Annotated in this window: 80 protein-coding genes; 37 read left to right on the forward strand and 43 right to left on the reverse strand. The window is 72.1% G+C overall.

Translation table 11 applies throughout. The annotated features are described in order from the left end of the window. Positions 1-162: 162 nt before the first annotated feature. Together AB0B66_RS29930 and AB0B66_RS29935 are read right to left on the reverse strand one after the other, a co-directional pair. Positions 163-690 (reverse strand): diguanylate cyclase, encoded by a 528-nt coding sequence (locus AB0B66_RS29930; protein WP_360536200.1) that lies wholly within the window; start codon positions 688-690, stop codon positions 163-165. A 307-nt stretch (positions 691-997) separates the two neighbouring features. Next, complete coding sequence (locus AB0B66_RS29935; RefSeq protein ID WP_360536202.1) at positions 998-3,628, reverse strand: discoidin domain-containing protein; 2,631 nt, start codon at positions 3,626-3,628, stop codon at positions 998-1,000. Between the two features lie 479 nt (positions 3,629-4,107). On the opposite strand from AB0B66_RS29935, the gene AB0B66_RS29940 reads away from it, so the two are divergent. After that, positions 4,108-4,968 (forward strand): MEDS domain-containing protein, encoded by an 861-nt coding sequence (locus AB0B66_RS29940; RefSeq protein WP_360536204.1) that lies wholly within the window; start codon positions 4,108-4,110, stop codon positions 4,966-4,968. Further along, complete coding sequence (locus AB0B66_RS29945; RefSeq protein ID WP_360536206.1) at positions 4,965-5,393, forward strand: ATP-binding protein; 429 nt, start codon at positions 4,965-4,967, stop codon at positions 5,391-5,393. The genes AB0B66_RS29940 and AB0B66_RS29945 overlap by 4 nt, the downstream gene beginning before the upstream one ends. A gap of 6 nt (positions 5,394-5,399) precedes the next feature. Here AB0B66_RS29945 and AB0B66_RS29950 read toward each other — a convergent pair whose 3' ends face one another. Continuing rightward, entirely contained in the window at positions 5,400-6,071 is a 672-nt protein-coding gene (locus tag AB0B66_RS29950; RefSeq protein ID WP_360536208.1) for a response regulator transcription factor, read from the reverse strand. Further along, positions 6,050-7,285, reverse strand: coding sequence for a histidine kinase (locus AB0B66_RS29955; RefSeq protein ID WP_360536210.1), 1,236 nt, complete (start codon positions 7,283-7,285; stop codon positions 6,050-6,052). The genes AB0B66_RS29950 and AB0B66_RS29955 overlap by 22 nt, the downstream gene beginning before the upstream one ends. Before the next feature lie 133 nt (positions 7,286-7,418). Here AB0B66_RS29955 and AB0B66_RS29960 point away from each other — a divergent pair, with 133 nt between their 5' ends. From AB0B66_RS29960 to AB0B66_RS29970, 3 genes are all read left to right on the forward strand, one after another. Then, a complete protein-coding gene (locus AB0B66_RS29960; protein ID WP_360536212.1) occupies positions 7,419-8,321 on the forward strand; it encodes an ATP-binding cassette domain-containing protein in 903 nt (300 codons plus the stop codon). Continuing rightward, entirely contained in the window at positions 8,318-9,097 is a 780-nt protein-coding gene (locus AB0B66_RS29965; RefSeq protein ID WP_360536214.1) for an ABC transporter permease, read from the forward strand. The genes AB0B66_RS29960 and AB0B66_RS29965 overlap by 4 nt, the downstream gene beginning before the upstream one ends. Before the next feature lie 162 nt (positions 9,098-9,259). Next, entirely contained in the window at positions 9,260-10,450 is a 1,191-nt protein-coding gene (locus AB0B66_RS29970) for a hypothetical protein (RefSeq protein ID WP_360536216.1), read from the forward strand. Between the two features lie 196 nt (positions 10,451-10,646). Here AB0B66_RS29970 and AB0B66_RS29975 read toward each other — a convergent pair whose 3' ends face one another. The 3 genes from AB0B66_RS29975 to AB0B66_RS29985 all read right to left on the reverse strand — a co-directional run bounded on the left by AB0B66_RS29975 (position 10,647) and on the right by AB0B66_RS29985 (position 12,145). Then, positions 10,647-10,949: a hypothetical protein gene (locus tag AB0B66_RS29975; protein ID WP_360536218.1), complete on the reverse strand. Its 303-nt coding sequence runs from the start codon at positions 10,947-10,949 to the stop codon at positions 10,647-10,649. Continuing rightward, the gene (locus AB0B66_RS29980; protein WP_360536220.1) at positions 10,930-11,268 is read right to left on the reverse strand and encodes a peptidyl-tRNA hydrolase; all 339 of its coding nucleotides are present in this window, start codon (positions 11,266-11,268) and stop codon (positions 10,930-10,932) included. The genes AB0B66_RS29975 and AB0B66_RS29980 overlap by 20 nt, the downstream gene beginning before the upstream one ends. Before the next feature lie 112 nt (positions 11,269-11,380). After that, on the reverse strand, positions 11,381-12,145 hold the full coding sequence (locus AB0B66_RS29985) for a hypothetical protein (protein ID WP_360536222.1): 765 nt from the start codon (positions 12,143-12,145) through the stop codon (positions 11,381-11,383). 143 nt (positions 12,146-12,288) lie between these two features. On the opposite strand from AB0B66_RS29985, the gene AB0B66_RS29990 reads away from it, so the two are divergent. Further along, positions 12,289-12,804: an SMI1/KNR4 family protein gene (locus AB0B66_RS29990; protein ID WP_360536224.1), complete on the forward strand. Its 516-nt coding sequence runs from the start codon at positions 12,289-12,291 to the stop codon at positions 12,802-12,804. A 28-nt stretch (positions 12,805-12,832) separates the two neighbouring features. Here the strand turns inward: AB0B66_RS29990 and AB0B66_RS29995 are convergent, their stop codons facing one another. Next, complete coding sequence (locus AB0B66_RS29995; protein WP_360536226.1) at positions 12,833-13,708, reverse strand: PHB depolymerase family esterase; 876 nt, start codon at positions 13,706-13,708, stop codon at positions 12,833-12,835. Positions 13,709-13,763: 55 nt separating this feature from the next. Here AB0B66_RS29995 and AB0B66_RS30000 point away from each other — a divergent pair, with 55 nt between their 5' ends. From AB0B66_RS30000 to AB0B66_RS30015, 4 genes are all read left to right on the forward strand, one after another. Then, positions 13,764-14,375 carry a PadR family transcriptional regulator gene (locus AB0B66_RS30000; RefSeq protein ID WP_360536228.1) on the forward strand — a complete coding sequence of 204 codons (612 nt, stop codon included), beginning with the start codon at positions 13,764-13,766 and terminating at the stop codon, positions 14,373-14,375. Positions 14,376-14,507: 132 nt separating this feature from the next. Next, the gene (locus AB0B66_RS30005; protein ID WP_360536230.1) at positions 14,508-15,695 is read left to right on the forward strand and encodes an RtcB family protein; all 1,188 of its coding nucleotides are present in this window, start codon (positions 14,508-14,510) and stop codon (positions 15,693-15,695) included. 248 nt (positions 15,696-15,943) lie between these two features. Beyond that, positions 15,944-17,053 (forward strand): DUF3103 family protein, encoded by a 1,110-nt coding sequence (locus tag AB0B66_RS30010; RefSeq protein ID WP_360536231.1) that lies wholly within the window; start codon positions 15,944-15,946, stop codon positions 17,051-17,053. Positions 17,054-17,179: 126 nt separating this feature from the next. Further along, positions 17,180-18,016 (forward strand): universal stress protein, encoded by an 837-nt coding sequence (locus AB0B66_RS30015; protein ID WP_360536233.1) that lies wholly within the window; start codon positions 17,180-17,182, stop codon positions 18,014-18,016. 10 nt (positions 18,017-18,026) lie between these two features. Here the strand turns inward: AB0B66_RS30015 and AB0B66_RS30020 are convergent, their stop codons facing one another. Continuing rightward, complete coding sequence (locus AB0B66_RS30020; RefSeq protein ID WP_360536235.1) at positions 18,027-20,816, reverse strand: poly(A) polymerase; 2,790 nt, start codon at positions 20,814-20,816, stop codon at positions 18,027-18,029. Positions 20,817-20,961: 145 nt separating this feature from the next. On the opposite strand from AB0B66_RS30020, the gene fdhA reads away from it, so the two are divergent. Then, the gene (fdhA, locus tag AB0B66_RS30025) at positions 20,962-22,164 is read left to right on the forward strand and encodes a formaldehyde dehydrogenase, glutathione-independent (RefSeq protein WP_360536237.1); all 1,203 of its coding nucleotides are present in this window, start codon (positions 20,962-20,964) and stop codon (positions 22,162-22,164) included. On the opposite strand, the gene AB0B66_RS30030 is transcribed toward fdhA, so the two are convergent. Together AB0B66_RS30030 and AB0B66_RS30035 are read right to left on the reverse strand one after the other, a co-directional pair. Beyond that, complete coding sequence (locus AB0B66_RS30030; RefSeq protein WP_360536239.1) at positions 22,165-23,106, reverse strand: NAD(P)-binding domain-containing protein; 942 nt, start codon at positions 23,104-23,106, stop codon at positions 22,165-22,167. Continuing rightward, positions 23,103-23,867, reverse strand: a complete 765-nt coding sequence (locus tag AB0B66_RS30035) for a helix-turn-helix domain-containing protein (protein WP_360536241.1) — start codon at positions 23,865-23,867, stop codon at positions 23,103-23,105. The genes AB0B66_RS30030 and AB0B66_RS30035 overlap by 4 nt, the downstream gene beginning before the upstream one ends. 80 nt (positions 23,868-23,947) lie before the next feature. Between AB0B66_RS30035 and AB0B66_RS30040 the strand changes: the two genes are divergently transcribed. Both AB0B66_RS30040 and AB0B66_RS30045 read left to right on the forward strand, forming a co-directional pair. After that, on the forward strand, positions 23,948-25,255 hold the full coding sequence (locus tag AB0B66_RS30040) for an amidohydrolase family protein (protein WP_360536243.1): 1,308 nt from the start codon (positions 23,948-23,950) through the stop codon (positions 25,253-25,255). After that, positions 25,252-26,316, forward strand: coding sequence for a membrane dipeptidase (locus AB0B66_RS30045; RefSeq protein ID WP_360536245.1), 1,065 nt, complete (start codon positions 25,252-25,254; stop codon positions 26,314-26,316). The genes AB0B66_RS30040 and AB0B66_RS30045 overlap by 4 nt, the downstream gene beginning before the upstream one ends. A 151-nt stretch (positions 26,317-26,467) precedes the next feature. Here AB0B66_RS30045 and AB0B66_RS30050 read toward each other — a convergent pair whose 3' ends face one another. After that, positions 26,468-26,683, reverse strand: coding sequence for a hypothetical protein (locus AB0B66_RS30050; RefSeq protein ID WP_360536247.1), 216 nt, complete (start codon positions 26,681-26,683; stop codon positions 26,468-26,470). A gap of 248 nt (positions 26,684-26,931) precedes the next feature. On the opposite strand from AB0B66_RS30050, the gene AB0B66_RS30055 reads away from it, so the two are divergent. The 4 genes from AB0B66_RS30055 to AB0B66_RS30070 all read left to right on the forward strand — a co-directional run bounded on the left by AB0B66_RS30055 (position 26,932) and on the right by AB0B66_RS30070 (position 30,062). After that, entirely contained in the window at positions 26,932-27,942 is a 1,011-nt protein-coding gene (locus AB0B66_RS30055) for a hypothetical protein (protein ID WP_360536249.1), read from the forward strand. 134 nt (positions 27,943-28,076) lie between these two features. Continuing rightward, positions 28,077-28,946: a septum formation family protein gene (locus tag AB0B66_RS30060; protein WP_360536251.1), complete on the forward strand. Its 870-nt coding sequence runs from the start codon at positions 28,077-28,079 to the stop codon at positions 28,944-28,946. A 102-nt stretch (positions 28,947-29,048) separates the two neighbouring features. Then, a complete protein-coding gene (locus AB0B66_RS30065; RefSeq protein WP_360536253.1) occupies positions 29,049-29,282 on the forward strand; it encodes a hypothetical protein in 234 nt (77 codons plus the stop codon). A gap of 93 nt (positions 29,283-29,375) precedes the next feature. Beyond that, positions 29,376-30,062, forward strand: a complete 687-nt coding sequence (locus tag AB0B66_RS30070; protein ID WP_360536255.1) for a methyltransferase domain-containing protein — start codon at positions 29,376-29,378, stop codon at positions 30,060-30,062. A 15-nt stretch (positions 30,063-30,077) separates the two neighbouring features. Here AB0B66_RS30070 and AB0B66_RS30075 read toward each other — a convergent pair whose 3' ends face one another. Together AB0B66_RS30075 and AB0B66_RS30080 are read right to left on the reverse strand one after the other, a co-directional pair. Beyond that, positions 30,078-30,659: a dihydrofolate reductase family protein gene (locus tag AB0B66_RS30075; RefSeq protein ID WP_360536257.1), complete on the reverse strand. Its 582-nt coding sequence runs from the start codon at positions 30,657-30,659 to the stop codon at positions 30,078-30,080. A gap of 66 nt (positions 30,660-30,725) precedes the next feature. Beyond that, on the reverse strand, positions 30,726-31,565 hold the full coding sequence (locus tag AB0B66_RS30080) for a helix-turn-helix domain-containing protein (protein ID WP_360536259.1): 840 nt from the start codon (positions 31,563-31,565) through the stop codon (positions 30,726-30,728). 398 nt (positions 31,566-31,963) lie between these two features. Here AB0B66_RS30080 and AB0B66_RS30085 point away from each other — a divergent pair, with 398 nt between their 5' ends. Both AB0B66_RS30085 and AB0B66_RS30090 read left to right on the forward strand, forming a co-directional pair. Continuing rightward, entirely contained in the window at positions 31,964-33,010 is a 1,047-nt protein-coding gene (locus AB0B66_RS30085) for a TerC/Alx family metal homeostasis membrane protein (protein ID WP_360536261.1), read from the forward strand. Between the two features lie 92 nt (positions 33,011-33,102). Then, entirely contained in the window at positions 33,103-33,945 is an 843-nt protein-coding gene (locus tag AB0B66_RS30090) for a potassium channel family protein (RefSeq protein WP_360536263.1), read from the forward strand. A gap of 5 nt (positions 33,946-33,950) precedes the next feature. On the opposite strand, the gene AB0B66_RS30095 is transcribed toward AB0B66_RS30090, so the two are convergent. The 3 genes from AB0B66_RS30095 to glsA form a co-directional block, all read right to left on the reverse strand. Continuing rightward, on the reverse strand, positions 33,951-34,709 hold the full coding sequence (locus tag AB0B66_RS30095) for an aminoglycoside phosphotransferase family protein (RefSeq protein WP_360536265.1): 759 nt from the start codon (positions 34,707-34,709) through the stop codon (positions 33,951-33,953). 18 nt (positions 34,710-34,727) lie between these two features. Next, on the reverse strand, positions 34,728-37,358 hold the full coding sequence (locus AB0B66_RS30100) for a glucosidase (protein WP_360536267.1): 2,631 nt from the start codon (positions 37,356-37,358) through the stop codon (positions 34,728-34,730). A 264-nt stretch (positions 37,359-37,622) separates the two neighbouring features. After that, positions 37,623-38,639, reverse strand: coding sequence for a glutaminase A (gene glsA / locus AB0B66_RS30105; protein ID WP_360536269.1), 1,017 nt, complete (start codon positions 38,637-38,639; stop codon positions 37,623-37,625). 113 nt (positions 38,640-38,752) lie between these two features. Here glsA and AB0B66_RS30110 point away from each other — a divergent pair, with 113 nt between their 5' ends. Next, entirely contained in the window at positions 38,753-40,213 is a 1,461-nt protein-coding gene (locus AB0B66_RS30110; RefSeq protein ID WP_360536271.1) for a cryptochrome/photolyase family protein, read from the forward strand. A gap of 14 nt (positions 40,214-40,227) precedes the next feature. Here the strand turns inward: AB0B66_RS30110 and AB0B66_RS30115 are convergent, their stop codons facing one another. Both AB0B66_RS30115 and AB0B66_RS30120 read right to left on the reverse strand, forming a co-directional pair. Beyond that, entirely contained in the window at positions 40,228-41,625 is a 1,398-nt protein-coding gene (locus AB0B66_RS30115) for a cytochrome P450 (RefSeq protein ID WP_360536273.1), read from the reverse strand. A 117-nt stretch (positions 41,626-41,742) separates the two neighbouring features. Next, complete coding sequence (locus tag AB0B66_RS30120) at positions 41,743-42,717, reverse strand: helix-turn-helix transcriptional regulator (RefSeq protein WP_360536275.1); 975 nt, start codon at positions 42,715-42,717, stop codon at positions 41,743-41,745. 58 nt (positions 42,718-42,775) lie between these two features. Here AB0B66_RS30120 and AB0B66_RS30125 point away from each other — a divergent pair, with 58 nt between their 5' ends. Next, on the forward strand, positions 42,776-43,987 hold the full coding sequence (locus AB0B66_RS30125) for an MFS transporter (RefSeq protein WP_360536277.1): 1,212 nt from the start codon (positions 42,776-42,778) through the stop codon (positions 43,985-43,987). A gap of 72 nt (positions 43,988-44,059) precedes the next feature. On the opposite strand, the gene AB0B66_RS30130 is transcribed toward AB0B66_RS30125, so the two are convergent. From AB0B66_RS30130 to AB0B66_RS30145, 4 genes are all read right to left on the reverse strand, one after another. Then, on the reverse strand, positions 44,060-45,244 hold the full coding sequence (locus AB0B66_RS30130; protein ID WP_360536279.1) for a glycosyltransferase family 4 protein: 1,185 nt from the start codon (positions 45,242-45,244) through the stop codon (positions 44,060-44,062). Between the two features lie 251 nt (positions 45,245-45,495). Continuing rightward, complete coding sequence (locus tag AB0B66_RS30135) at positions 45,496-46,221, reverse strand: SDR family NAD(P)-dependent oxidoreductase (RefSeq protein ID WP_360536280.1); 726 nt, start codon at positions 46,219-46,221, stop codon at positions 45,496-45,498. A 91-nt stretch (positions 46,222-46,312) separates the two neighbouring features. Continuing rightward, the gene (locus AB0B66_RS30140) at positions 46,313-47,407 is read right to left on the reverse strand and encodes a GDSL-type esterase/lipase family protein (RefSeq protein ID WP_360536282.1); all 1,095 of its coding nucleotides are present in this window, start codon (positions 47,405-47,407) and stop codon (positions 46,313-46,315) included. Positions 47,408-47,711: 304 nt separating this feature from the next. Further along, a complete protein-coding gene (locus AB0B66_RS30145) occupies positions 47,712-48,161 on the reverse strand; it encodes a MarR family transcriptional regulator (protein ID WP_360536284.1) in 450 nt (149 codons plus the stop codon). Between the two features lie 135 nt (positions 48,162-48,296). Between AB0B66_RS30145 and AB0B66_RS30150 the strand changes: the two genes are divergently transcribed. From AB0B66_RS30150 to AB0B66_RS30160, 3 genes are all read left to right on the forward strand, one after another. Further along, on the forward strand, positions 48,297-48,857 hold the full coding sequence (locus tag AB0B66_RS30150; protein ID WP_360536286.1) for a YceI family protein: 561 nt from the start codon (positions 48,297-48,299) through the stop codon (positions 48,855-48,857). A gap of 113 nt (positions 48,858-48,970) precedes the next feature. Then, positions 48,971-49,498 carry a carboxymuconolactone decarboxylase family protein gene (locus AB0B66_RS30155; protein WP_360536288.1) on the forward strand — a complete coding sequence of 176 codons (528 nt, stop codon included), beginning with the start codon at positions 48,971-48,973 and terminating at the stop codon, positions 49,496-49,498. Beyond that, positions 49,495-49,815 (forward strand): N-acetyltransferase, encoded by a 321-nt coding sequence (locus AB0B66_RS30160; protein ID WP_360536290.1) that lies wholly within the window; start codon positions 49,495-49,497, stop codon positions 49,813-49,815. The genes AB0B66_RS30155 and AB0B66_RS30160 overlap by 4 nt, the downstream gene beginning before the upstream one ends. A 77-nt stretch (positions 49,816-49,892) precedes the next feature. On the opposite strand, the gene AB0B66_RS30165 is transcribed toward AB0B66_RS30160, so the two are convergent. The 3 genes from AB0B66_RS30165 to mraY form a co-directional block, all read right to left on the reverse strand. Next, a complete protein-coding gene (locus AB0B66_RS30165) occupies positions 49,893-52,562 on the reverse strand; it encodes an MXAN_6230/SCO0854 family RING domain-containing protein (protein WP_360536292.1) in 2,670 nt (889 codons plus the stop codon). A 683-nt stretch (positions 52,563-53,245) separates the two neighbouring features. Beyond that, positions 53,246-53,836, reverse strand: coding sequence for a hypothetical protein (locus AB0B66_RS30170; protein ID WP_360536294.1), 591 nt, complete (start codon positions 53,834-53,836; stop codon positions 53,246-53,248). A gap of 363 nt (positions 53,837-54,199) precedes the next feature. Continuing rightward, positions 54,200-55,297 (reverse strand): phospho-N-acetylmuramoyl-pentapeptide-transferase, encoded by a 1,098-nt coding sequence (gene mraY, locus AB0B66_RS30175; RefSeq protein ID WP_360536296.1) that lies wholly within the window; start codon positions 55,295-55,297, stop codon positions 54,200-54,202. Positions 55,298-55,457: 160 nt separating this feature from the next. On the opposite strand from mraY, the gene AB0B66_RS30180 reads away from it, so the two are divergent. Then, positions 55,458-56,936 (forward strand): tetratricopeptide repeat protein, encoded by a 1,479-nt coding sequence (locus tag AB0B66_RS30180; protein WP_360536298.1) that lies wholly within the window; start codon positions 55,458-55,460, stop codon positions 56,934-56,936. Between the two features lie 106 nt (positions 56,937-57,042). Continuing rightward, positions 57,043-57,324, forward strand: coding sequence for a DUF3303 family protein (locus AB0B66_RS30185; protein ID WP_360536356.1), 282 nt, complete (start codon positions 57,043-57,045; stop codon positions 57,322-57,324). Positions 57,325-57,368: 44 nt separating this feature from the next. Here AB0B66_RS30185 and AB0B66_RS30190 read toward each other — a convergent pair whose 3' ends face one another. Next, positions 57,369-58,388: a LacI family DNA-binding transcriptional regulator gene (locus AB0B66_RS30190; RefSeq protein ID WP_360536300.1), complete on the reverse strand. Its 1,020-nt coding sequence runs from the start codon at positions 58,386-58,388 to the stop codon at positions 57,369-57,371. A 156-nt stretch (positions 58,389-58,544) separates the two neighbouring features. Here AB0B66_RS30190 and AB0B66_RS30195 point away from each other — a divergent pair, with 156 nt between their 5' ends. From AB0B66_RS30195 to AB0B66_RS30210, 4 genes are read left to right on the forward strand one after another with little or no spacing between them, the layout of a single operon-like run. Then, the gene (locus tag AB0B66_RS30195; protein ID WP_360536302.1) at positions 58,545-60,566 is read left to right on the forward strand and encodes a beta-galactosidase; all 2,022 of its coding nucleotides are present in this window, start codon (positions 58,545-58,547) and stop codon (positions 60,564-60,566) included. Next, entirely contained in the window at positions 60,563-61,504 is a 942-nt protein-coding gene (locus AB0B66_RS30200; protein WP_360536304.1) for a sugar ABC transporter permease, read from the forward strand. Before AB0B66_RS30195 ends, AB0B66_RS30200 begins: the two co-directional genes overlap by 4 nt. Continuing rightward, positions 61,501-62,382, forward strand: coding sequence for a carbohydrate ABC transporter permease (locus AB0B66_RS30205; protein ID WP_360536306.1), 882 nt, complete (start codon positions 61,501-61,503; stop codon positions 62,380-62,382). The genes AB0B66_RS30200 and AB0B66_RS30205 overlap by 4 nt, the downstream gene beginning before the upstream one ends. Before the next feature lie 46 nt (positions 62,383-62,428). After that, positions 62,429-63,751, forward strand: a complete 1,323-nt coding sequence (locus AB0B66_RS30210; protein WP_360536308.1) for an extracellular solute-binding protein — start codon at positions 62,429-62,431, stop codon at positions 63,749-63,751. A gap of 103 nt (positions 63,752-63,854) precedes the next feature. Here AB0B66_RS30210 and AB0B66_RS30215 read toward each other — a convergent pair whose 3' ends face one another. Both AB0B66_RS30215 and AB0B66_RS30220 read right to left on the reverse strand, forming a co-directional pair. Next, positions 63,855-64,352 carry a hypothetical protein gene (locus tag AB0B66_RS30215; protein WP_360536310.1) on the reverse strand — a complete coding sequence of 166 codons (498 nt, stop codon included), beginning with the start codon at positions 64,350-64,352 and terminating at the stop codon, positions 63,855-63,857. 112 nt (positions 64,353-64,464) lie between these two features. Then, complete coding sequence (locus AB0B66_RS30220; protein WP_360536312.1) at positions 64,465-65,379, reverse strand: class I SAM-dependent methyltransferase; 915 nt, start codon at positions 65,377-65,379, stop codon at positions 64,465-64,467. Positions 65,380-65,491: 112 nt separating this feature from the next. Between AB0B66_RS30220 and AB0B66_RS30225 the strand changes: the two genes are divergently transcribed. Further along, entirely contained in the window at positions 65,492-65,737 is a 246-nt protein-coding gene (locus AB0B66_RS30225) for a hypothetical protein (RefSeq protein WP_360536314.1), read from the forward strand. Positions 65,738-65,835: 98 nt separating this feature from the next. Here the strand turns inward: AB0B66_RS30225 and AB0B66_RS30230 are convergent, their stop codons facing one another. Continuing rightward, the gene (locus tag AB0B66_RS30230; protein ID WP_360536316.1) at positions 65,836-66,117 is read right to left on the reverse strand and encodes a hypothetical protein; all 282 of its coding nucleotides are present in this window, start codon (positions 66,115-66,117) and stop codon (positions 65,836-65,838) included. Positions 66,118-66,215: 98 nt separating this feature from the next. After that, positions 66,216-67,304 (reverse strand): hypothetical protein, encoded by a 1,089-nt coding sequence (locus AB0B66_RS30235; RefSeq protein ID WP_360536318.1) that lies wholly within the window; start codon positions 67,302-67,304, stop codon positions 66,216-66,218. A gap of 177 nt (positions 67,305-67,481) precedes the next feature. Here AB0B66_RS30235 and AB0B66_RS30240 point away from each other — a divergent pair, with 177 nt between their 5' ends. Together AB0B66_RS30240 and AB0B66_RS30245 are read left to right on the forward strand one after the other, a co-directional pair. Then, positions 67,482-68,144, forward strand: coding sequence for a DUF6882 domain-containing protein (locus tag AB0B66_RS30240; RefSeq protein ID WP_360536320.1), 663 nt, complete (start codon positions 67,482-67,484; stop codon positions 68,142-68,144). 6 nt (positions 68,145-68,150) lie between these two features. Beyond that, positions 68,151-68,552: a hypothetical protein gene (locus AB0B66_RS30245; protein ID WP_360536322.1), complete on the forward strand. Its 402-nt coding sequence runs from the start codon at positions 68,151-68,153 to the stop codon at positions 68,550-68,552. Positions 68,553-68,579: 27 nt separating this feature from the next. Here AB0B66_RS30245 and AB0B66_RS30250 read toward each other — a convergent pair whose 3' ends face one another. The 7 genes from AB0B66_RS30250 to ugpC form a co-directional block, all read right to left on the reverse strand. Then, positions 68,580-68,918 (reverse strand): hypothetical protein, encoded by a 339-nt coding sequence (locus AB0B66_RS30250; RefSeq protein ID WP_360536324.1) that lies wholly within the window; start codon positions 68,916-68,918, stop codon positions 68,580-68,582. Positions 68,919-69,008: 90 nt separating this feature from the next. Further along, positions 69,009-70,766, reverse strand: coding sequence for a maltose alpha-D-glucosyltransferase (gene treS / locus AB0B66_RS30255; RefSeq protein ID WP_360536326.1), 1,758 nt, complete (start codon positions 70,764-70,766; stop codon positions 69,009-69,011). A gap of 289 nt (positions 70,767-71,055) precedes the next feature. Further along, positions 71,056-71,610, reverse strand: coding sequence for a sigma-70 family RNA polymerase sigma factor (locus AB0B66_RS30260; RefSeq protein WP_360536328.1), 555 nt, complete (start codon positions 71,608-71,610; stop codon positions 71,056-71,058). A gap of 109 nt (positions 71,611-71,719) precedes the next feature. Further along, entirely contained in the window at positions 71,720-72,640 is a 921-nt protein-coding gene (locus tag AB0B66_RS30265) for a carbohydrate ABC transporter permease (RefSeq protein ID WP_360536330.1), read from the reverse strand. Further along, complete coding sequence (locus tag AB0B66_RS30270; protein ID WP_360536332.1) at positions 72,637-74,055, reverse strand: ABC transporter permease subunit; 1,419 nt, start codon at positions 74,053-74,055, stop codon at positions 72,637-72,639. The genes AB0B66_RS30265 and AB0B66_RS30270 overlap by 4 nt, the downstream gene beginning before the upstream one ends. Beyond that, entirely contained in the window at positions 74,055-75,365 is a 1,311-nt protein-coding gene (locus AB0B66_RS30275) for an ABC transporter substrate-binding protein (RefSeq protein ID WP_360536334.1), read from the reverse strand. The genes AB0B66_RS30270 and AB0B66_RS30275 overlap by 1 nt, the downstream gene beginning before the upstream one ends. A gap of 82 nt (positions 75,366-75,447) precedes the next feature. Further along, complete coding sequence (gene ugpC, locus AB0B66_RS30280) at positions 75,448-76,635, reverse strand: sn-glycerol-3-phosphate ABC transporter ATP-binding protein UgpC (protein WP_360536336.1); 1,188 nt, start codon at positions 76,633-76,635, stop codon at positions 75,448-75,450. Positions 76,636-76,753: 118 nt separating this feature from the next. On the opposite strand from ugpC, the gene AB0B66_RS30285 reads away from it, so the two are divergent. From AB0B66_RS30285 to AB0B66_RS30295, 3 genes are all read left to right on the forward strand, one after another. After that, the gene (locus tag AB0B66_RS30285; protein WP_360536338.1) at positions 76,754-78,202 is read left to right on the forward strand and encodes a uroporphyrinogen-III synthase; all 1,449 of its coding nucleotides are present in this window, start codon (positions 76,754-76,756) and stop codon (positions 78,200-78,202) included. 88 nt (positions 78,203-78,290) lie between these two features. Beyond that, on the forward strand, positions 78,291-80,555 hold the full coding sequence (locus AB0B66_RS30290) for a hypothetical protein (RefSeq protein ID WP_360536340.1): 2,265 nt from the start codon (positions 78,291-78,293) through the stop codon (positions 80,553-80,555). Between the two features lie 38 nt (positions 80,556-80,593). After that, the gene (locus AB0B66_RS30295; RefSeq protein WP_360536342.1) at positions 80,594-81,463 is read left to right on the forward strand and encodes a ricin-type beta-trefoil lectin domain protein; all 870 of its coding nucleotides are present in this window, start codon (positions 80,594-80,596) and stop codon (positions 81,461-81,463) included. A gap of 20 nt (positions 81,464-81,483) precedes the next feature. On the opposite strand, the gene AB0B66_RS30300 is transcribed toward AB0B66_RS30295, so the two are convergent. Beyond that, positions 81,484-84,258, reverse strand: coding sequence for an AAA family ATPase (locus AB0B66_RS30300; protein ID WP_360536344.1), 2,775 nt, complete (start codon positions 84,256-84,258; stop codon positions 81,484-81,486). Positions 84,259-84,409: 151 nt separating this feature from the next. Between AB0B66_RS30300 and AB0B66_RS30305 the strand changes: the two genes are divergently transcribed. Continuing rightward, a complete protein-coding gene (locus AB0B66_RS30305; RefSeq protein ID WP_360536346.1) occupies positions 84,410-85,126 on the forward strand; it encodes a response regulator transcription factor in 717 nt (238 codons plus the stop codon). A gap of 37 nt (positions 85,127-85,163) precedes the next feature. Here AB0B66_RS30305 and AB0B66_RS30310 read toward each other — a convergent pair whose 3' ends face one another. The 4 genes from AB0B66_RS30310 to AB0B66_RS30325 are packed head-to-tail and all read right to left on the reverse strand — an operon-like array spanning position 85,164 to position 102,543. Then, entirely contained in the window at positions 85,164-101,183 is a 16,020-nt protein-coding gene (locus tag AB0B66_RS30310; protein ID WP_360536348.1) for a hypothetical protein, read from the reverse strand. Between the two features lie 38 nt (positions 101,184-101,221). After that, positions 101,222-101,512: a hypothetical protein gene (locus tag AB0B66_RS30315; protein ID WP_360536350.1), complete on the reverse strand. Its 291-nt coding sequence runs from the start codon at positions 101,510-101,512 to the stop codon at positions 101,222-101,224. A 26-nt stretch (positions 101,513-101,538) separates the two neighbouring features. After that, positions 101,539-101,940, reverse strand: a complete 402-nt coding sequence (locus AB0B66_RS30320; RefSeq protein WP_360536352.1) for a YbaB/EbfC family nucleoid-associated protein — start codon at positions 101,938-101,940, stop codon at positions 101,539-101,541. Between the two features lie 18 nt (positions 101,941-101,958). Then, positions 101,959-102,543 (reverse strand): hypothetical protein, encoded by a 585-nt coding sequence (locus AB0B66_RS30325; protein ID WP_360536354.1) that lies wholly within the window; start codon positions 102,541-102,543, stop codon positions 101,959-101,961. Between the last annotated feature and the right edge of the window lie 318 nt (positions 102,544-102,861).

The raw sequence follows: 102,861 nt of genomic DNA on the forward strand, positions 1-102,861 counted from the left end.
CGGGCGTGCGGCCCGAGGACCTCCTCTTAATTTTTTATATTTTTGCACAATAATACCTACAAGCACCCCCCCGCGCCGACACACCCCGCCGAACGGGCAGCGCTCAGGCTCGCCCGCGCGCCTTGTGCGGGAGTCCGGCGGTCTCCCCCGACAGCAACTTCGTCAGCGAGGCCAGCGGCATCGGGTGGGCGAGGTGGTAACCCTGGGCGTTGACGACAGGTGGCCGTGCGAGTCGTTGATGCGCTTCATGCCGTCGATGTCGACGAACGCCACGGCGACCCGGTCGCCGTCGCCGCCGGCGTCCGCGCAGGCGGCGGCGACGGCGAGCAGGTCGAGGAAGTGCGAGCGGTTGGCCAGCCCGGTGAGGTCGTCGCGCACGGCCCGGTCGGCGAACTGGGTGGCGAGCGCGTCGAACAGGTGCGCGGCGGACACGGTGCCGACCCGGTGCGCGTCGAGGTCGACGACCAGGTCGTCGTAGCGGTGCTCGGCGGGGCGGGTGCGCAGCAGGTGCGAGGCGGCGGCGACGGTCGTGGCGGCGGGCAGGCGCAGGGGCTTCCAGTCGGCGGCGACCGAAACCGGGCGTTTCCGCCACAACAGGCGACCGTAGCCGAAAGGCCCCGACATGGCCTGGTCGAACCGTCCGCGCATGATCAGGCCGAGCCGGTCGCCGTCGGCGACGATCACAGCCATCAGGTCGCTACGCGAGCGGAACGTCGCCGAGCGACTCGCATGGTGTGTCCGCGTCCACGACCAGCGCAGGGCGTGCCAACGTCCCGATGTCCCCCGCGACCGTCACCCGTCACCTCCCTGTGTCCGGACAGCCCCTCCCGAAGGTAGTCACGACCTGGCCGAACATCCAGGTCCATCGGTGCGGTTCCCGCGCCGCCCCGGCCGGGGGGTGCCGTGGGTCACGGCCGCGGCCCGGACGCCGGAAGGCCGACCCGGCACAGCGGCCGGGTCGGCCTTCGATCAGTCACCTACCTGTCGACCCACCGGGTCACGGGAAGTTGGTGACGGTGCTCGGCACGGTGGCCGTGCCCTGCGCGGGTCCGCCGGTGGTGTTGATGACGTTGTCGATCACACCGTTGCCGCCGAGCGACACCGTGGACACGCTGTGGAACTTGACGTTGGCGTTGACCGGCGTCTCGATGCCTCTCGCGGCGTGGATCGTCGGATCCACGTTGAAGTAGCAGTAGACGCCCAGACCCCACGCCTCGTGGCTGGTCACCGTGTCGGCCACCTTGTACGCGGCGTAGCCTCGGGTCGACCCGTTCATGTAGGCCGCCTGGTTCGGCGGGTCGTAGGGCAGCTCGTTCTGGAAGAAGATCGTCCGGCCGCCCTGGCCGTTCCAGACCACGTTGTACTTCTGGTAGTGCTCGACGAACAGGCCTGTCGCCAGCACGTTGTTGCCGTTGACGATGACGCCGTAGTCGGCCGTGTTGACGGTCCAGCCGATGCCCGCGCCGTGGTCGCCGCGCCACGCCCATATGTGGTCGATGATGACGTTGTTGCTGTTGACCAGCAGGCTGGTGGTGGCCTTGCCGGCGTGCGCGCCGCCGATCCGGAAGAACACGTCCGAGATCGACGTCGGGTTGGCGGCGTGGCTGGCCGACGAGCCGGTCGCGCCGAGCTGCAGCAGCACCGGCGAGTTGACCGGACCGGCGTCGAACAGGATGCCGGCGATCTTCACGCCGTCCACGTCGGCGACGGACATCGGGATGGCGCCGGTGTCCGGGATGATCGTCGCGTAGCCGAGACCCAGCACCACGGTGTCGGCGCGGTTGACGTTGATCGTGCCGCTGATGTGGTAGATGCCCGGCGTGAACAGCAGGTGCAGGCCCTGGGCCAGTGCCTGGTTGATGCGCGCCGCGGTGTCGCCCGGCTTGGCCACGTAGAACGAGGTCAGCGGGAGCGAGGTGCCCGGGGTGGAGCCGCCGGCCCAGGTGGTGCCGCTGGCGTTGTTGCGCAGCGACGGGACGAAGACCCGGTAGTTGCCGCCGCCGTCGAGGTACAGGTACGGCTTCTCCCGGCTCTGCGGGGTGGTGGCCAGCGTGGTGTAGACGGGGTTCGGAAAGCCGGTCGGCGGCGCGCCGATGACGCCCGAGAACACCATGTTCCACACGCCGTTGACCCAGCTGCCGATCTGGCTGTCGCGGGTGTACCACTGCTGCTGCGAGTACGGCCCGACCGCGCCGGAGACGCGGCTGTCGGCGATGTAGCCGCCGGAGGCCCAGCCGTAGCCGTTCGGGGCGAGGTTCAGGTCGCCGTGGATGTCCATCCGCCGGAACGGCGCGGCCTGCGAGACGGCCCACCGGGTGAACCCGGCCGACGGGTAGACCGACAGGTTCTCCGCCGAGCGCCAGAAGTTCTGCGTGGCGTTGCCCTGGAACCAGCCGGCGTCCACGGTCACGTCGCCGTTGATGCGCACGTCACCGGGGTTCTGGCCGAGACCCATGATCGAGGTGTAGAAGCCGATCTGGGCGTTGAACCCGCTGTAGGTGCCCGGCTTGAACGCCAGCGCGTAGCGCTGCAGGCCGAACTGGTTCGACTCCATCTCGTTGAAGACGGCGTCGACCTGCGACTGAATCGTCGCCCCGGACATGGACGGGTCGAAGACCTTCACGTTCGGGCCGAGCGAGCCGCCGCCCTGGATCGGGTCGCCGCTGGGGCTGGGCGACGGCGACACGCTGGGGCTGGGCGACGTCGGAGTGCCGGAGCGCACGGCGACCTCCCACAGCGAGTAGCCCCACCCGGTGGCGCGGGCGGTCATGTAGATGCGCACGTAACGCGCCGTGGCCGACGCGCTGATGGTGGCGGTGCCGCCGGTTCCGGTGGTGGTGCTCCAGACCGTGGTCCAGCTGGTCGCGTTGCTCGACACCTGGATCTGGTATGCCGTGGCGTAGGCGCCTTCCCAGGTCAGGATGACCTGGCAGATCGGGGTCGACGCGCCGAGGTCGATCTGCAGCCACTGCGGGTCGGCGAACGCGCTGGACCAGCGGGTGGTGCCGCTGCCGTCGACGGCGTTGGAGGCCGGCGTGCCGACGTTCTCGACCGAGGACGCGGTGGCGGTCTTGCCCTGGGCCACGTTCGCGGTGCCGCAGCCGGTGCCGCCGCCGATCTCGCCGTAGACCTGGAACTCCCACAGCGAGTAGCCGTAGCCGGTGGCCCGTGCGGTGCCGTAGACCCGCACGTAGCGGCCGGAGCCGGTCACGTTGATCGTCTGCACGCCGCCGGTGCTGGTGGTCGTGCTGTAGACCGTGGTCCAGCTCGTGCCGTTGGCCGAGGCCTGGATCTGGAACGCGGTGGCGTACGCCGCCTCCCAGCGCAGGATGACCTGGCTGAGGGTGGCGGTGTCACCGAGGTCGACCTGGATCCACTGCGGGTCGCTGGCCGCGCTCGACCAGCGGGTGCCGTTGTTGCCGTCGACCGCGGCCGTCGCGGGCGTGCCCGCGTTCTCCACCGACGACGCGGTGACGGGCTTGCCCTGCGAGAGCAGGGTCACCGCGGCGTTCGCCGTGCTGCTGCCGATCACGACCAGGTAGGCCATGAGGAGTACGCCCACGGTTGCGAGCACGAGGGCGTACAGGGGTCTGCCGCGGGATACGGCCAGACGGGGGACGGATTGCATCTCTTCTCCCTGCTAGGGGCCTGGAGGACGGGTCCGGCCGGCCTGTGCGATCAGGACGGTCGGTGGACGGTAGAGAGCGCTCTCTGAAACAGAGGGTTGTCGTTTGTTCGATGACTGTCAAGGGCGTGTTTCGACGGTGTGTCGTAGAGATCTGTTCAGAAGGTGCCCAGGCAGCGCTTTTGTTGCCGGGTACAGCATTCCGGCCGCCGAGTTGGCATGGCCCGCATTTGTCGATCATGGGAGAGCGATTGCCCACGATCGTCCGCGGCGCGCCGGGCCGCCACGACGGGTCGTCCGGCGGCCGCGGGCAGCCCCCACGGGCACCTGCCGTAACCTGCTTGGCTGGCGTACACAGCGGGAATGTCCGATCATGTTGCGGAAGATGTGGCGTCCGTGACAGAACGGGCACGCCGCCCAGGTTAGGCGCGGTTGCCGCTGGGTACTGGCGGCTTGCCAGCCGCGCCGAGGAAAGGATCCCCATGGCGGATGCGGTAACCGTTGACGAGATCAACCCGGGTGATCACGCCTGCCTGACGTTCACCGACCCGGATGAGCGGCTGGATCTGGTCGCCGAGTTCGTCGCGGACGGCCTGCACCGCGGACAGCGGGTGATCTGCTTCACCGACGCCCTGACCCCGGACGAGCTGGCCCAGGAGCTGGCCATGCGCGAGGTCGCCGCCGCGGCGGCCATCGGCCGCGGCCAGCTCACCCTGTACGCCAGCCAGGACGCCCCGGCCGTGGACGGCGGGGCGACCGCCGAACGCATGGTCGCCCTGATCGCGCAGGAGCGCCACCAGGCAGCCCGGCGCGGCATCCCTGGACTGCGGGTCGCCGCCGACATGTGCTGGGCGGGCAGCCCGATCGCGATCGACCAGCTGGTCGCCTTCGAGCAGCAGGCGGCGAGCCTGTTCACCGACGGGCGGCTCACCGCGATCTGCCAGTACGACCGCGAGACGTTCGACTCGGTGACGCTGGCCTTCGCCACCGACGCCCACCACAAGACGGTCGCGGCGCTGGCCTACCACGACACGCCGCTGCTGCGGATCTGCCGCCAGCACCGCCCGCCCGGCGTGCGCATCGCCGGCGAGATGGACTACACCCACCTGCAGCCCCTGCAGCAGGCGCTCACCGAGGCGCTGCGGCTGGACGACAACATCCACCTGAACCTGAGCAGGCTGCGGTTCATCGACGTCACGGCGGCCACCGCCATCGTCAAGGCCGCCGCGGCCCTGCCAGCCGGACGGCGCATGATCGTCTCCTGTCCGTCCGCGGTGGCCGTGGTGCTCGACGCCGTCGCGGCCGAACACGTTCCGCAGCTCGCGCTGCAGAGGCAGTCATGACGGGCGCCGACCAGTTCCAGGACCCTTCGCCCGCGGTGGCGGAGCCGACCGGGCTGGACACCGTCTTCGTCGCCGACGACCTGTACACGCTGCGCGCGGCCGTCGCCGCGCACGCCGGCGAACTCGGGCTGGCCGAACCGGGGCTGGGCAGGCTGCTGGTGGTGGCCACGGAACTGGCCACCAACGCCATCCGGCACGGCGGCGGCAAGGGCCGGTTGCGCCTGTGGCGCCACGACGGCTCGATCGTCTGCCAGGTCAGCGACGACGGTCCGGGCATCGCCGACACGGCCAGCGCGGGCATGAGCCAGGTGCCGCTGAGCACCGAGGGCGGACGCGGGCTGTGGGTGGTCCGCCAGTTCACCGACGAGATGACGATCGCGGTCCAGGACCCCGGCACCAGCATCACCGTCAAAATCCGGCTCTGATCCGGGTCACCGCTCCGGCCCCGAGTCGTGGGCCAGCAGCGCGACCTGCACCCGGTTGTTCAGCTCCAGCTTCGCCAGCAGGCGCGACACGTACGCCTTGACCGTGGCGACACTCATGTGCAGGCGTACGCCGATCTCCGCGTTCGACAGGCCCTGCCCGATCGCGACCGCGACCTCCCGCTCCCGCTCGGTCAACCGGCTCAGCAGCTGCTGCGCGTGCGCCGCGCGGGCGGCTCCGGGACCCGCGGTCACCTGGTCGATCAGCCGCCGGGTCACCGACGGCGACAGCATCGGCTCGCCCGCCGCGACCCGGCGCAGGGCACGTACCAGCTCCGCGGGCGGGGTGTCCTTGAGCAGGAAGCCGCTGGCCCCGGCCCGCAGCGCCCGCAGCACCTGCTCGTCGGCGTCGAACGTGGTCAGCACGACCACGTCCGGCGCGCCCGGCCGGCGGCGCAGCAGTTCAGTCGCGGCGAGCCCGTCCAGGCGCGGCATGCGGATGTCCATCAGCACGATGTCGGGCGCATGCGCGGCCACCGCCGCGGGCACCTCGGTGCCGTCCGCGGCCTCCCCGACGACCCGCAGGTCGTCCAGCCCGGCCAGCATCATCGACAGGCCCGCGCGCACCAGCGGATCGTCGTCGACGATCAGCAGCCGGATCACGCCGGCCACGGCTGCCACGTCCACAACCGGAAATCGCCCGCCAGGGTGCGCCCGTGCTCGATCCGCCCACCGGCCAGCGACACCCGCTCGGCGAGCCCGACCAGACCCGTGCCGGTCCCCGGGATGCCCCGCTCCGGCAACACCCCGACCGGCGCGCGGCTGAGCACCTCGACCGTGATGCCCTGCTCCGGCCCGCCCTCGACGGCGACCTGCACCGCGGCGCCGGGCGCGTGCTTGCGGGCGTTGGTCAGACCCTCCTGGACCACCCGGTACGCGGTGCGCGCCACGTGCGCGGGCAGCTCCACCGGGTCCGGCAGCCGCTGGGTCAGCCGCACCCGCATCCCGGCCGACGCCGACTCGGCGACCAGCTCCGGCAGGTCCGACAGCGTGGGCTGGGGGCGTTCGGGCTCGCCATCGGGCTCGCCGGGCGCGCGGAGGACCCCGATGACCGCACGCAGATCCTGCAGGGCCTGGTGGGCGCTGTCGCGGATCACCCCCGCCGCGCGAGCGACCTCCTCGGCGGACGCGTCGGGCCGGAACTCCAGCGCGCCCGCGTGCAGGCTGAGCAGCGAGATCCGGTGCGCGAGCACGTCGTGCATCTCCCGGGCGATGCGGGTGCGCTCCAGCTGGCGGGCCTGCGCGACGCGCAGCTCCTGCTCGGCCTCGGCGCGCACCGCCCGATCCCGCAGCGTGTGCACCAGCTGCCGGCGTGCGCCGACCACCAGCGCCCAGCCGGTGATCACGGCGAGGACCAGCCAGGTCCAGGCCACCGACGGCCAGTAGGACATTTCCGGGTCGGGGTACAGGCGCAGATACTGCAGCGACAGCACCGCGTGGGCCGCGCCGACCGCCAGCACCGCGCCCAGTCTGCCCCGCGCGCCGAGCGTCAGCAGGGCGATGATCGCCGCCCCACCCGACAGCGGCGAGAACGCCCCCGCGACCGCCGTCGCCACAGCCAGCGCCAGCGGGAAGCGCCGCCGCCAGAACAGCGCCGCGCACAGCACCACCCCGGCGACGAGGTCGGCGAGCTGGACCAGCTCCGGCACCGGCCGCCCGGCGGCTTCCAGGTCGTACACGCTCAGCCCGATGAGCACCGCGGCGACGAACAGGGCGACGTCGACCGCCCAGTCCCGGGCCGTGCGCCGCCGCCCGGCCCCGTCCGGCTGCAGGTCGCCGGGCAGCAGCTGGCGCAGCAGTCGCGGGGAGTGGGCGGGGGCGGCGGTGCTCGTCATGGTGGATTCCAGGGTACGGGCGGCCTGATCGGGCGGGTACCGACTTTGGTCTACGCCTGCCGCAGACCTTGGTCGGCGAACGTCGCCCTGCGGCCGCTGCGGGACAGGGCCCGCGCCCGCGACGCTGGCAGACATGATCGAAGTCGCGCATCTCACCAAGCGCTACGGCGCGCAGACGGCCGTCGACGACGTGTCGTTCCACTGCACGCCCGGCACCGTCACCGGCTTCCTCGGCCCGAACGGGGCCGGCAAGTCCACCACCATGCGGATGATCTGCGGGCTCACCCCGCCGACCGGCGGCCACGCCACCGTCGCCGGCCGCCCCTACCGGCAGCTGCCGAACCCCGGCCGGGAGGTCGGCATCCTGCTCGACGCCTCCGCCCAGCACCCCGGCCGCACCGGCCGCGAGACGCTCACCCTGGCCGCGCACCTGCTGCGGGTGCCCACCAGCCGGGTCGGCGAGCTGCTGGCGCGGGTCGACCTTCCCGCCGCTGCGGCCCGCAAACGCGTCGGCGACTACTCCCTCGGCATGCGCCAGCGCCTCGGCCTGGCCCAGGCCCTGCTCGGCGATCCGCGGGCGCTGATCCTCGACGAGCCCGCCAACGGCCTGGACCCCGAGGGCATCTACTGGATGCGCGGCCTGCTGCGCGACTTCGCCGACCGCGGCGGCACCGTGCTGCTCTCCTCGCACCTGCTGCGCGAGGTCGAAGCGGTCGCCGACCGGCTCGTCATGATCGGCAACGGGCGGGTCGTCGCCCGGGGCGCCAAGGACGAACTGCTGTCCAGCACCGGAATGCGGGTACGCGCCCTGGACCCCGCCGCGCTGCACAGCGCCCTCACGGCGGCCGGGCTGGCCGCCTCCCCCGCCGACGGCGGCGCGCTGCTCGTCGACGCCACCGCCGAAGCCGTCGGCCGGGCCGCCGCGACCGCGGGCGTGGTGCTGCTGGAACTGCAGCCCGGCCGCGCCCGCGGACTGGAGGAGATGTTCCTCAGCCTCACCAACGGCACCACGACCACTGAAGGGACCGCCCGATGACCGTCCTCGCCCCCGCCCGCGACACCGCCGCCGTCGCGGCGCCATCCCACTCCCCCGTGCCGCTGTGGCGGCTGACCGCGGTCGAGCTGCGCAAGATGGCCGACACCCGGTCCGGCGCGTGGCTGCTGGCCGTCGTCGGCCTGCTCGCCGCCGTCGTCGTCACCGTGCTGTCGCTGACCTCCGACGCCCCCGAGTTCGACTTCGGCGGCCTGCTCGGCCCGACCGTGCTGCCCGCGGCCGTGCTGCTGCCCGTGCTCGGCGTGCTGTCGGTCACCAGCGAATGGTCCCAGCGCACCACGCTCACGACGTACGCGCTGGTGCCGCGGCGGATGCGGGTCGCCACCGCGAAGGTGCTCGCGGCGCTCGCGCTGGCCGTGCTCGCGTACGCGGCATGCCTGGCCGCGACCGCCGCGGCGCTGCCGTTCGCGGGCGGCCCCGACCCGTGGCACCTGTCCGCCGCCGCCCTGGGCAAGGCGGGCCTGTTCCTGGTCGTCAACGTGCTGCTCGGGGTCGCGTTCGGCATGCTGCTGCTCAACTCGGCCCTGGCGATCGTGCTGTACTTCGTGCTGCCGATAGCGTGGAGCATCCTCGGCGAGATGGTGGTGCCGTTGCACCGGCCCGCCGAGTGGCTCGACCTGTCGGTCACCTCGGGCCTGCTCCTGGAGCCGGTGATGACCGGCCGGGACTGGGCCCGGCTGGGCACCTCGGTCGCGGTCTGGATCGTGGTCCCGCTGGTGCTGGGCCTGATCCGGGTGCACCGGCGCGAGGTCAAGTAGTCCCGCGCACCCGCCGAGACGTGCCGCGCCGCATCGCCGCGCGGCTCGTCTCGACTTCGTGGCGACGGGAGACGGCCCAAGGTCGGCTGCCGCAAGCCTTTGGACACCAGGCGTCCGTCTGCCGTCCACTCTCGTGTGGACGGCGCTGGCTACCTTCGCCGCATGGCCCACTCCCCCACGGACCTGACCGCCGAACGCCCCGCCCTGGCCGCCCTGCTGGTGCAACCGCCACGCCGGGTCGCGGACGCCGGGGCGTACGCGACGATGCTCGACCTGGTCGCCCGGGGCGTCCTGGTGACGGACGCGACCGCCGGGACGGTCCAGGCGGCACGGCCCGCTCCCGCCGGGCTGGCCCCGTTCGAGCAGCACGTCCTCGACGCTGTCGTCGCCAGGGTTCCCGGCGGCGCCGGGCCGATCCCGCTCGGCGCGATCGACCTCGGCTCCCCCGAGCAGTCCCAGCAGTGGCACCAGCGGTTCACCGACCTGCTCGCCGAAGCCGCGACCGCGCGCGGGCTGGCACGCCCACGGGCTCCGCTGGGCGTGCGGGCCGTGCTCTGGATCGTGTTCACGGTCCTGTGGGTCGGCGCGGTCGCCGCGGTGTGGCAGGCCGGCCGCCCCCAGCTCGCCATCGGCATGGTGCTCGCCGCGAGCCTGGTCTCGCTGGCGCTGCGGACGCTGAAGCGGATGGTCCCGCACGGCCGGGGAACCGAGCTCTCGGCCCGGTACGCGCGGCTGCGCACCGAACCCGGCATCGGACCCGGGGACCCGCGGCTCCCGTACGCCGTGGCCGCCGGGGCGCGCCTGCCCTGGCTGGGCGCGTCGCCTTTCGCCTACGGCAAGCAGGCGTTCGTGTGGTCGCGGCGCGGCGGGACGTGGCGGCGGGTCGCGGTCGTCGACGGGCGCGGTCTCACGTTCGGCTGGTCGCCGTGGGCGGCGCTGCTGTCGCTGATCCCGTCCGCCGTGTTCTTCGGGATCTGGCTGTACCTGCTGGGCATGTTCTCGGCCGACCTCGACATCGGCGAGGCGGCCGACCTCTGGCAGGTGCTGCTGCTCGCGGCAGGCTGGGTGCTGTGGATCCTCGCCGTCGCCGGGCTGGCGCTGACCGGCTGCCGCGGCCTGTACGACGTCGTCCGCCCGGCTCGGGTCGTCGCCGGACCGGTGATCTGGCTGGAGTCGGACAAAGCCGAGGAGAACACGACCTACCGCGTGGCGGTCGACGACGGCTCCGACGTCGCCGTGCGCTACGAGATCGGCGCTCCGCTCTACCACCAGTTGCGCAAGGACCAGTGGCTGCGGCTGGAGGTCACCCCGAAGCTCAGCCACGTACGCCGGGCGGAGATCGTCGAGGGCTAGGACCGCTGACAAGGCGGTCGTCTGCTCCGGTGCTCCAGGCGGGAGTCGAACCCGCTACCGTCCGCTTTAGAGGCGGCCGCTCTGCCGTTGAGCTACTGGAGCGTGTGCGCACGGGGGCGGGCGTGCGCCCGTCCCCGTGGACCGCACGGGACGCTGACCCCCGTCGAATCCGTCAGCGTACCGAAATGATCTCCGTTCAGCCGACCGGGTCTTCGATCCGGTTCCGCAACTGCTCGTCCGCGATCGTCGCCCTGGCGGCCCGCAACTCTTCAGCCGTCAGCGATCGGCCGAGCCCGTCCAGCGTGCGCAGCACGAACCGCTGCGTCGCGACGCGACGGTTGAGCACGTCCAGAGCACGTGCCTGCCGCCACACCTTGCGCTGCAGCCACCGCGTGACCTGCGGCAGGCCCTGCCGTTCGAGCTGCGAGCGCAGCGCGTCGCGCTCCTCGGCCGCCTCGGCGTAGCGGGCGTAGAGGTCCTTACCCGTGTTTTCGGTCATCTCCATTCACCTCCTCTCGCGTGCGCAGAGCGAGAGGGAGGCGGGAGACGTGCCGCCAGGCAACCGGCTCCAGCGCGACGGCGGTCAGGCCGCCGTCGAGATCGGGTTCGCGGAAGGCGACGGCGCGCAGGCCGTCCGTGGCGACACGGTCGGCCAGGCGGTGCAGCGACGGTTCGTCGGGCACGGCGAGCAGCACGAGCACGTTGGACGAATGTTGCCAGCCTGCGACGACGTCAGGGTGGGCCAGCGCGAAGTCGAGCGCGGCATGGGTCGCCTGGCAGGCCTGGGTGCCGACGGGAAGGTCGGACCGGGTGACCACGTAGAGGCGGGAAACCTAGCGGTGCGGCATGGCACGAAAGATAGCCCATGCCGTCAACTCCCGCCACCCCGTGGCCGAACCCGCCTGTTCGCACCGGATCCGACCACGACGGTCACACGTCCTTGCGGCGCAGCAGACCTGCGAGGCGGTCGCGCAGTCCCAGGGTGGGGCCAGCGCCTTGCCGGTCGATCAGTTTGCGGATCGTGTCGAAGGTGACGACGGTCGGGTTGCGGTCGCCGTCGGCGATCAGGCCGATGCACAGCATCACGAACTCGCGCCCGGCACGGTGCTGCGCGATGAAGACCGGTGCGCCGGTGAACCCGTCCGGCAGCGCACCCGCCCAGCGTACGACCCGGTCCGGGTCACGGGTGACACCCGACGTCGCGATGGCCAGCGGCCGCGGCTCCCCCGGTGTCCCCGGCTCCGTGGTGACGTGACCCAGGGCGTACGCCGTATGTGGCTCGCCGCCCAGGCCCCGCAGGTGCTCGGAGCGGGCGGCGACACCGTCGGTCACCTGCTGCGTGGACCAACTCCAGCCCTTGCGCTCGGCGTGCTCATGAAGCAGCGTCGAGCGCATCAACGCCACCTTCGCGGCCCGTGACCAGCCCTGCTCGAACTCGAGCACGGCCAGGTGGTCGGCTGCAGCCCCGGCGGGCTGGATCAGTTCGGGCCGCAGCCGGACCTCGCCGACCTCGCTGCGCGTCAGCACGTCCGCGGTCAGCAGCCATTCGCGGACCCGGTCCTCGTCCGGGGTCGACTCCACGAGTTCGTTGTAGAGGAATGCGGTTCCGCCGCGGCCGCCCAACGGCCCGACGGGCAGCGTGCAGCCACCCCACGTCTCCACGATCAGGTCAGCAATGGGATCTTCCTCGGTCACGGCGGCCATCATGCCGTCTCCGGCCCGGCTCGTGACCACCGGGATGCGGGCAGTCGCGCACGATCCCGACGCGGTACCGCCGACGGGCGTCCTGCGATCCAGCGGAGTAGGGCCTTAAGCTGCCCGCTGTGTTCTTACGGGAGATGCCGGCACTGCTGGCCGCTGCGCTCAAGGCGCCCTTCGCCAACGACCATGAGGGCCATGACTTCCAGGCGCTCGACGAGTTCGCATCGTCGGAGGAGATCACGGACTGGTGGACGGCCTGGACCGGCAACGAGGACGCCGGCGTGCCGCCCTTCCGTTTCTTCGGCCAGGACGGCTCGGGCGGTCAGGCGGGCATCTGGCTGCGCGACCCGGAGGCGGCGATCGAGACCCAGCCGGTGGTGTTCCTCGGCTCCGAAGGCCAGCTGGCCGTGATCGCCAAGGACCTCGCCGACTACCTGTGGCTGCTGGCCAACGGCGTCGGCCCCCTGGAGGCGGTCGACGACCAGGACCGTACGCCGGAGCCGATCCCCGAGCTCATCGCGCTCGCCCACGGCGAGCCGCGCTCGGTCGAGGCCATCCTCTCCGAAACCGGTCCCATCCTGGCCGCCCTGGAAGAGCTCGTCGAGGAAACCGTGAACGGCCCCTTCTTCGAGGACGGCGAACCGCTGGACTGACCAGCGGGCCGCCGGCTCGCATGGCGCGTCAGGGCAGGCTGTGCTTGGCGAAGTAGTCGGCGATCAGGGTGCTGGCGTCCACGGGGTGCTCGCGGGCGTTCGGCCATTCATGGGTCATGGTCGGCAGCGCGTACACCACGTGCTCGCCGCCGTTGGCGCAGGTGGACACCCTGCGCTCGGCGCGCCCGCGGGCGTTGGCGATCGGGGTGACGACCGGCGCGGCACACTGCGCCGCCTCCCGCCACGATTCGTTGGTGGTGCCCCATGCCGGTGAGAGCATGTCCTGTCCACCCTGGAACGTCACCACCGACACCGGGTTGCCGGTGCCGAGCGGTGTGGTCCAGGCGGCGACGGTGTCCATCCGCCCGCTGACCGGCGCGATCGCGGCGAAGCGCCCCGGCAGCTCCCGGGCCAGCCGGTAGCTGAACGCGGCCCCGGCGGAGAACCCCGCGACGTAGGTCCGCTTGCGGTCCGCGCCCCAGGTGGACGCGAGATTGTCCACAAGAGCGGCGACGAATCCGACGTCGCCGCTGGCGGGATCACCCGCGGTGCCGGAGTCCCACCGGCCGCCCAGGCCCTGCGGGTAGGCGACCAGGAAGCCGCCCTTGTCCGCGAGCGGGTTCATGCCGCTCTGCCCGGCCGCGCCCGCACTGTTGCCCGGCTGGCCGTGCAGGACCAGTACCAGTGGTGACGGCGTGCCCGGCCGATAGCCGGGTGGCGCGTGCAGCGTGTAGTCGCGCTTCACACCGGCGTGCACGATCGCGAGGGAGTGGTCGCCGGGGCCGGGCTGGTCCGGCGGCAGGCTGATGACCGGGCTCGGGCTCGCCGCCGGTGGCGTCGGCGCGGCAGGGCTGCAGGCGGTGAGTACGGTGGCGATGCCGAGCAGGGCGAAGACGCGTTTCACGAGTACCCCCTATGTCAGAGTTGACATGTCAGAAGTTACATAGTGAGGAGACCGCATGGCGGCCGCAGACGGTGACGATTCGGCATCGATGGCCGGCTCGACGCTGGGCTATGCGCTGCTGTCCCTGCTCACCCGCGGCCCGGCCACCGGCTACCAGCTGACGCAGCAGGTCAAAGCCCCGATCGGGCACTTCTGGACCGCCCGGCACAGCCAGATCTACCCCGAACTGGCGCGCCTTTCCTCAGCAGGCTGGGTCGCATCCGTCGAGCAGGCCGGACCGGGCCCGCGGGCCAAGAAGACCTACGCCATCACCCCGTCCGGGCTGGCCGCCCTGCGCTCCTGGCTCGTCATCCCGCCGACGGCCCAGCCGCGCAGCGAGATCACCCTGAAGGCGTACGCCGCCACCAGCGCCGACCCCGCCGCCATGGCCGCCCTCTACACCGACCTCGCCGAGCGCTCCACCCGCCTGCTCGCCGAGTATGAGCAGGACGCCGAACGCATGCGCGCCGCGGGCCAGGACGATCCGGCCCATCCCCGGTTCGGCAACTACGCCGTGCTGCTGATGGGCATCGAGTCGCAGCGCGCCGTGCACCGCTGGGCCCACTGGCTGGCCGCCTGTCTGCGTACCGGCCGACCCGCGCCCTACCGGGACACCACCGGCGATTGACGGGCGCACCACCTGGGAAAACGCGCCGGTGGGCGGCACCGGGAGAAGCGCGCGACACTGATATTGAGTGGCCAGACGGCACGACGCTCGGCACACTCCTCAGTCGGCACCGACGACGGGGGAAGACCGAACATGCCATTCCAGACCATCAGTGACACCGCTGCGCCGCTGCGGCTGTGGGCCGATCCCGCGACCGTGGACGAGCGCGCCATGGATCAGCTCCGCAACGTCGCGGCCCTGCCGTGGACGCACGCGGTCGCGGTCATGCCCGACGTGCACGTCGGGATCGGCGCGACGGTCGGCTCGGTCATCGCCATGCGCGGCGCGGTGGCCCCGGCCGCCGTCGGCGTGGACATCGGCTGCGGCATGACCGCCCAGCTGACGTCGCTGCGCGGCCGTGACCTGCCCGACGACCTGGGCAAGCTGCGGTCGGCGATCGAGAAGGCCGTGCCGGTCGGCATGGGCCTGCACCAGCACTCGGTCGACGTGGACCACCTCAACACCGGCCTGCGCGGCTGGCACCGGTTCTGGACCGACTTCGACGACCTGTCGGCCCCGCACGTGCTGCGGCGCAAGGGCCGGGCGATGCAGCAACTGGGCACCCTCGGCGGCGGCAACCACTTCATCGAGGTGTGCCTCGACGGCGAGGACCGGGTCTGGCTGATGCTGCACTCGGGCTCGCGCGGCGTGGGCAACGAGCTGGCGCAGTACCACATCGCCAAGGCCAAGGACCTGCCGCACAACGCCGACCTGCCCGACCCCGACCTGGCGGTGTTCGTCACCGGCGAGCCGACGATGGAGGCCTACCGGCGGGACCTGTTCTGGGCGCAGGACTACGCCCGGCGCAACCGGGCGGTGATGATGGCGCTGCTGCGCGATGTGGTGCGCAAGCAGTTCAAGAAGGTCGCGTTCGAGCCGGAGATCTCCTGCCACCACAACTATGTCGCTGAGGAGTTCCACGACGGGCAGGAGCTGCTGGTCACCCGCAAGGGCGCGATCCGCGCCGGGGCGGGCGACGTCGGCATCATCCCCGGTTCGATGGGCGCTTCGTCGTTCATCGTGCAGGGCCTGGGTTCGGCCGCGGCGCTGCAGTCGGCGTCGCACGGCGCGGGGCGCAAGATGAGCCGCAACGAGGCGCGTCGCCGCTTCAACACCCGCGACCTGGCCGAGCAGACCAAGGGCGTCGAGTGCCGCAAGGACAACGGCGTGGTCGACGAGATCCCGGCCGCCTACAAGAACATCGACGAGGTCATGGCCCAGCAGTCCGATCTGGTCACCGTGGTGGCCCGGCTCAAGCAGGTCGTCTGCGTCAAGGGCTGATCCGCGGCGGCGTCCGCTGCGTTTCACGACGCGGCGGGCGTCGTCGCCGACACGCCCGGCCGACGACGCCACGCCGCTGATCTCCGCAATTTCCGCAACGTTCCCGCAGGCCAAGGGCGCGCGAACAGCGGCCGAACTCTGCCGGCGCACCTTGCCATCGCATGCCCGACACTCCACTATGTACCGCATCCATTGAACGACATGAGATCCTTCGCCACGAGCGACGGATCGGATGCGAAGGAGACGTCATGCGCTCATCGCGCCTGCGCCATCTCGTCCTACCCGCCTGCTTGGCGATGGCCGCCGTGCTCACCGCGGCGCCCGCCACCGCACAGGTGCCCCAGCAGACCGCTGCCCTGACCGCCGCACCGGCCGGGGTCGCGACGGCTCTGGACACCCTCGCGAAGCAGGTCGCCGCCTCCCTGAGCGACCCGGCCGCGCGCCGCGCTCTGGTCTCCGCGCTGAAGGCCGGCCCCGTCGACCTGTCCACCCTGCGGACCGGCACCGTGCTGCCGAGCCGGGTGCGCACCGCCGACCACGCCGTACGCGCAGCCAAGGGTCTGCCCGAGTCCACCGGATCGCTCATCCGGGCCCGCCTGGCCGACGACTCCATGGCCGCCGCCCTCGCCGCGGGCGCGGTCCCCCTGGTCGCCGCCGCTCCCGGCGACGACGAGACGGCCGTGGTCGTCTCCTACGAGCCCGACGGCAGCCGCGTGCTGCTCGACCCCGTGCGCGTCCCCGCCCGCCCGGTGGTCGTCGTCGAGGTCGACGTCGCCAAGGCGCTGCCCGCCGGCCTGGACGTGGTGCGCCAGGTGCTCGCCCAGCGCGGTGTCACCGGTGCGGTCGCGCCCGCCGCGCGGGCGAGCGGCGGCTACTGGGCCACCAAGCTGAACGCGGTCCGGCTGTCCAACGACCAGGAGCCCTGGATCAAGGGCGCGGCCGAGATCTACAGCATCGTCGGCGGGTTCGGCCTCGACGGCACGCCCAAGGTCGACATCGTGCAGCAGCCGTACCTGGACAACGACGGCACCACCTACTACCCGAACCAGTTGCTGGTCCACTTCTCCGCCTACAAGTACAACCTCGCCGACGTGGTCATGATGGAGGACGACGGCGACACCAACTACCAGCAGCTCGCCCAGGCGATCGCCGCGGTGCTGCTGACGATCGCCGACGCCGGGGCGTACATCCCGCTGGTGGACGCGATCCTGTCGGCCATCCCGTCCTCCTGGTGGACCGACGACCCCGACTACGTCGACTCCTGGTACACCCTGTCCACGGCGAGCAGCGGCCGGCTCAACGGCGCGGCCGCCAACGGGTGGATCGAGGTCAGCCCGTACTGGGTTGCCGAGCTCTGAGCACCGTGCGGCGCGGGTCCGGCCCGCGCCGCACGCACCGGCGATGAGCTGCGAGGACGCAATAGGATGGAGATGGCGCAGCCGCTGCGGATCGGCCACAGGTTCCGAAACCGCCGGAGGTGACCCATGAATGCCGCCCCGATCGTCGTCGGCGTCGACGGCTCCCCCTCAGCCGACCTGGCACTGCGCTGGGCGGCCGACGAGGCCCGCCTGCGCCACATTGCGCTCAAACTCGTCTACGTCGTCGACTCCCCCGGTCCGCGCGGCGCGTACGGGTACCTCACCGACGAGGTGTCCTGCTTCGGCGAGGACCTGCTGAACCGGGCCAAGGAACTCATCGCCGACCGGCAGGTGCCGGCCACGGCCGCGATCGTGTGCGACGACGCCGCGCACGGGCTGATCCGCGAGGCCACCGGCGCCGCGATGCTGGTGGTGGGCAGCCGCGGGCACGGCGGCTTCCACGACCTGCTCCTGGGTTCGACGAGCCTGCAGACCGCGATGCACGCCCCCTGCCCGGTCACCGTGGTGCGCCCGCGCGGCGACGGCGAACCCGGGCAGGTCGTGCTCGGCACCGACGGCTCGCCCCGTTCGGCCGCCGCGGCACGGGTCGCGTTCGAGGAGGCGCGGCTGCGCCGGACCGGGGTGACCGTCGTGCACGCCTGGCGCGGCTCGCTGTCCGAGGCCACCGCCGGGCTGCCCGAACAGGACGCGAGCGAGGTCAAGGCGTGGATGGTGCTCAACGACGCGCTCGCGCCGTGGCTGTCGCGCTACCCCGACGTGCCGGTGCGCAAGGTACTGCGCAAGGACGCGGCGGCCCGCGCGCTGATCGAGGAGTCGGCCGGGGCCGAGCTGGTGGTCGTCGGTCGGCGCGGCCGTGGCGGCTTCGCCAGCCTGGTGCTGGGCTCGGCCGGGCACGCGCTGCTGCACCACGCGGCCTGTCCGGTGGCGGTCGTGTCCGGTTGACGTGCCCGGATCAGCGCAGGGTCGGCACCGAGCCGTTGTCGGCCACGGTGACGTCCACCCCGGGCAGGTCGGCGGCCCACCGCTCGACGGCGGCGGTCAGCGCCGGGTCGGCCACGGCCCGGCCGAGGCCGACGGCGTAACGCGTCACCGGTCCGGTCACGAACGGCCGCGGCCAGGCGTGCGCCTGCGGGGCTCCGGCCTCGTCGAGCACGCTGAGCAGCGCACGCATCCGCCCACGGACCCGGCCGAGCGTGTCGTCGGTGTCGCCGCGAACGGCGACCACGGCCCAGGACGCGTGGCGGCGGTGCAGTGGCGGCGGCGCGGCCAGCAGCGGCCACGGGTCGCCGCCGGTCTTCGACGCCTCCTCCATGACCTCCCACGCCTGGTAGAGCTCCTGGGCGAGCAGGTCCCACCCGCCGGGTGCGAGCTGGTCGGCGCAGCTGCGCACGGGCGCGGTCGGGGTGAGCACGACACCCTGGGGGTGTACGCCGTCGATCTCGCCGGTCAGCGACACCGGCTGCCGCCAGTCCCAGGCCGCCCAGTCCTCGAAGAAACGATGCAGCAGCGTCGCGGCGGTGGCGTCGGCGGGTGCGCTGAGCACGGTCCGCGCGGCGAGCACCGACCAGGCCAGGCCGGGCAGCCCGCCGAACGGGGCCGAGTCCAGGCCCTTCGCCCGCGCCCAGCCCTTGACCTGCCGGGCGAGCCGCGCGAACGCGCCGTGGCGGGAGCCGACCGCTTCGCGTACCGCGTCGGCGTCGCTGACCGCGCTCAGCGCGACGGCGGCCTCCTCGCCCAGCTCGGCGCGCCGGGCGACCGCCTCCTTTGGCGCGAGCCCGCCCGTGCCGACGACCACGACGTCGACGTCGAGGTCCCGGACCGACAGCCCCAGCCGGGGCACCCGCGCACCGGGCACCTGCCGTAGGGACATCGCGGCGGGCAGGGCACGGGCCACCCGTGCCACCACCGCGGCGGGGTCGACCTGGCCGGGCAACGCCGCCACCAGGTCCAGATCGGCTTCCGGCAGCGCACAGCCCATCCGCCGCGACCCGGTGACGTGCACGGCGCCCTCCGCGAACTCCGTGGCCAGGCGTTCGACCACCGCCGATGCCGGGTCGGCCGACGCGGGCGAGACGTCCGAGGTCGGGTCGGGCAGCCAGCGCAATTCGCCGGTGCCGAGGGTCAGCACGGCTCGCGGGACCATCGGCTCGTCGCCGCGCCGGGACAGCAGCACCAGCTCGCCGACCTGCGCCCGGGACTCGCCGAGCCGGGCGGCGCAGAGGGCGGCGACGCGCTGCGGGTCGCGGCTGCGGCCCAGGGTCAGGTGCGGCGTGAAGCCCTCGGCCCGGCCCCGGCAGCGCGGAAAACGCTGCCGCAGTGCCTGCCACAGCCGGTTCCAGGGCGCGTCGCCGTCGGCGGCGGGGTCGAGCCAGATCGTCGCGTCGTCGCGGTGGCCGAACGTGTGCACCCCGTCCAGCCGTACAGCGAACGGCGCGATCTCGGCGGCCGCGGCGGCCAGCAGCGGCGCGGCCTGCTCGAAGTCTGACTCGGGCACGAACCCGAACAGCACGTTCACGTGCGGCGGCCAGCGGTGGATCTGCGGATCGTGGGCCTGTCGCAGCTCCTGGATCGCCGGCCACAGCCGCTCGGGAGGCAGCCATGCCAGCGCGGTCCGGGCGGTCGGCGCGACGTCGAGCACGTCGCGGTCCCCCGCACCGGCGAAGGTCAGGTCCACCGCGACGCCGTAGTGGTCCGACGGGAACAGCCCGTCGGGCTCCGGCCGGTCGCCGACCAGCGCCGCGGCGGTGACGGCGGCGCGGCCGCGCAGCAGGACCCGGTCCAGGCGGCGCGGCACACCGGACAGCGACGACACCGCCGCGAGCGGGTTGACGACCGGGTCGAAGGTCGGGGTGCTGTCGGCGGGGCCGTGCGCCTGGGTCCACGCGTCGTCCATGCCGAGCATCGCGGTGGGCGCGGTGCCGTCGTCGTTGAAGTCGCCGAGCAGGACCAGGTCGGCGGCGATGTCGGCGAGGCCTTCGGCGAGCCGGGTCAGTTCGTCCTGCCGCCGCCCCGCGCCGTCGGTGGAGTGGTCGCTGCTCAGGTGGGTCGCCGCGATCGCGAGCGGCCCGGCGGCGGTGTCGACCACGATCGCGACGGCGGCCTTGTGCGGGGCGAGCCGGTGGCTGCCGGCCTCGCGTACCGGCAGGCGGCTCAGCAGGACGAGGCCGCCGGGGCCGGCAGTGTCCGGGGCGGCGTTGAGGGTGTAGGCGGCGCAGACCCACGGCGCGTCGCGCAGCAGCGCGAGCAGTTCAGGCTCGACCTCCTGCAGCGCGATGACGTCGGCGTCGGCGGCCTGGAGCGCGGCCAGCAGCAGGGGCCGGCGGCGGGCGGTGTCGATGCGGTCGGCGTCGTAGCGGTCCCACAGCGTGTTCCAGGTGAGCAGCCGCAGGCGGCCGGGTGCGGCCGGCTCGGCGGCCGGCGTGGCACACCAGCCGTGGCCGGGTTGCCAGGAGTGCGGGGTGCTCGGGGTGAAGAACGGCGCGGGCAGCAGCCCCTGGTGGTGGACCAGGCCGGCGCCGGAGGTGTCGACGCGGTCCACGCCGGTGGCGCGGTCCCAGACGAGTTCGCCGTCGGCCTCGATGAACAGCACCCGGTGCCAGGGGGTGTCGCCGCCGGGTTTGAACGCGGGCAGCGGCACGCGTTTGGGCGCGGCGTCGCGCTGGCGTACGCCGAACACGAAACGCTCCGGGTCGAACCGCGGGTCCCAGCGCACTCGGTGGTAGATCTGCTCGCTGGTACGCATGTCCCCCGCCTGTCCCGATGATCGACCCCAGTATCGCGGCCCGGCCCGCCGCGGCCCACCGGATTTCGTCTCCCGGACGCGTTACCGGGGCGTCGAGCTGGGAAAATAGAGGTGAAGTGCGGATACCTGACTGGGGGTGACCACGATGTCGGGCAACAAGACCGTCGTCTATCAGGGCCCTGGGCACGTCAGCGTCGAAGACCTCGACTACCCGAAGCTGGAACTGGCGGAACAACACCGCAAGATCAACCATGGCGTGATCCTCAAGGTCGTCGCCACCAACATCTGCGGCAGCGACCAGCACATGGTCCGCGGCCGCACCACCGCCCCGGAGGGGCAGACGCTAGGCCACGAGATCACCGGTGAGGTGGTCGAAGTCGGGCCGGACGTCGAGTTCATCAAGGTCGGCGACCTGTGCTCGGTCCCGTTCAACATCGCATGCGGCCGGTGCCGCATGTGCATGGAGGGCCACACGGGCGTATGCCTCAACGTCAACCCGGCGCGGGCGGGCGCGGCGTACGGCTACGTGGACATGGGCGGCTGGCTCGGCGGCCAGGCACAGTACGTGCTGGTGCCCTACGCCGACTGGAACCTGCTCAAGTTCCCCGACAAGGACCGGGCCATGGACAAGATCCTTGACCTGGCCATGCTGAGCGACATCTTCCCGACCGGCTACCACGGCTGCTACACCGCGGGCGTGACCACCGGCTCCACGGTCTACATCGCCGGAGCCGGGCCCGTCGGGCTCGCGGCGGCCACGTCGGCGCTGCTGCTGGGTGCGGCGGTCGTCATCGTCGGCGACCTCAACGAGCAGCGGCTCGCCCAGGCCCGCAGCTTCGGTTGCGAGACCGTCGACCTGACCTCAGACGCGCCACTGGCCGACATGATCGAGCAGATCACCGGGGAGCCGGAGGTCGACGCCGCCGTCGACGCGGTCGGCTTCGAAGCGCGCGGGCACGGCGCGGACGCGGGTGAGGAGCCCGCCACGGTGCTCAACGACATCATGTCGATCGCCCGGCCGGCGGCCCGCCTGGGTGTGCCGGGGCTGTACGTGACCGGTGACCCCGGCGGCAAGGACGAGGAGGCGAAGGTAGGCAGCCTACGGGTGCGGATCGGGCTGGGCTGGGCGAAGTCGCACAGCTTCACCACCGGCCAGTGCCCGGTCAAGCAGTACAACCGGCAGCTGATGATGGCGATCCTGCACGACCGCACGCACATCGCCAAGAACGTGCACGCCACGGTGCTGCCGCTCGACGACGCCCCGAAGGGCTACACCGACTTCGACCACGGTGCGGCGAGCAAGTACGTGCTCGACCCGAACCGCGAGCTGGTCGGCGCGGGCGTCTGACTACATGGCCACGGCCGTGCCGACGCCGTGAGCGCGGGCCCAGTCGTGCACGACCGCGGCGGCGGCCACGTCGAGGGCGCCGTGGCCGGTCGACTTGAACACCGTCAGCCCGCCCCGGCCACCACGGCCGGGGTGGGCTCCGTCGAGCACCGCGCCGAGCAGCGTGACCCGGGCCGGGTCGATGCCCTGCAGCTCGTACGCCCCGGCGGGCGGCGGCGCGGTGACCGCCCCCGGCCACTCGGCGAACAGGGCGCCGTCGGCGAGCACGACCGGGTCGAGTTCGGGCCCGTGCGAGCCGCCGACGGAGCTGACGTGTGCGTCTTCGCGCAGCCAGGCCCGAGGGAACAGCGGTGCGGTCGCGCCGGTGCAGCAGAACACGACGTCGGCGTCGCGTACCGCGTCTTCGATGCCCGCCGCCTCGGCTTTGGGGTGCCGCGCCGCCAGCTCCGCCGCGCGGGCGGTGTCCCGGCCGCCGACGACGACGGGGATGGTGGCGTCGACGGCCGCGAGCATGGCGAGCTGCGCGGCGGCCTGCACGCCGGTCCCGATGACCGCGACCCGGGACGGCGACGGCCGCAGGGCCCGCATGCTCTGGGTCGCGGACGCGGCGGTGCGTACGGCAGTGAGCGGTTCGGCGTCGAGAAGCGCCCGGACCCGGCCGTCGTGCTCGTCGAACAGGGCGACCAGGCCGCGGTGCGAGCTGCGTCCGACCTGGCCGGGAGTGGCGAAGACGGAGACCAGTTTGGCGGCCAGGCCGATGCCGGGAACGTAGGCGGGCATCGCGCCGAGCAGCCCGCCGGGGGCCTGCGCGGCGATGCGCGGAGGCGCGCAGACCTCGCCGCGGCTCAGGGCGACGAGCGCGACCGCGACGGCGTCGAGCACCCGCAGCGGATCGAGCCCGGCCCTGGTCTGCTCCTTGTCGAGCACGAGCACGTCGTTCACGGTCGGGTCCTTCCCGGATCGGTGGCCGCGGGCACGGTGAGGGTGGCGGCAAGTGTGTTGGTGGCGTCGGCGAGGGCCTGGGCGAGTGCGGACAGGCGCGGCTCGGCGAATTCGGCGTCGGGTCCGACGAGGGTGACCGCGCACAGCGGCGTGCCGCCGGGTGCGACGACGGCGCGGCTCATCGAGCCGATGACCTTGTCGTTGCGGCCGTGTTCGAGGGCGAGGCCAGTGTCGCGGACCCGGGCGAGGTCGGCGAGCAGCCCGTCGAGGGGGTGCCCGGCGGCCTGCGCGACGGCGAGGTAGGGCGCGCGGGCCCGCTCGTCGAGCTGCGCGACCAGGGCCAGCGGCCCGGCGAAGCGGTGCACGGGCAGGGCCTCGTCGCGCAGGTCGCTGATCATCTCCAGCCGGGGCGGGCGCACCACGTCGATGACGCGGGACCGGTCGGCTTCGAGGACCTGCAGGTTGACCATCATCGCGGTGCGCTCGGCAAGGTCTTCGAGCACGGGTCGGCACAGCGCCGCCAGCGACCGGCTCGCCGCGGCCCGGGACACCTGCAGGGCCACCGCGCCGGGCAGGTAGTGCTCGCCGGCGCGCTGGACCCAGCCGCGGGCGACCAGGTCGAGCAGCACCCGGTAGGCGGTGGCCCGGTGCAGGCCGACGGCCTGGGCCAGCTCGCCGAGCCGGAGCGGGCGGTCGGCGCGGGCGACGGCCTCGATGAGGTCGAGCGCCTTGTCGACCGCCGAGCTGGCGGATCTCGGCACGGGTCGCCTCCTGGGGTACAGTGCCACTGACGTTTCAAGTAACGATACAGACGTTACATCTGCTGTAACAAGGAGCACCGATGGCCCACGTGGACGAGCCCGCGCCGACCCCGTACGCCCCGCCCGAGGCCGGCACGGTCACCGCGTACCGCAACGCGACGCTCATCGACGGCACCGGCGGCCCCGCCCGGCCCGGGACCACGATCGTCGTCGACGGCGACGTGATCATCGAGGTCATCCCGGACGGCGGCGCCACGATTCCCGACGGCGTGGCCGCGGTAGACGTCGGCGGCGCGTACGTCATCCCCGGCCTCATCGACTCCCACCAGCACCTGGCGACCCCGCCGAACCGGCCCGTCGCCGAGGCGGCGCTGCGCCGACAGGTCTACGGCGGCGTCACCGCGATCCGCGACATGGCCGACGACCTGCGCCAGATCGCCGACCTGACCCGCGCCACCCGCATCGGTGAGATCCCCGGCCCCGACATCCACTACGCGTCCCTGATGGCCGGGCCGAGCTTCTTCGACGACCCGCGCACCTGGCAGGTCTCCCAGGGCGGCACCCCCGGCCACGTGCCCTGGATGCAGGCGATCGACGACGACACCGACCTGCCGCTCGCGGTCGCCATGGCCCGCGGCACCCACGCCACCGCCATCAAGGTCTACGCCGAGCTGCCCGGCACGACCGTCGCCGCGATCACCGCCGAGGCCAAGCGCCAGGGCATCGGCGTATGGGCGCACGCCGCGGTGTTCCCGGCCACCCCCGCCCAGGTCGTCGCCTCCGGCGTGGACGCCGTCTCGCACGTCACCCTGCTCGCCCAGGAGACCGCCGACGAGCCGCTCACCTCGTACAAGACCAAGGCCCCGATCGACGTCGAACGCCTGGTCAGCGAAGGTGACCCGCGCCTGGACGCCCTCTACGCGCTGATGCGCCAACGGGGCACGGTGCTCGACGCGACCGGCAGCATGTGGACGTGGATGGCCGAGCAGGCCGACGACGCCGAGGGCAAGGCCCGCGCCCTGGCCAACGACGTGCTGTCGGCGAAACTGACCGGCGACGCGTACCGTGCCGGAGTGCTCGTCTCGGCCGGCACCGACTACGAGACCGACCCGGCACACCCGTTCCCGTCGCTGCACGCCGAGATGCTCTTCCTGGCCGAGCGCTGCGGCATCCCCGCCGAGCAGGTCATCCGCTGCGCGACCCTGGTCGGCGCGATGAGCATGGGCGCCCAGGACGTCATGGGCACCGTCGAGGCCGGCAAACTCGCCAACTTCGTCGTGCTGGCCCGCGACCCGCGCGCGGACATGGCCAACCTGGACAGCATCGAGTACACCGTCAAGCGCGGCCGCCGCTTCGACCGCGGCGACTTCCGGAAGGACGAGCAGTGACCACCGACTACATGATCATCAACGCGCTGGGCATCCTCGACAACCCCAACGCCGCGCACTCGCTGTCCGCCGCGCACAAACTCGTCCAGGACAGCGACGACCTCACCATCGACGCGCGCACCATCGCCGACGCGCACGCCTCCGGCCTGACCGCCGTCAACATCACGCTCGGCTACACCATGGGCGACGCCGAGCCGTACGCCCACACCCTGCGCGAGATCGACGTCTGGGACCGCTTCGTCGCCGACCACCCCGCCGACCTGGTCAAGGTGCTCACCGCCGACGACATCCGCGCCGCCCACCGCGACGGCAGGATCGGCATCATCTACGGCTTCCAGAACGCCGTCGCCGTCGGCGACGACCCCACCCGCGTGGCCCAGTTCCACCACCTGGGCGTACGCGTCATCCAGCTCACCTACAACCAGGCCAACCACATCGGCGACGGCTCCATGGCCCCCGAGAACCGCGGCCTCACGCCGTTCGGGCACGAGGTCGTCGAAGCGCTGTGCGACAGCCGCATCATGGTCGACCTGTCGCACAGCGGCGAGAACACCTGCCTGGAAGCCACCCGGGTCGCGAAACTGCCCGTGTCGATCAACCACACCGGCTGCCGCGCGCTGGTCGACCTGCCCCGTAACAAGACCGACGAGGAGCTGCGCCTGGTCGCCGAACGCGGCGGCTTCGTCGGCATCTACTTCATGCCGTTCGTCAACGCCACCGGCCACGCCCGCGCCGAAGACGTCGTCGACCACATCGCCCACGCCGTCAACGTGTGCGGCGAGGACTTCGTCGGCATCGGCACCGACGGCACCGTCACCTCGATCGACGACCTCGACGGCTACCGGGCCCAGCTCGCCGAGCACGTCGCCCACCGGCAGGCCGCGGGTGTCGGCGCGGCCGGCGAGCGCGCCGACACGTTCCCGTTCGTCGAGGACCTGCGCGGCGTGGACCAGTTCCACAAGCTGATCCGGCTGCTGGAGCAGCGCGGTTTCAGCTCCACCCGGATCGAGAAGATCATGGGCCGCAACTTCCTCGACTACGCCGACCGCGTCTGGGCCTGACCCGCTCCGCGCGAACGGGGGCCGCCTGCGGGCGGTCCCCGCCTGCACCCCCGACCCGGCGGTCGTCAGCCGCCGTACTCGTCGACGTCCAGCTCGGCGTGAGTGCGCCGCAGGAAGTCCACCACCCGCGCGTTCACCACCAAGGTCAAAGTCACGTCCTCGCCTGCGGGCTCTTGCCTGCAGACGAGCCGGCGTGCTTCATCATCACGACGATGGCGATCAGGTTGCCGGCCATTCCGGCGGCGATGAGGCCGATGAACCATGGGCGACCAGCGCCGGGGATGAAGACCAGTCCGACTGAGCCGATCATGAACGGCGGAAGGGAGGCCTTGCGGAGCCAGCGCGCGAATCGCGGTTCTTTGTGCACAGGTGGTTGCCTCAGAAATGACCGGTGAATGAGTTGAGGGTTGCGAACCCTAACACTCTGCTTCCGATCGTATGAATCGTCGGCGCGACCGCTACGTGGGATTCCCGCAGCCTGCACGACTTACCGCGCGTTGATCGACCGTTTCGTTCGGTTCGACCGGAACGCCGAGGCCGCGGCGACCAGCCGGCCGACAACCCGCTCACGCGAGCGGCTAGAGTGACCGACTTCGCCCGTCCGTGTGGAGCACCGTGACCTGGACTTTCAAACGCATGCTGTGGGGTCTGGCAGCAGCGGCGCTGCTCGGCGCCGCCGCATACGCCGTGTTCGCCCTCGGCGCGCAGCAGCGCCAGCGGGTGGTCGACCAGGGGCTGGGCTTGCCGGCGAAGGTCGTCGCCACGCATGACTCGCGCTGGGCCGACTCCTCGGACGTCACCTATCGCGTCGACGGCCACGCCGATCGGGCCCGGCTCTATGGCAGGTGGGACGACAAGCTGGAGATCGGCACGACGATCACCGTCTACCAGGACCCCCGCGACCGTTCCCGGGTCGTCACGGCCGACGGCTTCGCGACCGATGTCAGCACGATGTGGCCGATGCCGTTGTCCGTCTTCGCCGGAGCACTCGCGCTGGCGGCCGTGACCGGCTGGCTCAGCACGGCACGCAGACGCCGGTGGGACGAGGTCACCCTGGACCCTGAACCCGATCCCGACCTGGTGCCGCGACGTCGCCGGGGCGTCGTACGTCGCGTCGACGTGTTCACCCGCGCCGTGTTCGGCGTGCTGGCCGCCGTCCTGGTGGTGATCGTCTGGTTGGCCACGTGGGACGAACTCCTCGGCCTCGCCGCGGGCGTGACGGGTGCCTGCATGGCCGCGATGTACCTGCTCGGCATGGCACACAAGATCGTCGTCACGCCGTCGAGCCTGGCCGTGTTCCAGACGTTCCGGGTGCACCGCGTGCCACGCCACCTCGTGGAGGCCGTGCACCTGGGCCACGACGGTGTCCTCGAGTTGAGCGTCCGGGGCGCGAAGGTGATCCACATCCCCACCGGCGCGGCATCGACCTGGGGTGCCTACCTCAACCGCCGGCCGGCGCAACTGCGTGCCGCGAACCGGCTGCGCCGCCTCCTGGTCGCGGTGCCCCCGGTGGTGGACGACCAACCTGTCACGACGTCTGCGCGCTACCCGATGATCGGACTGGCCGTCCTGACCGCGGCGGCGTTCGGTGCCCCGATGGCATTCATCGCCGCCACCGCCGGCTGAGGCGCGGCAAGGCATCACCCGAGCAGCGCCTGGAGCCGGCAGTGTGTCGGGCACCGGAACGTGGCCGTTCGGCTGATCTGCCGCAATTCAAGATCGCATAGCATCTCGCAGGTTACGACCTGGGAGGAATGGCGATGCGGGGACGCCTCAAGGCCGGCGTGTTGCTGGCTGCGCTGCTGACGAACCTTGCGCTGACGGGCTGCTCGCCCGGGCTGCCGAGCGAGGCCGACGGCGATCTTGTCGACGACTGGAAGCCGATGGCGGCGCTCACCGGCTGGGAGCCGAAGGTCGGCGAGTGCATGGGTGGCGCGCCCGTCGCGGTGGCGATGCGCTCCGCGCCGATCGTGGACTGCGCCCAGCTGCACCACGGCGAGGTCGTGCATGTCGGTAAGTTCAAGACCGACAAGTACCCCGGTCCGACGGACAAGGCAGCGGCGCTGGTCGAGTGCGACGCCAAGGCCAAGGCGTACCTGGGCCGCGCGTGGGGTGACGCGCGGCTGGAGCTGCGGGTCGCGACGCCGCGTACCGACACCTGGGAGAGCGGCGCCCGCTGGTTCCGCTGCGAGGTCAGCGAGATCAGGACCTACGACAGGGACAACAGCTTCACCACCCGCACGGGCAGTCTGAAGGGCGCCGTTCCGGCCGCGCTGCTGTCGGGCTGCGTGGTGGTCCACGAGCAGGGTGACGACATCGCGCAGATGGAGGACGTGCCCTGCAACAAGCCGCACAACGCCGAGTACGTGGGCGTCTTCCGCGCCTCGGCCACCACGCCGTACCCGACGTCGGAGCGGCAGTGGAACGCGATCCACAGCCAGTGCCAGGTGCTCAAGGGCAAGTTCCTGGGCGTGAGCGCCGGCCAGGCCGAGTACTTCGGCGGCATCGCTTCGGCCCGCAGCAAGTCGGACTGGGATGACGGCGACCACATCGTGCGCTGCGCCGTCTCGTGGACCAAGAAGATCACGAAGTCGGTCCGGGGCAGCAAGGGCAAGGGCATCCCGAACTGAGACCGTCCACCGGTGAGACGTGGACCTGTCGACACGTCTCACCGGTGCGGTCGCTCGCGGCGCGCCCCCAGCCGTACGACCACACTCGCTAAGATCCTGCGCGTGAGTTACGGATTCGACGAGGACGAAGGCTGGTGGGCTGTGGGAGCCCACGTCTTCACGATCATCTTCTCGACACTCGCGGTATGGCTGTTGGTGGAGTACCTGTTCAGCGTGCTGCCCGAGGACACCCTGATCGTGGGCGTGAGCTGCGCGATCGGCGTCCCCGTCGGGCATCGGGTGTTCCACCGCATACGTCGTCGGTACCTACAGCAGCGTCACCACGCCGAACCCTGACAGGACAGGCCCAGAGCCGACCGCGTCTGGATCGGACATGCTCTGAGCGAACGGGGACCGTCTCCGAGCGGTCCCCTGCCTAGGGTCGATCACATGGGGACGGAGACGACAGCCGCGTACGACGCGCATGCCGACTGGTACAACGGCTTCATGTCACCCGCCGCGGGCGATTACCTGCGCCGGGTGCACGCCACGATCGCCGACCTGCTCGGCCCCGGTGACGGCTGCTGCCTGGACGTGTGCTGCGGCACCGGCGCGCACGCCCCGGCCGTGGCCGACCTCGGCTGGACTCCGATCGGTGTCGACCTGTCCGCCGGGCAGCTGCGCCACGCGATGCGCCGGCTGCCCGTCGCGGTCGCCGATGCTGCGGCACTGCCGTTCGCCGACGGTTCGCTGCCGGCCGCGGTATGTGTGCTGTCCAGCACCGACGTGCCCGACTACACCGCGGTGGTCCGCGACATCGGGCGGGTGCTGCGGCCCGGCGGCCGGTTCGTGCATCTGGGCGTGCACCCGTGCTTCATCGGCGCGTTCGCCGACTGGAGCGGCAAGCCGCGCGTCGTCGTCGACGAACGCTACGCCGAGCGCGAGCACACGTTCCAGACCTGGAACCCGCATGGCGTACGGGCTCGCGTCGGCGGCTGGCACATTCCACTGGCCGACCTGCTCAACGCAGCCATGGCGGCCGGTCTGCGCCTGGAACGCGTCACCGAGACCGGCGGCGGACCCGTCCCCGACCTGTTCGGCTTCGTCGCCGTCAAACCGGCTCCGCGCGGCCGCTGAGGCCGGTGCCGACGGTCAGCGGCGCACCCGACAGCGCAGGTGGAGCACCCGGTTGCCCTGGATCACCACGTCCGGATCCTCCAGCAGATGCTGCACGTGGACCGACCCGAAGAAGCGCTTGCCGGACCCGAACACGACGGGCACGACGTCCATGCGCACCTCGTCGACCAGGCCCGCGGCGAGCATCTGGCCACCGACGTCGCCGGCGGCGACCTCGACTGTCCGGTCACCCGCGAGCTCCTGCGCCTTGGCCATCGCCGCCTCGACGCCGTCGACGAAGTGGAACGGCGCCTCGGGATCCCAGCCCTCGGGCGCGGGCCGGTGCGTCACGACGACCACGTGGTCGATCCCGCTCGGCGGCTTGCCGTCCCAGCCGTCCGTCAGGTCGAAGACGTGCCGGCCGGCGATGGTCACCCCGATCTGGTCCCAGTACGGCCGGGTGTAGTCGTAGGACGTCTGCGAGACCTTCAGCAAGCCGCTGTCGTCCAACGGGACGTCACCGCTGGACAGCCAGTCGAACAGCGGCCCTGGCTGGTCGTGGTCGTCGGCGATGAAGCCGTCCACCGACACCGAGCTGTACATGACGACCTTGCCCACGGGGCTCTCCTCTGCACTGGGTTGCCCCGAAATTACCGCGTCGCGAGCCGGCGCTCTTGTAAGAAATCAATCGGCGGGCAGCGGCCAGCCGTCCAGCGCGTGGCCGGGATGTTCGCTCAGGAACCGCCGCCGGACTTCGACGTACCGGGTCGGCGTGAGCCCGGTGAACTCCCGGAACTCGTGGCCGAAGTGGGCCTGGTCGAAGTAGCCCGCGCCACCGGCGACGGCACTCCAGTCGATCGGTCCGGCGGGGTCGATCGGCAGCACCGCGGCGGTGAAGCGGTAGGCGCGGGCCAGCCGCTTCGGCGTGACGCCGATGAGTTCCTTGAACCGCTGTGCCAGGTGCGTACTGCTGACGCCGGCAGCCACGCTCAGGTCGCCGATCGCCACCGTTCCGCCGGCCGCCGCGATGACGCTGCTCGTATGGCGGACCAACCCCAGGCCGGTGGTCTCGCCCAGCCGTCGCATCAGTTCCTGTTCGAGCAGCGTCAGCATCTCGTGCGGTCCGTCCGCGTGGGCCAGCCGGTCTCGCAACTCGGCGACGGCGGATCGGCCCCAGACCTGTTCCATCGTCACCGGCCGGTCGCACAGTTCGGTCGCGGGCATCGCCAGGAACGGCGCCAACCCCCACGGCTTGACGTGCACGCCGACCGACCGGGTCCGGGGCGGGTAGCCGAACTCGAACGCGCGGGTGGGCGTGGTGATCACGCAGCCGTCGGCGTACTCGGCCGTCTCGGTGTCGGTGCCGGCGCGGATGCGAAACGGCGCCCCGAGGTTGACGATGAGCAGCGCCCCGGGCATCGGCGGCAGCATCAGCCGGGCGTACGGCGGCGCGCCCGCCAGGTAGTAGAGGTCGTCGATCAGCCCGTCCAGCGGCGGTCGCGGCACTCTGGACACGTACTCCATGCCCACAGCATCGCCGACGCCCGACGGGATCGCGCGCCCGCGGGGTCAGCGGTGCCGTAACCTGCCGTCGCCGCGCCCGGCCGGACCCATCAGCGCCAGCCCGGCGACGATCGCGCACGCCAGCAGCAACAAGGTGAGCACAAATTCGATCATCGTCGGCGCCTCCCTCGCAACGCCTGCCTTCCTCCACGATCACCGGTTCGCCCGGCCCCGGCAACCACATCCGCCTCACCTGTCACCCTCAGCGAATTCACAGGTCGAGGCGGTATCGTGACCTCTCGAGGGGAGTACCTCGACAGACCGCTCCGGTCATTACGGCCGGCCGCCCGGCCCCGGACGGTCGCCCGCGTCTTGCGCGGGTGAGGGAGACCTCAGACGCACACGTCTGGAGTCTCGTCATGCCCGTCGACACCTCTGCCGCTCCCCTGGCCACCATCGGCACGCCATGGCTGTGGGCGGCTACCGTCCTGGTCCTGCTGGGCCTGCTCGCCGTCGACTTCGTGATCACTCGTAGACCGCATGCGGTGAAGATGCGCGAGGCGGTCGGCTGGACCGTGTTCTACCTCGCGCTGCCGGTCGCGTTCGGCTTCTTCGTATGGTGGCGCTTCGGCGGCACACCGGCCGTGGAGTTCTTCACCGGATACGTGGTCGAGAAGTCCCTGTCGGTCGACAACCTGTTCGTGTTCATGCTGCTGCTGGCCGCGTTCGCGGTTCCGGGGCAGCTCGCGCAGCGGGTGCTGCTGTACGGCATCGTCGGCGCGCTCGTCCTGCGGGCGATCTTCATCGCCGCCGGCGCGGCCGTGCTGCAGACCGGCACCTGGGCGTTCCTGCTGTTCGGCGGCGTACTGCTGATCACCGCGGCGAAGGTGCTGCGGGACGCGCTGCGCGGCGGCCAGCACGCCATCGACATCGACAAGATGCGCAGCGTACGGCTGCTGCGCCGGTTCATGCCGGTCACCGACGAGTACCACGGCTCGCGTCTGACGGTGCGCCGCGACGGCGTGCGCGCCCTGACGCCGATGGCGCTGGTCGTCGCCGCGGTGTTCATGACCGACGTGGTGTTCGCCGTCGACTCGGTGCCCGCCGTGTACGGCGTCACCGAGGACCCGTACCTCGTCTTCGCGACCAACGCATTCGCCCTGCTGGGCCTGCGTGCCCTGTACTTCGTGCTGCACAACGCGCTGAGCAGCCTGCGCTACCTCAACCACGGCCTGGCGCTGATCCTCGCGTTCATCGGCGTCAAGCTGGTGCTGCACTGGGCGCACGGGGTCTGGCCGGCGCTGCCCGAGGTGCCGACGCTGCTGTCGCTGGCCGTCATCATCGGCGTGCTGCTCACCGTCACCCTCGCCAGCCTGGCGGCGAACCGCCGCGACGCACGTGCCCTCGCCGCGGCCGCTCAGGACGACGTCGGCTCGTCCACCCAGGCCCCGGCCCTGCGAGGGTGATCCCGCGCCCGCTTGCGCCGCGGTCACAACACGCAGCGGCGCAGGCGGGCAGTTCCCCGGTGCGGCGAGCGCCGCGCGGCAGGATTCATGGTGTGAACACGACAGACGGCGGTGTCGCAGCGGTGCCGGCACGCGGCCGGCCACGGAATGCGGCAGCCGCGGACAAGCTGGCGGAGTACGACCGCCGCGCCCGGATTCCGATCATCCTGTCCGCGGTGCTGCCGCTGATCATCGTTCCCGAGCAGGGCAACTGGGTCGCGATCGTGGTCGGTGTCGCCTCGTGGATCGTGTTCGTCGTCGACTTCTTCGTCCACCAGCGGCTGCTGGTCGACTACCTCGGCACCCACCTGGGCAAGTTCGACCTAGCGATCGTGCTGCTGACCGCGCCGTGGTTCCTGGTGTCCGGGGCGCATGGCGCCGGCTTCGTGGTGGTCCTCCGCCTGGCCAGGCTCGGCCGGCTCCTGATCGCCACGAAAGGCGTCCGGCGGCTGTTCGCCCGGCTGGGCAGGGTCGCGCTCGTCGCCGGAGCGGTCCTGTTCGTGGGCGCGGCCATGGCCTACTACGCCGAGCGGCCGACGAACCCGGAGTTCGCCACGTACGGCGACGCGCTCTGGTGGGCGATCGTCACCCTGACCACGGTCGGGTACGGCGACATCGTGCCCATCACCACCGCGGGCCGGATCGACGGAACGGCCATCATGCTCATGGGTGTGGCGCTGCTCGGCCTGCTCGCCGGTTCGCTGGCCAGCTTCTTCGGGCTGCAACCTCAGCAGGCGAACAACGGCGACACCACCGCGAACGACGCGGTGCTGGCCGAACTGGCTCACCTACGCGCCGAGGTGAAGGAGCTGACCGGGCTGCGGGAGCAACTCGCCGTGCTCACCCGTCACCTCACCACGAAACCGGAGGCCCCACCGGGCGCCGAGCCCGACTGATCCTCTCAGCTCGTCGGCGTCGCCTGGCTGAACAGGACGAGGTTGTCCCTGGACCACTGCACGCGGGACGCGAGCTCGTCGCAGAACCCTTCGGCCGCCCAAGTGCGCTGCGGCTCCAGCCCCTTGCCGGCGAGCACCCGCACGTGGTGGCCGGTCAGTTGCTGCCGGTGGATCACCGCTTCGACGAGCCCGGCGCTGCCGGGCAGGCCGTACTCCTCCGCGAAGACCTCGATGCGGCGCGCGCGGTCGGGTGGCGCGGTGAAACCCTGCCGGCGCATCGCCTGGGCATCGTCGCGAAACGGCGCGAGGTACTCCAGCGCATACGCCACGTCGTCCAGCGCGGCACCGGGCTGGGCGAGGTCGAAGTCCACCAGCCCGACCGGCCGCGGACCGTCCCAGATCACGTTCCACGGGCCGAAGTCGCCATGGCAGATGACCTGACCCGGCCGGGCCGGCCCGTCGGACAACGCCCAGCGGGCCCCGTCCGGTGGGACGAAGCTCGCGGCCGCCTGGTGGAAGTCGCGCAGCAGCCGGGCGAGCGCCCGCAGTCCGGCCTCGGGCACCGCCCGCGCCCAACCGGCCGCCCCGGATTCGCCGGGGATGAAGCCGAGAACCTCCTCGCCGTCGACCACCCCGTACGGCCGCGGCACACAGGTGAACCCGACACTGTGCAGATGCTCCAGCAGCGCATGCACCGTCGGTGTCCACCACCCGGCAGGACGGTGGACCCGGTCGCCGACGAGCCTGATCCGCTCCTGCGCCACGGCTCGACTCTAGAGCCCCTAGCGCTGCCGCCGGTCCGCGCGGCCGAGGATCAGGTCGGCGACCAGGGCAGTCCAGCCGGTCTGGTGGGATGCGCCGAGCCCGGCGCCGTTGTCGCCGTGGAAGTACTCCGGGTAGATGAGGCGGTCGCGCCAGTCCGGGTGGGTCTGCAGCAGTTCGGTGCCGCCGTACAGCGGCCGCCGGCCGTCCGCGCCGCGCAGGAAGATGCCGATGATCCGCTCCGACAGGTCGGCGGCGATCTCGTTGAGGTCGCGGCGCACCCCCGAACCGGTCGGGTACTCGAAGGTGGCCGAGTCCTCCAGGAAGTCGCCGAACTGGTGCAGCGCCCCGATCAGCAGGTAGTTCACCGGCATCCAGACCGGGCCACGCCAGTTGGAGTTGCCCCCGAACGCGCCGGTCGTGGACTCGGCCGGCTCGTAGCCGACGCTGAAGCGCCGCCCGTCGAGGTCGACGACGAACGGTTCCGCGGCGTGCACGCGGGAGATGCTGCGCAGGCCGTACGGGCTGAGGAACTCGGCCTCGTCCAGCATCCGCGACATGATCGGCGCGAGCTGGTCCATGGTCACCATCGACAGCAGCCGGTGCCGGTCACCGGTGCGGCTGATCCGGTTCTCGCCGACGACCGCGGCGTACTCCGGCTTGTGCCGCAGGAACCAGTTGAACCGTTCGACTAGTTCCCGCTGGTGGCCGAAGGTCCCCTCGCGCCAGGTCACGGTCGCCAGGAGCGGGACCAGTCCGACGATCGAGTACACCCGCAGCGGGATCGGCTCGCCGCCGCCGACCCGGATCGTGTCGCAGTGGAAGCGGTCCTTGTCGCTCCACAGCGACTGCGCCGACGCGCTGATGTAGGCGAAGTGCTCGAAGAACTTGGTCGCCACGTCCTGGTACACGGGGTGGCGGGCGGCGAGGCGGGCGGCGATCTCCAACAGGTTGGCCGCGTACATCGCCATCCAGCCGGTGCCGTCGGACTGTTCGAGGCGGCCGTCGACGGGCAGCGGCGCGGACCGGTCGAAGGGGCCGATGTTGTCCAGGCCGAGGAACCCGCCCTCGAAGACGTTGCTGCCGTCGGCGTCCTTGCGGTTGACCCACCAGGTGAAGTTCAGCATCAGCTTGTGGAAGACGCGTTCGAGGAAGTCGAAGTCCGCGCCGCCGTCGAGGTCGAACACGCGCAGCGCCGCCCACCCGTGCACCGGCGGATTGACGTCGCCGAACGCCCACTCGTACGCCGGGATCCGGCCGTCGGGATGCATGTACCACTCGCGCGTGAGCAGGAGCAGCTGCTGCTTGGCGAACGCCGGGTCGACGCGGGCGATCGCGACGCAGTGGAAGGCGAGGTCCCAGGCCGCGAACCACGGGTACTCCCACGGATCGGGCATCGAGATCACGTCGGCGGCGGCCAGCTGCCACCACGAGCGGTTGCGTCCGGTCAGCCGCTCGTCCGGCGGGGCGGGGGTGGTGCGGTCGCCGCTGAGCCACTGCCCGACGTCGTAGCGGTAGAACTGCTTGCCCCACATCAGACCGGCGATCGCACCGCGTACGACCCGGGCCTCTTCCTCGGTCGTGCCGGACGGGACCAGGTCGGCGAAGAAGGCGTCGGCCTCGGCCTGCCGGTCGTCCATGACCTTGGTGAAGCCGGTGCCGAGGTCCGTGGACGCTTCGGCGGGCTGCGCCAGCCGCAGCCTGATCTGCCGGGACTGGCCCGCCGGGACGTCGAGCACGTAGTGCAGCGCAGCCTTCGTGCCGGTCATCGCCGGGTTGACCGTGGCCGCGCCGTGCACGACGTGGTCGTTGATGCCGTCCTTCGGGTACGCCGAGCGACCCGGCACGTTCCACAGGCGCTGCGTGTTGGTCTCGTTGTCGCAGAACAGCGCCGTCGGCGCACCGTCGCCGACCAGCTCGACGGTGCCGAGTCGGGCGTGCTCGGCGGTGAGGCGCCCGCCGCGGCCGGTGATCGTGGGGACGTCGTCGTGGCCGGGGCGGCCCCAGGCCCAGGTGTTGCGGAACCACAGTGTGGGCAGGACGTGGATGGTCGCGGCGTCGGGCCCCCGGTTGGCGACGGTCACCAGGATGCACATGTCGGTCGGGGACGCCTTGGCGTAGTCGGCGGTGACCGACCAGTACCGGTCGTCGGCGAAGGCGCCGGTGTCGAGCAGCTCGAACTCCGGCTCGTGCCGGCCGCGTCGCGCGTTGACCTCGACGAGCTCAGCATACGGAAACGCCGTCTGCGGGTAGTGGTAGCGCCAGCTCATGCGGGAGTGGGTGGGCGTGGAGTCCTCGTACCACCAGTACTCCTTGACGTCCTCGCCGTGGTTGCCCTCGGGGCCGGTGAGGCCGAACATGCGTTCCTTGAGGATCGGGTCCTGGCCGTTCCAGAGCGCGAGCGCGAAGCAGAAGTGCTGGCCGTCGTCGCAGATGCCGGCCATGCCGTCTTCGTTCCAGCGGTAGGTCCGCGACCGGGCGTGCTCGTGCGGGAAGTACGTCCACGCTTCGCCGGTCGCGCTGTAGTCCTCGCGCACCGTGCCCCAGGCGCGTTCGGACAGGTACGGCCCCCAGGCCCGCCAGGGCAGCTCACCGGAGTCGGCCTGGGCCAACCGGTCCTTTTCAGAAGTTACGTCATATTCATGTACCATCTGCCCATCATCGCGATCCACGGGGGTGGGCAGACCGATTTCGCTCTTTTGCGCAATCGGCTGAGCCGAGCGGGGTCACGTGAGGGTGGCAGCCGGCCGGCCGGCAAGATCGCGATGGCACTGAGTGGGCGTAGATCAGCAGCCCACCTTCATCGCGTTGAGCTCGGCCCGGAGTATGGGCCACCAGCACACGGTGCGCACCAGTGGTCAGCCTCCGGAATTACCGGCGTGCACGACCGTTTCAGTTCCGGCTCACGGGCGGGCTCAGCCGGCTTCGCGGTCTGCTTCCGGTACGGCTGCGTCGGAGGCGAAGATGTTGAGTCCGAGCGCCCTGGACAGGTGTGCGGCGGCGAGCTGCCCGCGCACGCTGTTGCCGGCCGGGTCCAGGCGCGGGGCGAACGTGCCGATGCCGGCCTTGCCGGGTGAGACGGCCATGATGCCGCCGGCGACGCCGGACTTTCCAGGCAGGCCGATGTCGAACAGCCACTCGCCGGAGCGCTCGTAGAGGCCGTTGGTGGCGAGCACGGCGAGGGTGTCGCGGCACACGGTGGCGGAGACGACGCGGCGGCCGGTGACGGGGTTGACGCCGCCGTCGGCGAGGGTCGCGGCCATGACGGCGAGGTCCTTGGCGGTGACCAGCAGCGAGCATTGCCTGGTGTAGACGTCGACGGCGGCGAGGGGGTCGACGTCGATGCGCTGGTAGCTTTCCAGCAGCCGGGCGATGGCGCGGTTGCGCTGGTTGGTGGCCGCCTCGGAGCGGTAGACGTCGTCGTCGAGGGCCAGGGTCCGGCCGGCGAACGCCGACAGGCCGGTCTGGATCGCTTCCCACTGCTGCTCTGCCGTGTTGCCGGGCATCAGTGCGGTGGTGGCGATGGCACCCGCGTTGACCATCGGGTTCATCGGGTGGCCGTCGTTGAGTTCGATCGCGATGACCGAGTTGAACGCCAGGCCGGTGTTGTTGACGCCGATGCGGGCCATGATCTGCTCGTGGCCGAGACTCTGGCAGACCAGCGCATACACGAACGCTTTCGAGATCGACTGGATGGAGAACGGGACGCCGGTGTCGCCGACGGCGTGCAGGCCGCCGCCGACCTCGGCGACGGCGACCCCGAACAGCTCCGGGTCGGCGTGCGCCAGGGCCGGGATGTAGTCGGCGACCTCGCCTCCGGTGCCGCGCAGCGCGAACCGGTAGGCGTCGCCGACCAGCACGTCGACCTGGTCCCCGCCGGGCAGCACGCCCGTCGAGGCGCGCTGGCCGATCTCCTCCAGTCCCACGATCACCGCATGCCCCTCAACCCTGTTTCACATGGTGGCGGTTAAGCCTAAAGTCGACGAAAGGTGCCTTCAGCGTGATTCGAAAAGCCGGAGCAGGGAGGCTGCCGGACAATGGCAGCATGCGTCGCTGGCTGTTCGCCGATCAGCTGGGGCCCCATTTCCTCGACGCCCCCGACCAGCCGGTGCTGCTCGTCGAGTCCAAGGCGGTGTTCCGCCGCCGTGCCTTCCATCGCCAGAAGGCGCACCTGGTCCTGTCCGCGCTGCGCCATCGCGCCGCCGAGCTCGGCGACCAGGCGCGGCACCTGCGCACGGAGACCTACCGCGAGGCGCTGGCCCAGGTCCGCGAACCGCTGGACGCCTGCCATCCCACGTCGCGTGCCGCCCGTCGGCTGCTGCGCGCGGCCGGGGTCACCGTGCACGGGCCGCGCGGCTTCGTCACCAGCCCCGCACAGTTCACGGCCTGGGCCGAGGGCCGGCACCGCCTGCGGCTGGAGGACTTCTACCGCCACGCCCGGGTCCTGCACGACGTGCTCATGGACGGCGACGAACCTACCGGCGGCCGGTGGAACCTCGACGCCGACAACCGGGAGCCGCCCCCGGCCGACGGCCGCCTCGACGTGCCGCCTCCGCCGCTGCCGGTGGAGGACGACATCGACGCGCAGGTCCGCGCCGACCTGGACCGCTGGCAGGACGAGGGCATCGAGTTCACCGGCCGCGACGGCCCGCGGCTGTTCCCGGTCACCCACGCCGAGGCCGCCGCCCGGCTGCGCCACTTCGTCGAGCACCGGCTGGCGGCATTCGGGCCGTACGAGGACGCCATGCTCGCCGGCGACCCGTGGCTGGCGCACAGCGCGCTGTCCGCGCCGCTCAACCTGGGCCTGCTCGACCCACTCGATGCGGCGCACCGCGCCGAGGCCGCCTACCGGGCCGGGCGGGTCCCGCTGGCCAGCGCGGAAGGTTTCGTCCGGCAGCTCATCGGCTGGCGCGACTACATCTGGCACCTGTACTGGCGGCTCGGCGAGCGGTACCGCGCCGCCAACAAGCTCGCCGCCCGCCGCACCCTGCCCCGCTGGTTCGCCGACCTCGACGCCGACGCCGTGCAGGCGCGCTGCCTGTCGGACGTGCTCGCCGGGGTGCGCGACCGCGGCTGGGTGCACCACATCCCGCGGCTGATGGTGCTGGGCAACTACGCCCTGCAGCGCGGCTGGCAGCCCGCTCAGCTGGCCGACTGGTTCCATCGCAACTTCGTCGACGGCTACGAGTGGGTGATGACCGCCAACGTCGTCGGCATGAGCCAGTACGCCGACGCGGGCGCCATCACCACCAAGCCGTACGCAGCCGGCGGCGCCTACCTCAACCGGATGTGCGACTACTGCGGCGGCTGCCCGTACGACCCGCGCCGGCGGCTGGGCGACGACGCCTGCCCCTACACGGCCGGATACTGGGCGTTCCTGGACCGCAACCGGCAGCGCCTGCACCGCAACGTCCGGCTGGCCCAGCCGCTGCGCCAGCTCGACCGGCTGGCCGACCTGGACGCCGTCGTCGATCAGGAGCGCCGCCGCGGCTCGCACGCGCCCTGATCAGCCGGTGTCGCTCAGGCCGGCGTGACCGTGAACCCGAGCCCGGTGTGCCCGAGCGTGTACGGCAGCGGCTGGTCGGCGGCGAGCTTCGTGCGGGCGTGCAGCCGCAGGTCGTGGTCGCGCAGCAGGGTGGCCAGCGCGGCCGTCACGGTCTGCAGGACGAGGCTGCGTCCTGGGCAGGCGGCGGGACCGTCGCTGAACGGGATCAGAGCCGTGCCGGGGGCGGTCCGGCCGTCGAGCCACCGCTCGGGCCGGAACCGGTCGGCGTCGGGCAGGTGCTCGCCGTCGCGGTTCAGCAACGCCGAGAAGGCCACGAACGAGGTGCCGCGAGGCAGCGAGGTCTGGTCCCATACGGTGACCGCGGTGCTCTCCCGCAGCACCGCCAGCGTGGTCGGCCACAGCCGCACCGTCTCCAGCACGCACGCGCCCAGGTAGGGCAGCAGCGGCGGACCGGCCGGGTCCCAGGCGGCGAGTTCTTCCCGCACCTTGCGGCGTTGCGGTGCGTGGGTGGACAGCAGCGCCAGAGTCCGGAACGCGGTCGCGCCCGCGGCGTCGAACGCGAACAGCCAGTGCGGGACCTGGCCGTACGGGTCCACGTCGGGTGCGGTGTCCTGCTGGGCGAGCAGCCAGGCCAGGCTCCCGGGCTCGGCCAGGTCCAGGTGCGTGGCCAGCCGGAGCCGGAACCGGTGGAACAGCACGTGGCGGCGCGGGCGCAGGTAGGCCCAGTTCGCGTCCTGGCGCAGGGCGTCGAGCAGGGCGTTGAGTCCGACGTCGTCGCGGGCGTCGTCGCCGAGCACGATCCGGCGCACCAGCCGCCAGAACGCCTGGGTGAAGTGCCGCCACTCCAGTCGGCCGGGCCGGCTCAGCAGCGGCGTCATCTCCTGCCGGGCGACGGTGGTGATGACCTTCGCGAGGCGGTGCACCGGCAGGTTGGTGTCCAGCACGGCCTCGTTGAGGGCGCGGCGGCGGGCGCGCAGCGGCTCCGCGGAGATCAGCACGCCGGTGGGCTGGAAGTGCCCCAGCGCGGCCCGTTTCTCGACCGTCGCCGGGCTGTAGGGCACCGGCGTGCCGTCGAGGACCCGGTGCACCGCCTGCGCCGACAGCAGCACCACCACGTCGCGGCCGAAGGTCCGCAGGGCGAGCGCGTCGGTGTCGTAGCGCTCGCGCAAGCCTTGCAGCAGCCGGACCGCCCGCCGGTCGGCGTCCAGCGCCGCAACGGCGGCCACCGCGGCGGGCCTGCGCAACACCACCCCTTGGGCGAGCGCCGGCAGCCCCACCTCGGCCAGCACGCGCGCGGTGTCGAGCGTCGAGGCGACGGCCAGCCCGGTGCGCACCCTGGCCGCGCCCGGCACGCCGTCCCGCGCGGACGGCTTGCGGCGCCGGCGGCGTTCGGGTTCGGTGCGGTACGGCATCGGCCACCTCCGGTGGGTTCGACGTCGTTCACCATCCTGGCCGAATCCGGTACGCCACGAGCCGAAACCGCGAAGTGCCGACCATGATCGACGCAGTCGGCCGGGTCGTGCCGCCGCTCAGTCGGGCGCCTGACCGGCGGCTGGATCGCCGGTCAGGGCGATGCCGAGAGCGGTACGCCAGTAGAGCACCTCGCGTCCGGAACGCCGCTTGGTCACCGCGCCCGCGTCCAGCAGCACCCGCAGGTGGTCGCTGACCGAGCCCAACGACAGCCCGGTGAGCGCGACCAACTGCGACGTGCTCGTCGGGCTGCGCAGTCGTCTCAGGATCACCGCCCGGTTCGGGCCGATCAACCGGTCCAGCCCGTCCGCCGTGGGTTGGGCGACCGCGGCCAGCGTGCCGCGGGCCGGATACGCGATGCCGAAGCGAGTGGGCTGGTCCCACAGCACCCAGCCGCGGCCGCAGTGCGCGGGCACGAAGACCAGCTGTTCGGCCCGGTCGAGTGGCAGCGGCGGGTCGGGCAGGTCGTTGACCTGCAGGAGGCCGTCGCCCAACCACTGCAGCACACCGGTCAGGTCCGGGAATACCCCTGCCCAGCCCTCGGCGCCGAGCACGGAGGTGCGGGAGACGACGTCGGCCCGCAGCCGCTGCTCGCGGACCGGCCACTCCGGCAGGACGGTGTGCGTCCACACCCAGTCGAGCAGGAACACGACCTCCTCCGTCAGCCCGTCGCCGCACAGGATGTCATCCAGCCTGCCGGCGGTGCCCACCCGCAGGTCGGCGCGGATCTGCTCGGCGGAGCGTGCACCGACGGCCGCGAGCTCCTCGGCGAACGCCGGGGCGGCGCTCGCGGGTGCGACGGTGAGGAAGTCGGCGAACCACCGGTGCCGGAACGCCGCGGCCAGCAGCGCCCGCACCACCGGCCGCCGATCCAGCATCTGCCGGTACGCGGACGCGTGCGGCCGCCGCCACGCGTACTGCCACGGATGGTGCGGGCTGTGCAGCGCCCGCAGCGCCGCGACCGTGTCGGTCATCGGCGAGATGGCGAACCGGCTGCGCGCCAGCAGATCCACCGGCACGTGCCACACCGCCATGTTTCGCCTCCAGCCGTAACTCTACGGCACCGGGCCCGCGCACCCGAGGATCACCAACGTGAAGACCTATTCGGAGCTGTTCGCCGTCCGCGAGTTCCGCAACCTGTTCGTGGCCAACTGCGCCGGGATCGCCGCGCACACCACCTCCGCGCTCGCGCTGGGCTCGCTGACCCTCGCCGTGACCGGTTCGGCAGCGCTGACCGCGCTGAGCATGTTCGGCGCGCCGCTGGCCGGTGTGGTCGGCAGCTTCACCCTGCTGTCGGCCGCGGACAGCCTGCCGCCGCGTCGCGCGCTGACGATCGCGGCGCTGGTCGCGCTCGCCGGCACCGCGACCCAGACGATCCCCGGACTGCCGATCGGCGTCCGGCTCGCCGTCATCCTGCTCGTCGCCTACATCGGGTCGATCGTCGGCGGAGCCCGCTGGTCACTGCTCAACGCCATCCTGCCGCCCGGCGGCTACGTGCTGGCCCGCTCGACGATGAACGCCAGCGTCGGCGTCATGCAGATCGCCGGTTTCGGGACGGGCGGGCTCCTGCTGGTCTGGCTCACGCCGTACCAAGTGTTCGCCATCGCGACCGTGCTGCGGGCGCTGGCCGCCGCGACGACGTGGTTCGGGCTGCGGGAACGGCAGGCGCGGGCCGCTGACCGGGCCTCCACGGCCCGGACCATGCGGGTCAACCGGCAGCTGTGGGCCGATCGCGGATGCCGGGCGCTCTACCTCAACCTGTGGCTGCCCAGCGGGCTGGTCGTCGGCTGCGAGGCGCTGTTCCTGCCGTACGCCGGGGACCGCGCCGGATTCCTGTTCGCCGCCGGCGCGCTGGGCATGCTCACCGGTGACGTCGTGGTGGGGCGGTTCCTGTCTCCGGCCGCCCGCAGACGGTGCGTGCAGCCGCTGCGGTTCCTGCTTCCGCTGCCGTACCTCGCGTTCCTGCTGCACCCGGGCCTGCGGTGGGCGATGGTGCTCGCGCTGGTCGCCTCGGTCGGCTTCGCGGCGTCGCTGCCACTGCAGGAGTGGCTGCTCGACCGCTGCCCGCCAGACGCACACGGTCAGGTGCTCGGCCTGCAGCAGAACGGCATGATGACCGCGCAGGCGGTCTTCGCGGCCCTGGCGGGTGTGCTCGCCGACGTGCTGCCCACGCACCGGGCAGTGTCACTCATCGCCTTCCTGTCGCTGGCCGCGACGCTGCTACTCACCCGCGGTCTGCGGCATGCCCGTCCGACACAGCGGCAGGTCGTCACCATCGTGGCGCCCGCACCGGCCGGCACCTGACCCGGCCTGCCCAGGGCGCTCGACACGCCTCCGAGGCGGCTGCTCCGGCACCGCCTCGGAGGTCCGGTCGGATCACGCGAACGAGTCTCCGGGGTGTCCCGTGGCGGTGCTCGCCAGCGGGGCATGCCCTCGCAGCGCGAGCGCGGCCCGGTACGCCTGCAGGTAGCCCAACGCGGTCTGCTCGTCGCTGAAGTCGCGCACCACGTGCCTGCGGCAGGCGGTCGGGTCCAGCCGGGCCGCCGCACGCATCGCGTCCGGCAGCTGCCCGGCGTCGTCGCAGACGAACCCCGTGACGCCGTCGGCGACGACCTCGGGCACCGCGCCCGCGCGCAGCGCGACCACGGGCGTGCCGCAGACCATCGCCTCGATCATCACCATGCCGAACGGCTCCTCCCACTGCACGGGGAACAGCAGGCAGCGGGCGTTCGCCAGCAGTTCGCGCTTGCGGGTGGCGTCGGCGACGCCGATCATCTTGTCGTTCGGGCCGAGCAGCGGCTCCACCTGCTCGGTGTAGTACTTCTGCTCGGCCGGTTCGGCGCACTTGCCGGCGAGGATCAGCGGCAGTCCGGCCTCGTGGGCGGCGAGCACGGCGGTGTGCGCGCCCTTGTCGGGGCAGAACCGGCCCAGGAACAGGGCGTAGTCCTGTTTGGCGCGCTGGAACGGCCAGTCCCGGGGCCGCAGGCCGTTGTAGACGGTGCCGATCCAGTTGAGTTCCGGCGCGAGGGAGCGCTGCCTGCGGCTGATCGCCACCAGGGCCAGGTCGCGGCCCAGCGTCCGGTAGAAGCCGCGCAGTTCGGAGTCGACCGGGCCGTGCACGGTGGCGACCGTGGGCAGCCCGAGCGCGTGGTACGCGGGGGCGTTGAGGGGCCCGGCGAACGTGTGGTCGTGGACCACGTCGACCTCACCGGCCGCGGCGAGGCTCTCCACCACGCGTCGGGTGAGCGACGCGTAGATGATCTCGGGTCCGGGCTCGCCCAGCCGTTCGGGAACGGCCCGGTCCCATACCGGCCGGAAGTCCGCCTGGGTGCCGTCGCGGCCGGCGCCGATCAATGTGACGGTGTGCCCTAGTTCGACCAGCGCATTGGACAGGTCGGCCAGGACGGCTTCGATGCCCCCGTACGCGGCGGGCGGGATGTCGAAGTAGGGCGGCGCCACCATCGCGATCTTCAGTGGATCGGTGGGATCGGCCGTCGGGATGCTCTGCAGCTGCGGGAGTGATACGGGCGGTTTATCGCCCTCCACGAGTGTGTCTGTCACGCAGCGGCTGTATCCCGAATAACATGGATCATGCTTTTTGCCCTGATGTTTCACCCGGTCGTGTGGTTTGCCGGCCGGCCAAGGCGGAATTCCTCGATCAACTTTCGGGCGTGCGGATGGCCCTGATCGGCGAGCTCGTTCAACGGACCCACGTGTCCGGCGAAGGGCATGGACGCCACGATTATCCGAGCCATGTCGACACAGTAGTGGTGCCCAGGGCAGCGACCTCAGGGTGCGCCCGCGGGCCGAGGTCACCAGGCAATCGGGCCGTCGGCGTTGAAGAAACCGCCGGTGGGCCCGCCGGCGTCCAGCGTCGCGAACCGCAGCACTACCGCGGCCGCCTCGGCGGCGGTCCGGGTCGCGCCGGGCGACATGCCGGTCCGGGTGTACCCGGGATCGACCGCGTTCACCTTCACCGCGGTGCCGCGCAGCTCCGTGGCGAACTGGACGGTCAGCGCGTTGACCGCGGACTTCGACGACGGGTAGGCGGCCGCGTTCCACTCCGCCGGCCAGTTCGCCGAGCTGGTCAGGTTCAGCGACGCGGACCCCGACGACAGGTTGACGATCCGGCCGGCGCGCGCCGCCCGCAGCAGCGGCAGCATCGCCGTCGTCACGGCGAACACCCCGACCACGTTCGTCTCGAACGTGCGCCGGAACGCGTCGACCGGCAGGCGGCTCGGCGGCGCGTCGTCGACCGCGATGGCCGCGTTGTTGACCAGCACGTCCAGGTGTCCGTACCGTCTGCGGATCCATTCGGCGGCCGTGTGGATCGCCAGCTCGTCGGTGACGTCCAGTTCGACGTACTCGGCGGCCACACCGTCGGCGGCGAGCCGCTCCACCGCCGCCACGCCTTGGCCACGATCACGGGAGCCGATGATCGGCACATGTCCCGATCGGCCGAGCTGCCGGGCGACCTCCAAGCCGATGCCCCGATTCGCCCCGGTCACCAACGCCACCGAACTCTGCGCACCACTCACCTCGGTGATCTTAGTGCAATGTCCAACATGGATCATCGGGAGTTCTTCCGCGTACTCCATTGCCGGGATCGAGTCACGGCGTGCCGGTGGGTCAGAGTACGAGGTCGTCGAGGCTGACGGTGGCGGCCATGGCTTCGGCGCCGGCGTCGTTGAGGTGCATCCCGTCGCCGCTGTCCCACCCGGGACGGATGAAGTCGGGCGCGGCCGGGTCGGCGACGGCCGCGGCGGAGTCGAACACGCCGCCGAACACGTCGGATGTACGGATCCAGTCGTTGACCTGGCGTCGCAAGGCGAGCCCGTCCGGTGTGCCGATCTCGGCGGCCCCGAAGGGCCCGATGGTGGCGGCGAGGATCTTCAGCCCGGCGTCGTGGGCATGTGCGGCCAGCGCGGTGAAGCCGTCGATCAGGGCGTCGGCGGTGGGCATCGGCTCGTTCAGCATGCCGGGCAGGACGAGGTCGTTGATGCCGAAGTGGATCAGGACGTGGGTCAGTGCGGGAATCGACAGGGCATCGCGGTCGAAGCGTGCCAGCGCGTGCTCGCCGACCTCGTCGCGTAGCAGGCGATTGCCCGCGATCCCCTGGTTGACGATCCATCCTTGGCTGACGCGTCGGTTGAGGAAGTCGACGGAGCGGTGGTTCGCGCCGATCGTGGTGCCGACCCCTTCGAACCAGGAGTCGCCGAAGGCGACGGCGACCTTGGTGCCTTCCGGGGCCAGCACGTCGACGCCCGAGAGGTAGTACCGCGATTCCACGTCTTCGGCGTCGGGAAGCGTGGCGGCCGTGACCTGGTTGCCGGCGGCGATCCGCGCGGCTTCGGCGGGCTTGTGGGAGTAGGTGGCCGGCTCGGTCGTGCCGGGGAGGTAGAGGCTCAGGATCAGGTCGGTTCCCGCGGCGACAGCAAGGTCGATCTGGTCGCAGACGGCTTCTTCGCCTGCCGGGATGACGAACTGCTCGGCCGCGTCGAGGGTGAGGGTGGTCTGTTGCCCGTCGACGGCGACGGTCGCCGCGCCGACGGTCAGCGGGTCGCGGCCGTAGTGGTTGGTCAGGCGTACCCGGACGGCCTCTCCCCCGCCTGCCAGGTGCAGCACCTGCCGCACGGTCTGGTCGGCGAATCCACGAGGCTCGTTGAAATGCAGCTGCCCGTAGGGACTGATCACCGCGGTACGGAAACCGGCTGTCCAGATCATGGCCGCCCCCATTTCCGTGCCGCTGCCGCGGCTACCAGAAGGCATTTTTCGGGTGTTCTTCGCCGTCCAGGGTATTGCCGACCATGGCCGCGGCAGGCGCGGTCGACTCAGGTGCCTGTCCGTTTTCGGCTCATAGCCGAACTTCCGCAACGCTTGTCCGGGTCCGCTCCGGGCGTCGCAGGTGCACCACTGTCACATCCGGGCAGGCTGCCTGGTCTTCAGTGCATGACGCATTCATCCAGCGCCTCCGGCGCGGCTGTGCCGCAGACCTGCCTACCCGGGTGCTCGGGAGATCCACGCGGTCTCAGTCGGTGTCGAGCACGTGCTCGGACACCTGCTGGACGGTGGCCAGCTGTTGCGGGGTGAGCCGGTCGAAGAACAGGCGGCGGACCGTGTCGACGTGGCCGGGGGCGGCGGCGGTGATCGCACCGCGGCCGGCGTCGGTGAGCACCACGAAGGCGCCGCGGCCGTCGTCGGCGCACTCCTCGCGGTCGATCAGGCCGCGGCGCTGCATGCGGGTGAGGTGGTGCGACAGGCGGCTCTGCTCCCACTGCAGTTCGGTCTGCAGCTCGAAGGGCCGAAGCCGGCCCTCGGGGGTGTCGGTGAGCTGGACGAGCACGTCGTAGTCGGCCAGCGACAGACCCGAGTCGGCCTGGAGCTGGCGGTTGAGCTGCCCGATCAGCTGCCGCTGCAGGCGCAGGAAGCCCCGCCAGGTGCGCTGCTCGTCGTCGTCGAGCCATCTGGTGTCGGTCACGCCGCAACCCTATCCGTGATGGATGACACATCATGTACCAGCCTGGAAATGAATGATACGTCATGTAGGTTCTGACCCTGTGTGGATGACACGTCATCTACACCGTGACCGAGACTGACACCCCGGAGGAATCCCATGAGCACGACCACCACCGACCTGACCGCCCTGACCGGCACCTACACCATCGACCCCGCGCACACCCGCATCGGGTTCGTCGCCCGGCACGCGATGGTGACCAAGGTCCGCGGCGCGTTCAACGAGTTCGAAGGCGGTGCCTACCTCGACGGCGCGAACCCCGCCAACTCGTCGGCGAAGGTGACCATCAAGGCCGCCAGCATCGACACCCGCAACGCCCAGCGCGACGAGCACCTGCGCAGCAACGACTTCCTGGCCATGGAGCAGTTCCCGGAGATCACCTTCGTGTCCACCGGCATCCGCCAGACGTCCGGCACGGACTTCGAGGTGACCGGCGACCTGACCATCAAGGGCGTCACCAACTCGATCACGGTCCCCTTCACCTACGAGGGCGCGGCGACCGACCCGTTCGGCGCGGTGCGGGTCGGCTTCGAGGGCTCCGTGGCGATCAACCGCAAGGACTACGGCGTGACCTGGAACGCCGCCCTGGAGACCGGCGGTGTCCTGGTCAGCGACAAGATCGTGCTGGAGTTCGAGGTGTCGGCGGTCAAGAACAGCTGACGCCCTCAGGCCGCAGGCGTGCCCCGCACCGTCCGAGCCGCGCACAGCGCGAACACCGGATGCTGCGGGGCGCGGGCGGCCGATCGATTCCTCAACGCGGAGAAGGGAAAACGATGACCACCGGACCCGGCGAGCCCCGGGTGCTGATCGACAAGCAGCATCCCCAGGTGTATCGCGCACAACGCGACCTCGCCGCAGCGGTCCGGCAGGCCACCCGCGACGCCGGACTCGACCGGCTCCTCGTCGAACTGGTCAACATCCGCGTCTCCCAGCTCAACCGCTGCGCCTACTGCCTGAACATCCACGTCCGCGACACCCTGGCCGGCGGCGAGAGCCCCCAGCGCATCGCCGTCCTGCCCGCCTGGCACGACACGTCCCTGTTCACCGACAAGGAACGGGCCGCGCTGACCCTGGCGGAGTCGCTCACCACCCTGCCCGGCGACGGTGCGCAGGAGCGCCACTACGCCTTCGCCAGACAGCACCTGACCGACGACGAGATCTCGGCACTGAGCTGGGTGATCATCGCGATGAACGCCTTCAACCGGATCTCGATCGTCAGCCGACACCCCGTCAGCCCACAGGCGCCGACCGACCCGTCCCGCGACGGAGGCAGCCGGCCGACCGGAGAGGACCCGAAGTGATCACCGTCCGCGACAACCCCGCCGAGAACCGCTACGAGATCCACGACGGCGACCAGCTGGCCGGATTCTCGACCTACAAGCTGTCCGAAGGCGTCATCGCCTTCACCCACACCGAGGTCGATCCCGCGTTCAGCGGCCGCGGCCTGGCCAGGCAGCTCGTGATCGCCGAACTCGACGACGCCCGCCGGCGCGGGCTCGCCGTCCGCCCGTTCTGCCCGTACGTCCGGGAGATCATCCTGCGGCTCGCCGACACCTACCTGGACCTGGTCCCGGAGGAAGAGCGGGAGCGGTTCGGACTGGTGCCGGACGTCGTCTGACGGCGACCCGCCACCGCCTGGAATACCGGCGAGAGCGCCACGCCGGATCGAACCGCCGCCTGAGCCGACCGGCCCGGTCAGCCGCCCGTCTTCGACATCGGGGCGAGCTGCGCGACCAGGTCCGCGGCCGCGAGCCGGTCGACGCGGGCGGCGTCGAGTCCGCCGTGGTACAGCGCGTACACGCGGGCGGCGTCGGTCAGCTCGGCGTCACCGTGCAGCAGTGCCGCGAACGCGGCGGGTGCGGACTGCGCCGTCTCATCGTGCTCGGCCGGGCCGGCGTGAACCAGACGGGCGGCGAAGTCCACGGCGCGCTCGTACGGCTGTCGTTCGTATCCGCGGACGACGCCGTCGCGGACCAGCACGCGGTCCGCGCGAGCGGCGGCGTGCCAGCAGGCCAGCTCCCACATGCTGACCCGGAACCCGGCACCGAAGTACCGGTCGGCGGCCACGGCGAGCCGCCCCAGCTGAACCGAGTACCCGCCGACCTGGTGCCCGGAGCCGGAGGCGGTGAGCTTCGCGTCGAGCCAGCGGGTACGCCGCTCATACAGGTCCACCACCAGCGGGGTCGCGACCCTGTCCGCGCCGGTGAGGTCGAAGCGCTGCTCGACCCGCTGCGGCTGGAACGGGTCGCCCCCCGCCGCGAACGGCCCCCGCCGCCCGAGGGAGCCGCCCGGCGGGTTGGCCATGACACCGGCGAACGCGTCGGTCATCTGCTCGAACGCGATGTCGTTGTAGCTGAACACGACCATGACCAGGTAACGCACGCCTGCGCCGAGCAGCCGCGACACGTCCAGGTCGACGAACTCGCTGGCCCCGAGCGGGGCGGGTGCGGAGGTGAGGTCACCGGAGTGCACCGCGGCGCGGTCGCCGAACCGCAGCCGGGTGAAGTCGCACAGCCCGGCGAACTCGCCGTGCACGTCGTACATCGCCACGGACAGGTCGAGGTCGACGCGTACGCCCTCAGGCTCGGTCCAGTGCAGGAACAGCCGCACGACGTCGCCGTCGGGCAGCGGCTGGGTGCTGCCGCGGGGCAGGTCCAGCAGCGCGGTCGAGGCGGTGCGCGCGGCGAACGGCGCCAGGACGTCGGTCAGCCCGGTGTCGAGCAGTGCCGTCTCGACCCGAGGCAGCGCGGCGGCCCGGCGCAGCATCTCCTCGACGAGCAGCTGCTCCAGCTCGCCGCCGAGGTCGGCGGGCAGCCGGCGGCGGGTGTCGGCGGTGGTCCACAGCCGGGCCGCCGCACCCGCCGGGAAGAACAGCCGAGGGCGGGCGGGCTGAGTCGCGGCCCGGACCGCGCCGAGTGCGGCCAGCACGACACCCGGCGCGGCCTTCTCCGCTGCCTCGGCAACCGTGAGCAGGAACTCCGTCGTGTCGCCGCGGTGCCGGTGGGCGAGCATCGCCACGCGGCGCATCAGCTCGCCGGGCCGCTGCGCGAGCAGGGCGACGGCATGCTCGTCGTTGCCGTCACGCAGCGCGATCTCGACCTGGGAGCGCCACGTGCGGTAGCGCACCCGGCCGCGGTGGCGGTGCACGAGCCCGGCGTGCCGGCCGGCGGTGGCGGCGAGCACGGCGTCGAGCGGGGAGCCGGGTGTGGGCACGGTGCCGCGCAGCGCGGCGAAGGCCATCGCGGCGTCGGGGTGGCGGGCGGGCTCCTCGAACGGGTGCAGGTTCTCGGCCATCCGCAGCCAGGCGTCGCGGTGGCGGTGCAGGTCGTCGAGCAGCGCCACGGTCGGCAGGGTGTTCAGCCGCGCCAGCACCAGCCGGCGCAGGCGGCGCGGCAGGCTGGCGCGACGGGCCGGCGGCCGTCGCAGGCCCGCGTCGCCGCCGCTGTGCAGGTGCAGCAGCCGCAGCAGGTCGGTGGCGGTGGTGGCGTGCCGGTCCAGCAGCTGCGGGAGGCGGTCGGCCAGTGCCGGGTCGGTGAGCAGCCGGTGCAGGACGTGCGCGCGGGTCTCCCGGACCTCGATGACGTCGGGCAGCCAGGCCAGGTCGCGGTGTCCGGTGAAGTCGAGCATCGCGTCGAGTTCGGCGAGTTCCTGCTCGCGCAGCGGGGTGCGGCGGCACAGCATCGCGCTGACGGCGGCGTACACCTCGTCGTCGAGGTATTCGACCAGCTCAAGACGCACCGCGCGGCGAGGTGCGGCGGTCGGGTCCAGGGCCTGGTCGTGGGGCACGATGCCCGATGGCCGCCAGGTCGCCGCGTCCAGATGGGCGTCGGCCTCGTCGATGCGGCGGTGGCAGATGGGGCAGCCGGTGTAGTGGTCCAGGTCCCAGCAGGTCACGCAGACCAGGTGCCCGCACGGCGAAACCGGGCGGACCGTGCCCTGCTTGCCGCACAGCACGCAGGACAGCTCGTTGAACTGCAGGAGGTAGGCGAACATGCGCTGGACGAACAGGTCGTCGGTGCTCGCCGGGACCCGGGCGGGGAAGTTCTTGAACAGCGGCAGGTGCGGCACGTGCGCGCCGACCAGCGAGGCGAGCGCGGCGAGCAGGCCGTGGCCGAGGGTCGCCAGGCGGGGGGCCTGCTGGCGGGACAGGTACGCGTGCAGGCGCGGGCCGATCAGGTAGCCCAGGGCCAGCGCGTCGGCTTCCAGGGCCCGTACGCCCGCGGCGACGGGTGCGGGGGTGCCGCGCTCTTTGATCCTCTGCCGGTCGGCCAGCAGCCCCGGGGCCACCAGGCCGCGGCGCAGCAGCGCGAGCGCGACCGGATCGGTCTCGGCGAAGGCGGCACGGTTCGGCGGAGCCAGAGGCACGGTTTCTCCCGGCACGGACGCGGGCGGAGGTGAGGGCGGGGACGGAGATCGGACGCGCTAGAACCATTCAAAGGGAAGAGAAGGAAGCACGCCCAGGAGCCGCCCCCGCCGTCGAGCAATCTAGGGGTACGCGACCCGGCGCGACAACTCGATAAACAGCGGCGGGGCCCCGGCGGCCGACGAAAGATCTTGCGTTTATGGTGTGACGATGGCGTCGATCAAGAGTTCCCGGTCACCTTCGACGGCGCGGAGCCCATGCGCGTCGCCGTTTCTGGCGCGAGGCGCTCGGCTACGTCGCACCGCCGGCGCCCGAGGGCTACGACAGCTGGGAGGACTTCGATCGCACGCTGCCGCCGGAGCAGCAGGGCGCGTGGGCCGTCGCCCAGGATCCCACGGGCGAAGGCCCCCGGATGTAATTCCAGCGCGTTCCCAAGGGGAGACGCCATGAACAAAGAACCGATGCGCGGTGCCCGCGACGGCTGGCCCAGCATCCCTGAGATCACCGCCGGTGAAGCCGACATGGTGTCGGCGGACAGGACGGAAGGATCTTTCGGTTCCTCAGTCATGCCCACAGCATGCCGGACGTCACTATCAACGTCTCCCGCTCCGGCCATGTCATGCACGGTCCTCGATGGCTGGTCCACACCTCTCACGTTCCCGCAGCGGGCTCTGATCCCGCTTGCCTACGACTCGAGATCCGTGAAGCCGTAGGGGATGGCGTCCTCCTCACGAGGCCGCCGGCCGTCAAGCGTCACCAGATCGCCGCGCCCGACCACGTCGCCGCGCAGCGGCGGCACGCCGATCCGGTCCCAGTGCACGGTCACCGTGGTCCGGTCCTCGAGGTCCCCGACGAAAAGTTGATCAGACAGGCTGCCCTCGTCGGTCTCCTCGTCCTCTTCGAAGTCCCAGCCGACGGGCTCGCCCGGGCCGGTGAAGGTGACGTCCGGGTGGCCCTCGACGGAGATCGTCAGGTACGGATGCAGGTCGATCGACTCAAGCCGTGCACCGTGCTGATGGACGTCGAGTGTCAGCTCGGCGCCATACCAGCAGAGCAGGTAGAGGTTGACACCCTCGGCGAGCTCGGCCGCCAGGTCAGCCTTGATCTCGGCGAGGTCGCCCCGGATGTAGTGGGCGTCCTTGCGGGCACCGCCCGAAGACACCCGGAAGTTGAGATCGTAGAAGCTCTTGCGCGGCATGCGAGGCACATTAGCGACGTCCTGCGACACGCTGGCTCCTCCACCCAGCCCCGGCAACTGTTTGGTTTTGTCGGCCACTTACGGGTTCATCCGGCGTCGACACGACGACACACAGGTTGCTCGAGCCGGCGGCGTTACGCCGGCCTGGCACTGCCGTGCCCGATCTCGGGAGTCGTCCCGCTGATCTAGGTTGACCTGGTGGCTTCGAAACCCGTGACAACCGTCCTGTTCGACTTCGCTTGGACCCTGTTCGCCAGAGACCCTGACCGGTGGGTCGGCAGCGCCGCGGCGTTGATCGGCCGGGAGGTGGCCGCCGGTGAGGCTCAGCGCATCGCCGCGGAATTCGCCGAGTTGTTGCGGACAACGGCTACGGACCCTGCCCATATTGCCCGCGACTTGGACCCGCAGGTGTGGGACCGGGCGATTCCGGCTGTCGGCTCGTCAGGGCAGCCGGCTGAGGTGGTCGCCGTAGAACAGGCCCAGCGCGGCGGCCACCCCGGCGCCGGCGATGATCCAGAACCGGGTCACGATCGTGACCTCGTGCCAGCCCACCAGTTCGAAGTGGTGGTGCAGCGGCGACATTCGGAACACCCGCTTGCCGGTCGTCTTGAACGACGTGTACTGGATGATCCGCGACATGGTGATGGTCACGAACAGCGCGGCCAGGATCGGCAGCAGCAGCACGGTTCGGGTGGCGACCGCCTGCCCGGCGATGAGCCCGCCGAGCGCCATGGAACCGGTGTCGCCCATGATGATCCGGGCCGGTGACGTGTTCCACCACAGGAATCCGAGCAGCGCCCCGGCGGCGGCACCGGCGATCAGCGCCGTCTCCAGCGGGTCCCTGGTGTCGAAGCACAGCGCCGCCTGCGCCGCCGGATCGGCGCACCAGTGCCGGTACTGCCAGAACGAGATCAGCCCGTACGCGCCCAGCACGATGATCGACGTTCCGGTGGCCAGGCCGTCGAGCCCGTCGGTGAGGTTGACGGCGTTCGTGGAGGCCATGACGACCGCGATGAAGACGACCACGGCGCCGACCTGGCCCACCTCCAGCCAGCTGATCTCCCGGACGAACGACAACCGCGTGCCGGCCACCGACAGCCCGGCCGTACTCGGAAAGCCCAGCGCCACCACGCCGAATCCGGTGCCGATGATGAGCTGCAGCGCCAGCTTCCAGCGCCCGCTCAGACCGGCGGTGTTCTTCTTCGTGACCTTCAGGAAGTCGTCGACGAACCCGATGCCGCCGCAGAACACCATCAACCCGAGCAGGACGAACCCGGTCATCGTCGGCCCCGGCGGAACGATCTGCTCCGTCGGCAGCACGTTCATCACCAGGTGGCCGACGATGTAGGCCAGCACGGTGCCGACGATGAAGACCAGCCCGCCCATCGTCGGGGTGCCTCGTTTGACCTGGTGCGCGGCCGGATTGATGTCGCGGATCGGTTGACCGGCCCGCAGCCGGGCCAGCGCGCGAATGGCCAGCGGCGTGCACAGCAAAGCGAACACGAACGCCACGGCGGCAGCGACGACCGAGGAAATCATCGGGCAGTTACCTCCTGAGGGGACCAGGCAAGATCACTGAGCCGCCCAGTGTACGGATGCCCGCTCGCCGAGGCTGCCCCAGCGAAGACGCGAGGGAGGAAGCCGGTCCCGGCTGATCTTGCCCCCACAACGTCGTCCACCGCACCTAGACTCCCGCGACGTGACGTCATCTACCTCCCCGATCGAGGCGGCCTTCGCCCTGCTGCAGCAGGGCCGGCTGGCCCAAGCCGAAGAAATCATGGCGCGTGAGCTGCAGGCGGTCACGGCGACGCACGGCCACGGCAGCCAGGCCTGGGCCTCGGCCCAGTGCGACCTCGGCAACGTGCTGCTCAACGCCGACCAGGTCGGCCGTGCGATCGAGTGCTACCGCCAGGCGACCACCGCGTCCGCCGACGACCCGCAGTTGCGCAAGGACCACCTGACGTACCGGCTCAACCTGGGCCTGGCGCTGCGGATGGCCGGGCGGCTCGACGAGTCCGAGGAGGAGCTGCGCCGCGGCGCGCAGGACCGCATGGCTTTCTACGGCCGGGAGCACCCCGGGTACGCCTTCGGTCTCGAACCGCTGGCCGAACTGCTGCTCCAGCGCGGGGACCTGCGGCGGGCGCGCCAGGTCGTCGAGGAGACCGTCGACAACTTCTGGCGCAACGGCCATCCGCATGTGACGTCGGCGCTGGCGCTGCGCGCCGAGATCGTGGCGGCCGAAGCCACCGGCGAGCCGCTGTTCCCGCCGCTGGACCAGTTGCCTGACCAGCTCATCGAGCAGGTGGCGCAGTCGGTGCAGAGCCGGCACGGCCAGGGCGACCCGGAGATCTTCGCGGCCGTACTGAAGGTCCTGGTTCGTACGCTGGAGGCCCGGCTCGGCGAGGATCACCAGGCGACCCTCAACGTGCTGTCCATGCTCGCCAACAGCGGCCGCGACCGCGGCGACCAGGCCGGGCGCGTCGACGCGATCCAGCGGGTCCTGGCGTCCTACGACCGGCAGGGTTTGGCCGAGCAGGCGCTCATGGCGGCGCTCGGGCTGGCGATGGCGCAGAGCGAGGTGGGCGACGAGGACGGGGCGCTACGGACCTACGCGTCGGCGTACGCCCGGGCGGAGCGCATCGGCAGCCCGGAGCTGGCCAGCCAGGTGCTGCGCAACTGGGGCCTGGCGCTGCGGGAGGCCGGGCAGACGCACCTGGCCGAGCAGCGGCTCGGTGAGGCGGTGGCACAGGCCCGCCGCGGCCGCGACGGTGAGACCCTCGGCCGGGCCGATGTCGCCTTCGGCCTGTTCCTGCAGCATGAGGGTCGCCTGGAGCAGGCGCGGACCGTTCTGGAGGAAGGACTGTCCGCTCTGGACCCGGTGCATCCGGACGCGATGGTCGGCCGCAGCCACCTCGGTGCGGTCATGGACGGGCGCAGTTGCGGCTGCGGCGACATGCAGACCACGATCACGGACGCGTTCCGCGACTTCGTCGCCGGCAGGATGCCGGCCGACCTGCTCGCCCGCCTGGATGTCGCGATCGTCGACGGCGACTTCAAGATCGATGTCGAGCTGCGTCGCGAACCGACCCAGGACGAACTCGAACGCCTCAACGGCGTCGTCCAATCCGCTCACGCGGAGTTCCGCCGCCGCCTGACCAGCCCTAGGTACGCGGGCTGACCTGGGCTCGACGGTTTCGGACGGGAGGGGCCGTGCGCCGGCCGTTCAGGCAGGGCCGCAGCGGTCAGGAAGGTACGGTCCCTTACCATCAATGGTCGTGCTGTTCATGGTGGTGGAACGGTTTCGTGGCGGAGACGCCCGGCCGGTGTACGAGCGAGCACGTGATCGTGGACGCCTGCTCCCCGACGGACTGCGGTACGTCGACAGTTGGGTCGAAGCCAACCTCGGCCGCTGCTTCCAGCTCATGGAGTGCGACGACCTCACGTTGCTGACGGCCTGGATCGCGCAGTGGACCGACCTGGTCGAGTTCGAGGTGATCCCGGTGATCACCAGCAGTCAGGCGTCCGCAGTGGTCAACGCAGATCGACCGACGCCCGGGTCGGCGTGACGAACGGGGCGTCGGCGCGAGCCGATCTGCGTTGACTGCCCGGTTCAGGCCGAGTGGCGCCAGACGACGGGCGAGGGCAGCACGAGGCTGCGCGGCACGTCGGTGTCCCCGCTGATCTGGCGGTGGACGAGTTCGGCGGCGTGCCGGCCGATCTCGCGGGCGGGCTGGTGGACGGTCGACAGCGACGGCTGGGTGCGCGCCGCCCACGCGCTGTCGTCGAAGCCGACGACGCCGACGTCGCCGGGCACGTCCCGGCCCGCCTCGCGCAGCACCTGCATCGCCCCGGCCGCCACCGCGTCGGAGGCGGCGAACACTCCGTCGATGGCGGGTTCGCGTTCCAGCAGCTCGCGCATGCCGTTGACGCCGCCGAGGTAGTCGTAGTGCGGGACCTCGGCGACCAGGGCAGAGTCGAACCGGTCGCCCAGCGCCTGGCGGAACCCGTCGAGGCGGTCCCCGCCGGAGTCGCGGTTGAGGGCGCAGGCGATCATGCCGATCCGGCGCCGGCCGGTGGCGATCAGCCGTGAGGTGATCTCCCGGGCGGAGCCGACGTTGTCGATCCCGACGAACGGGATGGTGTTGGCCAGGTCGGGCGGGTGGCCGATGAACACCGCGGGCATGGCGATCTGCCCGATGAGTCTGGTGATCGGGTCGTAGGCGCGGGCGGAGACGATGATCGCCCCGTCGACGAAGCCGCCGGACAGGTAGCGGGCCACGCGCTCGGTGTCGCGGTCGGAGTCGATGACCAGGCTGACCATCTGGTAGCCGGCCAGCGACAGCACCGCGTTGGCGCCGAGCATGATCGCGCCGATGTTGGGGTCTTCCAGCAGGACCGCGTGCGGTTCCAGGGCCAGGAAGCCGACGGCTTCGGAGCGGCGGCGTTTGAGGTTGCGGGCGGCGGTGTTGGGCACGTAGCCGACCTCGGCGATGGCCGCCTCGATGGCGGTGCGGGCCTCCGGGGAGACGTATCCGCCGTTGAGCACCCGGTTCACCGTGCCGCGGGACACCCCCGCGGCTGCGGCGATGTCCTTCACCGTCGATCGCCGGGGCGCTCCGGAGGCTGTCACGACCGCCACTGTAAACGACGCTATTGACGCGACCCACCGCCATGGCTAGCGTGTGTGCTCGTTCACACATCGGTAACCCGGTGGGCACCCCGCCGTGATGTGTGCACGAGCACACATGGTTTGAACAGGCACAACGCGAACACGTAAGGAAGGCTCATGCCGGACCGGGCACGATCACACCCCGCACCGATGCCGTACACCGGCATCGGGCTCGGCTGTGACTACAACTTCGAGCAGTGGCCCGAAGAGGTCTGGCACGAAGACATGCGCCTCATGCGCGCCGCAGGCGTCGACCTCGTCGCCGTCAACATCTTCGGCTGGTCGAACCTCGAGCCGCAGCCCGGCCGGTACGACTTCACCGCCCTCGACACGATCATCGAGCTGCTGCACGCCAACGGCATCGCCGTCAACCTCGGCACCGGCACCGCCTCTCCCCCGCCCTGGCTGACCCACCGCCACCCCGAGGTCCTGCCCGTCACCGCCGACGGCACGACCCGGTTCCCCGGCGGCAGGCAGGCCTTCTGCCCCAGCTCGCCGGTCTTCCGCGACCACGCGCTCGCCCTGGTCGAGCAGGTGGCGCAGCGCTACGGCGACCACCCGGCCCTGGCGATGTGGCACGTGTCCAACGAACTCGGCTGCCACAACGCCCTGTGCTACGACGAGGCCAGCGCGCAGGCCTTCCGCGAATGGCTCGTGCGCCGCTACGGCGACCTCGACAGCCTCAACCGGGCCTGGGGCACCGCGTTCTGGAGCCAGCGCTACGGCGACTGGGCCGAGATCGCCCCGCCCCGGCTGACGCTGTCCACCCGCAACCCCGCCCAGCTCGTCGACTTCCACCGGTTCAGCTCGGACGCGCTGCTGGAGTGCTACCTGGCCGAGGCCGACATCCTGCGCGGGCACTCCAGCGCGCCGATCACCACGAACTTCATGGTCACCGCGCACATCCGCAACCTCGACTACTGGAAGTGGGCCCCGGCGATGGACGTCATCGCCAACGACCACTACCTCGACCACCGGCTGGCCGCCCCCGCCGCCGAGCTGTCGTTCGCCGCCGACCTGACCCGCGGCCTGGCCGGCGGGCGGCCGTGGATGCTCATGGAGCAGTCCACCGGCGCGGTCAACTGGCAGCCCCACAACCTGCCCAAGGCCCCGGGCCAGCTGCTGCGCAACTCGCTGACCCACGTCGCGCGGGGCGCGGACGCCCTGTGCTTCTTCCAGTGGCGCGCCTCCGCGCAGGGCGCGGAGAAGTTCCACTCCGCGATGGTGCCCCACGCGGGCACCGACACGGCGCTGTGGCGCGAGGTCCTCGACCTGTCGGCGACCCTCGACCGGCTCGACGAGGTCGCCGGCAGCACCGTCGCCGCCGACACCGCACTGCTGTTCGACTGGGAGTCCTGGTGGGCGGCCGACACCGAGGCCCGGCCGTCGCAGGCGATGCGCTACCTCGACCAGGTCCACGCGGCCCACCGGGCGCTGCGCGAACTCGGCGTCACCACCGACGTCGTGGCTCCCGGCGCGGACCTGAGCCGGTACCGCGCGGTGGTGGTGCCCTGCCTGCACATGGTCTCCGACGCCGAAGCCGCCGAGCTGACCGCGTTCGTGCAGGCCGGCGGGCATGCCGTGGTGACGTTCTACAGCGGGATCGTCGACCGGCACGACCGCGTACGGCTCGGCGGCTACCCCGGGGCGTTCCGCGACCTGCTCGGCGTGGTGGTCGAGGAGTTCGTGCCGCTGCTGCCCGGCGACGAGGTCGGCCTGGACAGCGGGGCGCGTGCCGCCGTCTGGACCGAGCTGCTGCGCACCACCACCGCCGACACCGTCGACCGGTACGCCGACGGGCCCCTGCCCGGGGTCCCGGCGGTGACCCGCAACCGCCACGGAGCGGGCCAGGCCTGGTACGTCGCCACCGCCCTGGAGCCGGCGGACCTGCGCGACGTGCTGCGCCGCGCCCTGCGCGAGGCGGCCGTCACCGCCGTCGGCCCGGAAAGCGACGGCACCGTCGAGGTCGTGCACCGGCGCAGCGACAGCCACCGCTACACCTTCGTGATCAACCACGGTGCCAAGGACATCGAGCACCCCGCCACCGGCCGCGAGCTGGTCACCGGCGAACACGTCGGCGCGGTGCTGCGGGTCCCGGCCGGTACGGTCCGCGTGCTCAGACAGGAGATCACCCGATGACCCAGGTCGCCACCCACCAGCCGCAGGCCGGACCGGCAGCTCCGGTCGAACGCGCCGGACCCGCCCGGCGCGGCAGGCACCGCTACGCCCGCGCCGTCACCCTTTTCGTTGCACCGTTCGCGGTCCTGTTCCTGCTGTTCTACGTCGTCCCGATCGGCTACGCGGTCGTCCAGTCGCTGTACGTCGTGCAGCGCACCGGAACGTACGGCCCCGCCCAGGAGGTCTTCGGCGGCCTGGCGCAGTACCGGCTGGTGTTCAGCGACGGTCCGTTCTGGGCTTCCGTCGGGCGGATGCTGGCCTTCGGCGCGGTCCAGGTCCCGATCATGCTCGGAATCGCCCTGGCGCTGGCCCTGCTGCTCGATTCGGGGCTGGTCACGGGGCGGCGGTTCTTCCGGCTGGCGTTCTTCGTCCCGTACGCCGTGCCGGGCGTGGTCGCCGCGATCATGTGGGGCTTCCTCTACTCGCCGAACCTGTCGCCGCTCAAACCGATCACCAGCGCCGTCGACCTGCTGTCGGCCGACACCGTGCTGTGGTCCATCGCCAACGTCGTCACCTGGGTGTACGTCGGCTACAACATGCTGATCATCTACTCGGCGCTGATGGCGATCCCCACCGAGATGTACGAAGCCGCCCGCCTCGACGGTGCCGGCCGGCTGCGCATCGCCTGGTCGATCAAGATCCCCCTGGTGCTGCCCGCGATCGTGCTCACCACCGTCTTCTCCATCATCGGCACGCTCCAGCTGCTGTCCGAACCGCAGGTGTTCCGCAGCTTCAGCTCCGCCGTGTCCAGCACCTACACCCCGAACATGACGGTCTTCTCCATGTCGGCCATCCCCAACTTCAACCTGGCCGCGGCCTTCTCCGTGGTACTGGCCCTGACCACCTTCGTCCTGTCCTTCGCCTTCCTCAAGGCCACCCAGCGCAGGGGCATCCAGTGACCACCCACCCGACCACCCCCGCCGAGACCGTCCGCCGCCGCGACCACAGCACCGTTCCCCGCTCCGCGGCGATGCTCATCATGGGCGTCTGCACCGTCTACTTCCTGCTGCCGCTGTGGTGGCTATTCGTCGGCGCCACCAAGAACCGCGAGCAGTTCACCGGGACCAGCCCGCTGTGGTTCGCCGACTTCCACCTGGCCGACAACATCCGCGAGCTGATCGCCTACCGCGACGGGGTCTTCCTGCGGTGGACGCTCAACAGCGTCCTCTACACCGGCGGCGCGGCGCTGCTGGGCACCCTGCTGGCCGCCATGTGCGGCTACGCGCTGGCCAAGTACCGCTTCCCCGGCCGTGAACTGATCTTCAACGTGGTGCTCAGCGGCGTGCTCGTGCCCGCCACGGCGCTCGCGCTGCCACTGTTTCTCATCTTCAGCCAGGTCCAGGCCACCAACACGTTCTGGGCGGTGTTCCTGCCCAGCCTCGTCAACCCGTTCGGGGTGTACCTGGCCCGGGTCTACGCCACCTCCGGTGTGCCCGACGGGCTGCTGGAGGCCGCCCGTATCGACGGCTCCGGCGAGATCCGCACGTTCTTCACCATCTCCGCCCGGCTGATGTCCCCCGCGCTGGTGACGATCTTCCTGTTCCACTTCGTGGCCGTCTGGAACAACTTCCTGCTCCCGCTGATCATGCTCAGCGACGAGCGGCTGTTCCCGGTCACCCTCGGCCTCTACTCCTGGAACACCCAGATCGCCCAGGTGCCCGAGCTGCGCGGCATGGTCATCGTCGGCTCGCTGATCTCCATCGCCCCCCTCGCCGTGGCGTTCCTGCTGCTCCAGCGGTTCTGGCGCACCGGAATCAGCACCGGCGCGGTCAAGTAACACCCCCCTCTCCCCCGCAAGTGATCCTCACCGAAAGGTTGCCCTGATGAGCGCGTTGCTGCGCACCATAGGCGTGCTGCTGACCTCAGCAGTCGCCGTCACCGCCTGCTCCTCCCCCGACGCCGCCCCCGGCGGCACCGCGTCGGCGTGCGCCCCGGCCAGTGGCGGGCCGGTCACGCTGACGTTCACCTCCTGGATTCCCGGCGTCGAGCAGGTCGTGCAGGCTTGGAACGCCAAGAACCCCGACATCCAGGTCAAGGTGCAGACCGGCCCGAACGGCAACGGCGGCACGTACCAGAACTTCTTCAACCAGCTCAAGGCCGGCAACGCCCCGGACCTCGGGCAGATCGAGTACGACGCGCTGCCGGGCTTCCGGGTCCAGGACGGCCTGTTCGACCTCGCCGCCTGCGACATCGTCGCCCAGGCCAAGGACCAGTTCGTGCCGTGGACGTGGGACCAGGTCAGCCTCGGCGACGCCAAGGCCGCGTACGGGGTGCCGCAGGACACCGGTCCGATGGCGCTGTTCTACCGCGCCGACCTGTTCGAGAAGAACGGCATCGCCATCCCGGCGACCTGGCAGGAGTACGCAGCGGCGGCGGAGAAGGTCAAGGCCGCCGGCGGGTACATCACGAACTTCTCGCAGAGCGACGTGAACCAGTTCGCCGGGCTGGCGTGGCAGGCCGGGGGCCGCTGGTTCGGCAACGACGGGCAGAAGTGGACCGTCAGCCTCGCCGACGAGAAGACCACGAAGGTCGCGCAGTACTGGCAGGACCTGATCGATCGCAAGCTCGTGTCGTCGGTGCCGCCGTGGACGACCGAGTGGGACAACGCCTACAACACCGACCAGGCCTGGACGTGGGTATCGGCGGTGTGGGGCGCGAACTCGATCGCGTCCGGCGCGCCCAAGACCGCGGGCAAGTGGCGGGTCGCGCCGATGCCGCAGTGGAGCAGCGGTGAGACGGTCGCGGGCAACTGGGGCGGGTCGTCCACGGCCGTGTTCAAGGGGTCCAAGCACCCGTACGAGGCGGCCAAGTTCGCGCTCTGGCTCAACACGAGCGAAGAAGCGCTCACCCTGCTCAACCAGAAGGCCAACCTGTACCCGGCGACCAAGGCCGGCGCGAACCTGCCCGCCCTGGCCAGCGGGGTCGCCTTCTACGGCGACCAGAAGATCTACGAGATCTTCGCCAAGGCGTCCGCGCAGGTCCCGGCCGGGTTCACCTGGGGACCGGCGATGACCGCGACCTACGCCAACGCCTCCGACGGGTTCAAGGCCGCCGTGTCCGGCAAGGGCACTCTCGTCGACGCGCTGACCGGCGCGCAGACGTTCACCGTCCAGACCCTCAAGAACCAGGCGATCCCCGTCGCCTGATCCTGCCTCCCCGCACGGCGGGCCGGTCACGTCAGTGACCGGCCCGTCTTTTGTACCGGCCGAAATCCGCGATCAGGCACGGATGACGGTCACCTGTCCCTGGTCAGGCCGAGCACAGGGCGCTGACGGCGCTGGCGTCCGAGAACCCCGACCACCCGTCGCTGATCAAGGTGTAGACCTTGCCCTTGTAGTCGGTGCCCGGCGCGGCGAGCTTCTTGGTCAACGCGTCCAGCCGGGCCACGTCCGCCGTCAGCGCCTCGGCGAGCTTCGCGTCCGTGGTGCCCTTGAGGGCCGTCGCCAGGTAGCTCCGGTAGCCGGCGACCGCGGTCTTCAACTCCACGAGCACCTCCTTCATCGCCGGGACACCACCCTTGTAGTTGCCGTTGCGGAAGCCCGCGTACATCACCACCGACGTGTAGACCTCCATCAGCGGCTGCTTGCGCCCCTCGCAGAACGCCGTGTAGTCCGCGCCGGCCGGCGACGGGCTCGGCGACGGCGCCGCCGAGGTCGCGGCGGGGCTGGGCGACGGAGCCGGGGCGGCGGTGTCGGGCGCAGACCCGGCACATGCGGCTGCGCCGGCCAGGACGGCCGTGAGCAGCAAAGGCAGAACGATACGGCGCATGGTGTGGCGTACTCCAAGTCATGATCGGGTCGAACGCCTCAGCTTCGCTCACCTCGCCCGGCGGGCGCAGAGCCGTTGCGCCACATTTCGATCACGAACGGGGCTCTTTCTCGGGAAGTTCGAAATCCCAGACGATGACCGCGGGTACCGCCCACGCGGCCCGCACCGCCTCCGGCAGCAGCGCGATGAGCGACCAGGGCCAACCGGCCCAGTCACCGGGTTGCGCCTGCGCCAGGGGCACCGGAGGTGGCGGCGGCTGGTCACCGCCCGAGCCGCGCGGCTCCTCGCACGCCCGGATCCGCAGCCCGGCGGCAAGCGCGGCGCGCACGAAATCGCCGGCGGTGTGCCGGTACGTGGCGACCAGGCCCGGTTCGCCGGACGGGCCGAGCGCGTGCGGGATCGAGCCGCGGAAACCGATCTCGCAGTGCGCGTCGGAGATCACCGCACGACCGCCGGGGCGAAGGACGCGGGCGAACTCGGCCAGCACCGGCTCCAGCGACGGCGAGTGGGACAGCGCCAGGCCGGAGACGACGAGGTCGACGCTGTCGTCGGGCAGCGGCAGCTCACGCAGATCGCCCAGGCGGAAGTCACCGGACGGCACCCGGGACCGGGCCCGCTCCAGCATCTCCGGTGAGCTGTCCACACCGATCAGCGTGAACCCCTGCCCCGCGAGGTACTCGGCGTGCCTTCCCGTGCCGCACGCCGCGTCGAGGGCGTCGCCGACCGGCAGCGCCTCAATGAGCCGGTGCATGACCGGCTCGTCGATGTCGAACAGGCTGTTTCGCGGCTCGTCGTAGGTCGCCGCCCACTGCCGGTACCCGGTGAGGGTGTCGCCCCGCCCGACCCGCACCCCCTCGTGCCCGGTGAGCGCCGGGTTGGCCAGCAGCGCCCGTACCTCGGCCAATCGCCGGTGCGTGAACTCCTCGTCGTACTCCCCGCCCCATCCGTGCAGGAGCGCAAGGCCTTCGATCCCGAGCAGGTACGCCAACGGATGCTGGTAGATCATGCGGCGACCGTAACCCGCCGGATGACATCGATCCACGTATTTTAAAGGCGCCTCGCACTTGCGTACCGCATGATCGGCCGGGGACGCCGGCGTCACCGGGGGGAGAGAGAAGATGGCACTGCTGATCAGCGGCAAGACACGGTGCGCCGTGTGTGGCGAAGTCATCCACGCGCAGGATGAGGTGGTGATGTTCGCGCCGGGTCTGTTCGGCCCGCGATCCCGGCCTCACCGGTTCGACGACGCATCTGCGCACCATCGCTGTCTAACCGGGTTGGACACCGGGCGGCAGGCGCTGCGGGAGCTCAAGGAGTTCATCACCGACCCGGTGGCGTACGTCCGAAGCAGAAACGAGATGTGAGCACCCCTGCTCCCCCGCTCACGGCTCGACGCCTGAACCCGATCCGCATACACGCCGGTCCAACGGGTACGGCGCGGGTGGCCTCAGACCGAACGCCGTTACTCACTGATCTGAGTGTGGGCCGGTCCTGAGTCATAGCGGTCGAGAAACGCGTCGGCGGGGATGTCGAGTGCATGCAGTTTGGAGAACACCTCCGAACCCGCGCCGATCTCCTCGTCGCCGTCGGAGATCCGGTATGCCTGCACCATGTTGAGGACTTCGAAGTCCTGGTCCTCGGCGTAATCGGCGGACTCCCGCTCGGCCAGTTCGATGGCCTCGTCGAGCGACGATGCCCGGAACAGCACGACCCGCTCCTCGTAGGGGCGGTTTTCCCAGGTCACCCATCTATAGAAGGTTCTGACGCCGTACCACCCCTTCGGCTCATGCCTCATTGCCTGGCCGCCATCCCTTCACACCGAACCGCAATCATCGCACTGGTTCACTCAGCGAGCTCGGCAGCCTTCGCCGCGGCAGGACGGTTTCGTCGCCAAAGAGCGAACGACGCGCCCAGGGCCAACACCAGCACGAGAGCGACCGCAGCGATCGTGGCGGAGGTGGAACCGGGCTCCGGCTCCGTCACGCTGGCCGGCACTCCCTCGGCCGCCGCCGATGGTGTCGCGGCCGGCGATGTGGGGACGGCGGTCGCGACGACCGCCCCGGAAGGAGACGGCGCGGCCGTCGCGGACGACGGCGACGGCAGAGCCACCGATCCGGTCGACGGGGCGGCACCGGAGCCGCGGGCACGCACCTGGAAACCGAAGTCGCTGTTGGCCACATTGGTGTCATCGCAGCGCTCGGCCACGAGCACGCTCACCCCGCCCGAGGCGCTCACATCGGTCTTGGCGAACTTCAGGTGCATCTCCCAACGCAGGGACCTGCCGGGAGCGAGGTCGTCGGCGCGGCACCGGAACGCCGACTTGGCCAGCTTCGTGCAGCCGACCAGCCGGACGATCTCGAAGCCGCTGCCGCGAACCGTCAGCTCGAACGTCGGCACCTCCATCGGACCCCGGTTGGCGACCGTGTACCGGAATACCGCGGTCTCCCCCGGGTTGGCCTGTGCGACCTGGTTGCCGCTGACCACCACGTCGGCAGTACGCGGCACGCCCACGGTGACCTTGACCCGCGCGGTGGCGAGCCGGGCGTCGGCGGGGATCGAGCCGTCGACGGCTCCCTCGGCACGTACCACCATCGTGCCGGCGAAACCGGTCTTCGCGTACGGCCGCAGCGTGACCAATGCGGTGAGGCGTCGCTGCTCGCCTGGTGCGAGCTGGGCGTGGGACCCCGTCGAGCTGACGAGCACGCGGCCGGTGTCGCCTTCCATCGTCACGGCCAGGTAGGCCTCGGCGCTGGCCGAACCCTGGTTGCGCACGGTGACCTCCACCGTCGTGATCACCCGCGCCCCGGTCGTCACCGCCGACGGCACGTTCGACAGCGCCAGGTCGAGCGGCACAGCCGCGTGCGCCGCGGACGGCATCAACGCGACGGCACCGAAGACGGCGGCCAGCAGTCCGGCCAGGCGGTTTCGCACGGTCTCTCTCCTCAGTTCCTGGCCGTCACGGTCTGCCTGCCGCAATCTAGAAGATCAACCGGAACGCGGGCATCCGCCGAACGGCCCGCACCAGCCCCCGGCCCTACGGTCCGCCCACCCAGGGACCGGCACCGCAGGCGTCGCACACGAAACCTGGCGCTCTGGCACACTGCAGCGATGCCTACGTTTGATCGACTCTTCGCCGAGCATGTCGCCACCGGGCTGGCCCGCCAACTGGCGCTGGGCGACCTGATCGGCGAGCGCGGCTGGCAGCTCGACCTGACCGGCGGCACCGTCGTGTTCGGCGACGATCTGCGGTACCGCGTCCAGCTGCTCGGCACGGAGAACCACGACGACGGCAGTTGGCTGTGGGCCTGGGCGAACGAGGCGAGCAACCTTCCACCGGCACTGCTGCACCTGTGCGGTTGGCTGCGCGAGTACGGTCACCGCCAGGGAGTCGCCGAGCTCACCGAGCCCACGTTCGCGCTCGGACGCGCCGACGGGCACCGCCTGGCCCTGCTGGCCTCGGGCCTGACCGGCCGGTGTTACTACCGCGGCCCGTACGACGGCGGCGCGGTCTTCTTCCACCTGGACGACGCCCCGCCGCAGATCACCGCGCCGGTCCGGCCGGAACGCGCGCTGAGCGTGTTGGGCCAGGTCATCCAGAGTTTCCCGGTCGACCACCGGACCGTCGTGGAGTCGTTCCTGCGCCAGCAGTCGTGGCGCGTGGACCCGGCACCCACGTCGGTGACCGCGCACCACGCCGACGGTTCCACGCTGCGCGTCGACTTCGACACGCTGGGCCGCGTCAGCAACATGTCCGGCTCTGTGCGCCCGTAGGTTCGCGTGGGAACCTGGCCGGCGCTGACCGAGGAGCAGTACGCGGTGATCGTCAGCGCGTACGAAGAGGCCGCGATCGGGCACATCATGGATGAGTTCCGAGCACGGCAGCGGTGGGCCGAGACCGGCACCACGACCACTCCGTCCGACCTCGACCTCGACGCGAAGCGGGCGCTGGTCCCGCACTTCGCTCGGGTCCTGGCCGGCATGGTCGCCCGTGGCTGGGTCGACCTCTTCCAGGGCTATCCGACCAAGGGCAGCGTCGCGCTCACCGCCGACGAGGTGGCTGCGGTCATCAACGAGGCGACGAGTTGGATCAGCGAACTCGACGACTGGAAGGTCATCGGTCTGTCCACCGGCGACGAATGGGATCGGCTCACCGGCGCGTGGGACCGACTTCGCGGCTGAGCAGATCCCACACCGTTCACCCGGACGTCACTGCAATTGCGGGCGTTGCGGACCCGGTGCCCGCCCTTCACCGGTGGGCGAGCTCAGCTCGGCGAGCACGACGGCTTCACCTGCCGGCAGGGTCGCCAGGGCGTCGACCGCTGGGGCGATCTGGTCGCAGTCGGTCTGGCAGGACGGGCAGTGCAGCAGGTGCCCCTCGTACGACCGGGTCTGCTCGACGGGCAGCGCGCCGATCAGGTAAAGCCCGGCCAGGGACGAGCCGTCGCCGGGCGGGCATGCGGAGCCGCCCGGTTCCGGCGCCCGGGCAAGCAGGCGACGGGGCTGGCCCCGACCCGGTTCGGCGCGTCGCGCCTTTCGGCTTTCCACAAACCCTCCTCACGCTCGACTGCCCGGCGTACCCGCCAGTAATGTATGACGTCCCGCCGGGTCCGCCGGTTCAGCCGATCCGCTGGTTCTCTAGACCGCGGGTGTCAATCGGGTCTGCGGCTGCCGGGCGGCCGGCACCGCCGCCGGTGCCAGCTGGAACCAGTAGCTGGCGTAGCCGGGCAGTGCGAGCACGTAGGAGTCCTCGTCGACCTGCGGGAACCGGGTGCCGCCGGTCAGTTCGGTCGGGACCCAGCCGCTGAAACGGTCGCCGAGCGACAGCCGTACCGGCTGCGGGAACCGGGACAGGTTGTGCACGCACAGCACCGCCTCGTCGGTGTCGCCTTCGCGCAGTCGGCGCAGGAACGCCAGCACCGCCGGGTTGGCGGCGTCGACGTCCTCGTAGGTGCCCAGCGCGAGCGCCGGGTGCTGCTTGCGCAGGGCGATCATCCGGCGGGTCCACTGCAGCAGGGAGGCGGGCTGCTCCATCTGCTGCTCGACGTTGATGGCCTGGTAGCCGTAGACGGGGCCCATGTTGGCCGGCAGGTACAGCCGGCCGGGGTCGGTGGTGGAGAAGCCGCCGTTGCGGTCCGCGGTCCACTGCATGGGGGTGCGGACGCTGTCGCGGTCGCCGAGCCAGATGTTGTCGCCCATGCCGATCTCGTCGCCGTAGTAGACGACCGGGGAGCCGGGCAGGGACAGCAGCAGCGAGGTGAACAGCTCGATCTGGTTGCGGTCGTTGTCGACCATCGGGGCGAGCCGGCGGCGGATGCCGGCGTTGAGCCGCATGCGGGGGTCCTTGGCGTATTCGGCGTAGAGGTAGTCGCGTTCCTCGTCGGTGACCATCTCCAGGGTCAGTTCGTCGTGGTTGCGCAGGAACGTGCCCCACTGGCAGCCCGAGGGCAGCACCGGGGTCTGGGCGAGGATCTCCGAGATCGGGTGGCGTGACTCGCGGCGCACCGCCATGAAGATGCGCGGCATGAGCGGGAAGTGGAAGGCCATGTGGCACTCGTCGCCGCCGACGGCCGGGTCGCCGAAGTAGTCGATCAGGTCTTCGGGCCACAGGTTGGCTTCGGCCAGCAGGATCCGGCCCGGATACTCCTCGTCGATCATGGTGCGGATCGCTTTGAGGTAGGCGTGGGTCTCGGGCAGGTTCGCGCAGTCGGTGCCTTCGCGCTCGAACAGGTAGGTGGCGGCGTCGAGCCGGAAGCCGTCGACGCCGAGTTCGAGCCAGAACCGTACGACGGCGAGCATCGCGTCGCGTACGGCCGGGTTGTCGTAGTTGAGGTCGGGCTGGTGGGAGAAGAAGCGGTGCCAGTAGAACTGCTTGCGGACGTGGTCGAAGGTCCAGTTCGAGGTCTCGGTGTCGCTGAAGATGATGCGCACGTCGGCGTACTCGGTGTCGGTGTCGCGCCAGACGTAGAAGTCGCCGTAGGGGCCGTCGGGGTCCTGCCGGGACCGCTGGAACCAGTCGTGGGTGTCGGAGGTGTGGTTGAGCACGAGGTCGGTGACGACGCGGATGCCGCGGCGGTGGGCCTCGTCGACGAAGGTCACGAAGTCGTCGAGGGTGCCGTATTCGGGCAGGATGCGGCAGTAGTCGCGCACGTCGTAGCCGCCGTCGCGCTGGGGTGAGTCGTAGAACGGCGGCAGCCAGACGCAGTCGACTCCCAGCCACTGCAGGTAGTCCAGTTTGCGGGTGAGGCCGGGCAGGTCGCCGCGGCCGTCGCCGTCGGCGTCGAGTCCGGCCTGCACCAGCATCTCGTAGAAGACCGCGTGTTTGAACCAGTCGCGTTCGACCGGCATTTCGCGGGGCAGCCGGGGCGGCAGTGGCGGGGTGGCGTCGTTTCTCATGGCGTTCCAGGTGGTGAGGGCGGTGACCCGCGGGTTGTTCGAGCACCCGCCCGGCGGGGCGGCCGGGCGGGCATCACGTCATACGGCTGGGGCGGCGTTTCGGATCGGCCCGGCCGGGCCCAATCCGTGGGCCGGAGGGCCCATCTTCGCCCTGGTCGGGACGGCCGCGATGGGCGATGCGGGGCAGGGCTGGCACCGTCCCTGCCCCGCATCGCGGTGGACACGCCTCGGACCGTCCACCCCGGGGGGAAGTGGTGAACTGCGGGCGCGTCGGCTGTGGGGCGCCGTGTCAGTCGGTGGCGCCGACGACCGCGCTCAATGCCCGCAGGGCGTAGTAGACGCGTGATTTGACGGTGCCTTCGGGGATGCCGAGCCGTAGCGCGGCTTCGCGGGTGGAGTGCTGGCGCAGGTAGAGTTCGACGACCACCGAGCGGTGCTCGGGGATAAGCCGCGGCAACGCGTCGCGGATGACCTGCGCCGCGACCACCCGGTCGAACATGTCGGCGGCGACCGGCTCGCGACCGTGCTCGGGGAACGCGATCTCGGCCGGGCGCACCTGCCTGGCCCGTGCCGCGTCGATCGCGACACGGCGGGCGACCGTGTAGAGCCACGGACCCAGCGACTCGATGTCGTCGGGCAGGTTGTCGATGTGCCGCCACGCCCGCATCAGGGTCTCCTGGAGCAGGTCTTCTGCCAGGTGCTGGCGGCCCGGGTTCAGCCGCTGGAGGAACCGCAGCAGGGGGTCGGCGTAGGCGCGCCAGATCGCCTGCATCCGTATGTCCGCCGGCACGGACCGGTCCGGTGCCGCACCGTCGGCGCACTCCGCCGGCCGTTCGTTCGTCAAGGCAGGCACCACGTACCCCTCCCTACTGACCTCATGAACCTGCTGCTGGACGGGCGTGAGGCCGTGGGCGGCCGGTCCGGTCCCGGCCGGACGCCCACGGCACGCCGTGTCACTTGACCGAGCCGGCCAGGACACCCTGGACGAAGTACCGTTGGAAGGCGAAGAACACCACCAGGGGCACCACCATCGACAGGAACGCTCCCGGGCCGATCACGTCGACGTTGGACGAGAAGGCACGCATCTGCTCACGCAGGGTGTACGTGATGGGGGCGTTGTCCGAGGTCGCGAAGACCAGCGCGACCAGCAGGTCGTTCCAGACCCAGAGGAACTGGAAGATCGCCAGCGATGCGATCGCGGGCCAGCCGATCGGCAGCACCACGCGGCGGAAGATGGTGAAGTCGCGCCCGCCGTCCATCCGGGCCGCCTCCAGCAGGTCCTTCGGGATGGCCAGGAAGAAGTTGCGCAGCAGGAAGATCGCGAACGGCAGCCCGAACGCCACGTGGAACGCGATCACCGCGGCGATGCTGCCGTAGATGCCCAGCGAGCCGAACAGTTTGGCGTCGGGGATGATCGCCACCTGCACGGGCACCACGATCAGCGCCACGATCAGCACGAACAGCCAGTCGCGGCCGGGGAATTCGATCCAGGCCAGGGCGTACGCGGCCAGTGCGCCGAGCACCACCACCAGCACCGTGGACGGCACGGTGATGAGCACCGTGTTCCACAGCGAGTGCAGGACGCTCTCGTTGCGCATGAGCCCGGCGTAGTTCTCCAGGGTCAGCCGGGAGGGCTCGGTCAGCACGGTCCACCAGCCGGTGGAGCTGTTGTCGGCGGTGGTCCGCAGGCTGGCCACGGCGAGCCCGACGACCGGGGCGAGCCAGAACAGGCCCAGCACGGCGACGACGACGTTGACCGCCGTGCTGCCGAGCCGGCCGATCAGCCGGGAGATCAGGCTGCGCCGCGGTGGACCGCTCGGGGTCACCCCGGCCGGTACGAGATCGGGGACCTGCGTGTCGATGTCGACGCTCACCTCTGCTCCCTCCGCATGCGCCGGATGTTGAACAACATCGCCGGCAGGACCAGCAGGAACAGCAGCACGCCCAGGGCGCTGCCGAGCCCGAAGTCCAGTCCCCCGCCGAACGACACCCGGTACATCTGCAGGGCGATCACGTTCGCGTCGTCCTGCGACGACTCGGGTGCCAGCACCATCACCAGGTCGAAGATCTTCAGCACGTTGATGGTCAGGGTCACCAGCACCACGACCAGCACGGGACGCACCAGCGGCACGGTCACCCGCCGGAACACCTGCCATTCGGTGGCCCCGTCGACCCGGGCCGCCTCCAGCGCGTCGCGGGGGATCGCCGACAGGCCCGCGGTGATCAGCACCATCGCGAAGCCGGCCCAGATCCAGATGTAGGCCAGGATGATCGACGGGGTGACCAGCGACGGTCCGAGCCAGGTCACCCCGTTGAACGGGGCGGTGAAGTTCTCCGGGCTCAGCCGCACGGTGTACGCGCCGGACGCGAGCCCGTCGAAGGCGAACCGCCCGTCGGCCGCGGTCTTCGTGGTGGCGACCACGGTTCCGTCGCGCAGCGCCTGCACCGTCATGGCCGGCAGGCCGCGCTCGACCGGGTCGATGACCCCGGCGGTGCCGCCGCCACCGGGGGTGAAGTCGAGCCACACCACCCCGGCCAGGCCGGACCCGGTCGGGGCCGCCGCCGCGACGGCGTCGGCGGGCACCCGGTCCTGCGGCAGGCCCACCAGCGGCATCAGTACGGTCGTGCCGGTGGTCGCGGTGGTCTCGAAGCCGCCGGCGGCCTCGGTCAGCGGCGCACCGTCACGGGGGCGGGCGCCGAAGTACTGCGACGGCGGGCTGAAGGCGTCGTGGACCGTCACGACGGCCGCGTTGAGCAGGCCGCGGTCGGGGCTCTCGTCGTAGACCATGCGGAAGGTGACCCCGGCGGCCAGGAACGAGATCGCCATCGGCATGAAGACGACCGCTTTGAACACCGAGGCCAGCCGCACCCGTTCGATCAGCACGGCGAAGACCAGGCCCATCGCGGTCACCAGGGAGGGCGCGACCACGACCCAGACGATGTTGTTGACGATGGCGCGGCGGGTCTCCGGCGCGGTGAACATCCGTACGTAGTTGTCGAGGCCGACGAAGGAGGCCCCGTCGGAGCTGTGCAGGCTCAGCCAGACCGTGTAGACGATCGGGTACGCCACCAGGGTCAGCAGGACGATCACGGCCGGGGCGAGGAACCAGACGCTGGTCAGCTTCTCCCACCAGCGCTGCCCCTCCCGGCGCGCGGACCGCGCGCCGGGCGCGCCCGGCCGGTCGGCGTCGGGCGCCGCCGTCGGGGTCTGGCCGTCGACCGGTGCCTCGGGCTCGCGCACAGCGGTCGCTGTGACGGCCTCGCCGACCGGCTCGGACGCGCGTGTCATCACTTACCTCCGAAGTCCTTCTTGGCGGCAGCCTCGAGCTTGGCGGCGGTGCCGGCCGGGTCGGCCGGGTTGGTCAGGAAGTCCTGCAGCAGGCGCCACATCGAGGCACCCGTGCCGCCGCCGAAGGTCTGCGGGGTGAGGTCGGACAGGTCGAAGCGCAGCAGGTCGGCCTTGACCACCGACTCGGCGAGCGCGACCGTGGTCGGGTCCGGGTAGGCGGAGGTGTCCAGGTTCTTGTTCGCCGACAGGAAGCCGCCCTTGGCCGCCATGATCTTCGCGGCTTCCGGGGAGGCCAGGAACGCGATCAGCTGCTGGGCCGCCGGGCTGTCCTTGAACGCCACGGCCTGGTCGCCCGCGGTGACCACGGCGGGCTTGGAGCCGTTGACGGCCGGCCAGTCGAAGAACCGGGCGCCCTCGCCGACCTTGACCTTGCCCAGCTTGTTGATCTCCGCGGCCACGAAGTCGCCCTCGAACAGCATCGCCGACTGCGGCTTCTCACCGAAGACGTCCGCGATGGACTGGGTGAACTTCAGCTGCACCGCGCCCTTCGCGCCGCCCTGCACCGCCTTGGCGTCGCCCCAGTACTGCCCGAGCAGCTGCAGGGTCTGCACCACGGTGGGGTCGGTCCAGGGGATCTCGTGGCGGGATAGCCTGTCGTAGTTCTCCGGGCCGCCGACCCGCAGGTAGACGTTCTCGAACCAGTCGGTCAGCGTCCAGCCGTCGCCGCCGGGCACCGCCATCGGCGAGATGCCCGCGTCGGCGAGCGTCTTGGTGACCTTGACGAAGTCGTCCCAGGTCGCCGGGGCCTGCACGCCGGCCTCGGTGAACTTGTCGGTGCGGTACCAGACCACGGACTTGTTGGCGACCTTGAAGTAGACGCCGTAGAGCTTGCCGTCGACCGTGCCGAGCTGCTGCCAGGCCGCGGAGTAGTTGGCCGCGACCGCGGTGGCGGCCTCGCCCGTCAGCTCCTTGATCGCGCCCTTGCGGGCGAACTCGTTGACGACGCCGGGCTGCGGGATCAGCGCGACGTCGGGCGGCGAGCCGCCGGCCAGCCGGCTGTTGATCAGCGCGGCGAGGTCGTCGCCGCCGGAGGTGTACTTGACCGTCGCGCCGGTCTTCTTGGCGAAGGCGTCCAGCACCTGCTGGAAGCTGGCCTGCTCGGTGCCCGACCAGGTGCCGGCGACCTCCACGCTCTGCCCGGCCAGGGGGCCGGAGCCTCCGCCGGTGGTGGGGTCGGCGGTGCCGCTGCACCCGGCGGCGGCCAGGACGGCGACCGCGGCCAGCGCGCCTGCGCGCAGACTGTTTCTCATCTAACATTCCCTTCTGGAGAAGATGCGGTACCTCTGTCCGACTGGTTTCGGGGGGTAGGAGCCCCGGCAGCCGGAAGTCGATTCAGTGGATGCTGCGACCGGTGTCGGCGTCGAACACGTGCAGTCGCGCGGTGTCGACGGCGACGGCGATCCGGTCACCGGCCCGGGCCGTGGAGCGCGGGCTGAACCGGGCCACGATGGCGGTCCGGTCGGCCCGGTCGCGCTGCGGCTCGGCGCCGGCGTCGCGGGCCAGTTCCCGGGTGTCCTCGCTGACCACGGCGGGCACGGGCAGGCTGAAGTGCACGTACAGGTCCGAGCCCAGTGCTTCGGTCAGTTCGGCCTCGGCGAGCAGGGTCTGGTCCTCATCGGCCCGGTCGAGCGCGGCGTCGCGCAGGTCCTCGGCGCGTACGCCGACGACGACGCGCCGATCCAGGTAGGCGCGCAGGCCCGGCTTCGTGTGCAGCAGGGTGTCGTCGACGCGCAGGCTGCGCTCGCCCAGCGCGAGCCGCAGCCCGCCGCCGTCGGCGGTGAACACGCCCTCGACGAGGTTCATCGGCGGGGAGCCGATGAAGCCCGCGACGAACATGTTCACCGGGTTGTCGTAGAGCTCCTGCGGCGCGGCGACCTGCTGCAGCAGGCCCTTGCGCATGACCGCCACGCGGTCGCCGAGCGTCATCGCCTCGGTCTGGTCGTGGGTGACGTAGATGGTGGTCACGCCGGTGCGCCGGGTGATCTTTCCGATCTCGGCGCGCATCTGCACTCGCAGCTTCGCGTCGAGGTTGGACAGCGGCTCGTCCATCAGGTAGACGGCCGGCTCGCGTACCATCGCGCGGCCCATCGCGACCCGCTGGCGCTGGCCGCCGGACAGCGACGCCGGACGCCGCCGCAGGTGCTCGGTCAGACCCAGGGTCTCGGCGACCGCGTTGACCCGGGGTGCGATGTCCTTGTCCCGCATGCCCCGCAGCCGCAGCCCGAAGCCGATGTTGTCGTAGACGTCCAGGTGCGGGTAGAGCGCGTAGCTCTGGAACACCATCGCGACGTCCCTGTCGCGCGCCGGCACCCGGTTGACCACCCGGTCACCGATGCGCAGGGTGCCCTCGCTGATGTCCTCGAGTCCGGCGACCATGCGCAGCGCGGTGCTCTTGCCGCAGCCCGACGGGCCGACCAGGACGAGGAACTCGCCATCGGCGACCTGCAGGCTCAGATTCTCGACCGCCCTGGTGCCGTCTGCGTACCGCTTGCCTATCTCGGCGAGCGCGACCTCAGCCACACGCCTCTCCCGACATGTCAGTGGTGGACTCGCACCGCCGAGCGCTGTCGGCGGTGCGGGTCGTTGTCGCCAGTCAGTGTTCGGGTGGCGGTTCGGTTACGGAACACCTCCGCGCGACATGAAACGTAACCGCTTTGTTGCTCACCAGGTCGGTTGCCGGACACCGTCCATTCCCGAGAATCACCCCGAATCCGGTGGGCAAACCGTCACAGACACTGCTATTTGCCGCTCCTCGCATGGTCCGGCCGGTGAACGTGCCGAAACATGCCGGAAACAATCCGGTGCGGTGGGCCCGTTGCGAAAAACCGGTGGGGTGGGCAGTCCGAGCCGCCGTGCCACGCGTATTAAGGAGTGTCGCCAACCCGCAGGAAGGGTCCCGTTGCCGCCACGCGCCAGACCACGCCCGCCAGAGCCGCCGTCCGTCGGCGCCCTGGCGGGTTTCGCCGTGGCCGTGATCAGCGACCTGCGACGGCATCCCCTGGCTGCCGACCTGGCGGCCGAGGGCGCCCGGGTGGTCAGCGTCCAATCCGTGCGCACGCTCGCCCAGCCGGTCGAGGAGACCCTCCAGCGGGCCACCATGGCCTGCCTGACCAGCCCCATCGACCACCTCGTGGTCACTGCCGCGGTCGAGTTCAACTACTGGATGGCCGCCGCCCGCAGCTGGCGGCTGGACGTGCCGCTGCTGGCCAGGTTCGGCCACGCCCGGCTGCTGGCCAGCAACCCCCGCTGCGCCGACGCGCTGCGGGCCCTGGGCTTCACCGACATCTCGTCCGCGGTGGACAACACCACCGAAGGCCTGGTCATGCACCTGCGCCACCGGCTGCCCCCGGGCCAGACGATCGCGTTGCAGCTGTACACCCCGGCCATGCACGAACTCGCCCACATGCTCTCCGAAGCCGGACACGAAGTGGTGGCCGTCCCGACCTTCCAGGTCCTGCCCTCCATCAACCCGGAGACCATGCGTCGCCTGGTCAACCAGATCGTCCGCCGGCACGTCGATGCGATCACCCTGACCAGCGCCGAGGCCACCCGGGCGCTGCTGTGGCACGCCCGCACCTGCGATCAGTTCGACGAGCTGCGCCAGGCGCTGGCCGCCGACGTGGCCGCGGTGTGCCTCGGCCCGCTGACCGCCGCGCCGCTGCGGGAGCTGAACATCCCCGTCCAGGTCGCCGCGGCTCCCTACCCGGAGCAGCTCATGGCCGCTGTACGCGAAGCGCTGGTCCGGCGGGCGCACCACCTGGAAGCCGACCGGCACACCTTCGAGATCCGCGGTGAGGCCGTCCTGCTCGACGGCGAACTGATCACGTTGCAGCAGGGGCCGATGGCCGTGCTGCGGGTGCTGGCCCGCCACCCCGACCGGGTGCTGTCCCCCGCCGAGGTACGCGGACAGCTGCCGTTCTGGGCCGGGGCCGACGACCACGCCATCGAGATGGCGGTGTCGCGGCTGCGCCGCGCGCTGCGGGGCGCCGAACTGGTCCAGACGGTGATGAAGCGCGGGTACCGGTTGGTCGAACACAGCCCGGTGGGCCACGACGAGGACGGGTTCCCCGCGGCGCGGGCGAGCTGAGCCCCGGCGGCGCACCGTTTGGGCCCCTGATGGGCCTCCCCGGCGACCACCCGCCGGGGGGAGGATGTCGGCCGAGGAGGCCCCTGCGATGAGCGAGTTGACGGCCCGTTGGTACGGGCACACGCTGGTGATCGGCGTGGACGAGCGGCTTCCGTGGAACCTGGTCGAGGCTCTGCCGTCCGAACGCGACCGCCACACGGTGCTGCTCGCCGGGGACGCCCCGCTGGCCGCCGAACCGGTGGCCCGGCTGATCGGCGAGGAGCTGCCGAAAGCGGGCTCGATCCGGCTCGCCTGCTCCGCGCCCGGCGCGGGACGGATCGCCCAGCAGCTGGCCGACCGGCTCAGCGTCGACGTCGTGGCACCGCTGGGACCGACCATGCTCGTCGGTCCGGGCTCGCTGTTCGTCGTGCGGCGGCCCCGGACCGACTCCTGGCGGCTGCACCGGCCGGGCGACCGGCCCCGCGACATCGACTCACCCCGCCATCCGGCCCCCTCATGGCAGGTCCCGCTGCCCAGGCAGCCGTTCGGCCGGCTGCACGGTCTGGTCGCGCACGAGCTGCCCGCGGGCTTCTGGCTGCACCGCCCCCAGCGGCGGCCGCTGCCCGCCGACGATCCGGCGTACGCGATCGAGGTCGACGGGGAGCGCGTGGTGATCCTGGTCGGACAGCCCGACCGCGAGCCGCCGTCACCGCGCCGGGTGTACCGCTGGCTCAGCCGCCTGCCGCTCACCGCGCTCGGCCGGCTCGTGCTGATGCCGTACGGCCCCTGGGGGCCGCTGCTCGACACGGTCGCCGGACGGTTGAGCACCGACCTGCACGTCACCGTCGGGCGCACCGCCGGGCTGCCGGTGCGGTCGCGGGGTACGACCTACCACGTGTCCGTGGACGGCGCCGGACGCACCGGTTCCCGGCCCCCCGCGCAGACGATGTCTTACCTGACCGACGACCCGGTGCCCCGGATCGAGACCTGGATCAGCCCCACCTCCGGACGGCTGGCCACGGGCCGCCCGGTCGAGGACGTGACCGACCGCTGGCTCGTCGAGGTCGTGCGCGCCGGCTACTGGCTGCGCGAGGCCGACGCCCCGGGCAGCGACGACGTGCGCCTGCGCCCGGCCGGCAGCGGCGACACCTTCCTCGTCGACGTGACCGGCGCGGAGGCCCACGACCTGGCCCGCCTGCTGGCCGCGCGGCTGCCCGCCGACATCCGCGGCAGCCTTCGTTTCGAACAGCGCGCCGAGCCCGCCGTCGAGCAGGTCGACGAACCGGCCCGGCAGCACGATCGCGGCCTCGCCGACCAGGACACGGTCGCGCCCGCCGCGGCCACGCCGGTGAGTTCCGCGATACCCGCCACGCTGACCGCGCCCGCCGCCCCGACCGTGCCGCCGATCCTGTCCGCACCCCAGGTGCGCCCGGCCCCGCAGACACCGCCGGCCACGGCCGCCGTCCCCGCGCCCGCGACCCTGTCCGCCGCGGCCGCCGCAGTGCCCCGTTCGCCTGTGTCCGCACCCCCGCAGCAGGCCCAGCCCGCACAGCCCGCAGCGGTGGCCGAGGCGGCGACGCCCGCGCCGCTGCGGCACCGGACGGCCGAACCCGCGCCGACCCCGCCTACCCCGCCGAGCACCGATCGCAGTTCCGCCGCCGTCCCCGCGACCCGCGGCGCGACCGCGTCGGCGACGTCGGCATCCGGCCCTGCGTCGGCCGCGTTGCCGCCCATGCCGCCGCTGCGCCGCCAGGCGGGCGCGGTGCCCGCACCCGCGCCGCGCCGCAGCAACGTCCATGAGCAGCGGCGCGTCCGCGAGCACCTCGGGGCGCAGTACGACGTGCACGCCCGCGACGTCACTCAGTTGCTGGTGCGGCTGCCGGGCATCCGGCCGGGTGTGGACGAGTCCACCGACGCCGTCATGGCCGACCTCGTAGCCGTCGCGGCGACGCTGCGACCGGGCCGGACCGGCACCGAACCGGCGCTGCGCGCCTGCCTGCTCAGCGGCCTGAACCGGCTGCCGACCGCGCTGGGCCCGGTGCGCGGCTGGGCCCCCGCCGACCCGGTCCCGCACCGGACCGGCGACGTCCTGATCAGCCCCGGCCTGCTGCGCGCCGGCGGGCAGGCTCCGTCCGACGAGCGCCACGACGAGTACACCGTCTACTCGCTCACCGGCCGGCGTCCCGGGGTGCTGTCCGACCGCGACGAGGTGCTGTTCGCGCCGGGCACCGTGTTCGAGGTGCTCGACACCGCCACCGGACCCGACGGCGTACGCCGGGTGCTGCTCAGCGAAGTCGCCGGACCCGAGACGGGCGCCCCGTCCCACGAGCAGGTCCTGGAGAGCCTGCGCGCCGACGCGTCCCGCCGCCGCTGAGCGCGCCGGACCCCATCCACCGAGCCTGAGGACGACCCGTGACCCAGCACGAAGACGCCGACGACGCCCTCGACCTGCCGGACGGCGCACCGCGTCCGTACCTGCTGGCCGGGTTGGACGACGACCCCGCGGACCGCAGGGCCGGCGCCTGGAATCCCAAGCTCGCCCTCGCCGCCGGCCTCGGCGTGGTCGTCGTCACCGCGGCCGCCGTGGTGGCGGCGACCGGAACCGGCAACGGGCCTGTCCTGGCCGACCCCGTGCCGACCCGCGCCGCCGCCGGCAACGGACTCGACCTGCCCGGCCTGCCGCTGCCGGACGGCACCCCGAGCCCCACCGCCTCGCCCGACGCCGGTTCACCCGGTAGCTCGCCAGATCCCTCCCTGCCGGGACAGCCGACGCCCACCGGCGACCCGACCGCAGGACAGCCCCGCCCGACCGGCGCGGGGACGCGGCCGACCAGCGGCGCGGTGGTCCCGAAGCCCACCGCGTCGGCCAAGCCGGTGACGCAGCCGTCCCCGCCGCCGCCCGCGCCGAGCGGCCGGCCGATCGTCAGCCACGACTCCGGCAAGTGCCTGCAGGCAGCCGCGCGCGACGGCGCTCCGGTGCAGCTGTGGAGCTGCAACGGCTCCAGCCAGCAGCAGTGGACGGTCAAGTCGGACGGCACCATCCGCACCGGCGGCTTCTGCCTGGACGCGGCGTGGGCCTCGACCGCCAACGGCACGGTCGTCCAGGTGGCCCGCTGCAACGGCGGCAGCGCCCAGCGGTTCACCCTGAACACGGCTCACGACCTGGTCGGGCGGCAGGCCGACAAGTGTGTGGACGTCCGTGACCACGGCACCGCCAACGGCACCGGCACCCAGCTGTGGACCTGCACGGGAGCCGACAATCAGAAGTGGACGATGCGCTGACCGGGCCGGGTCCGCACCGCTCACCGGTCGCTGTCGGGTCCCTGCTGGATGAGTTCGATCCGCGAGCGCATCTGCAGCTTGCTCAGCACTCTCGACACGTGGGTCTGCACCGTGTTGCGGGACACGAACAGCTCCGCGGCGATGTCCGGGTTGGACATGCCCTTGGCGACCAGCCGGGCGACGTGGCGCTCGGTGGGGGTCAGCGCGTCCCAGCCGTGGGCGGGGCGGCGGCGGATCGTCCGGGGGCCGCGGCGCACGCCGAAGGGGCGCAGCCTGGCCTCGACACGCCGCGCCTCCCAGGTCGCACCGAGATCGAGCCAGGTGCCCAGCGCCTCGGTGAACGCGGCCCGTGCCCCGGCCTGGTCTCCCCTGCCGGCCAGCAGCACGGCCGCCTCCTCCAGCGCGAAAGCGCGGTGCGGCGGCCAGCCCCAGCGCTCGTACTCCTCTGCCACGGCGAGCAGGTCCGCGGCGTCGCCGGCGAGCATGGCGCGGCAGCAGCGGATCGCCAGCAGGCGGTCGGGAGCGGGGTCGGGATCGGCTTGGACGGCGTCGGCTGCCGCGGCGGCGATCGCCGTCTCGCCTCGTGCCAGCGCCGCGCGGACCAGCTGGGTCGCCTCGTCGCTGCGCGACGCGCGGGCCGGGCCCGGCGGCAGGTCGAGGTAGGACGTGCGCAGGGCCAGTCCCGCGGCCGGGTCGCCGCCGGTCTCGGCGTGCATGGCCACGGCCTCGGCGACGACCCCGAAGGCGCTCACCCACCGGGGCTGCGCGACCGGGTCGAGGAAACCGGCGGCGTGCAGCCTGGCGGTGGCGGTCGCATGGTCCTCGCGGTGCATCGCGATGAGCGCCACGATGGCGTGCAGGTAGGACAGCGCCGGTGTCGCCAGCAGTTCCTGGTCGGGCCGGTCGGCGTACATCACGGCGTCGTCCCAGCGGCCGTACATGTAGCAGGCGCCGGCCGCCTGGGCGAACATGATCCCCGCCCGGATGCTGCCCACCTGCTCCGCGCGCACCAGCGCCTCGGCGAGCGAGTCCTCGAGCTCGTCCCGCCGGCCGTTGGCCAGCAGCCGGTGCAGGCGGTTGCCGGTCAGCAGCATCTTCAGGTCGGTGGCCTCGACGTCGTCGCCGAGGGCCGCGATCGCGGCGTCGATGTGGCAGAGCTGGTCGGGCGCGGCGGCGAGGTAGGCCAGGGTGTTGTGCGCGTAGCCGACCCCCAGCGAATCGCCGCAGGCCAGCGCGCTGTCCAGGGCTTCTTGCGCCTCCGCGGCGGCCTCGTCGAGCCGGTCCACGAACGCCAGGATCATCGCCCGCCACGCCTGCAGCCGCGCCTGCCATTGCGGCGGCAGGTCCGCGGCGGGCCGGGTCAGCGCCAGGGCCTGCTCGAACCGGCGCATCCGTCCGGCGGCGCGGATCGCCAGGATGCGCAGCCGCGTCTGGCGTGCCGGATCGGCGGTGCGGTGCAGCACCTGCTCCGCCACCTGGCAGGCCTGCTCGTCGCGGCCGAGCCAGAACAGGGCCAGTGCCAGCCGCCCCAGCAGGGCCTCGTGCTGTTCGCCGGTGGGCACGGGCGAGGCGGTCGCCCGGACCAGCAGCTCGACGGCGACGTCAGGGGCGGCGTACAGCATGGCTTCGGGCAGGCCGGCCAGCCAGGTCAGTGCCCAGCCGTCGACCGGCCCGGAGGTCGCCAGCAGGTGCGGGGACACCTCGTCCACCCCGGCCCCGACCTGCGCCAGGGTACGGGCGGCGTGGCGGTGCAGGCCGTGCCGGACCGCCACGGGCAGCTGGTCGGCCAGCACCTGGCGGATCACGTCGTGGCGGAACGTCAACCGCTCCCCCGCCGCGGCGAGCACCCCCGCGCCGACAGCCTCCTCGGTGGCCGCGGCGAGCTCGGTCATCGGCCGGCCGCTGACCTCGCTCCAGTGGCCCGCGTCGAATTCGCGGCGCAGCAGCGCGGCCAGGCGCAGCGCGCCGACCGTCGCCTCGCTCAGCGAGTCCAGCCGCCGGGTGATCACCGCGACCAGCGAGGGCGCGGTGGTGGTGACGTCCAGGCGCAGTTCGCGCACCGGCCCGTCGGCCACCAGCGCCTGGTCGCGGACCAGCGCCTCGACCATCTCCCGCAGGTAGAGCGGGTTTCCGCCGGCGCGGGCCAGTTCTGCCCGCAACCTGGGGCCGGGCAGGCCATCGGCGAGGCGGGCGGCCAGTGCGGCCGTGTCCGCCTCGGTCAGCGGTTCCAGGTCGAGGTGCACACCCGGGCGCTCCCGCACCAGGCCGCGCAGCCGGGCGGCGGTCGTCCGCGGGGCGGTCGGCCGGCTGGTCAGCACCAGCAGCAGCGGGATCTGGTCGACCGCGCGGCCGAGCCGGTGGCACAGCAGCAGACTCGGCTCGTCGGCCCAGTGCACGTCCTCCAGCACCAGCAGCACCGGCTGCTCGGCGCAGAGCCGGTCCACCAGCGCCAGCATGCGCTCGCCGGCGGCGAGCACCGGGTCGAGCGTGCCGGACTCGACCGGTTCGCCGCGCAGCAGCCGCGCGATGTGCTGCCGTCCGGGATCGGTCGAACCGGCGCTGATGTCGAGGGCGTCGGCCATCATGCGCAGTGGGAACGCGCGCATCAGCTCGTCGCCGCCGGCCCGCAGCACCCGGCAGCCGACCGCCTCGGCGTCCCGTGCCATCGCGTCCACCAGCGCCGACTTGCCGATGCCCGGCTCGCCTTCGAGCCACGCGACACCGCCGTGGCCACCCGCGAGCTTCGCCACGACATCGCGAAGCTGCGCCGCCTCCAGGTCCCGTCCGACGATCATCGTCACAAGTTGCCGCATCCCTAGCTGGGCCGAAAGAACTGGCCTCGCCCACCGGCCGTTACCGGTGGGCGAATGTCACTGATATCAACGATGTCTCGGACACGGCCCGGCAACGAAGGTGTGAAGCTCCGATAACGAGGGGGTGACCACCGTGACGCTGTACTCCGTCCCGAAAGCGCCTGATCTGCCGGACCGCGGCCCGTTGCGGGTCCGGGTGTTCGTCGCCGACGACAACCTGGTGATGCGGCTCGGCCTGCGCTCCATTCTGGAGACCCACGCCCGGGTCGCGGTCGTCGGCGAGGCCGGGGCCGACCCGGACTCGCTGCACCGGGGACGGCGGCTGAGCCCTGACGTGGTCGTGATCGGCGCGGGCCAGCACCAGCGCAGGCTGGAACAGAGCCTGTCCGGCCTGGCCGCCTCGGCCGCGGTGCTGGTCGTCGCCGACACCGACGAGTCGCACCAGGTCCAGCAGGCGCTGCGGCTGGGCGTGACGAGTTACCTCGTGCACGGCCAGTTCACCGCCGACGACCTGGTCGACGCGGTGCTCTCCACGGCCCGCCGCCAGCCGTACCTGTCGCCCGGGGTCCTCAGCGGCATCGTCGGCACGTTCCGCGACTCGGCGCTGCCGCCACCGGCGCCCGGCGCGCCGCCCGCCGACCACCGGCTGTCGCGGCGCGAAGCCGAACTGATGGAGCTCATCGTGCTGGGCCGGACCAACCGGGAGATCGCCCAGACCCTGTACATCAGTGAGAAGACGGTCAAGAACCACGTCAACCACATCTACGCCAAGCTGTCCGCCCGCAACCGGGCCGAGGTCATCGCGGTGTGGCTGGGGCTGCGCGCCGCACCGGACCGCTTCGCGGCGTGAATCACCGGACCCGGCCTGCGGGCCGGGGCCGGGTGCTTCACTCCTGGTCGAGCGACCCTGCCTGGGTGACCAGGTCGTCCAGCCTGGCCTCGATCTCGCCGATGGTGTGCGCGGCTGCGCCGCCCCCGTGCGTGATCAGCCGGGTCGCGTCGTCGAGCAGCGTCGCGATCTCGATGCCGAGCGCCCGCTCCAGCACCGGCGGGTCGGCCCCGCCGTGAGCCCGCACCGACGCGGCGAGTTCGTTCAGGACCTGCCGGACCGCGTTGACGCGCACCCGCAGCAGCGAGTTCGGCCCCATCCGGACGGCGATGTCGGCGGGGCCGACCTGGTCACCCGACAGGTACGCCGACCACCGTACGGACGTCTGGCCGTTCCCGGCGACCAGCACGCCGCGGTCGACGCTCCACGGTCCCGCCGCCACCACGAAGATCGTCTCCGGCTGGTGGTCGGACAGCTCCTGGATCTGCTCGCGCAGGTCGCCGGTGGTCTGATCGGCCGCGACGAGCACGACCCGGGGTTCGCCGCCCGCCGGGTTCACCACCGCGTCGGTGGCCGCCGCGATCAGCACGGCCGGATCGAGCCCGGGTGCGCCGAGCACGACCGTCGTGTCGGCGAGCGGAGCCAGCGCGGCGGCCTGCGCGGCCAGGTCGACGGGTACGGCTGGAGTGTCCTGCGGGGGCAGCACCGCAAGCACCGACGGCTGTGCCGCCGCGTGCCAGGTGTGGCCGGTGCGGCCTTGGCCGTCCGGCTCGCCCAGCGGCCGGAAGGCGCCGACCGCAAGCGGGGTGGGCACGGTCAGCAGGATCGTCGGGATCAGCGGCGTGGTGGCCGAGCCGGACGACGTGGCCGGAACGGCCGGGGAGTCCTCGCCGAGCACCGTGCCCACCGGCGGGGCCGGCAGAGTCGGCGCAGCGCTCGGGGGCAGCAGCGTGCTCGGGGACGCGTCGACCGACGGCGGCACGCTCGGCGACAGCAGCGTGCTCAGCGGCAGCAGCCTGCTCGGCGACGCGTCGAGGGACGGCGTCACGCTCGGGGACAGCAGGGTGCTGGGTGTCGGTGACGGCACCGGGGTGAGCGACGGGCTCGGCGTCAGTGACAGGGTCGGGACCAGCGGACCGGTCCGCGACGGACCGGGTGCTGAGGGTGCGGCCGGGCTCAGCGGCGACGTCTCGACCAGGCTGTCGGCCGAGGTCACCGTGATCAGCGGCACCGCGGCGAGCGACGCGGTCGTCGACGGCACGACAGGTACTGCCGGGACCGCCGGGCGCGATGCGCCGGACCGGGTGAACTTCAGCGGCGGCCGCGGGGCCGCGAGCGGCGGAGGCGGGGGCGCCACCGGGATGAGCGGGCCGGCCGACGTGGACCCCTGGTCGGCAGGCTGCGTACGCCGGGGGTCCGGTGGCAGCGGGGCGAGGTTGAGGTTGAGTCCGCGCCCGATCACGGCCGCCGTGTGGATCGCGGCAGCCCGGCCGTGGTCGGCGAGCGCCTCCATGACGTCGATGAGCGGGGCGGGGTCGTTCAGCGCCTGCATGACCTGATCCCACAGGGGCGCGCTCGGGTCGACGTGGCCGAACCTGGTGGTGATGGCGTCGGTGGGGGTCAGCCCGAGGGTCCACCACCGCACGATCTCCGCGGCCCGGTCGGCGAGCGCCTGGACTTTGTCGTCGCCGTGTGTGTCCTCCAGCTCGGCCATCCGCCGCTGCGCGTCGCGGACGTGGGCGTTGTGGCGCAGCCGCTCGCGTACCGCCTGCTCGAACGTCTGCCGCAGGGTCCAGGAGTCGCGGTACAGCTCGGCCAGTTCGTCGGCCGGCAGCGGGTTCGCCGCCAGGTCGCGTTGCACCGCCTCGGGCAGGCGGGTGGCCGCGACGGCGGCCGTCTCCGGGCGGCCGTCGGCGTCGGTGCGGTACACCCGGCCGGTCGGGTCGCTTCGGTGCCGGATCACCTCGCCGTCGGCTGCGGTGTGCTCGACCAGGATGTCCCGCCCTAGTTCGCGGGCCAGCTGGCGGGTGGTGTGCACCGGGTTGAGCGCGAGCACCGAGACCCGCGGCGGGAGCGCGGTCGGCCCGACGGCGGTGCGGCCCTCGGGCACCGGCCGGGTGGCGTTTACCCAGTTGATGACCTCGGTGGTGCGGGTCCGCCACTCCGCCACCAGGGCGGTGTTGTTGGCGGTCGGGTCGACCGCGAAGGCAGGCGCGTCGAGCCATTGCCCGTAGGACTCCAGGCCGGCCGCCAGCCGGTCGGCTTCGGCCTGCCGGGTGGGGTCGGCGCGCAGCTCGTCGAGGGCGGTCTGCATCCGCTGGGCGAGCGTGTGCTGCCGGGACCAGTCCAGCACCGCGCGGTAGGTCTCGTGGGCGATGTGGGCCGCGCTGCTGGTGAGCACGACGGGCCTGGTGTCGCGAGGGCGGTCGGCGCCGAGGTTCGGCTGGCGCGCCAGGTTGGCCAGGTTGCGGGCGTCACGGCCGAGCTGGTCGCGCAGCACGCCTGCGACGTTGCCGGGGGCCTGGTCGGCGGGCATCCCGCGGTCGGCCGCGGCGGCCAGCTGCTGGTCGAGGTTGACCCGGGGGGCCCAGGGCGGCAGCGGGGTCCACGTCACCGGGTCGTCGGCGGGCGCGGCCGCCGCTCTGCGCTCGTCGAGCCGCCGCTGCAGTTCAATCATCTCGTCGATGAACAGTTCCATGTAGACGTCGCCGGTCACCGGGTCGCTGTGGAACGTGCCGGCCGGCATCGCGGGGCCGAACAGCTTCTGGTGCGTGCGGTGGGCGGTGAACGTGGCCAGGGCCCGCACGCGCACCAGGTAGACCGGGCCTTGCTGCTTGAGGTGCTGCTCGCGCCGGTAGTTGCCGGTGCCGGCGGCGTTCTGGCCCCGGGGGGCCATGCGGGCGGCGCTGGTGCCCTCGTTGGCCATGTTCTTGCCCCAGGCCTCGTCGGCGTGCGCGGGATCGTTGACGCTGACGAGTTCCTTCTGGCCGATGCCGCCGTCGAGGGTGGCCGCCCATGCGTCGCTGGACATGCCGGCGGTCGTGCCGGTCTGGTGCTTGGCATAGCGGCCCGTGCCGGTGGCGTCGACGATCTCGGAGATGATCTCCATGTCGAACACTTCGGCGTGCATGTCCAGGGCGACCTGGTCGCTGGAGTGGCCGGGCACGAACAGGCCCTCGGCAACGCGGTAGCCCTCCGGCCGCAGCGCCTCGGGCAGGTGGTTGGTCAGGTGCGAGCGTGACAGCAGCACCGGCAGCGCGATGCTGCCCCGGTAGCGGGCGCTGTCGGCGCCGCTGCCCAGGGCACGGGCCAGCAGCTGCCGGGCCACGGGCAGGGCGTCGTCGAGCAGCACGGCGGTCAGGTAGGCGTCGCCGGGCAGCGGAGGCACCGGTGTCAGGTCGGGCAGCTGCGACGGCCCGGCGATCGGCGGGGTCTCGGCCAGTCCGCGCGGCACCTTCAGCTCGACGGTGCCGGTCCGTTCGGCGGTGACCGGGGTGCGGTGCCCGGCCATGAGGCGGTACGCGCGCATCGCGATCGTGTTGAGGATGCGGCCGACCATGTCGAGGCGGACCACGTCGACCCTGAGCGTGTACGGGAACCGCACCCGGTAGTGGCCGCTCCAGTCGTACACGGTCTGCTCGGTCGTGCCGACGGTCGCGATGCCGGTGCGGCGGCTGTTGCCCTCGGCCAGGCCGATCGACGGGCCGCCCGAGGTGCCGTGGTCGCCGCTGAAGCCGACCTTGCCCACCGTGTACGAGCGCGAGCCGGAGCGGCTGGCGCCGCTGCTGTGCTGGACGTAGCCGTGCCCGTAGTTCTCCACCCCGGACTCGGCGATGAACGAGCGCACCTGCGGCGGGCCGTCGATCTCGAAGCGCAGGTTGACCGCCACCACGTCGGCGGTGGCCCAGCCCACCGGGTTGACCAGGTAGAGCCACACCCCTTCGGTGTGCATCATGTCCTCGTAGAGGGCGTGATCACGGCCGCCGGCGAGCATGCCCTGCAGGGCGTCGATGCCGCCCTGCAGCCGGCCGATGTTGCGCCCGTTGTCGGTCCACACCTCGGGACGCCGGCCGAGCAGTCCCGGGGCGGCGCGTTCGATGGCCTCGAACACGGTGGTGAAGACGTCGGTCTGGCGGCCGTCGGGGGTGGGGTCGAGGGTCGCGTCGGCGACCGCGGCATGGCCGAGTGCGCGCGGACCGGGGCGGGTCAGGTACTCGGGCACCCCGACGTTGGCGAACGCGTCGGCCGGGTCACGCAGTTGCAGGTTCACGTCCGCGGTGAGGTCGAAGCGGGTGGCGAACGCGTCGCGCACGTCCTGGTCGACGACGGGGGTCTGCAGCGTGTTGTGCCGGGTCCGCAGGTCCAGCGCGAACGCGCGGCGGCGCACGTCACCGGGGGCCGGGACCGCGGGCGCAGGGGCCGGGGCGGCGGCAGGGGCGACGGGGGCCGCGGCCGGGGCGGGCTGGGCCGCGGCGGTGCTCTCGCGCTGCCAGCGGGTCAGCACGGCGGCCACGGTGTCGCCGGGCAGCACCAGCTGGCCCCGCTGCCACCGGGTCATCGCGTCGAGCAGCTGGGCGTCGTTGAGCGGCACCCGGTTCTCGCCGTAGCGGGCCAGCGCCTCGGGCTCGGACAACAGGTAGATCATCCGACGGTGGTTGACGTTCCTGGTGTCGGTGTTGGCCCTGGCGCCGATGACGGGAACGTTGCCGCCCGCCACGAAGACGATCTTTCCCTGGCGCTCGTACGAGGCGCGCACGGTGAGGTCGACCCAGGTCTCGAAGGCGTACGCGCGGTGGAAGTCGAGGTCGAGGAACTCCTTGGCACCCGTGCGTCCGTGGTTCTCCGACTTCGTCCAGCCCCAGCTCTGGCTTGCCGCGAACTCGGGCCCGACGTTGGTGAGCCCGTCGGCCTTCGGGTCGCCGCCGACGCCGAACGCGATCTTCTCCACGCTGACGGAGTGGCTGCTGCTCGCACTCGTGGAGGCCTCCGACAGCTGCAGCTTGATCAGGCCCAGCACGTACTTGTCGGCGGTGGCGCCGACGAAGGTGCTGTCGCCCATGGTGCCGGACACGGCCAGGCCGCCGTGCTCGTCGGCGACCAGGTGGGCCTTGAACAGCGTGTCGGTCGTGTACAGGTGCTGCATGATCTCCTTGGCGTGGGCGCCCAGGCTGATGGTGCCGCCGAAGTTGGACACCTCCTCGTCGGTGGCCTGGCCGGGGCCGGTCAGCCGGGGCTGCAGCTCGCGCATCGCCGGCAGCACGCCGGTGGTGTCGAAGTAGGAGATCACGGCCTGGTCCAGCACGCCCGCGTCGGTGGGCTGGGCCGCTCCGAGGGCCATGGTCGGCGAGTTGAACGCGGGCGGCAGGTGCACCGTCGCCAGATGATCCCGGCGCGGGGCCGGGGCGAACTCCGGGGTCCCGTCGTCGTACTCCACGGTGACCCGGAAGCGGCTGGGCAGCCGGAACTCGTCGAGCTGACCGGGATACTCCAGCAGCTCGGGGCGGTTGGACAGCAGGCCCGTACGCGTCCAGAACTCCTTGCCGACCTTGCCCTCGACGCCGCCGCGCAGGAACTGGCCGAGCGGGATGTCCTTGATTCCGCCGCTGACCTTGGCGCCGATCACGAAGTCGCGGCCGCCGCCCACGCCCTGGCCGGCGTTGTCCATACCCATGCCGAGGTTGACCATGTGGTACTCGTCGGTGCGGCGGATGAAATGGACCGACGTCCCGTCGGGTTTCGTCGCCCCCGCGTACTGCTGGGCGCTCAGGGTGACCCGCGCGCTGCGCACGTGGCCGCGCTTGTCGCGGTGGCGCAGGGTGAAGGTGACCCCGTCCTGGTGCAGGCTGTTGTAGTGCGAGTCCAGGCCGTTGCCGGAGACCATCTTGTCCACCAGTTCGAGGTTGTCGAGCTGGCTGTCCAGTCCGGCCTTGCGGGTCCACTCGACGTTCTGGTCGCCGGTGTGGAACGGGCGGGCGGCGTCCGGCGGCAGGAAGCCGCGCTCACGCAGCTCCGGCAGCAGGAAGCCGCGCAGCTCGTCGACGGCTGACGGGTCGACCCGGACGAGCCCCTGCCCGATGCCGTGCCCGTCGAGCACGTGCCGCGGCAGCGCCACCGCGCGGGGCGCGTTCGGCATGTGGCCGGTGTTGCGCAGCAGCCCCGGCTGCATCGGCACACTGGGCACCGCGGGCACGGCCGGCCCGGTGCCGGCGGCAGCGGCCGCGGCGGCGGCCGTCAGCTGGTCCTGAAGCGCCTGCGGCAACGCCGCCTGATCGACCGTGAAGCCGTGCGTGAACGCGTCGGGCTCGGGGATACGCAGCAGCGCGCTGCCGGGCACCCACGGCGTCGGCACCGCCACGGCGTCGGGGTTGGCGCGCACCGCGACCCTGGCCCGGAACTGGAATCCGACGTGGTATCCGCCGGTGAAGCCGGTGTAGCGCGCCACGTGCACCCACAGCCCGGCCCGGCCCGCGCTCGCGCTGTCGAAGTTGTGCCAGTTGAAGCCCGCGTACAGGCCCGGGCCCAGGGACAGCCACGGCAGCGGCACCAGGTCGACGTCGAAGGTGCCCTTGATGCTGCTGGAGTTGCGCATGGACTGGCCGCCGCTGTTGCCCGCGATGGCCGTGGCGATCTTCTCGACGTGGGCCTTGTCGCTGGTGCTGCCGACCCGCACCGTGCCGTCGGCCAGCCGCTGGGCGTGCACGGCGACGTCGGCCACCACCCGCCCGCGCTCGTGCAGTGTGAAGTGGTAACCGTCGGGGTCGTTGACCGCGGTGTCCAGGTGGGCGTCGAGGTTGGACAGCTTCTGCAGCAGCTCCTTGCGGGTGTCACCGCCGATCTCCATGGCCAGGCCGCCGGCGCGCAGGTCGCTGATGATGGTGTCGGCGAGTTCCGGCAGGCCGGTGATGCCGGAGGCGAAGTATGTGGCCGGAATCCGCGTGAGGTTCCGGTCGAACTCCGCCCGCTGCGGGCTGCCCACCGGCGGCGGGGCCGCCTGCACCTGCGGGCCCGCGGTCGCCAGGTTGTGGTCGGCGACGGCGAGGATCAGCTGCTCGGCCGACGTGCTGGCGACGTTGTGGACACCGGTCTGCCCCCATGCCTGCGCGGGGTCGGTGCGTATCTGGAAGCTCCACCCGGGTTCGAGGGCGAGCAGCGTGGAGTCGGCCCGGGTGTCCTCGACATGGCCGCCCTCGGCGTCCTTGATGTACCCGGTGCTGCGCGTGGTGATGTTGGCCGCACCCGAGATCGAGAAGCCCAGCTTGGCCACCTGCAGCACGACCGGGTCCAGCCCGAGGGCGAAGCCCGCGGCCAGCGTCAGCCGCAACGCCCCGGCCTGCCCGGACTGCCCCTGCGAGTGGGCGCCGGTCTGGAACACGCCGTTGGTGGCCTGGTTGGCGTGGTAGCGGCCCTTGTCCGCGGCACGGCCGGCCAGGGTATCGGTGGAGGTGCCCTGAGCCGGCTGGTCGTACGAGCCGGCCGGGTTGCCCAGTTGGCTCGCCTGGCCCAGTGTCAGCCTGACCAGCACCTCGGCCCCGCCGAGCACCACCGGGTACCCGCTCGGGCTGACCACGTAGCGGTAGTTGGACAGCAGCAGCTGCGGCAGCGCGGTCCACTGCGCGGCGGGGACCTCGACGGCGGCCCGCGCCATCGTCTCCTGCAGCGACCGGACCAGGTCGGCCATCAGCGGCAGGCCCGCGCGGGGGATGCCGATCGGATGCGTCAGGGGGTCCACCGCGACCGGCGTGACGATCAGCGGCGGCGCGGTGACCACCGGGTCCGGCGGTGGCGGCGGCGGGAGGGTCTCGGGCTGTTTGCCCTTCAGGTCCGACGTCGAGGCGACCTTGTCGTCGGGGGTCAGCCCGTCCGGACCCGACGCGGGCGGCACCAGCGGAACCGGCGGCGGAAGCGGAGTCAGCGGGTCCGGCACGGTCGAGTCCGGCTCCAGGACCGGCAGCGGCACGTCGAGGTCAGGCAGCGACGCCGGAAACGGCACCGGCGACGGCGGCGGGGAAGGCGCCTGGAACGGAAGGTGCGGCGGCAGCGACGGCGCACCGAACGGAACCGGCGGCGGTGTGGACGGCGCGCGGTACGGGACCGGCGGTGGGGGCGGCGTCGGAATCCGCGGCGGTGTGGGCGGCAGAGGCAGCGTAGGAGGCAACTGCGGGGAGGGCGGCAATTGCGGCGAGGTCAGCTGTGGTGTGGGCGGCAGCGGCACCGCTGCGCTCGCAGTGGTCTCGTCGGTGTCCGGAACCAGCGGAACCAGTGGAACCAGTGGAACCGGCGCGACCGTGGCCGGGTCCGGCGAAGTCGGCTCGACCTTGGCGGGGGCCGGTCGCACCACCTTGCCCGACAGGTCCGGGGACACCGGCACCGTCGCCATGGTGTGACCGCTCGCGGTCACGACCAGGTGCACGGTGGGCAGGGTCGCGGGGTCCGTCCCGGCGGGGACGAACTCCTGCACGGCGGCGGGCTGCACCAGCACCACGCGCACGCCGAACAGCTCGGCGAGGCTGTTGACCAGGCCCTCGGCGACCAGCGGCGGCGGGGCCTGGCCGACCGTGCCCAGCTGCTCCACCCAGGACACCAGCAGGTCGATCCGCTCACGCAGCCCGGACGGATCGGCGTTCATCAGCGGCCAGGCGTTACCGCTGGTGGCGAGGTCGGCCAGCAGCAGCGCGGCGAACGCCGACCGCAGCCGGTCCGGGTCGACCCGCACGAGCCCCGCCAGGCGGCCGTCACCGTACGCGCCCTGTTGCCGCAGCGCCTCGAAGAACGACGACGGTCCCGCCTGGTTCGCCACGGCGGCGAGCCCCAGGTCGGCCAGCGCCTGCTGCTGCCGGTCCGACAGGGCGTCCGGGCTGGTCGGGTCCGCCGTCGGCGGGGCGGGCGTCCACTGCGGCGGCGCGACGGCCGGGTCGCGCACCGGTGGCGGCAGTTGCGTGACCACGTCGCGCACGGTCTGCAGCATCGGTGCCATACCCGGGCCGATCGCGGCCTGCCGACCGGGCAGCAGCACGTCGCGCAACCGGTCGGACAGCTGCGTGGACGGCGGCAGCAGCGGATCCGGCCGGCCGGCGAGGTCACGCAGCACGTGGTCGAGGTCGGTGAACGCCAGCTCGTCGGCGAACAGGCCACCGGGCACGCCCGGTTCGAGCAGCCGGGAGCCGCCGTTGGCGGCGAACACGGCCGGTGCCGCGTCGAACGGCACCGTGGCCAGCAGGTCGCCGCCGCGGTCCTCGACGACCACGACGGGCCGGGTGCCGTCCGCGGCCGGCGGCCCGAACGGGGTCCGGCCACCGTCGGCCCCGACGAGTTCGACGGGCCTGCCGAGCAGGTGGCCCATCAGGTCCAGCACGATGTGCTCCCGGGGGCGGCCGGACAGCGCGGCGGGCATCCGCTGCAGCGGCAGTCCGTCGGCGAGCCACGCCACGACCTCACCCAGGACCACCTCGTCGGGGTCGGTCAGGCCCAGCGTGGGTATCGCGCCGCCGTTGCGCGCGGCGTCGGCGAGCACCATGCCCGTGATCGCCTGGATCCAGTCGCCGGGCGGGCGGCCGAGCACCGGCAGCAGTCCGGTGGCTCCGTGGAACGCGGCCGCGTTGGCCACGACGGCGAACGGGTGCTCGGCGGTCAGCGGGATCGCGGCGTGCAGGCCGAGCTCGCCGAGCTGCGCGTGGGCCTGCGGGGTGAGCACCTCGTGGCCCGGCCGCGCCTGCCAGAGCAGGCTCGTGGTGACCGGCGGCAGGCCGCTGTCGCCGGCCGGGTGCGCGGACGGCGGGTTCAGCGGTCCCGGGGTGGTGGCGGTCCCTTCGGTCTGCGGCGCGGGTGCGGTCAGCTGCTGCCAGACCCGCTGCGTGCTGGGCAGCGAGGTCGCCGGGACACCGCGCAGGGCGTACAGGAACTCGTGGAAGGCGTCGACGGCCGCGAAGCCCGCCGACGGTGCGAGCATCCCGCCGAGCGGCGGGGGCGGCGTCGGGACGGGGTCGGCGGTCGGCAGGTCCGCGGTCCTGCGCTCCAGTTCGGTCATCCGGCCGAGGCGGGTGGCGACCTCGGCGCCCGCGGCGTCGCGGTGCTGCTCGGCGGTCAGCGGCAGACTGCCCGGCAGGCTGGGGTCGTTGATGGCGGCGTGCACCTCGGCGGTCTCCTGCGCGGTCAGCTCGGCCGCGGCGTCGCCGGCGAGCCGCTGTTGCAGGTCGACGAGCAGCGCCACCCTGGCCTGCCCGGCGGTGGCCGCGGCGGTCAGCTGCTCGGGGGTGAGGGTCACCGGTGCGAGTCCGCGGCGGCGCAGCGCCGAGTTCACCGCGGCCTGCGTCCCGGTAGCGGTGAGCCGCCCCTGCACACCTGCGGCGATGGTCTCGGTGAGGGCCAGCTCGACCTGCTCGCGCGGCGACAGGTTCGCCGCGGGCGGGGCGGTCAGCGTCGCGGTCAGCGCGCCGTCCACGGCGGCCTGCCGTTCGGCCCTGCTGAGCACCGAACCGGGCCGCAGCCGCGCCTGCTGCCGGAGCCGGCCCAACTCCCGGGCCTCGGTGCGGGCCCAGACCCGCTGGTTGCGGATCATGTTGACACGCTGTGCCACCGGTGTCCGGGTGTCCCCGGCGATCCGCTGCTCGCCGGGGGTCAGCGGGCCGAGGTCGTCGAGCGTCGCGTCGTCCTTGCGTTCGCGGGTGTCGTCGCGCGGCAGCGTCACCGGCGGCGGATGCTGCTCGCGTGTCAGGACGGTGTCGCGCTGTACCTGGGTCCGCGCGCCGTCTTTCGGCCGGGCGGCGGTCTGGTTCGCGCCGCCGCGCGGGGTGCCCCCGGGGCGGCCACCGCCGGGGCGGCCGCCGGGGCGGCCGCCGGATGACCCACCCGAGCCGCCGTCGGTCAGCGTCTCGCGCATGATGAGCTGTCCGGTCTGCGGGTCGCGGGTGAGCGCGTCGAGGTCGATGCGCTGCGGGGTGGTCAGGTGCGTCCCGTCCTCGGTGAGGGCGAGCTGCTGCTCCTCACGTCCGGTGGCGGGCGCGAACGTGGCGACCCGCACGTTGCCGTCGCCGAGGTCCACCTCCACGACGTCCAGGTGGTCGCCGCGCACGGGCAGCGCCGACAGCGACGGCCCCGTGCCGGTCGGGTCGGCGTCGGCGTCGGCGGGACGGCCGGGGTCGAACCGGAAGTAGGACACCTGCGACGGCGGCTGCGGGTCCGGCCGGGTCACCACCGGTTGCGGCACCGCACCTGGCGCCTTGACCGTGAAGGCGGGCAGGGCTGTGGACGGGTCAGGGCTCTTGGCGGGGACGACCTGGTAGAGGCCGGTGTCGGTGTCGCGGGCGAGCACCGAGGTGCGGATGCCGTCATCGCCGAGCGGCTGCACCGTGACGTCGCCGATCGGGCTGCCCTCGTGCCAGGTGGAGCCGTCCTCGTCGACCCGGTGGTAGGTGTTGCCGTCCGGTTCGGCGCTGAACTCCGGCGTGTGGGTGAAGGTCACCAGGGCGACGCCGCCTTGGGCGTCGCGGCGAAGCAGCTGGCGGCCCGGACCGCCGTCGGTCGCGGGCAGCGGCAGCCCGGAGTCCCGGTCGACGCTGATAACGGTCCAGCGGCCGGTAGCCCCGTCGTGGACGAGCACCCGTTCACCGACGGAGGCCCGGCCGGTGTCCGGGCCCGAGGCGGGCCGCGTGGCGTGCACGACCTCGACCGGGTCGAGGTGGACCTGGGTGGCCTCCAGGGTGACAGGGTCCAGCTCGAAGTAGGTGAAGCGGTCGGGCGGGCGCGGTCCGGTGTCCTGCGGCGTGGTCGGAGTGGCGGACCCCGTGGTGCCCGGTGCCGCCGGGGCGGTGCCGGTGAGGTCCTGCCCGGTCGTCGTGAGCGGACCGCCGCCGAGCCGGTGGCCGGTGCCAGGGAAGGCGGGCGCGCTGCGGGCGGCGAGGGTGATCAGGTTAAGGCGTCCGGTCGAGGTGTCGTACTGGAAGACCTGCCGTCCGGGTTCCGTGCGCGGCGGCCGTGTCACCGGTGGCGGCGGCAGTGCCGGGGTGCGGGACGCGGTCGTGGAGGGTGTGGCCGAGGGCACGGGCGATGGTGTGCGCGCGGGCGGGGTGACGGCGAGCCCGGTGCTGTCCTGGTCAGGGTTGAGCAGCTCGACGGTGAGTCGGGCCCGCTGGTCGCGGGGCAGCTGCCCGGTGATGGTCGCCAGCTGGTCGGTGACGGCTTGCGGGACGGGCACCCCGGGCACGCCGACGGCGAGCCGTACCCCGCCGGGCGCGGCATAGCGGGTGGTGACGTCGGTGGCGGGCGAGCCGGTGAGGTCGGCGGGGCGGGCCCACAGGCCGCCGGGCAGCACCTGCAGCACCCAGCCGTCGGCGAGGGCGTACGTGTCCGGGTCGCTCGCGGGTGGCAGGTTCCCGGGAACGGTCCGGACCGGCATCGGTCCGCCGGGCCGGCGCACGTCGAAGTACGCGGCGTACGGCGCGAAGGCGAGCCGCCCGTCGGGCCCGACCGGCACCGTGGTGGACGGGTCGGGCCGGGTGCCGCCCAGCAGCGCCGCGTCCACCCGCACGGGCACGCCCACAGCCGTGGCCAGCGCCTGCGCGTCGGCGAACGTGTGGCCGGGCCGAACCACCCGCAGGTCGAGCACGACGTGCTGGCGCACCTGCGCGGGCAGGCCCTGGACGTAATCGGTGAGGGTGTCGGGGTCGGCGAAACCCGGGTCGGGGATCAGCCGCAGCACGTTGGCGGCCCGGGGCAGCCCGGCCAGTTGCCGCTGCACGTCGGCGGGCATGACCGGGTCGCCGGTGGCGGTCAGGAACACCCCGCCGGGCACCCGCACCGCGTTGCCGGGCCCGGCCGGCTGGACCGCGGTGTCGGTCAGCCACAGCTGCCAGCCGGGCATCCCGTGGGCGAGCACGTCCGGGCGGGCCGCCGGCGGCAGCGCCGCCAGCAGAGTGGTGACCCGGTCGCGGACCGCGTCGGGCACGGTGGTGCCGGGCAGTCCGACGGTCAGCTGCGGCATCGCGCCGGGTGCCCGTTCGGACGGCAGGCGCGGCATGGTGATCCCTGGTGGCAGCTGCTCGGGGCGCACCCAGACGCCGTCGGGGGTCTGCTCGGCGACCCAGCCGTCGGTCAGCTGGTACCGCCACACCCGGTCCCCGGTGCGCATGCCCTGCGGCGGGCGCTGCGCGGGCGGCGGCCGGTCCGCCGGATAGACGAGGAACTCGGTGGCGAACTCCGCGAACGTGGGGCGTTGCCGGGCGTCGAGCGGCACGACGCGGTCGGTGGCGTCGCGGCGGCCGGGCAGCATCGCCGCGGGCAGCACCAGCGGTCCGCGGCGGCCCCCGAGCACGGTCGTGGCCAGCCGTACCGCCTGGTCGGTGGTCATGCCCACGCCAGTGGTGTAGCGGACGATCATCCGGTCGGTGAGTGACGGCGGCAGCGCGGCGATGGTCCGGGCGACCGCGTCGGGTGTGACGCCCGGCCCGACGACCAGGGTGGTGCGGTTCGGGGCGGCGGGTGCGAATTCGGCGTCCATCCGCGCCGCCCGGGTCTCGTCGGCCCGGTAGAGCGCGATGCCCGCCGGTACCGGGCGCAGCAGGTGGGATGAGGGCAGGTCGATCGCGTCCAGGTCGACGCCCTGCGGGCCGCGGTCGAGGCGGTACGGCTCCGGCTCGTGCCACGGGGTGGGCACCTGGTGGGTGGTGCCGTCGTCGGTGAGGAAGACCAGCCCGTCCTCGGTGACGCGGGTGAGGATGGCGGTGTCGCCGCGCAGGCCGCGCATCTGCGGGTCGAGTGCCGACAGCTGTCCGTCGCTGGCGAGCACGACGCCGTCGACGGCGTGCGTGAACACGTCACCGACCAGTTGCCAGCCCGTCTCGGGGTAGCCCTGCTCGCCCAGGCGCGCTGGGCCGCCGGTCCGGGTGTCGGCCGGGGTGGTCGTCGACGTCGTCGCCGGGTTCGTACCGAGCTCGGTGGCCAGCTCGACGGCCAGCTCCGCGGCCCGCTCGGGCTGGTTGTGGTGCAGCGCCTGCGCGACCGCGGCGATCGCGGGGCGGTGGCCGTCCAGCGGGGCGGGGGCGGGCAGGTACTGCTGGACCAGGTCCTCGGCCCGTCTGATCACCAGTGCGGCGTCGGCGGGTTTGAGTTTGCCGATGGTGACCTCGGGATCGGCCCGTACCGAACCGTCCGTGTCCTGGTCGGGATCGGACTCCGGCGTGCCCTGACGGCTCGGCTGGCCGCCGCTGGGCGGGCCGCCGAGACCGCTGGGCGCGGTCATCATGAAGACGAACGGATTCTGCGTGGTCACGGCCGGGTGCAGCAACTGGTTGTACGGCGACAGCGGGTCGGGCGGCAGCCCGAGCAGCGCGCGCAGCTCGTCCTTGGTGGTCGGCAGGGACAGGTCGCGGGTCGCGTCGAAACTCGCCGTGGTGTCGAACGTCGTCTCGCCGAACTTCGCTCCGGCCTCAAACTTGTCGCCGTCAAGGCTGGTCAGGTCGGTCCGCACGCCGTCGCTGTCGGTGTCGCTGAAGGCGCTGCCGTCGGTGTCGCCGAACAACGAGCCGGTGTCGGACGTGGTGGTCGAGAAGCCGCCGGTCGTGTCCGGTGACAGCGGCGCGTCCAGGTCGACGGCGGTGTGGTCCTGTTCGACGACCACCGGCGGCGCCGCCGCGCTGGTGGCCGTCTCGTGGGTGACCGCAGGCGGGGTGGCCGGGTCCTGGACGACCGGCGGCGGCGGGACCGCCGGGCCGGTGATGGTCCGCACCTGCGGTGCGACGGGGCCGCCGGCCGGGACGGATCCGGGCCGCTGCGGCGGCGGGGTGGTGGCGGTCGTGGCCGGCCGGGTCTGCGGCGCGGCGCCGGACTCGCCCGGCTGACCGGTCGTGCTGCCCGGTGCCGGGGTGAAGGTGCCGGACAGGTGGAAGTCGCCGTCGAAGCGGCCGCTGCCCTGCACCTCGCCGACGATGACCTGGTCGCGCACCCCGATCGTGGCCTTGTCGAACAGCCCGTCGAAGGTGCCCTGGAAGCCGCCGGTGCCGGTGAACGTACCGGTGCGGGGCGGCTGGCCGGGCGGGGTCAGGGTGCCGTCAAAGGTGATGGTGCCGATGAACGTCTTCGGGTCGGGGAAGATGCCCTTGAACGTGAAGTCGCCGTCGACGACGGCCGGCCCGTCGAAGCCGTGCGGGCCGGCGTCGAACTCGATCGGGTTGCCGTCCAGGCCCGGGATGTCGATGTTGCCGACGTCGCCGTCCAGGCCCGCCATCGTGCCGCCGCCCTTGGTGCGGTGGCCGATCCAGTCCAGGACGCCTTCGACCGCGCCCGCGGACGCCGACGCCCACTCGTTCTCCTTCTGCTCGCGGCGTCCGGTCAGGATCAGGTCGGCGATCTGCTCGGTGCTCCACTCGTGCAGCGCGCCGATGCCCGCGAACCCGACGATCGAGGTGACGAACTTCTGCCCGAAGATCTTCCCGAACCCGGCGAACAGGGTCGGCCCGAGCACCCCGCCGATCGCCCCGGCCAGCGCCGCGCCGGCGGTGCGCTTGGTGTCCCACTGGGTACGGGTGTGCGTGATGAACAGCTGGGTGAACTGGATCGCGACGTCGAGGCCGACCTGCAGCACCACGCCGAACACGATCGACACGATCAGACGCCGGAAGAACGTCTGCGACATGTACCGCCCGAAGGTGATCAGCGCGGAGATCCAGCCCGACGCCCACGCCGACGTCGGCGGGAACGACACCCATGGCAGCAGCATGACGATCTGCGCCGTGAGGATGGCCAGCTGGCCGAGGATCGACGCCTTGGTGTACTCGACGTTGGTCCCCGCGCCGTCGGCGAACCGCCCCAGCTTGCCGCCCGCCTCCACCAGCGCGTGCAGGGCGCCACCGTCGACCAGCTCGGACAGCTTCGCCCGCATGGCCGACGCGGCGTCACCCTGCCAGCCCGCGCCCGCGACCGCGCCGCTGATCTCGACGATCTCCGCCTCGGCCGCGATCATCGTGGTCTCGAACGCCGCCCAGACCTTTGCCAGCGCCCAGAGCTGGTCCTCGTCGGCCTGCGGCCACGACTCGCCGGTCACCACGAGGAAGAACTTGCCCACCCATTCGGGCACGTGCATACCCACGGTTCACACCCCGGGGCGAGGTCGTACGGCGGCCATGCTCAGCTGCCCTCGACCGAGCCGAACGAGCGCCCAGAACGCTTGATGTGCTCGCCCATGTTCTTCAGCAGCGCCGCGAGGTTCGCCGACCCCTCGACGACCTCGTCACGGCCCTTGCCGTACTCGGCAACGAACTTGCGGGCGAACTCGTCGTCGCGGCCCCAGGGCTGGCCGAGCGCGTTGATCCCGCTCACCAGCTTCTCCCGGGCGCCGGCGACCTCGTCGCCGACCGCGACCAGGCGTGACGACACCCCGTTGATCACGCCGCCGTCGACCTTCAGCTGCCGCGCCATTGCGGCCGTCCTCTCCCGAACTCAGGTCAGGCCATCCGGCCCGGCAGGTTGAACCCCGAGATGTCGAGCTGCTCGGGCAGCACCCGGTCCCAGTCGATGCGGCCGGCCATCATGTCGCGCACGCTCATCCCGGCGATCCCGGTGCCCGGCAGAGCGCCCAGCATCTGCTGCAGGGCGCTCTCCCGGGCCCGGTCGACCGTCTCCACGACGATCCGGGACAGCTCGGCGGGAGCCATCCTGCGGTAGTCCTGGGAGTTGAACGTCAGCGAGCGCAGCTCGCCCTGTCCCCCGACGGTCACCGTGACCAGCCCCTGCGGGGAGGTGACGGTGGCCGAGACCTCGGCCACCCGCTGCGTCGCCTCGACCGCCGCGGCGCGGTGCCGGGCGTAGTCGGCCGCGAGCTGCTCCAGGGTGCGGTCCTGGTCCATCGTCGTCTCCTCCTCGGATCATCGTCCGTATTGCTGGGTGCCCCCGGTCGTGCTCTGGCCGGGGCGCGGCCGGGTGGGCGTGTACACCGGGACGTCGGTGGTACCGGTCCCCTGCGTGCCGTCCTCGGCCTGCGTGGGGTCGCCGCCGCGGATGACTCCGGGCGGCACGTCGCCGGCGACGTTCCAGATGTCGCGGTCCTCCTGCAACCACGTGGTGCGTTCGCGTTCCTTCTTCTCGTCCTTGCCGGCGCCCGCGCCCATGCCGCCCATCGGTGGCAGGAACGGCGCGCCACTGCCCTGCCGTCCGCCGACCGGGGCATGCAGGCCGTCGGTGACCAGGCCCCCACGGGCCAGCCCGCCGGCCCCGCCGACCCCGGTCCCGCCGGCCAGACCGGGCGGGGCATTCCCGGCGTACGGGAACGCCGACCGCACCGGCGGTGCGGGCGACCCGGGCGGCGGACTGCCGCCCACTCCGCCGCCCGAACCGGAGCCGGGACCGGAGCCGGGACCGGAGCCCGGCAGGCCGGGCGGGCGGGGTCCGCCCGTGCCCGGCTTGCCGGGGCCGGAGCCGGGCGGCGGAATGCCAGGCAGGTGCGGGGGCACGATGGGACCGCCGGGGCCGCCCGGACCGGAGCCCGGACCGCCGCCGATGGGCGGCGGTGAGCCTCCGCCGAGCGGTGGCGGAGAACCTCCGCCGAGAGGCGGTGGAGAGCCACCCCCGAGCGGCGGTGGCGAGCCTCCCCCCAGCGGTGGCGGGGAACCCCCGCCGAGCGGGGGCGGCGATCCGCCACCGGTGGGCGGAGGAGCTCCCCCGCCGCCGGGCGGAGGCGCGCCGCCACCCGGGGGTGGTGGACCTCCGCCGGTCTCCGGGGGCGGTGGACCGCCACCCGGTGGGGGCGCGCCGCCGCCGGGCGGGGGCGG

The sequence above is a fragment of the Catellatospora sp. NPDC049111 genome, from assembly GCF_040648615.1.
GTDB lineage: Bacteria > Actinomycetota > Actinomycetes > Mycobacteriales > Micromonosporaceae > Catellatospora > Catellatospora aurea.

What these genes read in the sequence shown, in the direction of transcription:
- AB0B66_RS29930 (WP_360536200.1), bottom strand. Translation starts at nt 690, where the DNA reads ATGGCTGTGATCGTCGCCGACGGCGACCGGCTCGGCCTGATCATGCGC.
- AB0B66_RS29935 (WP_360536202.1), bottom strand. Translation starts at nt 3,628, where the DNA reads ATGCAATCCGTCCCCCGTCTGGCCGTATCCCGCGGCAGACCCCTGTAC.
- AB0B66_RS29940 (WP_360536204.1), top strand. Translation starts at nt 4,108, where the DNA reads ATGGCGGATGCGGTAACCGTTGACGAGATCAACCCGGGTGATCACGCC.
- AB0B66_RS29945 (WP_360536206.1), top strand. Translation starts at nt 4,965, where the DNA reads ATGACGGGCGCCGACCAGTTCCAGGACCCTTCGCCCGCGGTGGCGGAG.
- AB0B66_RS29955 (WP_360536210.1), bottom strand. Translation starts at nt 7,285, where the DNA reads ATGACGAGCACCGCCGCCCCCGCCCACTCCCCGCGACTGCTGCGCCAG.
- AB0B66_RS29960 (WP_360536212.1), top strand. Translation starts at nt 7,419, where the DNA reads ATGATCGAAGTCGCGCATCTCACCAAGCGCTACGGCGCGCAGACGGCC.
- AB0B66_RS29965 (WP_360536214.1), top strand. Translation starts at nt 8,318, where the DNA reads ATGACCGTCCTCGCCCCCGCCCGCGACACCGCCGCCGTCGCGGCGCCA.
- AB0B66_RS29970 (WP_360536216.1), top strand. Translation starts at nt 9,260, where the DNA reads ATGGCCCACTCCCCCACGGACCTGACCGCCGAACGCCCCGCCCTGGCC.
- AB0B66_RS29975 (WP_360536218.1), bottom strand. Translation starts at nt 10,949, where the DNA reads ATGACCGAAAACACGGGTAAGGACCTCTACGCCCGCTACGCCGAGGCG.
- AB0B66_RS29990 (WP_360536224.1), top strand. Translation starts at nt 12,289, where the DNA reads ATGCCGGCACTGCTGGCCGCTGCGCTCAAGGCGCCCTTCGCCAACGAC.
- AB0B66_RS30000 (WP_360536228.1), top strand. Translation starts at nt 13,764, where the DNA reads ATGGCGGCCGCAGACGGTGACGATTCGGCATCGATGGCCGGCTCGACG.
- AB0B66_RS30005 (WP_360536230.1), top strand. Translation starts at nt 14,508, where the DNA reads ATGCCATTCCAGACCATCAGTGACACCGCTGCGCCGCTGCGGCTGTGG.
- AB0B66_RS30010 (WP_360536231.1), top strand. Translation starts at nt 15,944, where the DNA reads ATGCGCTCATCGCGCCTGCGCCATCTCGTCCTACCCGCCTGCTTGGCG.
- AB0B66_RS30015 (WP_360536233.1), top strand. Translation starts at nt 17,180, where the DNA reads ATGAATGCCGCCCCGATCGTCGTCGGCGTCGACGGCTCCCCCTCAGCC.
- AB0B66_RS30020 (WP_360536235.1), bottom strand. Translation starts at nt 20,816, where the DNA reads ATGCGTACCAGCGAGCAGATCTACCACCGAGTGCGCTGGGACCCGCGG.
- fdhA (WP_360536237.1), top strand. Translation starts at nt 20,962, where the DNA reads ATGTCGGGCAACAAGACCGTCGTCTATCAGGGCCCTGGGCACGTCAGC.
- AB0B66_RS30040 (WP_360536243.1), top strand. Translation starts at nt 23,948, where the DNA reads ATGGCCCACGTGGACGAGCCCGCGCCGACCCCGTACGCCCCGCCCGAG.
- AB0B66_RS30060 (WP_360536251.1), top strand. Translation starts at nt 28,077, where the DNA reads ATGCGGGGACGCCTCAAGGCCGGCGTGTTGCTGGCTGCGCTGCTGACG.
- AB0B66_RS30070 (WP_360536255.1), top strand. Translation starts at nt 29,376, where the DNA reads ATGGGGACGGAGACGACAGCCGCGTACGACGCGCATGCCGACTGGTAC.
- AB0B66_RS30080 (WP_360536259.1), bottom strand. Translation starts at nt 31,565, where the DNA reads ATGGAGTACGTGTCCAGAGTGCCGCGACCGCCGCTGGACGGGCTGATC.
- AB0B66_RS30085 (WP_360536261.1), top strand. Translation starts at nt 31,964, where the DNA reads ATGCCCGTCGACACCTCTGCCGCTCCCCTGGCCACCATCGGCACGCCA.
- AB0B66_RS30100 (WP_360536267.1), bottom strand. Translation starts at nt 37,358, where the DNA reads ATGGTACATGAATATGACGTAACTTCTGAAAAGGACCGGTTGGCCCAG.
- AB0B66_RS30110 (WP_360536271.1), top strand. Translation starts at nt 38,753, where the DNA reads ATGCGTCGCTGGCTGTTCGCCGATCAGCTGGGGCCCCATTTCCTCGAC.
- AB0B66_RS30115 (WP_360536273.1), bottom strand. Translation starts at nt 41,625, where the DNA reads ATGCCGTACCGCACCGAACCCGAACGCCGCCGGCGCCGCAAGCCGTCC.
- AB0B66_RS30120 (WP_360536275.1), bottom strand. Translation starts at nt 42,717, where the DNA reads ATGGCGGTGTGGCACGTGCCGGTGGATCTGCTGGCGCGCAGCCGGTTC.
- AB0B66_RS30140 (WP_360536282.1), bottom strand. Translation starts at nt 47,407, where the DNA reads ATGATCTGGACAGCCGGTTTCCGTACCGCGGTGATCAGTCCCTACGGG.
- AB0B66_RS30150 (WP_360536286.1), top strand. Translation starts at nt 48,297, where the DNA reads ATGAGCACGACCACCACCGACCTGACCGCCCTGACCGGCACCTACACC.
- AB0B66_RS30155 (WP_360536288.1), top strand. Translation starts at nt 48,971, where the DNA reads ATGACCACCGGACCCGGCGAGCCCCGGGTGCTGATCGACAAGCAGCAT.
- mraY (WP_360536296.1), bottom strand. Translation starts at nt 55,297, where the DNA reads ATGATTTCCTCGGTCGTCGCTGCCGCCGTGGCGTTCGTGTTCGCTTTG.
- AB0B66_RS30185 (WP_360536356.1), top strand. Translation starts at nt 57,043, where the DNA reads ATGGTGGTGGAACGGTTTCGTGGCGGAGACGCCCGGCCGGTGTACGAG.
- AB0B66_RS30195 (WP_360536302.1), top strand. Translation starts at nt 58,545, where the DNA reads ATGCCGGACCGGGCACGATCACACCCCGCACCGATGCCGTACACCGGC.
- AB0B66_RS30200 (WP_360536304.1), top strand. Translation starts at nt 60,563, where the DNA reads ATGACCCAGGTCGCCACCCACCAGCCGCAGGCCGGACCGGCAGCTCCG.
- AB0B66_RS30210 (WP_360536308.1), top strand. Translation starts at nt 62,429, where the DNA reads ATGAGCGCGTTGCTGCGCACCATAGGCGTGCTGCTGACCTCAGCAGTC.
- AB0B66_RS30220 (WP_360536312.1), bottom strand. Translation starts at nt 65,379, where the DNA reads ATGATCTACCAGCATCCGTTGGCGTACCTGCTCGGGATCGAAGGCCTT.
- AB0B66_RS30225 (WP_360536314.1), top strand. Translation starts at nt 65,492, where the DNA reads ATGGCACTGCTGATCAGCGGCAAGACACGGTGCGCCGTGTGTGGCGAA.
- AB0B66_RS30240 (WP_360536320.1), top strand. Translation starts at nt 67,482, where the DNA reads ATGCCTACGTTTGATCGACTCTTCGCCGAGCATGTCGCCACCGGGCTG.
- treS (WP_360536326.1), bottom strand. Translation starts at nt 70,766, where the DNA reads ATGAGAAACGACGCCACCCCGCCACTGCCGCCCCGGCTGCCCCGCGAA.
- AB0B66_RS30270 (WP_360536332.1), bottom strand. Translation starts at nt 74,055, where the DNA reads ATGACACGCGCGTCCGAGCCGGTCGGCGAGGCCGTCACAGCGACCGCT.
- AB0B66_RS30275 (WP_360536334.1), bottom strand. Translation starts at nt 75,365, where the DNA reads ATGAGAAACAGTCTGCGCGCAGGCGCGCTGGCCGCGGTCGCCGTCCTG.
- AB0B66_RS30285 (WP_360536338.1), top strand. Translation starts at nt 76,754, where the DNA reads ATGAAACGTAACCGCTTTGTTGCTCACCAGGTCGGTTGCCGGACACCG.
- AB0B66_RS30290 (WP_360536340.1), top strand. Translation starts at nt 78,291, where the DNA reads ATGAGCGAGTTGACGGCCCGTTGGTACGGGCACACGCTGGTGATCGGC.
- AB0B66_RS30300 (WP_360536344.1), bottom strand. Translation starts at nt 84,258, where the DNA reads ATGATCGTCGGACGGGACCTGGAGGCGGCGCAGCTTCGCGATGTCGTG.
- AB0B66_RS30315 (WP_360536350.1), bottom strand. Translation starts at nt 101,512, where the DNA reads ATGGCGCGGCAGCTGAAGGTCGACGGCGGCGTGATCAACGGGGTGTCG.
- AB0B66_RS30320 (WP_360536352.1), bottom strand. Translation starts at nt 101,940, where the DNA reads ATGGACCAGGACCGCACCCTGGAGCAGCTCGCGGCCGACTACGCCCGG.